The sequence below is a fragment of the Undibacterium sp. GW821-FHT07F11 genome, assembly GCF_059418665.1.
This window is the reverse complement of record NZ_JBWKQH010000011.1, coordinates 1-115,343: the sequence shown is the minus strand read 5'-3', so window position 1 is coordinate 115,343 and position 115,343 is coordinate 1. Positions and strand designations below refer to the sequence as shown.

Sequence of the window (115,343 nt, the reverse complement as noted above, 5' to 3'; positions counted from 1 at the left end):
AACCCGCCATCGCCAGGCCCAGCCAGACGCCGGATGCAGTAGCGCAAGTACCGGTAGGGATAACGATGTCATCTATCATCGGCAGTTCGCCACTTTTGATGGCAGCCGCAATTTCCAGAGCACCTTCGATGACGCCCAGCACGCCTATGGGATGATGCGAGCCTGGTGGTATCCAGTAAGGGCGCTGCCCCTGATGGCGGGAATAACGTATGCGCAGGAAAGCCATGGGCACATCGAGGAAACGTTCACAGCGCAGGAATTCCATGCCCAATGCTGGCAACAGGCGCTTGTTCAACCCAGCCTCATGCACATTTGGCTGTGGTGTCAGCAAGGCGCGCGCATGCAGGCCGTGGATACGGGCAAAGGTCGCCGTCGCCAATACCTGATGGCTGCCGAGTGGCCCCATGGTGGCGACACTGGTCGCGCCCTTGGCTATCGCATCGCCAAAGAAATATTCGAGATTCCTGACCTTGCTGCCACCATAGATGGGAGAGCTGAAGTCATCGCGTTTCACCCATAGCGCTTGCAAATTCCAGCGTGCTGCCAGGCTGGCTTCATTACTGATGGGTGTTGGTCTCTCTACCAGGTCTACAGGTTTATACATGGCATCCAGGCCGGGCACCATTTCGGTAAGCAGTCGCGCTGTCATCATGCGTGCTCCGCCGGATTGAGCATGGCCGGACTCAGGTGCCGGAATTCTTCAGCCAGTGCGCTGAAGCAGCCAGCCTCGCTGCGATCCAGATAGGCTTGCAGGCGTGGCTCCAGATCAGGATAGGTGCGCAATCTTTGCAAGAGTGCAGGCACGACTCTTTGCAGGCAGGCCAGCATGAGTAAGGACGGATTGCGGTATTCGGCTTCTACATCGGCCACTGGCCCCAGCATGAAGTGACGCACGGTTTTACTGAGGTCTGCAAAGGCAGCCATGAGCATTTCCATGAAGGCCGCATCGCTCTTGACTTCAGCCATGGGGATGATGGAGCCAAGATCGACAAAACCGCCATCAATGACGGCATTTTGCATTTCCAGGCAATGGCCTATGCCTATGTGTTCTGTGCGGCCAGGCAGAAAACCCAGGGCCAGCATGCGGGCAACCAGGTCTATCCAGCGATCGACCACCTGTTCTGGTGTCAGGCCATAGTCCGCAGTCAGGCTGTTCAGTCTTTGCAGCCAGGGTATGGTGCCGAGCTTTTTCAATTCCACAGGCAAGTGGGCAACCCGCAAAGGCAGGCTGGGGTAGTGATAGATGATCGCTGCCAGGCCATCTGCTGATGAAGTCTCAACGATGCGCATGGCCCTTTCTGACAACAGGCTACGCAAGGCAGTGAGATGACTGTCGCGTACGGATGTGGGCCACTGTATTACCAGCAAGGGTGTAGGTATGCAGGCAAGATTTCCAAAACGTTTTAAATGCGCTTGCTGCAACATGCAAGCAGCTTTCGCATCTTCCACTGCTTCAAACGCGCTGATGGCCAGCGGGATTTTTTGCTCAACCAGAGCAAAATGTTCAGCCGCAGAAAATAGCGATTTACCGCGTACGGGGTAATCAATGCGGAATTGCGACAAGACAGCCAGATGCTGGTCACGGTCATGCGCATACACTTCCGTCCCTTTATGCGCCAGTACACCCGCGCCAGTATCCTGGTAAAAAGCCCGCAAGTGGCGATAGGGCCTTTGGTACTCGCCAGACTGAAAGGGATTGATGCCATGGGCACAAGGCAGTTCCTGGCGCAAAGCCGCCAGTCGCGTATCAAGATCGGGCAAAATCGCTGACAGGGCTGTATGCAGCTCAGCCGCTTCTGTTGTCACATCCCATAAAACCCGTTCTACTTTATGGGCAGTCATGTTTGCTTGCTCCGTCATCGTATCTTTCATGATGGTGTTGCCCCTGGCTTGCGCAATTCTTTCAGTCTTTGCAAACCACTCTTACGCAAATCACGTTTTGCCGCTTCCTGACGTTCTGCACCATCGAGTGACAACATGGCGGCCAGGCTGGCATAGCTGATGCTGGTATCGGCGGCGACCTGGCACAGCACAGCGATAAATTCTCGTTGTACGCTTTGTGCAGTTGCTGCAGTAAATAATTCTGTACTGAATTCCAGTGTGGCACGCAATTGTGGCTCATCAATGACAGTCAGCAGCAAATCGTATTTTGCGGTATCGGTATGCAAGTCGACTGCCTGTATCTGGAAGTGCTTATTATCCAGTTCCGCCAGTGGTGCATTTTGCAGGACGAACTTGTGCTGGAACAGCGGCATGCCCCCCGCATCGCGTGGCGGGTTCAGTTCCTGCACCAGCAAGTCAAATGGCAAGTGCTGGTTGAAATAAGCTTGCAAGCTGGTTTGCCTGACCTTGCCCAACATATCGGCAAAGCTGTTGCAATCAGCAAAATTGCTGCGCAAGACCAGTTGATTAACGAAGAAGCCCTGGATTTTTTCTGCGAACGGATGATCCCTGCCTGCGATATCGCTACCAACGACGATATCATCCTGCCCAGCCCTGTGGCGCAGGACGACATGAAAAGCCGTCAGCAAGAGCATGAACAGGGTAACTGAATGCTGACGCGATACACGGCGCAAATCATCAGATAGCTTGGTATCAAGCCCGAAGCTGGTGCGTGCGCCAGCATGGCTGCTGTTTGCCGGACGCGGAAAATCTGTGGGTAAATTCAGGCGTGGCAAGGCAGCCAGTTGCTGCTTCCAGTATTGCATTTCCTTGTTGATATATTGCTCCTGCACCTGCTGTTCCCACCAGTGGCTGAAGTCGGCATATTGCAATGCGGGTTCTGCAAATGCCTGGATGTGGTTTACTTCAGCGGCATAGGCTTGCAAAAGTTCTTGTGCAAACAGGGCAATCGCCCAGCCATCGGTGGCGATGTGGTGTATCAGTATCAGCACATAGGCTTGCTGGTCGCCATTGAGCAAGAGACTCAGGCGCACCGGTCTTTCATTTTCCAGATCAAAGGCCTGGCTGGCCAGTTGTTTGAGCCTGGCATTGATCTGTGTTTCATCCAGGTTTTCTTTAGCGATATCTTCAACATGAATTGCCAGCTTAGCGTCGTCAGCCACGACCTGCATGACAGCACCCTGCCCTTGCTTTTGTATGCGCAGGTTGAGTATCTCATGGCGCGCCACCACTTGTTGTACAGCGCACTGGAAAGCAGCCTGGTCCAGATTGCCATCCAGCCGTGCCGCCAGTGCGACATTGTAGTTGGCGCTGGCTCGCTCCATCTGGTGCAAAAACCACAGGCGCGATTGCGCACGTGACAAAGGCAAACCCTGAGCGCGATTCAATGCTGGTAAAGTCAGCGCCTGTGCTTGCACATAGCCGCTTAGTAATTCGCGTACTGCTGCTGCCAGAGTTTGCAGTGTCGGATATTCAAATATCAGGCGCAAAGGCAGGTCCACCGTGAAAGCAGCCCGCAACCTTGCCATGACGGCCGTTGCTCGCAGTGAATGTCCGCCCAGGGCAAAGAAATCATCCCTGGCATGCACGCCCGGCACAGACAATACTTCTGACCATACTGCTGCAATAATGTCCTGCACAGCATCAGCACCTGCCTGCTGCTGTGCATGTGCATTGCCCTCGCGCTCAGGCAGTGGCAGGTTTTTTCTATCCACCTTGCCATTGACTGACACTGGTACGCTATCCAGTTGCAAGAAATGCGAGGGCAGCATGCTGGCTGGCAGTTGCGCTTGCAGATACAGGCGCAATTCCTCTGCCCCCAGGCTCTGGCCGGGATGCAGGACGTAGTAGGCAATCAATTCCTTATCAGATTTACCCGAGGCCGGGCCAGCTTCATTATGGTCATGCACTATGCAAATCGCATCACGTATCGCCGCATGCCTGCCCATGGCGATTTCTATCTCGCCCAGCTCTATGCGAAAACCACGTATTTTGACCTGGTTATCAAGGCGACCCAGAAATTCCATAACGCCATCCGCATAAAACCTGGCACGGTCGCCGGTTTTATACATGCGGGCATTCTGCGCGCCCGGTCCGGCATGTGGGTCGTGCAGGAAGCGCTCTGCCGTTAACTCGGGTTGGCCTACGTAGCCTTCGGCCAGGCAATCACCGCCTATATATAAGTCACCAGGCAGGCCCACAGGCACAGGCTGCAAGTCTGCATCAAGGATGTAGTAACGGGTGTTCTGTATCGGCCTGCCGTAGGGGACGCTGACCCAGTCTGGCTGTAGCTCTCCAACGATATGGTAATTCGACCAGATGGTCGCTTCAGTCGCACCACCCAGTGCAACGACGCAGACACCAGGGAAAACCGCTTTCATGCGGTCTGGCAGGGCCAGTGGTATCCAGTCACCACTGAGGAAGATCAGGCGCAGCCTGGAAGTCGCAGAACCTTGCGGTAATAATGATTCCAGTTGCCACAGGGCTGCCGGTGCAGAATCCCAGAAGCTGATATCTTCTGTTTCTATTATTTTCAACAAACGCTCAGGGTCTGCAATCTCGGCCTCACTGGCTATCCTGACGACGCCGCCTGCGGCCAATATGCCAAAGATGTCATACACCGACAAATCAAATGCCGGTGAAGTGACGAACAAAAGCTTGTCCTGCGCGCCTATGTCAAATGTGTTGTTCACCCACTCTATGAGGTTGATGGCTTTTTGATGCAAGACCAATACACCTTTGGGCTTGCCGGTGGAACCGGATGTGAAGATCACATAAGCCGGGTCTTGCGGGCGTGCCTGGTTTTGCAAGGCTGCGACTGGCAAGGCTGTCGTCAGATCTACGCAGACGACTTGCAATTGTCGCTCATTTGCCAGAGCCAGCGTGCTCTCCATCAAACTGCTGACCGTCAATATGCTGCACACTGGCAGGCTATCAAAAATCGCCATGACACGGGCAGCAGGCAGTTGCGGTTCTATAGGCACATAGTGATGGCCGCTGGCGACGACGGCCAGCAGGGCAATCAGCATTTCGCGGTCACGCGTGAGCCTGACGGCGACTGGTGAATTTGCGCTCAATCCCAGGGCATTAATGGCATGCACCACCTGGCTGACCCTGTCTTGCAAACTGGCATAGCTCATGCTGCCTTGCGCATCGATAAGGGCTATCGCATCCGGCGTGCGCGCTGCCTGATCTATGAAGATGCTTGCCAGCGTGGCTGTAGTGTCATAAGCGCAGGCAGTGTCATTCCATTGCTGCAATTGCAACTCACGCTGCTCTGCTGTCAGCAAATGCAAATCCCTGACCAGTTGCTCACCAGTGGCATGAGCCAGTTGTTCCAGCAAAAAACGATATTGCTCCAGCATGGCTTGCGCTGTTGCAGGCTCTATACGCGTGGTGTCTGCCAGCAGGCGTAAATGCAAGCCATCGTCTTTGGGTTCGACAATCAAGGTCAGCGGGTAATTCGATTCTTCCTGGAGATGGTAATCGATGATGCTGGCATCACCTAGTTGATTACCCTGCACTGCCAGCGGGTAATTTTCATAGACGACGATAGTGTCAAACAGCGCCTGGCCCGACGGCAGCTCACTCCATTCTGCTATGCGACTCAGGCTGCTGTGTTCATGTTCACGCGATGCCGCAAGGTGTCTGTGTACATCAGTCAGCAGGCTGGCAATGCTGTGGCCTGCGCCATGTTTGATGCGCAGCGGTATGGTATTGATGAACAGGCCTACCATCTGCTCTACCCCATCCAGTTCAGCAGGCCGGCCAGAAGTAGTGACACCAAACAGCACATCCTTGCTGTCTGCATATCTTGACAAGAGCAAACCCCAGCAAGCCATGATGGCGCTGACGGTGGTGACACCCGTTTTTTGTGACAGGGCTAATAATGCACTAAAGTCATCAGCAGCCAGCAGGTTTTCAAAAGCCAGGACTTTTGCAGCGGCTCCCGTATTGCGTTTCAACACTGGCAAACTGGTCGCTTGCTCAAAGCCGCGCAGGGCATGACGCCAGTAATCTTCTGCCGCCAGATTATCGCGCTTGCCCAGCCAGAGTAAAAAATCGGTATAGGGGCGCTCTGCTGGCAGGCTGGCTGCCTTGCCCTGCAATAAATCGGCATACTGTTGCGCCACCGTAGCCAGCACCAGACCGGATGCCCAGCCATCGAGTATCAGGTGATGATGGCTCCAGACCATCTCCCATTCATGTTCTGCCCAACGCACTATGCTGACACGCATCAGTGGGGCGCTATCCAGTGCAAAGCCTTGCTGGCTGTCAGCCTGCAAGAATTGCTGGCGCAAGGCTTCATGCTCTCGCTTTGGTGAATCGCTGTAATCGACGATTTTGAATGGCAGGACGACTGTAGTCTGTAATTGCTGGCGTGGCTGGTCCCCCGTCCACAGGAAGCGCATGCGCAAGGCGCAATGATGTGCGATGACGGTTTCCCAGGCTTGCTGCAGTTTTGCTGTATCGAGTTCGCCTTGCAGGCGTACTTGCAATTGCTGGAAATAAGCAGCGCTGGCTGGTTCACGTAAGTGGTGAAACAGCATGCCTTGTTGCATGGCCGTCAGGGGAAAAACCATTTCCATATTTGTTCCAGCCCTCATCAATGTTTAGAATAGCAAAAACAAGTTTTTCATTACTAATAGGACTTACGCAAAATTGTCCCAACAAGGCTATCGCTTTTCGGAAACATCCCTTGAAAGGAATGTTCGCTTCGTCGGCAGACAATATATTGTCTGAAACCCCGACTGCACCGTAGCGACGAAGACAGTACTTTAGTACCGAATCTTGCCAAATGCGGGAGCTGCAACGCTTTGGGGCGGTTTTGCTTAAGTCCTAACTACAGGCCCAGCATGGGCAAGAGTATCTGCCGCCCAAGACCGTGCAGGCGCTCGACTTCCTTCAATTCCTGATCCAGGGCTACTACTACCGCATTGACCCTGGGCGTTTCCATCATCGACATATGGTCGCCGACGATATCGCGTACCTTGACAAAGCAGATTTTGTCCCAGCCCAAATGTTTTTCTTCCGAGTTGTAGTGTACTGCCGCCTCACGTATCGCTTCCGGCAAAGCCTGTGTGGCTTTCATGAGCAGGGTGCGGCGCGGCAGAGGGCCAGCGGCATAGCGGCCTATCACTGTCACATTTTTTTCAAACACATGAAATAGTCTGGCGATTTCTTTTTCATCGGCATGTGGTGGTACATAATCAGCTTCCCGTGCCAGTTCCAGCAGGCGCTGCAATGCGATATCAAATGGCAAGCCAGATAAATCAGGACAGGCGATGTCTGCCTTGTGGGCAATCAGGCGCGAGATGGAGCGCAATAAACGTTCACGCGGCGGCGCAGATTCAGCCAGTGGTGCAACTTGGCTGTCTATCAGGCACAGGAAAGCAATTTCATAACCGCGTGCCAGGGCCTGCCTTGCCATTTCATAAGCGATGATGCCGCCCGAGGACCAGCCTGCCAGCAGATAGCGCTGGTCCTTGACCAGCGGGGCGATCTTGTCCAGATACAGACTGGCCAGTTCTTCCACGCTTTCATAGATTGCTACCCCCATGAGGCCGGGGTCTTGCAGGGCTATCACTGGCCTGTCTGTCGTCAAACCGCTGGCGAGGTCGCGATAACACAAGACACTGCCGCCGGTAGGGTGCACCAGTACGATGGGCGTGTGCTGGGGATTGCCTGCACGTATGGGTATCACGACAGGATCAAGTTGCAGGCTCTCATTGCGCAAGAGCTCTGCCTGAGCTGCAATGGTAGGGGCAGAGAATAGCGAAGTCAGTGGCAACCTGTAGGAAAACTCTTTGTCTATCTCCGCCATCAGGCGTACGGCCAGAAGCGAATGTCCACCGAGGTCAAAGAAATTACTGGTGATGCCGACCTGGGATACATGCAGCACACTTTCCCAGATACGTTCCAGGCGCATTTCCAATGTATCGCGCGGTGCCTGCGACATTGCTGTATTTGATGGCCGCAGTTTCAGCAAAGCCTTGTTATCGACCTTGCCATTGGGCATGAAGGGGAAGGCATCAATCGGTATCAGCCAGTTTGGCAGCATATAGTCTGGCAAGGCAGCGGCCAATTTCTCCTTGATACTGGCGACGGTCAGGCTCCCCCCTGGCTTGAGGGTATAGAAGCACAATAACTGGTCTATGTTTGCCGCATCCCTGTCCACTACCACGGCAGCCATCAGCACCTCAGACTGTGCGGCAACAATGGCTTCTATCTCACCCAGCTCTATGCGATAACCGCGCAGCTTGACTTGCCGGTCTGCGCGACCAAAGCAATCGAGTTTGCCATCTAAACGCCAGGCACCGAGGTCGCCAGTGCGATACATGCGTTCGCCATGCACGAATGGATCGCTGACAAAACGTTCTGCCGTCAAGGCATCACGCTGATAATAGCCTTGCGCCAGGCTGGCACCTGCCACATACATTTCCCCACGTACCCCTATGGCTTGCGGCTGCAGATATTCATCGAGCACATAGATGCGGGTATTGTCTATGGGCTTGCCGATGGCAACTACCACATCATCCATACAGACTTTTTCGTAAACGACTTGCACCGTCGCCTCAGTAGGGCCATACAGGTTGATACATTCTGCCGCGCTTGGCAAAGCCGTCAGCACCTGGCGTGCCAGCTCGGCATCCAGCACCTCACCGCCACAACAGAGGCGACGCAGGCGCAGGCATTTGGCGAACTCCGGCTGCCCTACCATCATGCGCAACATGCTGGGCACAAGTTGCAGCACGCTGATATCAAAATCCTGCAGGGTTTGCAACAAGGCTTCAGGGTCTCTTTCGACTCCAGGGGCAGCCAGTACCAACCTTGCACCTGCCATCAAGGGAGCAAATACTTCCCACACCGAGGCATCGAAGCTGATGGCAGTTTTTTGTAGCACTGCATCGTCTGCATCCAGTGGCAAATCCCTGAGCATCCATTGCATGTGATTGGCGAGTGCGCCATGTGTTACGGCGACAGCCTTGGGCTGGCCGGTAGAACCCGAGGTGTAAATCAGGTAAGCCAGGTCACTGCTTCGTAAAGTTGGGAATTGCGGCTCTGCTGCATCTTCAAGTGCGGGCAAGGTATCGACCGTGATCAACTTTATCTTTTCCAGCAAACACGAGAAAGCAGCCTGCTGTTTGAATTGTGTCGCAATAGCCGCGCTGGTCAGCAATACACTGACACCACTGTCTTGCAACATGAAAGCAATGCGCTCTTCAGGATATGCAGTATCGAGCGGCAGGTAAGCTGCCCCGGCCACCTGTATCGCCAGCAGGCTGGCTATCATGTCTACACTGCGATCCAGCAATACTGCCACCACCCTGGCCCTGGCTTCATCCTGCTGCCTGGCCAGCAGCACATGTTGCGCCAGTTCTGCTATGCGGTGCAAACAAGCCTGGCCACTCAATTGGGTCAGCGGGCTTTGTATGAATATCTGTTCGGGATGCTTTGCAAGGCAAGCAAGAATATCTTGCACTGGTGCCTGCCATGGTTCTGCTGGCGGCACTGATGGCCCGGCAAAATCATGCATGATCTGCTGCCGCTCATTGGGGCCCAGCAGTGTCAATTGATCTATCTGCGCCTCAGGACTCTCGACTATGGATGCCAGCAGGGTCAGCAATTCTTCTTCCAGATTGTGCATGCAGGCAGAGTCGCAGATTGCCATATCGTAATCCAGGTACAGTTGCAATTGGCTTGTTGCATCTGCATAAGCAGACAACACCAGCAGACATTCATCTGTCCAGGCGAAAGGTGCATCTGCGGTTATCAGTTTGCCTGCGCTCGCCTGCTGCCAGCAAAAACCTGCCGCCAGACCCTGTTTGCTATCCAGCGGTGCGATATAGTCTTGCAGCGCGCAGGCTTCATCAATGGCGGTGCTATGCGTCTTCAGCAATGTAATGAAGCTGGCATGCGGATTAATCACATTATGCAGCGGGATAAACCGTGTCATAGGCCCCATGGCTGTCGCCATTTCTTCATACGCACGACCATTGGCCTGATAAGCTACGGCAGGTGACTGCGGATTTAATCTGTATAACAATACTGCCCAGGCGAGATAAAGCAAATGCGCGACTGGCAACTGGCTTTTGTCAGCCAGGGCATTGAGAGCGGCGGACAAGTCTGCTGGCAATGCCAGAGGCTGACGCTTGACATAGGGTGTAGCCTGGCGCTGCCTGCGCATGAAAGGCCAGTCAGGCAGGCTTCCTGCCTTCAGGCTGTTTGTCGTATCCCAGGCTGGCAATTGCACATCCTGAGGTTCTGCCAGCATATCGTGCTGCCACTGCGCCAGGCTGGTGAAGGGCAGGTCTTCTTCCGCAAATTTTATAACATGCGGCGTGGCGCACCATGCTGCATCGACCAGCTTTTCTTCCACTTCAGTCAATATCAGCAAAGCCGTCTGCGCATCACCGCACAAGGCAGATAACCCTAGCCGGTAATGGCTGTCATTCAATTTTTGCAAGCAGGCGCGCTGGTCTTCATGGATAGCAGCCAGCTGTGGTGGCGCTATTTGCGTAGACGCTAATGTTTCAGCAGATGCCTGCACAGGTAACTGCATGCCGGGCAATACCCCAAATTGCATGCGCAGGATTTCATGCCTGGCCAATACATGGTCAAAGGCAAGGCACAATATTGCTTCATCCACGTCAGCGCATCGAAAGTCAACACTGACCAGATAAGTCTGCTGACCATCTCTTTGCGCCAGTTGCCACAGCCTTTGCTGGACTGGTGACAATGAAAAACCGCTTTTTAATTTGCTGCTCACTTGCGCATCCCTGGTTTTATCTGTTTTTTTAGTTGGTTGATCCTGGCAAGACGCTGACCGGGCGTACTTCATCCCCCATGGCCGTCAGTATCTTGCGTTCCCCGGTGAATCTGGAACGGCCATGCGCCACCAGCATATTGTCGAGCAAGAGCAGGTCACCCGGCTGCCAGCGAAACTTGACGGTTTCCGCATCATAGGCAGCACGCAGGTGCGCCACCACCTCGTCAGGGATCACCGTGCCATCGCCATAGAAAGTGTTATAGGGCAGGTTCTCCACACCCAGGTCACTAGTCAATGAAGTACGTATTTCATCCGTCATGCTGGATGGATGCCAGAAAGCGATGTGATTGAACCACAGCTCTTCACCTGTCTGCGGGTGACAGCGTATCGCCGAGCGTACTTGCGTAGTTCGCAGTCTGTCGCCTTCCATCCAGGTCCATTGCGTGTCTGATTTTTTCATATAGGCTTCGGCTTCTTCCCTGGTTTCTACTGCCAATGAATGCTGCCAGGATGGTCCTATGCCAGAACCAAAATTACGCACCAGCATCCAGCCCTGGCGGCGAAATTTCTCTTTCACTTCAGTATCTACTGCAGCCAATACACGGCGTACATCGGCGATAGGCGTCTCGCCCTCCGTCTCAGCAGCTACTTCACAAAAGAAGGCGATGCGACCTGGCCACTGACGCACATAAGACAATTCATTATGCAGGGCAATCACATGCTCAGGCGGGAAGATGGTCGAGGTATACACCTGCCCATCCACCTGCTTGCGCGGCGTCGCTTTTTCTATGTAGTTCATGAGTTGCACGCCAAAGGCATTCAGACCAACCTGGAAATCCTGCACACCGCGCATGTCAAAATCACGGAATAGCAAACCACCGTATTGCAATAAGTCCCGCTGCAACTGCGCTTGGTTATCCTTGATCCAGCCCAGCAAATCCACGCCTTTTGCATGTGGCCGCAAGACCAGTGGCAAGCCGGAAGCACTGCTGAAACCCTGCTTATCGACCAGGCTGCCATCAGACAAACGCACAGCCGGGCGGCGCAAGTTCAGTCCGGGTTTGGGCATCGTGTTCATGCTATTTCTTCCTTCCCATGTTTTGCTTCTATCGCGGTGCTGTTGCTCAAGATACTGGCGATATGGCCTGCCATTTTTTGCGCGACGCTTCGGATTTCCTGTTCCTGATAACTTGTTGCTTGGTATTGCCACAACAAGTGCAGGCAACCATCAAGTATGTAAGCTTCTATCGCCAGCTTGTGCAGGCGTGGCAAGTGCCCTGCTCTTTCTGCGCCTCTGTCCTGACGGTCAGGCGACCATGACAAGAGCTTGCAGACATCATCAGGCGGTGGATTTATCTGCCCCATGTAGTTAAGGCTGATGTCGGGCATTTGCCCTTGTGCCAGCGTGGCACGCACTTTGTCCGGGCCGAGGTAGCGCAATAAGCCATAAGAAAAACCATGCGCAGGTATGTCGCTGCGCTGCGCTGCAATTTCACTGGCAGCAGCATTAGCATTAATATCTGTCAGGTCAAACCAGGCCGGGTAACGGCTGGTGAACCAACCCACGCTGCGGCTGACATCCAGTTCAGCCTGTTCCAGTTGACGGCCATGGCTTTCCAGTTCCAGATAGGCGACGGGCTCGCCCGTCCAGTCACCAAGACTCAGGGTCAGTGCAGCGATGAGGATATCTTCCGCTGCTGAATCTGGAAGCCCCTGCAAAAAGCGGCTGGTGATCTCTGCTGGCAGGATGACGCTGATTTGTGCTTCGTCAGCAATACAGCCATAGTCATCGTCACTGCCAGGTAATTCCGGCGCAGGAATGGAGGTGCAAATTTCCCAATATTCAGTCTCTGCCAATACGGCATCCTGGCTGGCCTGGCGCTTCAGGTGTTCTGCCCAGGCTTGTACTGAGGCAGTCTTTCTACCCAATACAGGGACACGGCCTGCCTGCAAATCCAGCAGTGCCTGTCGCAAGTCTTCCAGCAAAATCTGCATGGAGATACCGTCACTGACGAAATGATGCACAGCGAGCAAAAGCTGCGATGCGCGTCCTTCGCTTGCAGGTGTCCATGCCGCAGTCAGCAAACTCTTTTGCGCAGGTTGCAATGAAGCCTGCGCTTGCTGGTAGTCTTTCATCAGATGTAAAACTGGTGCATTGGAAAGTTCATTGAAATGCGCAGCTTCATCACTGAAGCTCAGGCGCAGTGCATCATGTTGCGCGATCAGCGCTTGCAGGGCCTGCTCCAGCATTTCAGTATTAACCCAGTCTGCCATTTCCAGCAGGACGGATAAATTGAAATGCGCTGGTATCTCATGCATCAGCGTTTGCAACCTCAGTTGCGCAGGCAAGAGTCCGCACACGCCTTCAGGTGAAATATCCACAGCAGCTATCTCACCGGCGGGCAAGAGTTTCTTTGCAAAGTCAGCCAATACTGGCGTTGCATATAAATCCACGGCCCTGGCTTGCCAGCCTGCCTGACGCAAACGAGCCATCATTTGTATCGCCAGGATGGAATCTCCACCGCTCTGGAAGAAGTCTGCCTGCGCGCCCAGGTTTTCGCGTTGCAAGAGTTCGCGCCAAATTGCCAGTACCACAGCTTCTATTTCCGAGCTTATGGCGTTTTTTGTATCTGAATTATCTTGCTCATCATGCAGTCTGGGCAAAGCAGCTCTGTCCAGTTTGCCATTTGAGGTATAAGGAATGCTGGCTATGGCGATCACCGCTTTTGGCAGCATGTAATCGGGCAAATACTGACGCAGTTTTTCCAGCAGACTTTGCGTATTGAGCGAAGTTTCCTGATTAGCAGCAACCACGTAAGCCAGTAAATATGGGCGGCCTGCATTGGCACGGCCAAATTCAGGTTTATGCAGGATCACTGTCGCATTCGCCACATTCTCTTGCGCCATCAGAACAGCGATGATTTCTGCCGGCTCTATGCGATAGCCACGTATTTTCAGTTGCTCATCCTTGCGACCCACAATCTGTATGCGACCATCGTTGTGCATGACTGCGAGGTCGCCAGTACGGTAGAGGCGCTCAGGTTTCCCAGCGATATCGGTAAACAAGAAAGGGCTGGCAGCATCTTCGGGCGCGCCCACATAACCCAGTGCCAGACCAGGGCCAGCCAGATAAATTTCACCCGTCTCGCCATACGCGCATGGCTGTCCTGCAGCATCGAGTATATGTATGCGGTTCCTCCCCAGGGGCTGGCTGAAGCGCATGCCACTCAAGTCGCCCAGCCATTTGCCAACCATGACGCCTATGGTTGCTTCGGTAGGACCAAAGTGATTGAAGATGGTGCAAGCTGGTTTCAGCTTAGCCAGTTCTTGCAAGAGCCTGATACTTGCGGTTTCACCACCGAGTATCAGATGCGTCAGCGGCAAGACTGCTGCCTTGTCCTGCGCTGCCAGCAAGGCTTCGAGATGTGAAGGGACTATCTTTAATACATCAACTGGTGTTTGCTGCATCAGGGCAGCATAGCCATCAGCATCACGCGCCATGGCATTGCTGATAATGGAAAGGCAGCCGCTGTGGAATAGTGCCGGCAAGACCGTGGTTAAACCCAGGTCAGCCGCAAAAGTCGATATCACGGCATAACGCAAACCAGGCTGCAAATCAAAGGCGGCGATAATAGCGTCGAGATAATGCTGAACCGACCTGTGCGGCACAGCAACCAACTTGGGCTTGCCTGTGGAACCTGAAGTGAATAGCTGATAGGCGCATGACTCTGGGTCTATATCAGGCAAGGGCAATGGCTGATGATCCTGGACACTGATCTCTGCGAGACTGGCTGGTAATTGCAGACAAGGGATATCCAGCGCGACCAAGGCATCCCCTACATCCTTATTGTCTTGCACGATGACACAGCAAGGTTTTGCCTGTCTTATCAATTCCAGTACGCGTGCTTGTGGCAGATTGCTGTCTACCGGTAGATAAGCTTTACCAGCCTTCCATGCCGCCAGCATGGCAATAGGGAAAGCCAGGCTGCGGCCAAGCAGCAAGAGTGCAGGGCCTGCATCTTGCTCATTTTTTAAAATGTCCCGCGCCAGCCTGTCTGACAAGCGATCAAACTGCTTGCGCGTCATGCTCTCAGTCGCATCAACACACAAGGCCACGGTCTGTGGGTCTTGCTCAACTGACTGACGGAATCTTTGCAGCAAGCCCGGCTTAACAGAAGTTGATTCAATCCTGGCAGGTAACCAAATGGCCCTGGCAGCAGCACGCTCGTCAAAATCCTGATCATTGCCTGCCATGCGTTCTATCATGGCGACAAAACTTGCCAGCAATTCCTGCATATCTGCGGCAGCAAATAACTGGCTATCGAAATCCAGTTCTACCCGCGCACCATCTTGCCAATCGACGAGATTGCAACCTATGTCAAAGCGTGCATGGCGTATAGGCAGGGAATACGCCTGCACCGTCATGCCTGGCAAACTGGGCATGGTTGCCAGTTTGTCGACATTGAAGGTGATATTCACCAATGGCGGCCTGGCAGGATCGCGCGTCAGCCCCAGGTCATCCACCAGTTGTGACAGCGGGTAATTGGCATGGCTGATGGCATCAAGGAATTGCTGCTTCACTTCTGCCAGCACTGTGCTGGTATTCGCCTGCGCAGGAATGTTCAGACGCAAGGGCAAGAGATGTGCGCAATACCCAGGCGTATGTGCCAGCGCTTCATCACGACCTGAATAAGGGACGCCAATGACCATGTCCCGCCCTGCCCCGGCACGCCGCAGCGTCGCAGCAAAGGTCGCCATCAAGGCCATGCTCGATGACATGCCCAGTTTGCCCGCTTTTTGCTCAAGCTGGCGCAAGATGTTCTTGTCGAGTTCATGTGTAAGGCGCTGACCTTCAAAGCCACGCATGCTGGCCCTGGCATGGGCGCATGGCAGTTCTATGCCAACTGGCGCGTGCTGTAATTTGCTTAACCAGTATTGTTTGTGTTCTTGTTCTTCTGGCGTTGAACCTGCATCTGCCATACGCTGCGCTAATAAAGCATAGTCTGGTTTGCTACCTGGCTGCTGGCCATTCATGAGCGTCGCAAATTCTTCAAACAACATCTGCATGGATTGCCCGTCGATGAAGACATGGTGGGCAGCAAACAGCAGGACAGCATGATGGTCATCAAGCTCAAACAAGTCTATACGGAAGGCACCAGCCTGCGTCAGGTCAAAACTGGCTGCCACGCTGTTTTGCAGGGCTGCGTCCAATGTAGTGGCATTGACTTGATGGCGCTGCACTTTTACATCTACGTGAGGCGCAATTTTCTGCACCCCTGCTTCCAGGTCTATGGATGCCCGCAGGGCTTCGTGCCTGGCTACCAGTCTTGTAAATGCGTGTGTGATATCAGCATGATTGATTTCACCCTGAAATTCTAACGCCACGCTGACTACATAGGCCGCCGAACCCTGTTCAGACAAGGCTGACAGTGTCGCCAGTTGTTTTTGCGCTTTGGACAAAGGCAGGATTATTTCTGCTGTTTTTGGTGCTTGCGCCACATTGGCAGAACTAACAATAAAGCCCGCCGATTTCAAGGAGGCCACACACTCGCTGACACGGCTGACTATCTGAGCGATATCGTCATCAGTGTGCGCCGTAGACAGGAATAGATTACGCCCTTCCCACACATACAGGCCGCGATACAGCAAATGATAAAAGAAGGGATCAAGGTTCTCGCTGAAGACAAAGCGGAATAGCGAACCGAAATTCTTCATGTGTACAGGCGCGCCGGCTGCAGCAAACACCTGATCGAGTTCTGCAGTCAGCCTGGCGGTACTGTCATTGAGTTTTTGATAGACAGCCAGGCCACCTTGTTTGATTTCGGTGAGCACTGCTTTTGCTGCCGCCATCACCAGCGGGTGCTTATTGAAAGTACCCGCAAAGAAAGTCGTATCTGCCGCCGGATAAGATGCATCGCCATATTGCCAGTGCCCGCCATCAATGCCAGCCATGATATCGGCACGGCCAGCAATGACACCCACAGGCAAACCACCGCCGACTATCTTGCCATAGGTGACTATGTCGGCCTGCACATCAAAATACGCCTGGGCACCACCAGGGTGTATGCGAAAACCAACCAGCACTTCATCAAAGATCAGTAAGCTCGATGCCATCCTGGTCATGGCACGCAAGCTGCGCAAGAAGTCTTGCGGCTGCAGGCCGGGGTTGCGGCTTTGCACAGGTTCGACCAGCACAGCGGCAAATTCGTGCAGGCGGCCACGCAATAATTCCAGTGCCTCTGCCGAGCCATATTCAAAGAAAGCCAGATCACTGACCATACCGGGCGTAATGCCAGCCACACGCGGTATCGCTTTCCATGGGTCATCATTGACCTCGCCCAGCACACCATCAAAATGGCCGTGATAACTGTCGCGAAATATCGCGACCTTATTGCGACCAGTAAAAGTTCGCGCCAGACGCAGCGCCGTCATGATGGCTTCCGTGCCTGAGCTGCAAAAGGCGACGCGTTCTACCCCGGTCAACTCACTGATGAGGCAGGCGACCTCGCCCGCCATGTCAGACTGCGGTCCTATGCGTATGCCACGCGACAGGCTTTCTGCCAATGCCTCTTTCAAAAATTCAGGTTCATGCCCAAACAACTGTACGCCAAAACCCATGGAAATATCGATGTATTCATTACCATCCAAGTCCCATATTCTGGAACCAGCAGCGCGCTGACCTACGATTGGGTAGAGCATTTCCTTGATGGAAAAACGGAAGCCCGCCGAGGCGCGGCTGTCCGCCAGTACATGACGGTATTGCTGCGCCTGTTGTTTGGACAGTGCCGTTTTCTTGCAATAACTGAGGCTGAACTTATCGAGATGCTGGCGCTGTACTTCACTCAGATTGGTGCTGAGCAGGATATTGCTTTTGGGTTTAATGACTTGCGCTGCTGATGTATCAGTTTCAACTTCTTTTTCGACAACTGCATCAGCCGATACTTTACCGCCTTGCTGTTCCGCCAAATACGCAGCCACTGCTTCAATGGACGACAAATTTTCAAAGAAAGCACGTACCGGTATCTTGACTGCAAACTCATTTTCTATGCGGCCCACAGCCTGCATCAGTATCAATGAATCAGCACCAATTTCCAGCAAGGGCGCTGCGGCGTCTACCTTGCTGGCATCAATCGCCAATAAACCTGCGATGATGGCAATGATGCGCTTGCGGATAGCAAGCGGATCGCTGACGACCGTGCGCGTACTTGCCGCTACTGTCTTGTTGATTTCGACAGCTTTGCTTGATAGCGCCACCGCATTGCCGCCATTGAAACTGTTCAAGCCGAGGCTCAGGGGGAAGACATCCCTGGCAAATGGGTACAAGGGCAAGGCATTGCCAGCCGCTGTATTTTTGTTGTCAACGAATTGCAGCTTGCTACCAAGTACATACAGGTGCGCGACTGTTTTCAGGAATGCGACCCTGTCATCCTGAGTCGCATCCAGGCAAGGCAGGCTGCGTATATTGCTGGCGCTAGCGCTTGCAATATCATCCAGCATGCCTGACAGTACGGGCATAGCACCCAGTTCCAATGCAGTATCAATACCGGTTTTACTCAACGCCGCGATGTTGTCAGCAAAACGCACGGCTCCGCGCGTATGTTTTAACCAATAAGCCGTATCGTAGACATGGCCGACGGGTAGCAATTCACCCGTCAGATTAGAGGTCACTGGCACTTGCAGTGGCTGCCATTCTATCCCTTGCAAAGCCTGTTCAAACTCTGCCAGCATGGGTTCCAGCAAGACAGAATGGAAAGCAGTTTTCACCCTCAACATGCGCAACCGTATGCCATCTGCAATCAGCTTCTGGCTGAGTATATCCAGTTGATCTCTGGCACCGGAAATCGTCACGGATTGCGGGCCATTCACGGCAGCGATACTGACATCCGTAGCAGCCAGATAAGACAAGGTAGTTTGCTCATCAGTACGTACAGCAGCCATTGCGCCATCTGAAGTCAAGGCCCCCATGAGCCTGCCGCGCTTTTCAACCAGGCGCAGAGCTTGCTCAAAACTCAAAGCACCGGCGATGACAGCCGCAGTATATTCACCCAGGCTATGTCCGGCCAGCACGGTAGGCTTGATACCATATTCGGTCAGCAGACGCGCCAGTCCTACCCCAAGCGCCAATAAAGCTGGCTGGGTGTAAGCAGTCTGGTCGATATTTTCATCAGAATTCAGCAGCAACTGGCTTAAAGACCAGGGCAACACCGCGTCAGCTTCTGCGATAGTAGCGCGGAAGCTGGCAATTTGAAATAAACCCCTGGCCATGCCTGGCCTTTGCGATCCCTGACCGGGGCAGAGGAAAGCCAGTTTGGGCGGTCTTCTGGCAGCGACAGCAGTGACGACTTGCTCAGCATGGGCTTGGTCCAACCATGTATGCAGATGTGTCGCCGCCTCACCGGCATTTGTCGCAACCAGTGCCAATCGGTGACGCAGATGTGCGCGGCCATGCTGTGATAAAGCACAGATGGCAGCAAAATCTTGATGAACATCAGCTTGCAGTTTTTGCGCTGTCTCCTGCGCCAGCAAACTAAGGGCTTCATTGCTGGATGCTGACAAGAGCAAAATTCCTGGCTCACTGGTTTGCGGATTTTCCGCAGCTGATACAGGAATAAATTCCTCAAGCACGACATGGCAATTCGCGCCACCAAAGCCAAAGGCACTGATGGAGGCGGCTCTCGCGCCAGCCCCAGGATTGCTTGGCCAGTCTGTCGTCCTCGCCACCACCTGCAAGCGCAATTGTTCAAAATTGATGTGCGGATTTGGCTGCGTGTAATGCAGGCTGGCGGGTATCTTTTTATGCTTGAGCGCCAGTATCAGCTTGATCAGGCCAGCGATACCAGCAGCCGCTTCCAGGTGGCCGATATTGGTTTTGACCGAGCCTATCAGCAAAGGCGTTTGCCGCGACTGCTGGCCCAGGGTGCGCCCCAAAGCGCGGGTCTCGGTAGGGTCACCCAGCAAGGTGCCAGTGCCATGTGCTTCTACATACTGTATTGCTGATGGCCGCAAGCCAGCATCGGCAATCGCCGCCTGTATCAAATTCTCTTGCGCCAGCCCATTCGGTGCGGTGATGCCATTCGAGACACCGTCATGGTTAGTGGCAGAACCACGTATGATGGCGTGGATGTGGTCACCATCTGCCAGCGCATCTGACAGGCGTTTGAGCAAGACCAGGCCTGCCCCTTCTCCACGACCATAACCATTGGCCGAGGCATCAAAGGTCTTGCACAAGCCATCAGGAGCCAGCATGCTACCCTTGCCCAGAGCGACACTACTGTCTGGCCTCAACATCAGACTGACACCACCAGCCAGCACCATGTCGGCATCGCCAGCCTGCAAGCTGCGGCAAGCCTGGTGTACAGCAACCAGCGAAGATGAACAGGCGGTATCTATCGTCATGCTGGGGCCACGCAGACCCAGCACATGAGAAATACGGTTGGCGATGATGGCATTCGACATGCCTATACCCATATGGGCTTCTACATCGTCGGTGTGGGCAAAGCTGCCGAGGAATTCGCCATTGACTGCGCCTATGAAAACACCAAGACGGCTTTCTTTCAAACTGTCGGCAGCGATGCCCGCATCTTCCAGCGCCCACCAGGCCAGTTGCAGAGTCAGGCGCTGGCGCGGGTCCAGCGCGCTTGCTTCTTTGGGTGAAATGCCAAAAAAGGCAGGATCGAAACAAGCCGCATCATCTATGAAGCCAGCGTAAGGCGCAGCCGATGCGGGCAAATCTGCCGTATCCCAACGTTCTGGTGGTATGCGCTTTACTGCACATATCCCCTGCTCAAGCAGTGACCAGAATGCTTCAATATTGGCAGCACCAGGAAAAACACATGACATGCCGATGACAGCAATGGCATGTTCTGCCACCTGAGCGCCAGACTCGGGTGCCGCCTTGTCCATATCAGTACTCATGATGGGCAAGAAATCAAATCATGCCTTGAGGCATTGCACTGGTAAATTATTTTTGCATCCAAGCCCAACATAGCTATCAAATCCCTGGTATGCATGGCCGCCTCAATCCAGATGGCCTATATAGCGCAATATCGATGCATCGATATCGACCAGCGTGTCATGTATCTGGGCGATTACCTTGTGCCCCTCTTCTGTACCATAATGCTGCACGACACGTCTTTCCAGCGTGGCGACCTCGCCAAGCTCAGCGATGGTATTTCCCATGGTGAAGGCATGCAGCCTGACTGGTCCGGCAAAGGTGGCAAAGCAAAATAAAGGGCTGCCTGCGGTGGCCACGCCAAGCTGCTGCAGGTTTTGCATGAGTTGCCCCATGCGGCCTGGATGGGCTTGCAGGTTCAGGTAATACAGATAAGGGGGTGGGGTTTCACGTTCTATCGGGTCTATGCCGTCATTGACACGGTTCAGCACAAAGCTTTCCATCTGCAACACACATTCCTGGAACTTTTCCAGCAGGGGTGTGCTGTCTGCACCATATACATCATGCAAGACCTGGTCCAGTGAAGGCATGCGGTCCATGTCACCCAGCTCAGCCAGCGGCAACATGATATACACATAATTGGCTGGGCCGGCAACCGTGGCATAAGCCATCCAGCGCATGCGACGGCTGTGCTGCTGATACGCGAAAGCGACTTTACCAGCCAGCTCTTTGAACTGCACATAGCGTTCGCGACGCACAGATAAACGTACGAAAAGACAGTAAGGGGTGGGAAACAACCATTGAGAATTCATTGTTTTTAACCGGCTGAGTCGATGTAAAAAGTTTAACCGATCTGCAAGCCGGGCTGCAATATGAATGCAGGCAAACAACACTTATTGATGGATAAAATAAATTGTGAAGAAAACACGAAAAATCTGTTAATTTGCGTTAGAAATCATCGACAAAAAATTCCAGCACGGGAATAATAGGCCAGTCAGACAACATCAATCCTGGAAAGCTGTCTATAGATCAGAAATTCTTCAGGCAATTGGGCTTACTGATTTTATAGAAGTTTTTTTGCAGCAATCAGCAATTAACTTCTGGCACTTAACGTTCAACATTTAACATTTTTTAACCATGCGTATACCCGACTTCTTGTATTGCACCTTTCCGCAAGTAACAAGAATTCTTTAAGGACCGGGGAACAAGGATGCGCAGGCAATACTATCGTGGACGATGCAAGCATAAGAGTGCAGTGACAGGCTAAAACAATCTGCTATCGCTTTGCTCCCGGTTTGCAATCCGCTTGACAGGCCCACCATCTTTGAGGAGGCATAGATGACCAGTGAAGAAACAGCGCCGGGCAGAGCCAGATTCCATCACATCATTCCCGGCCTGATCTCTGAAATAGAAAGTCTGACCGAAGCCCTGCGTGGCTGGGCCGAGCGCCATGGCATACCGGCACGCACTGTCAACAGCATCATCCTCATGCTCGATGAATTGCTGACCAATGTGGTCATGCATGGTTATGGCGATGAGGACAGTGGTGAAATTGAAGTCAGCGTGCTGGCAGTAGCGAACGGTGTTGAAGTCATCATCCGCGATAGTGCACACGCCTTTGACCCTTTTTCTATCGCCGAGCCTGACACCACACTTGATGTGGATGAACGTGATATCGGCGGCCTGGGTGTGCATTTTGTCAGGAAGATGGCTGACAGTTTTGCTTACCGTCGTGATGGTGACATCAATGAAGTGCGTTTTAGCAAGAGCTTCCCGTCCTGATCATTTTTCAGCAAACAGACCAAAGATACCCAGACACCGGACCAGAAAATGCCCAGCACTACGCCGCCAGTCAGCAACAATAACAATATCAACTTCTTCCGCAACTATAACCGCCTGGTTGGTTTCACCTATATCGCCATCGTCGTGCTGACCATGGGATTTTTCCTGTTCCAGATAAGACAAAAACACACCGAAGAAATCAAGGTCATACAAGGTCATGTAGACAGGCATGGGCAATTTGTTGAGTTCATCTTGCGCTCATCGCTCGATAGTCTGGAAGCCATGCGTATCTCGGCGGCCAATTTCTACGACAGCGCGCCACCAGTATTGAGCGAAACAGAAACGCATCCAGGGCATTCACCCCTGTTCAAAAAACTGGAACAAAAAGCGCAAAGCTTTGATCTCGACAAGGCACCAGAAAAAGATGCGACAGGCAATCTGAACGGCCTGGGTAAACTGCAAGGCCGCACGCCTGAGTTTTATCTGGATGTGGAAATGGCACTGAACCTGAACCAGGTTTTCCAGGCGATTGCCTTCAATTTACCGAACGCCAGCGAAAGCCGTTTCATCTCCGTTGACAATTTCTCCAACACCTATCCCTGGCTGGATTCAGCCAAACGTCCACATAGCGACAAGGTATATCAAAGCCAGGCCTGGCTCATGGGTACGCCTGAGAAAAACCCCACTGGCGAAAAATACTGGGCACCTGTGTATTACGGTGGCACGGCCACGGGCTTGCTGGTACCAACGGCGGCCCCTATCTACCGTGATGACAGATTCCGTGGCGTAGTCTCCATCGACACCAGCCTCGATTACCTTAACCGTATCAACGCTGACTTTGCCTATACGCCAGGTACAGCCTTCCTGGTGGATGCCTATGGCGAAGTCGTCGCCCACCCTGAGGCCTATGCCAATGCGCTGGAAGTGCAGGCCACGCAAAGACTGGAAAAAATCATGCCTGCAGGCATACTCACAGACGGTAAACGCCTGACTGACATTCCTGCAAATCAGGCCGTCGAGATGGGTGATTATTTGCTGATACGCCACCCCTTTATCTCAGCCCCCTGGCAACTGGTGTATGTCGTCCCCAGGAACCAGCTCTGGAAAAACCTGCTATGGGAACGCGGCCCCATCATGCTGCTGGTGATACTGGGGCTGACCTTGTTAATGGTTGTCACCTATTATGTGACCACGCGAGAATTCATTTCACCTGCATCCAAGCTGGTGGCACATATCGCAAAAGAAAGCCAGTTCACCCCGGCCCCAATACCGGTAGTGCCAGGCACCTGGAAACCCTGGTTTGAAACCATATCGCAAGCCTTCAAGCAAAGCCTGCAACTGGTCAGCATCAGGCAGGAGCTTGATATTGCTGCCAACATGCAATTATCGATCTTACCGCGCCACTGGCCCAATGAAAAAGAGTTTTCTCTATGGGGTATCATGCGCTCAGCCAAGGAAGTGGGTGGCGATTTCTATGACCACTTTTCACTCGGCAATGGCAAGATAGGCATAGTCGTGGCCGACGTTAGCGGCAAGGGTGTGCCTGCCGCCCTGTTTGGCATGGTATCGAAAACCCTGATACGTGCAACAGCTACCCGCAATGCCAGCGAGCCTGGCGAAATCATTGCCATCGCCAATGACATACTGGCAGAAGATAATGATGAATGCATCTTCGTCACTACCTTCTACGCCGTGCTTGATCCCGCAACTGGCATACTTACCTATGTGAATGGCGGTCACCCGCCACCGCTGCTGATACACCAGGATGGCACAACAGAATTTTTACCCATGACCGGTGGCAGCGCCCTCGGCATCATGGATGGCATACCCTTCGCACAAAAAACCGTACAGTTACAAGCGGGTGACTATGTGCTGATGTATACCGATGGCGTGACCGAGGCCTTCAATCCGCAAAATGAAGAGTACACGCCCGATCGCCTGCCACCGCTGTTTGAAAACCGTCCCATCAGCGATGTTAATGAAGCCGTCGACCGCACCGTTGCCGATGTTGACCTGCATGCGAATGGCGCACCGCAATCGGACGACATTACCTGCGTCGCCCTGCACTTTCATTTTGCGAAAAATAGTACAAAAGACAGTACTACAGACAGTGTGGCCGATAATAAACCACAAGAAGATCAACTGGCATCATGATGACATTCAAATCCACCATCTTTAGCCTCGCCTTGTGTTGCACACTTTTAATGCTGAATTGTGCTGCACATGCCACCAGCCTGGCAGAAATCAAACAGCGCGGCAAGCTCGTCGTCGGGGTCAAAAAAGACGTGCTGCTGTGGGGCTATCAGGACAGCACTAGCGGCAAAATCATAGGTATGGAACCTGACTTGGCGCAAAGCATAGCCACTGACCTGGGTGTGCAACTGGAACTGGTGGGTGTGCTGACGGCTGAACGCATAGACGCAGTCAAGAATGGCCAGGTCGATATACTGATTGCCACACTGACCGATACACCGGAGAGGCAAAAAGAACTGAACCTCATCCTGCCGCATTACTACAGTTCAGGCGTCAACCTGCTGACCCGCAAGAGCGAGAATTTCAAGGAATGGACAGACCTCAAGAACCGCCGCGTCTGCAGCCGCCGTGGTGCTTTTTACAATCGCCGTGTGACGGTCACCTATGGTGCCGATGTGGTCGCCCTATACTCGAATGACTGGTCCAAACAGGCATTGCGCGATGGCCGCTGTGCCGCCCTGGTATATGACGATACGGCTATCGCCGCCATGCTACGGGATCCCGAATGGGCCAATGATTTTGTCATGCCCATGACCACCATCTTCACCACGCCATGGTCAATTGCGATTTCACCGGCAGAGCGCGGTGGCGAACTGGAAAAATATCTTTCCAAGACCATTATCAACTGGCACAGGAATGGCTATCTGCAGCAAGTAGAAAAATCCTGGTCCATACCACCGTCACGCTTTCTTGATGACATGCACAAGACCTGGAACAAGAAAAGTGGCGACAAATGGCTATGCGGTGACAGCATCAGTCCAAGCACACCGAAAGAATGCCTGTGAAAGATGATTTGCCAGCACCTATCCGTGACAATCATCAAATCACCGAGGCGATGACGGATTTGTATGACCGCTATTACACCAGCCACGAATATGAAAAGCGTTATCCCAAACCCAACCAGGGTACCCTGCACTTTCTGTTTGACAATGGAGCAAGAGAGGCAAAAGACATACTCGATTTTGGTTGCGGCAATGGCCGCTATGCCCTGCCCCTGTTACAGCAGACCAACGCCAGGTTGACCGGTTTTGATATCTCACACGCTGCGATCGCCGAGCTGTCGCGTTTTTTACAAAACAATCCGCATGCAGGACGCATGCGTCTGTTCGACGGTGACGCACAGATACTCAATGGGCAAGGCGACTATGACATGGTCATGCTGATGTTTGGTGTACTCAGCCATGTTGGCGACCATACCGCCAGGCTGGCTACGCTGAAACAATTACGCAGCCTGATGCGACCTGAGGGCAAACTGGTACTCAGCGTGCCCAGCATTTTCCGCCGTCGTCCCTTTGAATTGTTTGCAGCTCACTGGCAACGCATGACGGGCAAAGCGCGTGATACACAAAAAGAACCGGGTAATATTTTATTCACCCGTAATATAGACAAGCAGGCACATCAGTTTTTTTATCACCTGTACTCTGTTGCAGGCCTGCGTGCAGAATTGCAGGGGGCTGGCTTTACCATCACCGCCCTGTCACCTGAAAGCCTGCTGCCTGAATGGATGATTACCCAGCACGATCTTTTGGGCAAGCTTGATGAAGCCCTGCTACCCTTGCTGCCAGCCGCCCTGGGTTATGGCATACGTGCGGTTGCGGTACCTGTATAAATATGATTCAGCCATGATTCAAACATGATCACGTATTCAAAAAAAATAAAATTCTATTGCAGCCTGCTTTTACTCATGATGTTTTTCATGACTGCAGTACAGGCCCAGACAACGAAGCCCCCAGCAGCAAGTGAAAGACTGACACTGATACACGAGCGTGGCACCATCATTGTCGGCGTCAAAACCGATTACCCGCCTTTTGGCATGCTAGATGCGAATGGTGTGCCCGAAGGTTTCGAGCATGATCTGGCTGCTGACATCGCCAAACGCCTCGGCGTGCCGTTACGCAAAGTCAGCGTCACCGGCAGCAACCGCCTGCAGAAATTGCAGGAAGGCGTAATCGACCTGGTGATCGCCACGACGGGAGACACGGAAGAACGCCGACAGATCGTGACCATGATAGAGCCTAATTACTATGCGTCTGGTGTCACTCTATTCATGCCACCAACAGCCAACATCAAGGACTGGGCAGATACCCGCGGCCATCCGGTATGCGCCACCCAAGGCTCCTACTTCAACCGAGTCATGCAACAGCGCTATCTGATGGAATTGCAGATGTATAACAATGCCAGGGATGCCAAACTGGCCGTCAAGGATGGGCGTTGCATAGGCTATCTGTTCGACAATACCGCCGTCATCAATGATCTCGCCAACCCTGAATGGAAAGGCTATAAAGCACCCCTGCCGCCTACCCTGAATACGCCCTGGGCGATGGCTATCAGCAAGAGTGAAAAAGGTACGGAATTTGAAAAAATGCTCGGCGATATCGTCGCCGACTGGCACCGCAGCGGCTTTTTGCAAGAGCGGGAAAAAGCCTGGGGTATAGCACCATCCAAATTTCTCGCAGATACCCACGCACTGTGGCAAAAAGAGGAAGCTGACAAGATACCTTTTTGCCACCGCATGGCAGATGGCAATTGGCGTGCAGAATGCCGTAACCAGGTTTTTCTGACATCAACGGATGTAGGTGGTCTGGCACAACTCGGTCTGTGGCTCAATGAAACCACAGGCATCAACCTGACCCTGGTGTATGACAGCTTTGACCGCAGCCAGTTCTTTTATGGCTTGCTGGTGACGCTGGCCCTGACGGTTTTGTGCATCACTTGCAGCCTTTTATTGGGCTGGGCCGGTGCAGTATTTGCAGAATCAAAGGGATGGCTCTTGTCTGCCACAGCACGATTGCTGGGCACGATAGGCCGCATGACGCCACCACTGCTGTGCATGTATCTGCTGCTGTTTGGCGTAGGTGCGATACTCAGTGAATCTGTAGGCATCGCACTGCCTGCCTTTGGCGTCGTGGTGTTTTGCCTCAGTGTCTACACTGGAGCTGGTGTCATGACGGCTTTGCTGGATGCTGCAACGGCTTATCGCTTGCAGCACGGCGAATTCCGCCTGCGATTTGCCAACACTTCACAAATCGCCAGGCTGGCCAGCGGCTCAGTCACGGCTTCTCTCATCAATGTCTCCAAAGCCACCATGATGGCGTCTGCGGTCGCGGTGCCAGAACTGCTGTCGGCCACTACTTCCATCATCAATGAACGTGGCAATGTCGGTGTCATGATGAATGCCTTGCTGCTGACCTTCTTATTGATCATCTTTGCCGTCGTGCGTGTCATACGCCAGCTGGAACAAAAAATCCTGGCGAGGGTCGCATGATGGAAACCGCTGAAATCTTCCAGCATCTGCTGACCTGGACACCGTATCTGCTCGGTGGCTTTGCCATGAACATCTGGATCTCCATCGTCGCCATGCTCATAGGCACGGGCATAGGCTGGTTGCTGGCATCCTTGCGCCTGTCCACTCATCCACGTCGCGTTAAAGTCAGCCTGGTGGCAACTGAATTTTCACGCAGCATACCCACTATCGTATTCCAGTTTTACCTGGCTTTCATGCTGCCATCTGAAATCTTACTGCCTTATTTCAAGACCATCATCAGCTTCCCAGTGTGGATCAAGGCGGCACTGGCATTGGCAATCGCCGTCATCGGCTTCACCAGTGATAACCTGACGATTGCCATGGATGAATGGAAGAAAGGCAATCACCATGCCGCCTTCCTGTTCATCCCCAGTTGGACCAGCTATGCCCTCATCATCGTCATGGCATCCAGCACGGCTTCCATCATCGGTGTCAGCGAACTGGTCAGCCGCTGCAATACCGTCATCAATGCGACGGGTAATACAGCTTTGATGCTGCCGATTTATTTGTATGCCTGCTTGTTCTTCTTTTGTTTTTGTTATCCGCTGACTTTATTGATGAAGCGGATTTCGAGGCGGCTGAAGCTGCGGTATGGGATGGAGAGTTGAGATAGGCGTAGGCCGGGCAAGCGACGTAGGTTGGGCTACGGTTCACCAGCCCAACACTCGGCTTTTAATAACGTATACGTTTGTTAAGGCTCAGTGTTGGGCTGATAACCCGTAGCCCAACCTACAATAAAATACGCCCAACGGAATTTCGCCCCCATCAACTCCAACTCAAATCCGTATGCGTCAACGGCAACTGCCTGACCCGCTTGCCGGTCGCCGCAAAAATCGCATTGCACACCGCCGGTGCCACCGGCGGGAAGGCAGGTTCACCCAAGCCCGTCACAGGAAAATCCGTCTTCAGGAAATGCGCCTCTACCTTGGTATAACTATCCTTGATGCGCAGCAAGGGATACTCATTAAAATTGCCTTGCACGACACGGCCACGCTGTATGTCCAACTCAGGGAACATCAGGGTGCTGATACCATCCAGGACAGAACCCTGCACCTGGTTTTCTGCGCCGCTCAGATTGACGATCTGCGAGCCTATGTCAGTCACGACGACGACGCGGTCCACCTTGACTTCACCCTTTTTGCTGACCGTGACTTCAGCAACCTGGGCGATATAGCCGCGATGGCTAAAATAAAAAGCGATGCCTTGCCCCTGGCCACGGGAGAATTTCTTTTTACCCCAGTCAGACTTGACAGCCACTTCCCGTAATACTCTCTTCATGCGGCCAACATTGTAGGGCTGGCCGCGCTCACCGGTCCCCGGCATGATGTCCTTGTCACCCAGGGTCTCCAGAAAAAATTCCAGCGGGTCACGCCCTGCGGCATGGGCAAGTTCATCCAGGAAGCTGCGGAAGACCCAGGCAAACACATTACTGCCTGGTGCACGCCACGGCCCCATAGGGATATGCGTTTCCAGCAGGGTTTGTTCGAGCTGGCAATTCTCTACCCATCGCCCAGGAAATTCATCGGTAGACAGATTGGCTCCACTGCCCGGCTGTAAAACTGGCTTGCCATCACGCATGACCTTATTGGCAAAGCTGACGAAATGATTTTGCCAGGCGATGAGCTTGCCCTTGTCATCCACGCCACCTCGCAGGAAATGGAAGCCACCCGCACGATAATGATCATGCCGCATATCATCTTCACGCGACCAGGTCAGCTTGACCGGCGCATTGACACGTTTCGCAATCGCCGCCACCTCGACAATAAAATCAGAGCTCAGGCGACGGCCAAAACCACCGCCGCTGCGGGTGATATGCAGCTTGATTTTTTCCTTGGGCATGGCCAGGACATCGGCCACCAGGTTCTGGCCTGATTCTGGCAACTGGGTCGGTGCCCAGATTTCAAGGCTGGCATCCTGAGCATCGTAAGCAGCCGTGCAATTTTGCGGCTCCATACTGGCGTGCGAAATGAAAGGATAGCTATACGCTGCCTCCACCGTTTTGGCTGCCTTGCTCAGCGCAGCTGCGACATCGCCATCCTTGCGTAAGACATTAGCACCTGGCTGGGTAGACAGTTTTTTTGCCTGCGCAGAAAAATCTTCCCAACTGGCATTCGCCCCCTTACCCTCATCCCATTTCACTTCCAGCAGCTTGCGGGCGCTGAAGGCGGCCCAGGTGGTCTCGGCGATAATGGCAACACCGGGCATGAGGCCGCGCAGGTTTTCTGTGCCTTCAATAACAAAAGCATCCTTGACGCCAGGCTGGGCCTTGATATGGTCGAGATTGGCACTGACCACCTTGCCACCAAAAACCGGGCATTTTTCATACACGGCATACAGCATGCCAGGCAATTTCACGTCTATGCCAAACAGTGGCTTGCCGGTAACGATGGATGGATTATCGACCCCGCCTATGCGCGTACCCAGCAACTTGAATTGCGCCGGGTCCTTGAGCTTGACATCCTTGGCATCTGGCACAGGCAATGTGGCAGCTTTGGCGGCCAATGCCGCATACGTCAGTTTGCGCTGGCTGGCAGCATGGTGCACGGCACTGTCAGCCGCATGGCATTCAGATGCTGGCACATTCCAGGTTTGTGCAGCAGCACTGACGAGCATGGTACGCGCTGTGGCACCCAGCCTATGGAATTCATTGTAATTGGTTGGTGTCGAAGTCGAACCACCAGCACCCTGGCTGCCATAGGCGGGGTTGAGGTCACCCTGGATGATGCGCACATCTTTCCAGTTCACTTCCAACTCTTCGGCTATCACCATAGGCAACGAAGTCTTGATGCCCTGCCCTATCTCGGGTTGTTTGGACACCAGGGTCACCGTGCCATCACTGCCTATGCGTATCAGGGCATGCGGCACAAAGTCCGTAGACGCTGTAGCTGCCGTTGCAGCAGGTTTGCTGATCTGCGCCAGTACACTGTCACCAGACCCCAGATAAGCCAGCACCAGACCACCGCCAGTAAACGCTGACATACGTAAAAAATCACGGCGTGCCGGGGAGCTTGCTTCAGCCCGCACTGAGCCATTTTCAAGTTTCTTCATTTCGCCCCCTTCTTCTTGCCATTAGCAATTTCTGCCGCCCTGTGTATGCCTGCACGTATGCGTATATAGGCAGCACAGCGGCACAGGTTACCACCCATGGCAGCATCGATATCAGCATCTGTTGGATGGGGTTTGTCTTTCAGCAAGGCCGCAGCTGTCATGATCTGGCCAGCCTGGCAATAACCGCATTGCGGCACGTCCAGCTCTTGCCAGGCGGTTTGCAGCGGGTGCATGGCCTTGGCATCCAGGCCTTCTATGGTGGTGACTTTTTGCTTGCCCAAGGCTGATACCGGCACCATGCAGGAACGGGTAGGTACGCCATTGATTTGCACGGTACAGGAACCGCATTGCCCTACACCACAACCATATTTGGTGCCGACCAGGTTCAGGCTGTCGCGCAGCGCCCATAGCAGGGGAGTATCGGGCGCAACCTCCACTGCCTGCATCTTGCCGTTAATGTTCAGGGTATGTTTGCTCATAGTGCTTCCACTCCAAGATGGGTCAACAAGGTGCTGGCTATAGACCATCAGCATAAACTATCCTGACGGATTCCTGCATTTGACCAAGAATCTGACTATCAGTTCAGCCCGGGCAAAGATTCTACGGCAAAATCACCAGTCCTGAATGCTGAAAAGAATTACGGTCACCACGACGATAACTTCGGTAGACATATTTGCCTTCCACAGTCTTGCTGCACATGGTGCAAGGGACTGCATGATCAATATCGCGAATGCCGATTTGCTGCAAGGCACGTCTGGCCAACACATTCAGATCAACATGGCGGTAACGCGGGTTGATGGCTGTGGCATCCATATCTGGAAACTGCCGCACAAAATCGGCAGCCAGTTCTTCACTGACCTCAAAACAGCATGGGCCTATATGCGCGCCTATGGCTGCCACCCAGTCTTGCGGCTGCTCACCTTGTGCAGCCAGCTCTTGCCACAAGGTTTGCACCACCCCGCCAACGATACCGCGCCAGCCTGCATGGGCGGCGGCGATCATCTTGCCATCACGTCTGGCCAGCAAGACAGGCACGCAATCCGCAGTGATAACAGTCACCGGTACGCCAGGCAGGCGCGTGAAAAAAGCATCAGCATCGCCACACTGCTGGAATTGTTCTGTCACTTCCACCACCCGGGTGCCATGTACCTGCAGCTTGTTGGGCACGGTATCCCAATGCCCGCTGAGGCTGGCTGGCACAAAGTCCCGGGCATTACCAAAGCCATATTGTATGCCGGGTATGCTGGCGAGAATGACGCTGTGGTGGTAACTGCGATGCAAGGCTGGCCCCGGTGAATTATCTGAAAGCAAGATTCTAGCTAATTTTGGACTTTAGCGCCCGGCAGATAAAGACGGAAATATTATTGGCGCGCATGCAATTCAGCCAATTCCTTAAACCTGCCTATGACAAACTGCGCCACTGGCGAATGGCTGCGCCCCCGCAGCGAAACAATGCCCACCTCAGAATGCATATTCGGGATACCCTTTATCACCAGCGGCAACATCAGGCCACGCTGGATTTCATCCGCCACCGCAGCATTGATGGCAGCCAGTATGGTGTCTGACTCCAGGGCAGCACGCTTCAATGTCAACACATCGTCACATTCAAGCGCAATCGGCAAGGCGGCCCCTGCGGGCAAACCCAGCAATTGCGCCAGTGCCTTGCGTATCGCTTGCGGCAAACGCACCGATGCCAGGCCATAATCGAGAATATCCACTGGCAGCCTTTCTGACTTGCTCAATAGCGGGTGCCCGGCACGCACAAAAAGCCCGCCACGCTGGCGCGCCAGCAAATCAATGTCCAGATCCTGGTCCGGCGGCAAGTCACGTGTATCTGCCACAAAAAAATCCAGCTCTTCGCTGCGCAGATGCTGGGCCAGGTATTCCCAGTTATTGACTTCTACCCGCAAACTGACGCTGGCAAAATTCTGCCGCAATTCCGGCATCAACATGGGCAATAAGGTCGCCGCCGGAAATGGCCCCACACCTATCGCCAACTCACCTATCTGCTTGCTGCGGTATAGCTCTATATCTCTTTGCAGGCAATTGCTGTCAAACAGCAACTTGCGCGCCCTGTCTATAAAAAAGCTGCCCGCAGGAGTAGGCAGCACCTCAGTCGTGCCACGGTCAAACAATTGCACCTGCAACTCAGCCTCGGCCGCCTGTATGCTACGGCTGAGGGCAGATTGCGACAGGTGCACACGCTCGGCGGCACGGGCAAAATTCTTTTCATCTGCCAGGGCAACTACATGTTTGAGGCGCTTTAGTTCCATGATGTTCCATTAGCCTAACCTGAAGTAGACACATAAAAGCCAGCAATGTGCGTGTTTTTCAATGTTATTACTTCAACATATCCATGCATGTGATGCATTGATTTTAGCCCAAGAATGCATTGGACAACTACAACTAGCTGCCCTACGCTCTTCCATAAAATAAATAATGGAGACTGTCATGCACCACTTGAAGTTAACACCTCTCGCCGCCCTGCTCGTTGCCAGCGTCACTAGCAGCCTCATCCTTAGCGCTTGCGGGCAAAAGGCCAGTAATGCCCCCATGGGCGACGCCACGGCCACCACCGTCAAAGCCAATGCCGACATGGCACAAAGCCTGGCGCTGGACGACCAGCAAGACTTTGAAGATGCCAAACGTGGCCTGATCGCCAAACCAGAAGGCAAAATCCTTGGCCCCGCAGGTGAAGTGCTGATCGATTTCGATGCATGGAAATTCATCGATGGCACGGCCCCAGCCACCGTCAACCCCAGCCTGTGGCGGCATGCAAAACTCAATGCACAAATCGGCCTGTTCAAAGTCACCGAGGGTATTTACCAGTTGCGCGGTTTTGATATCGCCAATATGAGCATCATCGAAGGCAAGACGGGCTGGATCATCGTTGATCCGCTGACTTCAAAAGAAAGCGCCACCGCCGCCCTTGGCTTTGCCCGCAAACACCTGGGCGACAAACCAGTGACCGCCATCGTCTTCACCCATAGCCATGCCGACCATTTTGGTGGTGCACTTGGCGTCATTACACCAGAAGAAGTCAAAAGCAAAAACATCCCCGTCATCGCGCCTGACGGTTTCATGGAAGAAGCCACCAGTGAAAACATCCTCGTCGGCACCGCCATGGCCAGGCGCTCTGGCTACCAGTTCGGCAAAGACCTTGAACGCTCCGCCAAGGGTCTGGTCGATACCGGCCTGGGTAAAGGTGTCGCCTACGGCAGCATAGGCGTGCTCGAACCCAACCAGCTCATCACCAAACAAACACAAGAGCTGACACTCGATGGCGTGAACTTTGTCTTCCATAATGTGCCAGGCGCAGAAGCACCATCAGAACTCACCTTCAGCATCCCCGATAAAAAGGCCTATGCCGGTGCCGAGATACTCGCGCAAACCATGCACAATCTTTTGCCAGTGCGCGGCGCCAAGGCACGCGATGCCCAGCGCTGGAGCAGCTACCTCGAACAGGCACTGGCACAAAGTGCCGATGCCGATGTCTATTTTGGCCAGCACAACTGGCCCATCTGGGGCAAACCACGCATTGCAGAATTCATCACCAAGCAGCGCGATGTCTACAAATACACCCATGACCAGACCGTGCGCCTCATCAATGCGGGATACACGCCCTACGAAATCGCCGACAAGATCAAGCTGCCCAAATCACTGGAAAATTATTTCGGCGCACGCGGCTACTACGGCGACCTGCGCCACAATGTCAAAGCCGTCTATCAGTTCTACATAGGTGCATATGACGGCAACCCCGCCAACCTGAATCGCCTGCCACCACAAGAATCTGCCAAGCACTACGTAGAGTTGCTGGGCGGCGCAGACAAAGCCATCGCCGCTGCACAAACATCTTTTGACAAAGGTGAATACCGCTGGACAGCGGAGTTGCTGAACCACGTTGTCTTTGCCGACAGCAAAAACAAAAACGCCAAAGAATTACTGGCCCGTACCTACGAGCAAATGGGCTATGCAGCAGAAGCATCCACCTGGCGCAACAGCTACCTCACCGCCGCCAATGAACTACGCAACGGCCCACCCGCCAAAGGCGTCAACCGCGCCGCCATGATAGACATGCTGAGCCAAACCCCGATAGAACGCTTCCTCGAAGCCATGGCCGCAGGCCTCAACGGCCCCGATGCCGAAGGCAAGGATTTCAAGCTCAATCTGGTACTGACCGACACCAAAGAGTCTTACGTGCTATGGATAGAAAACGCAGTACTGCATCACAAAAAAGCTGAACCGGTAAAAGACGCAAACGCCACCCTGACACTGACCAAACCTATCTTTATCAAGATGATGGCGGGAACGGCAGGTGTTAAAGATACGCTGTTCAGTGATGACTTGAAGGTGGATGGGAGCAAGATAGATTTGCTGCGGTTTTTTGGCCTCATTGACAAGGCACAGGGGACGTTTGGGATTGTGACGAAGTAGATCATTCGTCATGCTTAAAAGTTGATTGGCAAGCGACATCTACTGGACATGCGACACAGTATTTTAAGGTGTAACATATGTGCGATTACGCAAAGCCAATCACACGTGCGAAGACATCGAAATATTCAACTTACCTTAGTACATGTCGGCGAATTGATTTTCGTTTTCGATCTTCTAGTGAAATATTCACAAATCGCGGATTGCCTTCACTTGAAAAAACGATCGCCGCCAATCCACCAAATGGTGTTTCACAAAGTGCACACTGTACATACAGTGTGCCATCCGAATCATTTTTTAAGACGTAATATGAAGTCTTTGGTTTTTCGACACTCCAAATGACTTGCCCTTCAAGGGCAATGCCATTTAACGGATGCAGTTGTCCGTTGATGTTTAAAAAGGCGATGTCTGAAATAGGTTTCCGAATATTTACACTAATGTTTTTTTCATCTGGGAATTCCCTTATTTCAGTCGATGATCTCAAGATATCAAGCTCAGTATCTATAGCATGTTTGTAGAGCGCGAATAAATTTGGAAAACTCGGTAGTGATTCACCATTCTCGTCTACCAAAGGAACTGAATCGTTTAGGAGGCTGGTATCAATTGGCTGCTCTGAAATCGGAGTAAAAGTCGGGAGTACCACCCAATTGAGATTTCTAATTATCCAAGGAAGGGTACTTAACGATATCGGATGATGCGCACTAAAAGAAGACAGTGAATCTACCACTTGAAGATTCAGTAGTCTAATATTTCTTTTAGCAGCTTTGGTTCTAGCCCCCATGGTATATCCATGAGCAGAAACAATTCTTTTTTCGTCAATAGATGGCATATCAGCCAATTTTGCCCAAAGTTGTTCAATGTGCTCAACATTTAGTTTTCTTGTATGATTTTTTGCTTCAATACCAATAATATGCGAAATAATGCCATTAGAATCTTTGAACGTTACGCACACATCAACATCACGTTTTTTTTCTGCAAGTTCGTCATATATTATCGCACCAGTCTCTACCTGAATAGCGTCTGGGGATTCTGCAGCCGAGAGCAAAGCGACAAGGTATTGAAATTCAATTTCAGTAAGCATCCATACTCCCGTTAAGTTTGCTCAGCAACTGCTTGACTACAGCTCACATAACCAAACGTAGATACAATTAGTGAAACGTAGTCGTGCGTAAGTTCTATGTCAAATTTTCTTTGATATTTTAAATATGCCCAAGCCATCACGTATGGCAATAAATTTACTCGCAGCAACTAATATCCCCCCCTACAAGATCATTCCCTTCAGCAACAGCCTTGCACACTATCCTGACTACGTTTATATTGCCGGGTTGCCCGCCCGGGCAGCGCGCTTTTTGAGCGCATGACAACAATTCAGAGTAGCCATGTCCGCAGAACCCCAGATCAAGATTTACCAAGACGATATCACGCCATTTTTGCAGCGCCTACCTGCGTTTTTGCTGTTCCCTTTCAAGCCTGCGCCGCTGATCATGATTGCGGGGCTGTCGGCCCTGAGTATCGTCACGGTGTTTGCCTTTGGCATGTTTCGTGGCTTGCTGATGCTATTCTTTTTGCGCTATGCATATGCGGTCATGGAAATGGCGTCCATGGGCAAGCTGGAGCCCAAATGGGATGACATCACTATCTGGGGCAATAAGGACAAGCGGCCTTACAAGCAAAACCTGGTGTTCTTGCTGTATTTTGTATTGATGATCGTGGTTTCTGGTTATGCCATCAAACCGGATGCGAGCGTTTCAGCGGCAGCTACCAAAGCCGCCGCTGCGAGTTCGCATTTGCCTGCTGCAGCGTCACTACCTGCAACACTGGGCAATGATGCTTACCCTGCCCGCAAGCCTGCTACACCGGATGAAGATGACGATAGCGCTGAGCAGGATGAACAGAAAGCCATCAGCCAATATGATATGACTGGCCCCAAGGTCAGCGATGGCAGTGAAGAGGCTGCCCGACGTCTCGCCCTGCGCGAAGCCGAGCTGACTTATGGTACACAAAACGGTACGCAAAGTACTGGTATGGAAGAAGGCCACAGCAATCAGCCGCGCAGCAGGATGGATAAATTCATGGCGCCGGATGTGCATTTCGCCAAATGGTTTTATCTGGTCGCCATACTGTTCGCCCTGCCGATACCTGCTGCCGTAATGGTGCTGGCGATAGAAGACAATGCCTGGCGCGCACTCAACCCAGCAACGGCGCTGTTCTTCATACGTGGCATGGGTGCATCCTATTTCGTAGTGTGGGCGATCTTTGGTGCGGTCTTGCTGGCTATAGAGGGCTTGCGCCATCTGATACCACCCACCTGGTCGCCTCTCGTGAGCGTGCCGCTGATGACCTTCCTGAATTTTTACCTGATCCTGGCAACCTACTCGATGATGGGCTATGTGCTGTATCAATACCATCAGCAACTCGGTTTGCATGTTGCAGTGGATTTTGATACACACAGGGAAAAGACCAAGGCGCAAGACAATGCGGCGCCAGTATCATCCGACCCATTTATACAGCGCATTGACTCGCTCTTGATGAAGGGTGAACTGGATGCAGCCTTACGCATACTGGAAGATGAAATGCGCTATGAGCGCAGCAACCTGACCCTGAATGAAAAGCTGTATCAGTTATTGCAGCGCAAAGGAGATGAAAAGCGCATCTGCGAACAGGCACGGCGTTATATGCTGGTACTGGGCAAAGCCGGTTATCACGAAAAAGCCATGCATATGCTGAGCGAACTCAAAAAACGCGACCCGGCTTTTGAAGTGCAGCCTGACGATATTTTGCAAGTTGCCACCAGTTCTTTTGCGACCAATGATTTCAAGGGCGCGATGAATCTGATACAGGGCTTTGACAAAAAGAACCCCAAACATACAGACATCCCTGCCGTATACATGCTGGCTGCCCGCCTGTCTGGCGATCATTTCCGCAAATATGCGCAGGCAATTTCCATCGTGAATGTGATCTTGCAACGCTATCCCGAGGCAAGTGTGGCAGCAGAGGCTAGTACCTATCTGGAGAAGATGCAGAAGATGATGGCTGCATTACCAGTTGCTGCACCTGCGGCATCAAGTTGATCTGCTAACTAGCAATTCGCAATAAAACAATCCATGTCAGCAAGAGTAGGTCCGATTAGTGAAACGTAATCGGACGCATGTAAGACATTGAAACAGCAGGTCTCTCAAACATAACACCAGAGTCGTTTTGTGATATGTGCACTTTAGGGATTGATGACTTATCTTGCTGGATTCACTTTAATATAGCGAACATCATCTTTTTCGACGTATCTTGAGTGAGTCAACATGCGTACGATTGCGCGATGCTAATCGTACCTGCGCTGGTGTCATATTTAAGTTTTGATGAAAAACCGAAAAATCAGGTTTCCAAGAAAAGCCCCTAATAAACTTCCAGCAACACAAAACGGCAAGACCATTAATGCAAGAAGTGGCGCATACGATAAATTTCCAAGGTCAACCGAAACTCCCATATAAAAGGCTATAGAATGAATCACAGAACTTAAAACCGCCATCAAAAAACCAAGTATTACAGATTTCAATATGTAATTCTTATTTTCAAATAAACCAATAAGAAAACCACACAAAACAAACCAAGTGTATGGAAGATATCTGGATTCTTGTGATAAATGTGGAGTAGTTAAATACCATAAAGTTGCTGCTGTTAATTGAAACAGCAATGCGATGCCGATCACGATATAGGTTTTTTTTGAAAATTTCATTTTGTCCGACCGTCTGATTTCAAAATAACCTGCTAATAGAATTGATCGATTTAACCAGCCTAGATACTCTTATTCATGCCACAAGCTCACGAATTCACTAAAACTATGGGCTACGAAAAATGATTGTTCCGACGCTGGATCGAATATCTCAACTGTAGGCGAGCTTTTATTAAAATTCAAACAAATCAAATAATCTCCGGCATCTCTCGCTATGGGAATAAATTTTTCCGGTAGCAAGAGTAGGTACGATTAGTGAAACGTAATCGTACGCATGCAAAACGTTGAAACAACTATAGGTCTCTCAAACATGATGCGTGAGTCAACATGCGTACGATTACGCAAAGCTAATCGTACCTACAAGGCTTGCTTATCGTTAGTCTCGCATTTTCACAAAATGTTAACCCAAATTCTGTGCATCTCTTTATTACCCCTGTTTTTCAAACTTAAACTCAAGCCAACAACGCCGAAATAAAATCCTTCTTGTCGCTCTTCGCCACTTCCTTGAATTGCAGTGCTGATTCAACATGATGCAAGTGATGGGCCATCAGGTCTACGGCTTTTTCTACATCCCCTGCTTTTGCTGCCTTGATGAATTCTACGTGTTCGTCTGAAGAGCAACTGGCGTCGCGGCTGGACTGGTAGAGCATGGTGATGAGGGAACTGCGGCCTGCCAGCTTCATGAGGATGTCGGTCAGTACCTGGTTGCCGACGGTTTTGGCGAGCAGGATGTGGAAATCGCTGAGCAGGGTTGAGCGTTCTTGTACGTTGTTGTCGATGATGGCCTGGCGTTCCTGGACCAGGTGTTGTTCTATGCGGGCATAATCTTCTGCTGTGGCCTTGGCGATGAATTCGCGCACCAGCGCGGCTTCGAGTATGCGACGGACAGCAAATATCTCATGCGCTTCCTGCTCGCTGGGCTTGCTGACGAAGGCGCCTTTTTCTGGCACGAGGTCGATGAGCTTGTCCTTGGCGAGCATGACCAGGGCCGCGCGGATTTTGGTACGGCTGACGGAATACATGCGCGCCAGTGCCTCTTCCCTGAGCTTGGTGCCTGGCGGCAGCCTTTGCTCGGCGATGGCCGTGGTGATGTCTAGGGCGATGGCTTCTGAGCTGTCTGCCTGGTCTGTATTCGTGGTGACGGTCATATTCTTATTTACCTGTAGAGCTAAGCGTACTGCATGATGAGCTAAGGCGAAATTGTAACCTCTAGTGGACTGTAACAGTGAAAGCGCAAGTGAAGGACATGCGCCCGACGAACCAGGGCAAGGCGCAAAACACAGCGATAGCGGGGCTATCGCGAGTATTTGCAACACCGCCATGGTCGTCGCGCGCATGGCAGGCACTTCGCTTTCACTGTTACAGTCCACTACAAGCATAACGCCCAAAGATTTTGGCCTTTGAGCGTTATTTTTATTCCACTGCCCTTGACCTGGCGCAGTCAATGTATAAGAACCAGCATCATCCAGCCGCCAGTTCTGCCTTGCTGTTCGTCAGATCATAACTGGCAATTGCTGCAGTATCACCATTCAAGACCGCATGGGCACGGCTTCTGTCTATATCTTTTTCCCATGCTGCAACAACAACGGTAGCAACGCAGTTACCGATCAGGTTGCCCAAGGCGCGGGCGATGCCGATGAACCAGTCTACCGATAACACCAGCACCAGGCCCACTACCGGGATGGCGGGTATGGCAGACAAGGTTGCTGCCAGGATGACTATGGCCGAGCCGGGTACGCCATGCGCGCCTTTGGAGGTGACCAGGGCAATCGCCAGTATCGCCAGCAAATCAGAAAATGCCAGCGGGGTATTGGTGGCCTGGGCGATGAATACGGCGGCCAGCGTCAGGTAAATTGAAAAGGCGTCGAGGTTGAAGGAATAGCCGGTGGGTATCACGAGGCCAACTGTGGTGTCCTTGATGCCCATGTATTCAAGTTTTTTCATCACCTGCGGCAAGACAGAGTCAGAGGATGCTGTCGCCAGCACTACCAGCAATTCTTCACGCAGGTATTTGATGAATTTGAAGATATTGAAGCCAGCGACTTTCAATATCCCACCCAGGATGACAAATACAAAAATGATGACGGCGGCGTAAAACAGTATCACCAGCAAACCCAGTTGCTTTAGCGACCCCACCCCATATTTGCCCACGGTGAAGGCAATTGCACCAAACACGCCCAAAGGTGCGAGCTTGATGATGAAGGACATGCACTTGAAAAATACTTCTGACAGGCTGCTGATCGAGTCGGCAATGGGGCGGGCTTTTTCACCTACCAGTGACAGGGCACAGCCGAAGATCAGCGAAAACAGCAAGACTTGCAGCACATCACCCGAGGTAAATGCACTGACCACGGTGGTAGGGATGATCTTCATGACAAATTCGGCAAAGCCTGCGCTTTTGACCTTGTTGGCATTATCGACATAGGTGCTGAGAGTGCTGGCATCCAGCGAGGCAGGGACGATGTTCATGCCCTCACCGGGGTGGAAGATGAAAGCCAGTGCCAGGCCTAATACAAGGGCTATCGTTGTCACCACTTCAAAGTAAATCAGGGCTTTCAGGCCGACGCGCCCTACTTTCTTGAGCTCACCTGCACCATAAATGCCATGTACAACAACACAAAAAACGATCATGGGAATGATCATCTTGATCAGTTTGATAAAACCATCGCCTATGGGTTTGAGGCTGACGCCAAAGCTGGGGTACAAGACCCCTATCAGTATCCCGGCTGCCAGGGCAATAAGCACCTGACCAAAAAGTGATTTGTAGATACGCTGCACGATTACCTCCTGATTGACTGGTTAGCACTACTTGATGTGACTTAACTCAAACTTCACTCCAACTTATTGATACATATACGAAAATTCTTGCAGACCTCACCGTCAAGCCAGCTTTTCAGGAAGCGATCTGAAATCAAATATACTGCATCCAATTATTGTATGCAATAAATGAATTCAATAGTAGAATCCAAAAAAACAGGCAAAAATGGCAGTTCCCCAAGCCAGGTAATTGCGGCATACATAACAAGACAAGCCGGGACAGCCACAGCTCACTACGAAGCCTGCATGAGACACCTACACCTAACAAAAGGAGGAGACCAGCATGTCGAGCAAGATGCATTCCTACGCGAGTTGTGGCTCGCAAATCATGAACAGGGCTGACGTATTGGCGCAACATACCGAAACACCGGACATGTTGACGCGCACTTACCTGACCCCTGAGCACCACAGTGCCGCCGCCCAACTGGCTGAATGGATGTGCGCTGCCGGCATGAACGTGCGGCGCGATATGGCGGGCAATGTCATAGGTCGCTATGAAGGCCTGGAACCCGATACCCCCGCCCTGCTGACCGGTTCCCATTTTGATACGGTGCGCAATGCCGGTAAATATGACGGCAACCTGGGCATCTTGCTGCCGCTGGCCTGTGTGGAACAATGGCATGCGGCGGGCCAGCGATTTCCGTTCGCGATAGAGATCATAGCTTTTGCAGAAGAAGAAGGTGTGCGCTTCAAAGCCACACTCTTGGGCAGCCGAGCCGCCGCAGGCACCTTCGACATGGCTGTGCTAGATAATCTGGATGACAATGGCCTAAGCATGCGCGAAGTGATGACGGCTTCCGGCTTTCATCCAGCCGGGCTGGCCAAGGCGGCCTATGACCCGGCCAGCGTACTGGGCTTTGTCGAAGTCCATATAGAACAAGGGCCGGTCTTGCTCAATGAAGGGCTGGCACTGGGCGTGGTCACGGCTATTTCTGGTGCGACCCGTTATATGGTCGAGGTGGAAGGTTTGGCAGGACACGCTGGCACAGCGCCAATGGGCATGCGCCGTGATGCAGCCATGGCCGCAGCAGAAACCGGCCTGTATATAGAACAGCGCTGCCAGGGCATACCCGGCCTGGTTGGCACGGTTGGCCAGTTCAACGTACCGAATGGTGCGACCAATGTGGTGCCCGGCAAGGCCGTATTTTCCATCGACATACGTGCTGAGCAAGACGCAGTGCGCGAGCAGGCAGTGGCCGATGTGCTGACACAAATCGAGCGCATCGCGGCACGCCGCAAGGTGCATTTCAATTTGCGCAGAACCCATGAAGCGGCCAGCGTGCCTTGTGCACCATGGCTGCAACAGCAACTGGCTGACTCCATCATTGCTTGCGATGTACCGCTGCGTCACCTGCCCTCTGGCGCAGGACATGATGCGATGGCAATGGCTGCCATCTGCGACGTTGCCATGCTGTTTGTACGTTGCGGCAATGGTGGCATCAGCCACCACCCGGATGAAATCATGACGGCAGAAGATGCCGCACTCGCCGCGCAAGCCTTTGCCCATTTTGTTGAACACTTTCAATCGAGGCGTCAGGCATAAGACGCCCAACCATACTCAACACTCACCATGAAAGCTCTCCACCATGAATAACTACGAACAACTCGACGCCTGGGTAGACAGCCACTTTGACGAGCAGGTCAAATTCCTGCAAGAACTGGTACGCGTGCCTACCGATACCCCACCCGGCAATAACACCCCACATGCAGAGCGCACCGCTGACCTGTTGCAGGACATGGGCATCACAGCAGAAAAACATGTAGTGCCGGATAGCGAAGTCAAAGAAGCAGGCCTGCAAAGCATCACCAATTTGCTGGTGCGGCGTCAATACGGCCCTGGCAAGACTGTGCTGCTGAATGCCCATGGCGATGTGGTGCCACCAGGCGAAGGTTGGACCAAGAACCCTTACGGTGGTGAAATAGAAAACGGCAATATCTATGGCCGCGCCACGGCAGTGAGCAAATGCGATTTCTCGACTTACACCTTTGCCATGCGTGCTCTCGAAGCCGTGGCCAAACCCAAAGCAGGCACGCTGGAATTGTTATTTACGTATGATGAAGAATTTGGTGGCGAAGTCGGCCCGGGCTGGATGCTCAAGCATCATCTGATCAAGCCTGACCTGATGATTGCTGCTGGTTTTTCTTACCAGGTCATCACAGCACACAATGGCTGTTTGCAGATGGAAGTAACCGTGCACGGCAAGATGGCCCATGCAGCAATCCCTGATTCTGGTGTCGATGCCTTGCAGGCTGCAGTCAAGATCCTGAATGCCCTGTATGCACAAAATACCCTGTACAAACAGGTTACATCGAAAGTCGAAGGCATTACCCACCCTTACCTGAATGTGGGGACGATAGAAGGCGGCACCAATACCAATGTCATTCCTGGCCGCGTCACTTTCAAACTGGACCGCCGCATGATACCGGAAGAAAATCCGGCAGAAGTCGAAGCGACGTTGCGCAAAGTCATCAGCGATACTGCGGCTGAGTTGCCTGGCATCAGCGTCGACGTAAAACGCATCTTGCTGGCAAATTCCATGCGGCCACTGCCGGGTAACACACCGCTAGTGGAAGCGATACAAAAGCATGGCGGCGCAGTATTTGGTGAAGCGATTCCTGCACTGGGTACGCCGCTCTATACGGATGTGCGTCTGTTTTCTGAAGCAGGCATACCTGGTGTTATCTATGGTGCAGGGCCACGTACTGTACTGGAATCACATGCCAAACGCGCAGATGAGCGTTTGAATCTGGAAGACTTGAGGCGGGCAACCAAGGTGATTGCACGTAGTCTGGCGGATTTGCTGGTGTGATGCAGGGTGGCGCTTGCCGAGCCATATCAAGTGCAACAGGCATGCGATCACGCTATATGGGTGTCGCATGCACACTGACCGGGTGCATGTGACTCAGGCTAGCTGATTTTTTCTATCCGCAACTACCGCCTGATTGCGAGCAATTTCCAGTTCCATGGCTTTCATCTTTTCCTGGTGTTCCATGGTGCGGCTTTGCAGGTCGGCTTCATGTTGGCTGGTCTTGATCCAGGCATGGCAGACCGAGTAAGCGATCGCGACAGCAAATGCACCCAGTGGAACAATTTGAGAGTAAGAGAGTATGTCGGACATGGCAGTTTTTCCTTGCTTGGTTGATTGAGGCTCCAGTATAGAAAAACCAAGCCATCGGCATAAGTAGCGGCTGTAAGCAGTATTTCATGACATTTGTCATGCCTCTTGATCAGTTGAACTGCAAAGCAGGAAAGCTGCCGCAACAAAGTAATACAGGTGTTACAGGATTTCTTTGCTAAGCTATGCACCCGGATCAACAAGCCAACGAGCGCCAACTGCTGATATGAAATACCTGTTATCCCTGCTTTTCTTGCTGCCTGCCTTTGCCTTTGGCCAAAGCAAAGACCTCAAAGCCACCTGTACTGATGACACCCTGCTACACGCAGATACGCTGAAAAACTCGAAGATACTATTCCCGGTGTTCAAGCACTATTGCTACAGCGATCACAGTGGCAACTATGTACTCTACCTGACTGAAAAACAGGACAAGACCTACGCAACTGAAAAATTATCCAGCGCAGTTGAGGCCCATCTGCTCAAGATAGCAAGTGACAAATCCCTCCGCAACGTTATCAGCATACGCGACAAGGCCGACAGCGAAGAAGCAGGCATGGAATTCTGGAGCAAGCTCACAGAAATCAGCGACATCGATAATGACGGCAACATGGAACCCATCCTGGCCTATCGCTTTTATAACAAGGATGAAGCAAAGATAGACCGTGATGCATTTTCAGGACGCATCAAGATCATCACGTTCTACAAAGGCAGCAAGGTCGTCATACGTGCCATCACGGGTAATCTGGACGGTGAACGACAGACTACGGCGACCGAGAATTTTTTCTCATTGCCTGCGTCAGTGCAAAAGCATTTGGTGAAGAAGATGGCGGGTATGTACAAGGATAATTTGTACGGCTTTGATAATAGCTATAAATTTGTGCCAAGAAAATCCACAGGGAATTAGTGAAGTGTACCCTGATCAGGACTTGATGATTACGTTGGAATCCACATAGGCATTGCGGGCGATTTAAAACACGATGATCTTGCCGTGCCTGTCATTTCGGGTCATTGGCCATATCGGAGGTTCGCGGCTGAAGCAGCTCCTGCAATGATCTCGTTTCATCGACAAGATTTGTCGTGTCAGCATTTACTTACATTGAATACTAAACTGATTTTTTTTATTGATTTGATAGTTGCATTTGCTGACCCTTTGCTTGAGATCAACCCGTTCAACATGTCCATCAGCGTACTTGCAGAGTACCGTAACAGAGCGCTTTTGATCGTATACTGAGTCCAATATCCAGTAGCCTGAACGCTTGCCGCTCTCTTCTGGCACCAGACTGGCAAGTTCTTCGGGCGTACCGTCAAAGACAGTAACCGAGAGTGGAAAGGAGGCATCCCGGCGCGGACAGGTCTCTGCAGAAAATGCTGGCTGTAGCATGCTGAGTGCCAGACATGCACAAACCAGGCTTTTCACCTTGAATTTAATAAACACAGCATCTCCTCCTTGAGTGACAAAAAAGTGACGACAAAAGATGACGTCAAAAAACTTGTTCCAGATTATCACATTGATGCGACAAATCATTCACCAGAATTTTCACAAACCCTGACCCACAATACAAGAAAGGCCCAAAAAGCATTTCCACTTTTTGAGCCTTCAATTTCCACCCGCTGAATCATTAAACCGTCTGCGGCCTGTTCTTATGAAAAGTCACCGTGCTGTATTGCACAGATGACGGTGGTGGTGCCTGCAAGATGTGTTTTTTCATCGCACCGATGATGTGCATCTCACATGGCTTGCAGTCGAATTTGAGGGTGTATTTTTCTTCACCTGTGACCAGGGTCATGGGTTCGGCTTTGACCTGGCCTTGTACACCCTGCACTCCCTTGGCCTGTTTGGGGCAGAGGTTGAAGGAGAAACGCAGGCAGTGCTTGGTGATCATCAGTGATACTTCGCCTGGCTCTTCATGTGACTCGTAGGCGGCAGCGATGAGTTGCACTGCATGTTTTTCATAGAAGCTGCGGGCCTTATGATTGTACACATTGGCGAGGTAGCTCAGCGTGGTTTCTGGATAGGCCACTGGCGGTTCAACTGCTGGCGTACGCTCAGGGCGCTGCCAAGCTGACAGACGTGCCGCCTCGTGCGCAGTGACAGCATCACGACGCAGGGCGTTGATGATGGAGGATGGCACGAACCATGGCTGTTGCAAATCGAGATTGACTTGCGCTGCCTCAAACATGGTATTGCCAAGCTTGGCGAGATTATCGCGCAAGCCTGCTTCTGCCTTGTCGCGGTTTTGCGCGGGTTCCAGCGCCAGTTGTGTGCTGACTTCAGATGTCACGCCATCTTCGTCCGTAATTTTCAGGCTCAGGCCATCTGCCTGTTCTGTCAAAGTCATATAGACAGAGATACGGCGCTCGGCGGATTTTTTGGTCAGTGCATGTTCCCAGCGATGATCACGGTTACGGTTGATCAGGGTGCCGACTTTGAGGCTGACCAGCTCGGCCATTTTTTCATTCGGGAAGACGCGCCAGATTTCACCATTTTCTGATGCGCCTACACGCTCTACCGTATTGGCTTGTATACCCGCGACTTCGCGTTTGACCATGTAGTTGAGGCCGTCACCATTGGACATGGGTTCATTAGCTTCGATCTCAAAGAAGTTGGCGGCCAGACGGGTCACATAACCCAAGTGCAAGCCTACATATTTTGGCGAGTCGAATGCGCCTATGTCATCCAGGCGGCCATTAGCGAAATAATCGGTATGGCCGCGGTGGAAGTTTTTATCAACATTGGGTGTGAAAGCAACCTGGCTATGGCCGCTGGAAGCACGTGTGAATTCTGGCCTGCGCTCCAGGATTTCATCCAGCAGCAAGCGGTAATGGGCGGTGATGTTCTTGACATAGCCCATGTCTTTGTAGCGGCCTTCTATCTTCAATGACTGTACGCCAGCGTCGAGCAGGGCTTCGAGGTTGCGGCTCTGGTCGTTGTCTTTCATTGACAGCAAATGTTTTTCATAGGCCACTACCCTGCCCTCGCCATCACTCAAGGTATAAGGCAGACGGCAAGCTTGCGAGCAATCGCCACGGTTGGCGCTGCGGCCATTGTCGGCATGCGAGATATAGCACTGGCCAGAGAAAGCCACGCACAGTGCACCGTGGACAAAATATTCAAGTGGCGTTGCAACCTGCGCCTTGATGGCCTGTATCTGTTTGATCGTCAGTTCACGCGCCAGTACCAGTTGCGAGAAACCAACGTCACCAAGGAACTTGGCTTTTTCTACACCACGGATATCGCACTGTGTGCTGGCATGCAGCTGGATAGGTGGGATATCAAGTTCCAGTATGCCCATGTCTTGCACGATGAGGGCATCAACGCCGGCATCATACAACTGACGTATCTGCTTCCTTGCCGGTTCCAGCTCTGAATCATGCAGAATGGTGTTCATGGTCACGAAAATGCGCGCATGATAGCGGTGGGCAAATTCCACCAGGCTGGCGATCTCGCTGATCTCATTGCTGGCATTGTGCCGCGCACCGAACGAAGGGCCACCGATATACACGGCATCTGCACCATGCAAGATCGCTTCGCGGCCAATTTCTACGGTTTTGGCGGGCGATAAAAGTTCGGTCTGGTTGGCAAGCAAGCTCATGATGGTGGCCGGTGACAGGGAAAGGGCGAAATTATAAAGGAAATCAATGGCTTATGTCGTATTTGCTGCTATAACTCAGCATTAATTGAATGTTGATTAAGCAATATTTGCGCTGGCAAAGCTGCTTTCTTGAGTTTCAATCAACATTAATGCCTGGTTTTTGTCTTTTGCAGTGTAGATCAAGGCGGGCAAATAACCAGAAGATATGCGGCGCAGACAAAATTTCATTGCGCAAAAAGAACGCTTTCCTGTTTCCCTTTCTTGCCTGCTCTACAATGTTGTCTACCACGATCAAACCTGAACTTATGCGCCTATCTCCCGTCAGCCTGTTATTTGTTTTGCCCTTGTTACCTGCTTTTGCTTTCGCACAGGCCATACTGCCCCCCTCTGTAGAAACTGTATTCAACAGGACCAATGTGCCGGTCCAGGCATTCAGCGCGATCGTCACGCCTGCCAATGGTGGTCAGCCAGTGTTGATGCAGGCTGCAGACCGGCCCATGAACCCGGCCTCTGCGATGAAGCTGGTAACCACTATCGTGGGGCTGGAAGAATTGGGGCCGACCTTTCGCTGGAGGACACAGATACTGGCAGACAAGAGCAACAAGAAAGATATCTACACTGGCAACCTGTACATACGCGGTGGCGGTGAGCCCAACCTGACGATAGAAAAACTGGGCAGCATGTTGCGCAATCTGCGCCAGCAAGGTTTTCGACGACTGCGTGGCGATATCATTCTTGACCGCAGTTATTTCCAACCAGAGCGGCCTGATATCGGCATGCCGCAATTCGATGAGTTCCCGGATGCTTATTACAATGTGATACCGGATGCCCTGCTGGTCAACAGCAACCTCAGCAGCATCTCCCTCGAATCAACGACAGATAAAATAGAAGCACGTCTGAACACGCCACTGGACAAGGTCAAGATCGTCAATCACCTGCACTTCAATGAACTACCCTGCTCTGCCTGGGAGACTGAATGGCAACCACCTGTCATCGAGACTGTCAACAATATGACGGATGAGCCCGAGACAGATAACCCGAGTGCGTCAGCCAGCAAAAAGCCTGTACGCCAGACGACAAAAACAGGACTGGAGATTACACTCAGTGGTGGTTTCCCCAAGCGTTGCAAGATCACGAACAATATCAATATCCTTGACCGCAACCAGTACATCGCACACCTGATACGCGCGCTGTGGCAAGAGATGGGTGGCACCTGGCAGGGTGAAGTGCGTGATGGCAAAACGCCTGCTTCTGCCACGGTATTGACTGAGCGCCAGTCTGAACCGCTGGCCGACATCCTGCGCATCATCAACAAGCAGTCTGACAATGTCATGGCGCGCATGCTCTACCTGACTTTGGGTGCAGAGTCTGCCAACAAACAGGGTATGACTAACTTGCAGGCAGCAGACGCCCGCATACGGCAATGGTTGTTCAGGCAGGGTATCAATGATGCCGGGCTGGTGCTGGAAAATGGCTCTGGCCTGTCACGCATGGAACGCGTCAGCCCACAGCAAATGGCTGGCTTGCTACAGGCGGCTGCGCGCAGCAACTGGTATGCAGAATTTGCCAGCAGCCTGCCGGTAGCATCGATGGATGGCACCATGCGCCGTCGCCTCAAAGGCGGCCCGGCAGAATTGCGGGCGCGCATCAAGACCGGCACGCTAAAAGATGTGGTGGCGATTGCCGGTTATGTGCGGGACATCAACGACCAGCAATGGATCGTAGTGGCGATGATTAATCATGACGAAGCCGTCAAGGCAAAAGCTGCTTTGGATGAATTGATTACATGGGTGGCAGCTGGAAGGCCTTAAAGGCTGCGCCGCCTATTTTACTTTGACCGGCTTGTCATTCACCGTGACATACTTCTGCGTATCAGCATCAAACACCAGCTTCTTCTTGCCCTTTTGTGCGGTGACGACGAAGTCATAACTGGTGGTACGTTCACCGCTATTGTCTGTCATATGGCTGACCTGGCGGTAGCCGTAAGTCTTGCCTGCGAATTCGACTAACAACGGGCCTGGCGCGGCGATACCGGGGGCAAGTTCCCACCTGGCCAGGTAGTCGTAGCAATGCGGTGGTTCTTGTTCATTTTCATGCAGATGCAGGCGCGGATGCTTACCTTTGCCGGGACGCATCATGACTTCACATTCAGGCCCACTCTCTACATGCTTGACCAGTTCCACATCTTTGTCCTTATCAAACATGGGACTGATCCTGTCTGCCTGTATGCGCAACAAGCGTAGCCAGACATGCACTTCATTTTTTTCTACATGACTGTGTTCTATTGCCATGGCAAAGTCGCCGGGAAATAACTCCACCATGCTGGTCTTACCGATACGCCCATTAGCGGCCAGCCATTCCACCACATCCTGACGATTGGTCAATGACCATGCCTCGCCACGGCGCTTGAACCAGTAGGCAGCAATCAGATTGGGTAAACCCGATGCCAAGGGTTCACCCTTGACCAGCAAGACCGCAGTATCTGCATCGAGTTTTTGTACATGCAAGGCATGCATACGCAGTGCCAGCCCGTTCTCTGCTGTGACAGAGGCTGGCAACTCAGCCTTTAATTGCGGTACCTTGATGATGTCTTTGTCGTCATTGATATCCCAACCCTTGAACACCAGGCGCATGAGGTCGCGCTGCTCCAGCGTTTGCACAGACTCATTGCGAGCGCAGGCAAGCAGCATGCACAGGCATAGCATGAGGGCTGTGTAGGCTGGAATGTGAGTCAAATGCCGGGTTAATTGCACTGGAGAAATTCTTCTTGACGGGGCAATATAGATTTTAACTGATAGCCGCGCGATGGCGGTTGTTTGGTGAGCGGGAAAATGTTTTTGCTGGGAGATTTGTGAGAGTTCATAAAGCGCAGCTTTGTGCCACAAATCTTCCCTTGAGCAGGAAGAAGTCTCCGTCCTCAGGCTCTATTTACAAAAGCGCTCTATTCCCCATTCTGAAACCGCCTTACAGCCTCATCCCGTTTGGCAATCAGCTTATCGCCCTTGGCCTGCATGCCCAGGGCAAAGTAAGACTGCGCCAGGGCTTCGAGAGTGTAGATGTCCCATTCATTGCCATTGGCCATGCTTTTTTCCAACAAGGCGATGGCTTGTTTGTGGTTGTTCTTTTTGGCATATAGCAGAGCCAGCTCATTGACCAATAACTGATACGGCTGGCTGGTCAGGCCGCGCTCAAACCAGGTACGGGCACCTTCCTGGTCTTCGCGATAGATGGCTATGCCCTGGTAATAGCAAAGACGTGATTTCAGCTCATCCACCAGCACTTCGTCGCCAGTGGTTTTTCTGATATGACCGATAAAGGTTTCCATCTCTGAGAAAGAACCGCCCCATTGAGGCAGCAATTTGCTCAGATAGGCATACACCGGTGAATACAATTTAGAGTCGTATTGCAGGGCACTTTTCAACAAGGCATCATCACCTTCCTTGATGCCGAGTGCCCTGCTATTAACGATCAATTCACCAGCGCAGATGGCGCAAGACTTGATTTTTTCATTGGCTTTGGTTAAGTCTGCTTTGGCAAGGCTGGATAATTTATGAAAATCAGCAAACTGTTTTTTACTGGTTTCTGCAGCCAGTTTATCGCCACGGGCATCCCATGCCTGTTGTTGCAAGAACATGCCGCGTGCCAGATAAGCATAGCCCTGCATGCTGGATTTTACCCAGGCGTCAAACTGCTTTTTAAAATCTTTATCCAGCCGCGACAAAGTGCCAAAGCGCTTATACAGGGTATTTGATTTCAACCTGCCAGCCTTGTTGAGAGCAAAGCCGCTATCAAGCGCAATATCGAGTTTTTTGAATTCGCCGCGCCACAGCATGCCCACCAGGATGTTTTGCTCATGTTCTTCGTCAGCATAATTGCTGCCCAGCTTTTGCAGTTCAGGGTTTTCTGTTGATCGCTTCATCCACACGGCCTGATGCAATTCGGTATTACCAGCATCGCGGAAGGAGTGGTGCCAGATTTCCTGATAGCCTTCTTGCGTCATGCTGTTCTTGCGGGCGACATACCATTCTGGCGTCATGCCCCAGTATGAATAAAATCTCTCCATATCCTTGGGGAAGGGATGAAAATAGGCTTTATAGCTGAGTATGTCCTTGTCATTCTTTTGCCCCATGACCTTATAGGGCATGAAGCGGCTTTCCACCATTTTTTGCAGCAACTGGGTTAGCGCAGAATCGGACAACCAGGCGCTCTCCTTCACTTTTTCATTGGCGACATCTTGTGCAACTGGCCTGGTTTGCGCATGGATGTGCGCGCTGGAGAAGCACAATGCCATGGCACAGGCCAGACTGAGTTTGCGCAAATTTGAACATTCTTTTAATCGGGATTTGCCTGGCAATTGCTGAGTCATAGACGATGAGTTTGATTGAGATATGCAGCAATCATAGCCTGACAGGCAAGTAAAAGCCAAACCCATATGCTCATGCAGGATACAAATCACAGATTCAATGAAAACAAAAAAATAATCCATTTGACATCAAAAATGATTTGCAAATGGGTAATGTGTGCACTATGCTCATTTCTACAACTTGTACAACAGGTTGAGCACATTACGAAAAAATGATATCGGGAGAGACTGTCGAATAAGGACAGCGCCGAAGGAGCAACCGCCCCGGAAACTCTCAGGCAAAAGGGACCGTTATCATTCTCAAACTCTGAAGAGCTGCCTGACTACGTCGCCAGGCACACCGAAGGAGCAAGCATTGCGGCCTTACCAGCGGGCGCAGGCGAAATCTCTCAGGTCCAGGACAGAGGGGGTATCCGTTGCGTAACTGCGCACGGACATCCCTTTGACGTCTGGAGTCTGCATACCATGAAATTCATTCATTTGAACGGTGACACTGTCACCGCGATGGCGGCCGCCTGCGCGCTGACCAAGCATGAAACTGAGTATAAAACTGAATGCAAAGCTGCTCACGACAGTCTTAGCTACAAAGACGATCTCAGCATAAACACCTCTCTATTGCACGCACCTGACACACGACCGCAGTGCAGTCACGCCCATTGTTGACGCGGCTTGCGTCATACAGCTTTTTATAGAGTGATTTATGTAGCTCTATAAGCTGATCCCCTATTCCCGTTTGCGCGGGAATGTTGTCCGGCATGCCCAGCCATGCCATGTTTCAAGCCGCCCAGTCCGCTTGAATGGGTGAGCTATTGTCTAAATTTAACCAAGGAGTAAACCATCATGCATTTGCACTCCGTTTCAAGATTCAAAAAATCCACCCTGGCCGCTTTGATACTCAGTATCAGTTGTGCTGTCGCCAGTTCCTCGCTATTTGCGCAAAATGTGGTCAGCGATATTGGCGGCACGACAGAACAGGCACGCCTGGTCAGCGCGGCAGCACAACGCGATTTTGCCGAGTTTGTACAATTCAATGTGCAGCGTCGCGGCGGTACTTTGCCATCTGAATTTCCGCTGGAGGTCAATGATGTGCAAGACCTCAAGGATGCAAAAATAGGCTATGGCTTTCCGGTCTACAGCGTGCCGCCACAAGATGTCATGACAGGCCGTGGTGATTTGCGCAGCATGGCAAAAGCAACCGGCGAATGGCGCTTTGTCATCACCCTCAACGATGCGCCTATAGGCCTGGCAACACTGCGGCAAAACAATGGGCGCTGGGGCATCACATCCTATGGTGCCGCAGTATTGGCCAAAGACGTGGATGCGGCAATTGCGGTGCATGGCAATAGCACACGCTCTAACTTGCGTTTCATCCGCATCTATCAGGCCATGTCGGATTTTCTGGAAGTAGTGTCACCCACCGATGCGCGCGCCCGCTTTGCGCCCCTGCATTCAGCACGCCAGACTTTGTTGCTGCAACAGCGCAACGAAAAACTCGGCACACAATCTGCCAACCATGGCTTGCTGGAGCAAAGCGATATCCTCGATCCTTTGCGCGTCAGCGTCAAACGCAACATCGACAGCTTCCGCTAAGCCAGAAATCATACCTACAATAAATACGGAGATATCATGAAAAAAAATCTGTTAAAGCTCATATTCGTCTTGGGAGCAATGCTGGGCATACCCAGCGCTTATGCGCAATGGCGTGCACTGAACATACCGCTGGTGACGCAAGAACATAGCCAGTGGTGCTGGGCGGGTAGCAGCAAGGCATTGCTGAGCTTCTACAATCAAAATCCCAGCCAATGCCAGATCGTGAATTGGGCTTACGGCCTGAACTACGCCTGTGGCAATACTAACTTTAACTGGAACAGCAATGCCAACCAGCCCAACTCCATGTATGGCAGCGGCGGCAGTGTACAAAATATCCTGGCACATTGGGGCGTGCCAAATACTGCCTATAGCTACGCATCTTCATGGAATACCGTGGTCAGCGACATCAATGCCAACCGTCCCTTCGTGATCCGCTATGGCTGGACCAACGGCGGCGGGCACATCATGGTCGGCACCGGCTATGAAGTATATAACGGCACTAACTACATCTACATCATGAACCCATGGCCGGGCGAAGGCAAAACCTACAGAACCTATGGTTCTGCCGTCTATGATTATGATCATCAGTGGACGCATACACAGCGTATGAATGTCAGTGGTTGATATTTGAAATAGTGATGAAGTGAATTGGCTGGAGGTGCAGCGAACGTCGCCTCCAGTCTCGTGATAACTCAAAGCTAATCATCGCAAACCGATGCGATCATATTTTGACGCGGCTTCAGGTGACAACATATACTGGAGGCATAATCAAACCCTCGATTACCAATCGTTCACATCGGCGATCGGTTCCATATCGGACAATTTTTAACTTCAAAAGTCAATATGAGTATCAAAGCTTTGGTCGAATCTTCGACTAAACAAGAAGATAAACTGACAGCAGCGGAGATACTTTCATACTGCGACGCAGCGCAAGTTAGCCATGAAGTGTTTTTTAATCAATTTTCCCTGGAAGTAGCACGAGGCTTTCATGAGCAACTCTATACATATGATGACTGCGACGCAGTGATGAATCACCTGTTTGGTGTCATGGCAACAGCACCTTTTTTCGGTCCAGAAATAAATACTCCAGAACCTGCATTCTCTATTTTTCTCGCTTTTGATTCAGGCGAATATCACCGTCCACATGACCTTCCCGACGAAAATCCCATAGAAAAATACACCAGGCCGCTCGTGGCAGAAATACTGAAAGTACATACTTATTAGCGAGTAATTGCCCATATCCTTTAAAATGCGCGCATGAGCACTTCTTTTTCCTGCCGCCCCCATTGCGCCTCCTGCTGCACAGCCCCTTCCATCAGCAGTGCCATACCCGGCATGCCCGATGGCAAACCCGCTGGTGTGCCTTGCATACAACTGGACGAGCAACTGGGTTGCAGAATTTTTGGCCATCCAGACCGGCCTGCCGTTTGCGCTGGCTTGCAGCCTTCGTTTGATATGTGCGGCGAGAGTCGTGAGCAAGCCATGTTTTTTCTGACGCAGCTTGAACTTGCAACAGCGCCTGCAATAGCGTCTACTAGTGCATGAGGCCATGACGTATGAACCTGATACAAATTTCTGATCTGTCCGCAGACGATATCACCAGCATCTGGAACATGGCCGGACAGGCAGATATGCAAATCCAGGGAAGGGTTGCCTGGTCTTTTGAAGGGAATGGCATACGGACCCGCACCAGCTTCATACAGGCATTCCAGCAACTGGGTTTGAGCTTTGTTGAGTTACCCAATTTGCTCAAAACAGCAGAAAGAACAAGCGATCTTGCCGCTTATCTGGATGACTTTTACGATATCTATGTCATACGCGAACGTAATCATGAGCGTCTGGCGCAGTTTGCCAGCGACACCCGCCACCCGGTCATCAATGCGCTATCCAGCCAGGGCCATCCATGTGAAGTGTTAACAGATGCTTACTACGTGAATCGGGAAATCGCACCCATCAGGCAAGCCCGCATATGTCTATGGGGGCCGCCCAGCAATGTCATGCTGTCCTGGCATGAACTGGCGTCAGTGATGGGGTTTCAGATTACCCAGATATGTGAGGCAGCTTTTCATGAAGCGAAGCCAAATGTCAGTTATGCCTCGTCGATTTCTTCCAGCTTCGACATTGTCATTACCGACGGCTGGCCTGGTACTTATGATAATGCAGAATGGTCATTGATGACCACGCATCTTGAGCAGATGGGTAACCCCAAACTATTGCCAACACCACCATTTTCCATAGGCAAAGAAATTGCCTTTGACCCTGTCAGCTATGCAGGTTTTACTGGGTATCAGCAAAAGAACTTACTCTTGCCTGTACAAAAAGCCATACTGGTCTATCTGCTGAAAAAAAACTGAGCAAGAAAAAGTAAGAATGACTCATAACCAGGAATCGGCATAGTTTTTTGTAAATTTTAGTCTAGACTACACTTAACATATATCCCCTCATTTCCAGGTTTATCGACTTCTTGACATAAGATTTAGCTATAGAAGATGCAACAATTGTTATAGAAATTTGCATTAAAAGCATACAAACTTCATACAATTAGCTTATTACTTCAAAGTATAATTGCCGCATGGAAATTATATTTCCCATCTTTATGATGCAGGCCATCCAGCGCACTATGCGTCAGTATAGAGGTCTGCATTTTCAATTTGTCTTACGACAACAAATAGAAAATCTATGATCTCTCTCGTCAAACACCTTTCGGTGGGTAAGCGCTTAGGCCTGGGCTTTGTACTCATTCTTGTTCTCTTTTTTGTGACTACTTTAGTCGCTATTCTTAAACTCAATGCCGTTGCTGCGGCGGCAGATAATTTATTGAAAGACCCGCTGGCGACCGAACGGATGATCAGTGACTGGTATCGAAACATCCATACCGGCGTACGCAGGACCACCGCTATTGCAAAAAGCACAGATCCCTCACTTGCCAGTTTTTTTGCGGCAGACCAGGAGGAATCGACAAGAACGTCTGGTATTTTGCAAAAAGAAATCGCCGAACATATGAAGAGCCCGGAAGAGGCCACCCTCTTCAAGGAAATTGGCGTACAGCGCCAAGCCTATATCAGCGCCCGCAATAAAGTGGTTGATCTGAAAAAAGAAGGCAAGGTCGATGAAGCCAATGCAGCACTGGACAAAGAATTTATCCCTGCATCAGTCATTTACGTCAAAAAAATAGAAGAAATGCTGGCCATGCAGCGCAAGCAAATCGATGACACATCCGCTGAAATCCAGCAGACCTACCAATCCAGCCGCATACTCCTGATCGTACTTTCTTTGATCGCTGCCCTGCTGTCGGTAGTCTGCGCCTGGCTGATGACCATCTCGATTACCAGGCCGCTGGCGAGGGCCACGGCTGTTGCCGAAAAAATGGCACAAGGTGATTTGAGTGACACCATAGAGATAAAACTGCATGACGAAATCGGCAAGATGATGCATGCCATCAACGGTATCAACACCGGGCTCAGCAACGTCATTGGTGACGTACGTCATGGCACTGAGACCATCAATGTGGCAGCGGCTGAAATTGCCTCGGGCAATGCTGACTTGTCATCGCGCACAGAATCGCAAGCCAGCTCGCTGGAAGAAACCGCGTCGTCAATGGAAGAGTTGACCTCAACAGTCAGGCAAAATGCGGACAATGCACGTCAGGCCAACCAGTTGGTGATCTCGGCATCTGGCGTTGCTGTCAAAGGTGGTGAAGTGGTGGGTCAGGTGGTTGAAACCATGGGTTCTATCAAGGAAAGCTCACGCAAGATTGTCGATATTATCTCTGTCATTGACGGTATTGCCTTCCAGACCAATATCCTGGCCTTGAATGCAGCGGTTGAAGCCGCCCGCGCCGGTGAACAGGGCCGTGGCTTTGCCGTGGTAGCGACTGAGGTGCGCAACCTGGCGCAACGTAGCGCATCTGCCGCCAAAGAAATCAAGCACCTCATAGACGACTCGGTAGGCAAGGTCGAGCATGGCAGCCGCCTGGTAGATACTGCTGGTCAGACCATGACAGACATCGTCACCAGCGTGCAGCACGTGGCTGACATCATGAGTGAAATCACTGCCGCCAGCCAGGAACAAAGCGCCGGTATTGAGCAAGTGAACCTGGCCGTCACACAAATGGATGAGATGACCCAGCAAAACGCTGCCTTGGTAGAAGAAGCTGCTGCGGCGGCAGAAAGCATGCGCGAGCAGTCAGGCAAATTATCCGAGCTGGTTTCTCAGTTCAACATCATGGCGCAGGCGCAAAAGCCGACGGTGCAAATCAGTAGTTCTGCGAATACCAGAGGCCAGCCAGTTATTGCCAGGGCAGCAGGTAGATCAGGCAACACAACAAATGCTGCCAAAGCACAGATCCGCCAGATCCCGCAAAGAAAGTCAAAAGCGGTTGAGCAGGATTGGGAAGAGTTTTAAGAATTGAAGGCCCAGACCATCAACTTTGCTACATCAGCAAAATTGATGGTCTGCATTAAAAACCTTCTTTACACAATCAGCAATCAAACATCGCAAGGACTGGTCTCAAATCTTGATGCGCATGGAATCACCGCTCAAAAAGAACAAGGAAATACCATCATCGTTTTGATTGACGCGCACAACAGATTGCTCAAGGCTGGCGGCATACAGCTTGCTGCCATCGTGACGGAAAATGCCAAACCACATGCGCTGGGTACTGGTGCGGGAATTGGCAGCCAGCAAAAGGTAGTCGCGCCCGCCTATCTGCACTTCGCTGGCTTGCAATTCACCCATGTAGAAAGCCGAAGGTATGCGTTCCAGCATGATGCGCAAACCATCATGATAGACCTGGATCAACACCCCATTGTCGGTGCCTGAACGCACAAAATTGAATTCAAATGAACCCATCCTGGTGGGCGTATTGCGGCGTACGTGGACATGGTCGGCAAAGTCAGCAAAATAATTATTGCGGTCAGTGCGGGTCTTGTTTACTGCTTGTTGGGTGATTTCGGTTTGCACATGCTTCTCCTTAAATTCAGGGTAATTCCAGGCTTCGTCTCTGACTGCATCACTGTCCCGTCCTGCGCCGGCAATGCCACCGCCGATGATGGGCAAAGGCACCGGCATTGGCACCAAGCAGCCACTCAAATTCATACATAAGCAAGCAATCAGAGCGAAGCGAAATGGCGTTACTCCTGACTTGCTTTTCATTAGTGTTCCGGCCTGATCAACAGACGCCGGCCAGAACCCGAGGTATCCACCATGGAGATACCATCGGCATGTTCAGTCAACTGCCAGTGACCATGCGGCAGGCCGATGCGGTAGACCGGGCTGCCATCAGCCGCAAATATTGCCAGCCACATGGGTCTGTGCAAGAAACCATTTGCCACGGTCAGCACATAGGTTTCATCACCGACCTTGAGCTTGGCGGCTTCCAGACGACGATAACTTTGCTCACCGGTAAACACGGGCGATATGCTTTCCCTCAGCAGGAACTGACCGTTTTTGCTGATTTGCAGCTCATCGACCAGGCTTGCCCCCAGCACACCACTTTCTACAGGCATGCTGCGCTGCTGGCCTTGCGATTTGCGGTAAGTAACCACAAACTCTTGCAAGCGCGCTGGTACGCTGCCATCTACCTGGATGTGGTGGGCAAACTGTGCCAGATGCTGATTTGCGTCAGGCAAGCGCCAGACGTATTGCTGCCGCACCACGGTAACTTCGACCTGATTACTGCGGTATTCAGTCAAGATGGCTTCGCCGCCATCTGTCAACCCTGCCGGTGATGGCGGGGCAGGCACGGTGGTGCTGCAGGCGGTCAGACCCAATACCAGTCCCAAAGCCAATCCCGCAGGCAAGCCAGCGCCAAGGCCATGCTTGCAAAATGCGATAAATCGTTTGGGTTGGCTGGGCATCAGATATTGGGCCATATTTATAAACAGCCTGAAGTATCACCATGGATAAGTTTGACGACAATGAAATAAGATAAAGTACTGAAATATAGTACTTAAGGTGCAGGCTACTGCCATCTGGCAAATCTGAAACAACAATAAAATAGTGGCAATACTGCAAGCAATTACGCTTGTGAACTCATCGTTTCCAGCAAATTTCCAAGCAGGTTTGGTGGGCGACATGCTAAGCTTCGTCCCGACCAAAACTTCATTATTTTCGTGTTTTATGGATTTACTACTCGCTGTCAAAATCATCATCATGGGCATCGTCGAAGGTCTGACGGAATTCTTGCCAATTTCTTCTACCGGCCATCTGATATTGACAGGCAGTTTGCTCAACTTCACCGGCGAAAAGATGAAAGTCTTTGAGATCGTGATACAGGCAGGTGCGATTTTTGCGGTCTGCTGGGAATACCGCGCCAAGATCGCCAGCGTCGTGGGCGGCCTTGGCAGCGATCCCAAGGCACGCAAGTTTGCCCTGAACCTCATCGTTGCCTTCTTGCCAGCAGCCGTACTGGGCCTGCTGTTTTCCAAAAAGATCAAGGCTGTGCTGTTTGCCCCGGTGCCGGTTGCCCTGGCCTTTATCATAGGCGGCATCATCATCCTGCTGGTTGAACGCAAGCACGCAGGAACCGACACCCACGATAGCAGCCATGCGCGCATACAGACTGTCGATGACATGAGCCTGCTGGATGCCCTGAAGATAGGCCTGGCCCAGGCTTTTGCCCTGATCCCTGGCACCAGCCGTTCTGGCGCCACCATCATAGGCGGCATGCTGTTTGGCTTGTCCCGCAAGGCCGCGACTGAATTCTCATTCTTTCTGGCGATACCTACGCTGCTGGGTGCCACTGTGTATTCGCTGTACAAGGCGCGTGAAGATTTGTCGATGGCTGACTTGCCCATGTTCAGCCTGGGTACGGTTGCGGCCTTTATCTCAGCTTTCTTTTGTGTACGCTGGTTGCTGCGTTATATCAGCTCGCATAATTTCAATGTGTTTGCCTGGTACCGCATTGCCTTCGGCATCATGATCCTGATTACCGCCTACACTGGCGTGATTACCTGGGCAGATTAAAAAGGTGACGACAGAGGTGATAACAGCGGTGACAGCGGCGGGCTATACCAATACCGGGACCAGCAGCAATACGGTAGACCAGGCTTTGCATTTATTGCAGACTATCTTCGGCTATCCGGCATTCCGCTCCCAGCAAGGGCAAATCGTTGAGCATGTCGTCAATGGCGGCGATGCCCTGGTGCTGATGCCAACTGGCGGCGGTAAATCCCTGTGTTATCAAATACCTGCCCTGTTGCGCAATGGCGTAGGCATCGTCGTGTCACCACTGATCGCCCTCATGCAAGACCAGGTTGATGCCCTGGCCGAGGTAGGCGTACGTGCCGCCTTCTTGAATTCTACCCAGAGCTTTGATGAAATCCTGGCGGTGGAAAAGAAAATGCGCGAAGGCGATATTGACCTGGTGTATATCGCCCCTGAACGTCTGCTGACCCAACGTTGCCTGGAACTACTGCAAGTCGTCAACATCGCCCTGTTTGCGATTGATGAAGCACATTGCGTTTCGCAATGGGGCCATGATTTCCGCCCTGAATACATCAAGCTGTCGGCCCTGCATGAGCGTTTTCCTAACGTGCCGCGCATTGCCCTGACAGCCACGGCTGACCAGCAAACCCGCGACGAAATCATCCATCGCCTGCAGCTGGAAAACGCGATGCAGTTCGTGTCGTCTTTCGACCGCCCGAATATCCGTTACCAGATCGTCGAAAAAGCCAATGGCCGCAAGCAATTGCTGGACTTCATCACCGCCCAGCACAGCGGTGATGCTGGCATCGTGTATTGCCTGTCACGCAAAAAAGTAGAAGAAACTGCTGAGTTTTTGAATGAAAACGGCATCACTTCCCTGCCCTACCATGCAGGCATGGATTTGCAAGACCGCAGCCGCAACCAGGCGCGCTTCCTGCGCGAAGATGGCATCGTCATGTGTGCCACCATCGCCTTTGGCATGGGCATAGACAAACCCGATGTGCGCTTTGTCGCCCATCTGGATTTACCAAAAAGCATAGAAGGCTATTACCAGGAAACTGGCCGTGCCGGTCGCGATGGTGCCAGCGCCAATGCCTGGATGGCTTATGGCCTGCAGGATGTAGTGCAACAGCGCCGCATGATCGATGAGTCAGAAGCCAATGAGACTTACAAGCGAGTGCAAAGCGTCAAGCTGGACGCCATGCTCACGCTGTGCGAAACCCTGAATTGCCGTCGCGTCCACATCCTCGATTATTTTGGCCAGAAGGCTGAACCCTGCGGCAATTGCGATACCTGCATGAGCCCGCCTGTATCCTTTGATGGTAGTGTGGCTGCTCAAAAAATATTGTCCACGGTCTACCGTGTCGACCAGCGCTTTGCGGCTGGCCATGTTATCGACATCTTGCGCGGCATAGATACTGAGCGTGTACAGCAATGGCGGCATGAAAAACTGTCCACCTATGGCATAGGTTCAGATAAGAGCGAAGCCGAATGGCGCGCTCTGTTACGTCAGCTGATTGCCCTGGGCCTGGTCGCCGTCGATTATGAAAACTATAGCTCGCTGAAACTGACTGAAGCCTCACGTGCCGTATTGCGTGGTGAAATCAAGGTGCAGCTGCGCCAATACAAAAAAGCCGAAAAAGCCGTCAAGCACAAACGCCAGTCAGCCAAAGACTTTGCCGAGTCCGATCTCGACAGCAAAGCGCAAAGCGTCTTCGACAAGCTGCGCTGGTGGCGCGTGGAAACTGCACGCACCCACAACGTGCCAGCCTATGTCATCTTCCCCGATGCCACCTTGCGCGAAATCGCTCGCCAACAGCCAGCCACGCTGTCTGCCTTGCGTGCCATCTCAGGTGTCGGTGACAAGAAGCTGGAAAGCTACGGTAAAGAGATCATTAGTCTGATTGAGGAATTGCAGGCTTAGGATTTAAGACAAAAACAATGCCTGTCAATACTGAGCACTGAGAAGTGAACTTCACAAAGAAGAACAAAAGCATATTCAGTTCCTGAACTGCAATTGAACCTATGAATTATATGCAACAAGCTAGTTCGGTTCGGCCAGGATGGCATCGATCTTCATTTTGGCATCACGGATGACGGCGAGTTTGGCTTCGGTTTCGCTGTTCGCCTTGAAGGGACCGCTGAATTGCTGACCGATTTCCAGGCCTTCAGCACCATATTTTTGCACTTCACCACTGGCAGACCAATGGCCATCGGGTCTTGGGAATGCAATCACAAAAATATCATAATTCTTGTAATGCATGGTTGGCGTTCGTTCGATTGTTGCTTGAAATCTGCTGTTCATGCTAGCTCCTTATCAGGTGTGTCAGTATCCGTAAAAACGGCATAAAAACAATGCATTAAGCCTGACCATGCCAGACGCTCAGAACTGGCGATGCAGGCAGATAATGAGTTTCACCGGTCTGTAAAAATTGCCGGAGACTGCATGCATTGATTTATTAGTTCATGTCTCTGCCTGAATATTGAGTTTCAATATTCAAAAACCGCAAGAACTCTCACACCCCGGTGAGCTGCGCCGCGCAAGCGTATCGCGCCTTTGTCGCTGAAGCGGTATTCCAGCCAAATATGATCATTGCCGCTTTGAGAATAGCGTAGGCCAAACCTGGACAGAGTACCCGGTTTTTCCTGCTTACCAGGCGCGGTTGCAGATTGGCTGTAATATTCCTTCGTGACGCGGGTATATAAGTCCTGCCCATTTCCAGCCTGAGTGCCGCCAGCTCTTCCAGTGAGCTGCGCATCAGAAATAGCGGGCACTGGCGGGCCATTCAGTTCAGTCCTGTCAGCTCCCCGTGCTGACGCTGCTTTCTCATCCACCGTGCTGGCATCACCTGGTTTGCTGGCTTTATTGTCGTCTGCAGTCAGTTCTCTGGATATGTCTTTGGACAGACCAGCCTGCTGCGCTGTAATGTCATTACCTGGGGGAGACTTTACTTCCTGTGCACAGCTATATTGCGCATACATCAACAGGCTACATACGACCAAGGCGAAATAATGAGCGCTCATGATCATCTCTTCAAGAAAAATGAAGCCAGCAAGATCATGGCCATTACCCCATACAAAACAAGTTGTGGCGTATGCATGATCTTCCCCTCTGCCAATGTGTACCTGTTGCTATTAATTTTCCACCAGGTTCATATGCCCTGGCAGCTTGGAATACGAACGACCTTGTGGTAGCTCTATCCTGATATGGGCATATTCCCATTCGACTTCATTTGCTTCCGCCGCTGCCTTCGCGGTCCGTAATGCAACGAGCAGCCATTGTTGTGCCGGTGCTTTATTGATGCCTATGATGATCATGATTTTACCCATGCAGAAGATTTATATATTTTTTTACATTTCTTTTTTACTTCTATTTCGCTTACTTTTATTATCTGCCTGAACTCTTTTTTTTTACTGCTTACTACTTATTACTCACTGCCTCTTTGCTGTTTTTTTTTGCTGTTATTTCTTGCCGTTATTTCTATTTACTACGCCTGCCATAATCAACTGCCTGCTCCAGTTCCGCTTTGTTCATGCCCGAACGCCCCCGGATATTTTTCTTGCGCGCTTCCTGATATAACTGCGCATAAGTGCGTCCCATTGGTCCGCTATGTGAATGAAGTCCGCCGCGTCTCCCTGCAGGCATATCCTGCAGGGAGGTTTTGCTCGCTTCCTTGCTTTCGCCATGCTGAGCCCTCTCTTTGTTAACGGTGCGTGCAGCAATTTCTGTAGCCAAACCGGGCTCACGACCACTTTTAATTAAACCATCCTTGATGTGTTTGAACTGGCGCTCTCTTTTGGCGCTCCAGGTGGCTTGTGGCATTGTTAACTCCCGTGTTTATTTTTCAATTTACTTCGTTTGTTCGCCCTGCATCCATGATCTGCATAGTAGTCTCCAGCCCTGAAGAACAAAATCGGACTAAGACGATAGTTACGTAAGACTATGCTGACGAAGTTGCTGTATTGCAGTGCAAGCTCCGCAAGGCGCAATATAGGTATGCAACAGGGTAAAATTGTGCAAATTACTACTGATAAATGAATTGTCATGACCCAGACAACAACTGAGCATATATATGTCGCGTACTGAACGCCTGTTACAGCTGATGCAAATCCTGCGCAGGCACCGCTATCCCGTCAGTGGTGCAGCCTTGTCGCAAGAACTGGGCATCAGCCTGCGCAGCCTATACCGCGATATCGCCACTTTGCAAAGCCAGGGCGCAAAGATCGCCGGCGAAGCTGGCATAGGCTATGTCTTGCAACCCGGCTTCACGCTGCCACCGCTGATGTTCACGGAAGAAGAAATTGCCGCTATCGCCCTGGGATCGCGCTGGGTGGCGAAACAGGCTGACCATAAACTAGCCCTGGCTGCGCGTGATGCCCTGGCAAAAATTGCTTCGGTCTTGCCAGCAGAAGCGAGACTGGAACTGGAAAACAGCGGCTTGCTGATAGGCCCCAGCAGCAGGAGTGGCGGCAATGATGAACAGTTACGCCAGATACGTCTGGCCATACGCAAGCAGCACAAACTCGTGCTCGAATATCAGGATGAAACCGGCAAAGCCAGCGAACGTATCGTCTGGCCCTGCGCCCTGTCCTTCTTTGATAATCTGCGCATCATTGTCGCCTGGTGTGAATTACGCAATGACTTCCGCCATTTTCGTACTGACCGCATACAGGGTTTACAAGTGGCAGATCAAACCTATCCGCGCGCGCGTCAGGCTTTGTTGAAAGAGTGGCGTGAGCAACAGGGAATCAAGCCTGAGCGTTAAAAACCGAGCCTCAGTGCACGTCAAACTTCCAGCAAGATTGCATAATTTCCGCTCTGGCTGATTTCGGTTTTATAATGGGGCTGAAAAAATCACATTGGTCCTACACTTAGTCCACACATTCAAACCAAGAACAATAAGATGAAAGCCAAGACGGACACTACAGCAGACACACACAAGTCCGCCAGCAAAGAGCAGCGCCGTCTGCAAATGGCTGATATCGCGCGGCTGGCTGGCGTCTCTACCTCGACGGTGTCGCGTGCACTGAGTGGCAGCAGCCTGGTCAATGATGAAACCCGTCAGCGCGTTGCCGAACTGGCGCGCTCGCTCAAATATTCCATCAATATCGATGCCCGCAATCTGCGCCTGAAGCAGACACGCACGATTGCCGTAGTCGTGCCCTTTGATTCTGAAACCCGCCAGCATTTATCTGACCCCTTCTTCCTGGGCATATTAGGTAGTCTCGCCGATGCATTGACTGACCGTGGTTTTGACATGCTGTTGTCACGCATCGATGCAGAACATCTCGATAATGCAGCGCAGATTTTTGATACCGGCCGGGTGTTGGGCGTGATTTTGATAGGCCAATGGCGGCATCATGATCAATTGAACCAACTGGCGGCACGCCATGTGCCCATCGTGGTCTGGGGTGCGCAACTGCCACAGCAATTGTATGTGACCGTGGGTAGTGACAATGTCACCGGCGGCCACAAAGCCACTGAGCACCTGCTGCAAAGCGGATGCAAACGCATCGCCTTTTTTGGGGACACGCAATTGCCCGAAGTAGCGCAACGCTATGAAGGTTATTGCAAGGCGCTGGCGCAGCATGGTATAGCCCTTGATGAAAAACTTGTGGTCCCTGCTTCATTCATAGAAGAAGGCGGCAAGCTGGCTGTGACAGAACTGTGCCGCCGCAAAATCAGCTTCGATGCCCTGTTTGCCTGTAGCGATTTGCTGGCCATGACCAGCATCAACAGTCTGCGCGAAAATAATTACCGGGTGCCGGATGACGTGGCCGTCGTTGGTTATGACGACATAGAACTAGCACGCTATTTCCACCCGCCATTGACTACGGTACGCCAGCCCATGGCGCAGGCAGGCCTGGCACTGGTCGATGCCCTGTTGACCTTGATAGAAGATGGCGATAGCAAGGCGCAGTTGTTGCCTACTGAATTGATGGTGAGGGCAAGCAGTGTTTGCCTTGGATAGTGCAACTCATACGAGACAGGTCCCTCGCTGGCCATGTTTCTTCCGCTTCAAATTCTCACGTAAAATTACGCCATTCGATTGACTGGTGCGTTGGAACGCACCCTACGGGATACGGCAAGCTTGGTCTATTTAGATTATCAACAATTATTGCAACCGATTGCAATAATTTAAAACGTTCCTACAGAAACCTCAAAAATCTCCCTCGATTTTCATTGTGCATTGCAACATAAATGACTCTATCCAGCCATCCTGTTGCTTACAAAACACATAGGTCGGCAGCTATGTTCGCCACACTTCAGCCAGAAGAAATGCTAAAGATGCGCGACTAGATTTCATAGGACGCAATCCTTTGCCCTGGCGCTCTCCCCTCGTCTCCACATGGACTTGGAAATTTACCATGAAGAAATGTTGCACCATTTTATTGCAATGCATCTTTGCAATCGATTGCAATAAAATGCGATTTACCAGATAATTCTCTTCACCTGCACTACAAAAGATCTTCAACAGCGTTTGCCTTGGCAAACCAGGGATCGCAAAAAAGCGCCATCGAGCACGGCAGCTGATTTTCAAATTCAATCAGACTGAACCGTCCAAAGAGCGCGGCGAAAATTGTTGGAGGTCTTTTGTGACTGACACAGCATCACTTCTATCAGCGTGATGCCTGTGCTCAGACAACAAGGTACTAGACATGCATGCGCAGACCTGTTCTGTGCAGCTTTATAAAAATGATGACAGCGGAGACAGCAATGAAATCATCACACATCAAAATGACGCGCATGGCCAGCGTCATTTCCCTGGCCTTACTGCACATGAACGGTGCATGGGCGCAAGACAATACAGCAGCACAGGATAAAGATAAAAATTCCCTGAACCTGAATTCAGTCATCGTGACGGGTACGCCTGTAGGTACTTCCAAGATGAAGGCCAGCGTATCCATCAGTACCATCGATGCTGATCAGATTTCTCAATCCGCCCCGACCAATGCGGCAGAAATCTTGCGCTCCATCCCTGGCGTGCGGGCAGAATCATCGGGCGGTGAAGGTAATGCCAACCTGACTGTGCGCGGTGTACCTATTTCTGCCGGTGGTGCGCGTTATGTACAGTTCCAGGAAGATGGCTTGCCACTGCTGCAATTTGGCGATATCGCCTTCGTCACACCAGACATGTATCTGCGCGCCGATGGCAGCCTGTCACATCTGGAAGTGGTGCGCGGTGGCACGGCATCGACCATGGCCACCAATTCACCAGGCGGCATCATCAACTTCATCAGCAAGACCGGCAATGAAAAAGGTGGCAGCATAGGCATCAGCAAGGGTGTGGATTTTAGCCAGACCCGCTTTGACTTTGATTATGGCGCAGCCCTGTCTGGCAAGACACGCGCCTTTATCGCTGGCTATTATCGTAGCGGCGACAGCTCACGCCCAGCTGGCCTTACAGCAGAAGAAGGCGGGCAACTACGCGCCAATATCACCCACGAACTGGACAATGGCTACTTGCGTCTGAGCTTTAAGCATCTGGATGACAAGACACCGATGAATATGCCAGTACCAGTCAGGACGGTGAATGGCAATATTTCTGAACTGCCCGGCATAGACCCGCGCACCGCCAGTTTTTATTCACCCTACTGGACACGCGATATTGTCCTCGATAAAAACAATAACAAGATAGCGACGAATGTGAACGATGGCCTGCACGTCGTTAACAATGCCTTTGGTGCAGAGGCATCCCTGAAACTGGGTGGTGGCTGGACCCTGGATGAAAAATTCCGCAAATCCAATAATACAGGTCGCTTTATTTCCATCTTCCCGGCTGATGCAGGTGTCAGCGGTGCCGCGGCAACAAATATGACTTACGCTACCGGCCCCAATGCTGGCAAGACATATACTGGTGCAGCATTCACGGCAACAGTCTTCAACACCTCAATTGATGACCTGGGAAGTACCGTCAATGACATGAAATTGTCCAAGGTATTTGAGACGTCCGGCGGCAAGTTTGCCACTACCGTAGGCTGGTATTCATCCCTGCAAAACCTGGGCGTGACCTGGAACTTCAATCAATACCTGATGCAAGCCAGCGGTGATAAACCTGCGCTGCTGAATTCAAATGGTACGATTGCCGGTACACCCGGATTGCTGGCGCAAGGTACGGATGTGTTCGGCGGCTGCTGCAACCGCAATATCGATGCACAGTACAAGACCAATGCCATGTATGCCAACCTGGGTTGGGAAAGCGGCAACTGGAACCTGGATGGCAGTCTGCGTTATGACAAACAGGATGCCAGCGGCACCTTCAATCAGGCAGTCAATCAAAGCTATCGTGCAGCCAATACCAGATTCATCAACTATGGCGTGAACCATACGTCTTACTCTTTCGGTGCCAATTATCGTGTCACCAAAGACATCGCCGTGTTTGCCCGCGTCAGCGAAGGCATCGCCTTCAATGCAGACCGCATCATGTTTGGTAATCCGCTGGATGGCAGCACGCCTATCAGTACCAATATCGTCAAGCAAACCGAGGCAGGCGTGAAATGGAAAGCCGGCAGCTTCAGCAGCTTTGTAACCCTGTTCCAGGCCAAGACAGAAGAATCGAATTTTGAAGCGACCACACAAAAATTCACTGCCAATAACTACGATGCCAAGGGTGTAGAAATTGAGGCCAGCTATCGCTACGATGCCTTCCGCGTTACTGGTGGCCTGACCTACACCAATGCCAGCATCACGGCAGCGAATGACAAGTCAGTAGTCGGCAAAACACCACGCCGCCAGGCCAGCTACACCTACCAGATTGCCCCCACCTACACCATGGGCGACGCCGTCTTCGGTGCCAGCCTGATAGGCACCAGCAAGTCCTATGGTGACGACGCCAACACCCTGATTCTGCCCGCCTTCCACGTCCTGAACGCTTTCGTCAACTACAACATCAACGACAAAGTTCAGGTCTCACTGAGCGTCAACAACCTGACGAACAACATAGGATACACCGAAGTAGAAGGCGACGGACATGCAGCAAGATCCATCAATGGACGCAGTGTAAAAGCGTCATTGAAATATAGCTTCTAGAACTTCGCTATATGTAAAGTGGCCTTGCATAAGCGTAGCGAGCGATGCTAGTTTGGGTTAAGAAGCGCAATCGTACTTAAGTACGATGAGCATCGCATGCCCAAAATCGCGCCGCGCAGTAGCTTAGGCAAGGCCACGAGTAGGAACCAGTCCCTGGTAGCACTTTAGGCTCCCCTACACCCCCAACATGTGGGGGAGCCATTTTTAATGACCCGTTTTTTCTAAGGCACTACCTGCATCATGTCTGCCGCATCGAACACAACACCATTCCTCACGGCCCTGCTCAGCAAGCTGGCACCGGGCATGCACGCGAGCATAGCGACCAGGCTGGCAAAGCATCTCCCCGATTTATACCAAACGTTGCTGGCACTGTATGGCAATCAATTCAGCAATGAACAAGCTTACGCTGCATGGCTGACAGAACTCTTGCAAGTCACAGGTGAATCTATCGCAGCACGCCCCCTGTCCTTGCAGGTTCTGGATGATGCCAGAAGTGCGGACAAGAACTGGTTCACCAAAGAAAACATGCTCGGCTATTGCTGCTATGTAGACCGCTTTGCCAGTGACTTGCGCGGCGTGCAACAACGTATCCCGCACCTGCAGGAATTGGGCGTGACTTACCTGCACTTGCTACCTTTTTTAAAAGCCCGTGCTGGCGAAAATGATGGCGGTTTTGCAGTAGCCGATTTTGATGCGATAGAACCACGTCTTGGCAATATGGCAGACCTGGAAGAACTCAGCGCTGCCCTGCGTGCAGCAGGTATCAGCCTGTGTTCTGATTTTATACTCAACCATGTGGCAGACGATCACCTGTGGGCTATCGCGGCAAAACAAGGTGACCCGCACTACCGAGATTATTTTTATCACTACCCTGATCGCACAATTCCAGATAATTTTGAAAAGCATCTTGGTCAGGTCTTCCCGCAAGTTGCCCCTGGCAATTTCAGCTTTGTGCCTGAATTGCAGGAATGGGTATGGACCACCTTCTACCCTTATCAATGGGATCTGAATTACAGCAATCCAAAGGTCTTTGCCGACATGGCGGCAGCCCTGTTGCGCCTCGCTAACCGTGGGGTAGAAGCTTTCCGGCTGGATTCAACCGCCTTTTTATGGAAACGCCCAGGTACAAAATGCATGAACCAGCCAGAAGCCCACCAGATTTTGCAAGCCTTGCGCAGTCTGGTAGAAATTGCTACTCCTGGTGTTTTGCTGAAGGCTGAAGCCATCGTTGAAACGGCAGAGCTCCCCGCCTACCTTGGCAACAACGGTGAGTCGAATTCAAAACAGGAGTGCCACCTCGCCTATCACAGCAGCCTGATGGCAGCCTCATGGGTCGCGCTGGCAGAACAGGACACCTGCCTGTTACGCCATGTATTTGCAGGCACGCCAGCACTGCCGCAACAAAGCAGCTGGCTGACTTATGTGCGCTGCCATGACGACATAGGCTGGAATGTGCTGCGGCCAGAAGCAAATCTGGAGACAGAAGATGTACAGCAAAGGCTGGCCGGGGTAGCGCGTTTTTACAGCGGCAATGGCAGCTATGCGCGCGGTGCCAGCTTCCAGGCTGACGGCCCGGCAGCAGTCCACGGCACGGTCGGCATGGCGGCAGCGCTGACCGGTTTTTCCAGCGCACAAACAGCAACAGAAAAACATCTGTCCAGGCAACGTCTGCTACTCTTGTATGGGCTGAGTTTTTGCTTTGGCGGCATGCCGCTGATCTATATGGGTGATGAGCTGGCACAACTGAATGATGAGACCTACCAACACGTGCCCGCGCAGGCAGCAGATAGCCGCTGGTTGCACAGGCCGGTCTGGAATGAGGAATTATATGACCAGCGTCATTCCAGTTTGCATGATGCAGGTGCTGTATTCACTGTGCTGGGTCATATGCTGCAACAACGCCGGCAATTGCCGCAACTGGCAGCACAGGCAGCACGACATTTGTTGCATGCAAAAGATCCTGCCGTGCTGGCTTTTTTACGTGGCAGCACGGATGCGCCTTTGCTGTTTTTGGGGAATTTTTCAGAGAGCAGCATCAGCTTGAATATGGCGGAACTGCTGGCGGACTATGATATTCCTGGGCAAGGCTGGGTTGATCAGTTGAGCAAGCTTGATGTTGATAATACCTTGACCTTGCAAGCATATTCGCAACTATGGCTGGTAAAGAAACAAGGGCTTACAGTTTAAGTGCTAGTTTGATTAGCCGAAACCCATCCCCACCCTGACCCTCCCCTCGAAAGGGAGGGGTTTATGAATGGTATCAAGGATTTGAAACCTGCAATTACCCCCCCAACTAAAGCACGCTAACAGAAAAGAAACCCATGTCATTGCAAAGCAAACCCATCATCATCTTTGGAGAAACCCTGATCGATGATTTCCCTGATCAGCCTGTAGTTGGCGGTGCGCCTTTCAATGTGGCACGCAGCCTGGGTTATTTTGATTGTGCGCCCCTGATGATTTCGCGTGTGGGTAATGATGCGACTGCAGAATTGATACGCGCTGACATGCAGCGTTTCAAATTGTCTGCAACTGGTTTGCAGACTGACTTGCACTACCCCACAGGCCGCGTCAAAGTCACGCAAGACGATAGTATGGACAAGGCCAAACACCATTTCGAGATTTTGCACGAGCAGGCATATGACTACATCGATAGTCAGATAGCCATCACTGTCATGCAACAAGCAAGCTCAGCACATGGCCAAGGTATTTTTTACTTTGGCACACTGGCACAAAGAAACCCTGTATCACGCGCAGCCTTGTATGGTTTGCTTAAGGAGACACAGGCACTCAAGTACCTGGACTTGAATTTGCGCGCCATGCAATACAGCCTGGCTACCATAGAGCAATCATTGCAGTTTGCCGACATACTCAAGGTCAATGAAGAAGAATTGCAGATACTGGCAGAAATTTATCTGGACAAGCCAAAGACAGAAAACGAAGCTGCACTGGACGATAGAGATATCCAGACCCATGCAACAGCATTGATAAGTCTATTCAAGCTGCAAGCCATCATCGCCACCCTGGGTGAGCGCGGCTATGCCTATCTGAATGAGACTGGGCAGTACCTGCGCAGTACAAGCGAAGCTGTCAAAGTTGAAGTCGTTGATACTGTAGGTGGTGGCGATGCCTTCTCCGCTATCTTTTTACTTGGCATGCAGCGCGAATGGCCTTTGCACATCAGCCTGCAGCGTGCCCATCAATTTGCGGCAGCCATTTGTGGTGTACGCGGTGCGGTTGCCAGCGATGCTGGCTTTTATGAGCAATGGCAAGGACGCTGGAATGCAGAAACCCTGCCAGTCATTGAAAGCAGTGGAGCAAATTCATGAATGCAGCCATAGCCAAGCCGCAGCAAATGACAGGTAAACCTCGCCTGTCATTCTGGCAAATCATCAACATGAACTTTGGTTTTTTTGGCATACAGTTCAGCTTTGGTTTGCAGCAAAGCAGCATGAGCCCCATCTATGCTTACCTGGGCGCTGACGAAGCCAGCCTGCCCTATTTGTGGCTGGCCGGGCCGGTGACAGGCTTGCTGGTGCAACCGCTGATCGGTGCCATGAGTGACCGCACCATCAGCCGCTGGGGTAGGCGCACGCCTTATTTCCTGATTGGTGCAGTATTGTGCAGCCTGGGTTTATTGATCATGCCCTTCAGCTCTACACTTTGGATGGCTGCCGGTTTGCTGTGGATACTTGATGCTGCCAATAATGTGACGATGGAGCCCTACCGTGCCTTTGTCAGTGACAAGCTCGATGCCAGCCAGCATTCTGTCGGCTTCCTCACGCAAAGCGCCTTCACCGGCCTGGGGCAAACCCTGGCTTACCTGACACCATCGATACTGGTGGTGACAGGCATGAATAGTAATAGCGTCAACAGCCATCACATCCCCTACATCGTCATCGCGGCTTTTATCATCGGTGCTGTGTTTTCAATCGCCTCTATCTTGTGGACTTTGAAGACGACGCCAGAAATCCCTTTGACGGCTGAGCAACTGGCACAAATCAGGCAACAAGCCACAGGCTGGCGTGCTACTCTGGCCGAGATAGGCCTGGCAATAAAAGAAATGCCACCGACCATGCGCCAACTGGCGCTGGTCAAACTGTTTCAGTGGTATGCCATGTTTTGCTACTGGCAATACATCATGCTGTCGCTGGGGCGCAGCATATTTGGCACCAGTGATCCCAGTTCTGCCAGCTTTCGTGAAGCGGGATTATTGAATGGACAGATAGGCGCTTTCTACAATTTCATCGCCTTCATTGCCGCCTTTGCCCTGGTACCTTTCACCCGCCGTTTTGGGCCCAAGATCAGCCACGCAATGTGCCTGACACTGGCGGGCTTGTGCATGATCAGCATACCAGCCATACATACACCAGCACTATTATTTATCCCCATGCTGGGCGTGGGCCTGGCCTGGGCCAGTATCATGGGCAACCCCTACATCATGCTGGCAGGCAGCATACCGGCAGAGCGCACGGGAGTGTATATGGGCATATTCAATATGTTCATCGTCATCCCCATGATCATACAAATCTTCACTCTGCCGCTGTATTACCAGGCCTGGCTGGGTGGCAATCCTGAAAACGTGATCAGGCTGGCCGGTGGTTTACTGATTTGTGCGGCGCTGGCGGTGGGTTTGGTTAAGCTACAGAAAAAGCAAATCTTTGCGGGTTGACGGAAATCCCATCTAAGATCCGCAGCCTGCGTATTTTCTTTGTCATTCCAATTGACGTCAATCTTGCTTTGGATTGCTGTTCATCATTGGTGCCATCCAGGCACACCAGATGCTTGCCTTGTCGAGATCAACTACCTAGCCTAACGTGAGCTGCAGGGGATCAAGCCACAACGTAAGCCACATGAAATGTGGCAGAAAGCGGACATTGAGCGACTTCAGCAGGCCTTGTATTTCCCCCTTGCTACAAATTACCTTGAGCCTGGTTTTCGCTTCCTGATCCCCTTGTCCAGCCGCTGCGGAATACCAGACACTGGCTTCATTGAGATTAGCGTTATGTTTAACCAGGCCCAGCTCATAAATAGTCCCAAGCTTTCGTTGCCCAACCATGTCTCCACGGTTTGCGCCCAGCGCAAACCAGTATGCAGCTTTTTCTTCATTTTTTTCCAATCCACCGCTGCCCTCCAAATGCATCATTCCCATTTTGACGGCGGCAATGGCATGTCCTTTTTCTGCGGCTTGTTTTATCAGCCAGATAGCTTCGACCATGTCTTGCCCTACGTCCATGCAATCCGGACTTGCTCATGGACATTCACTTTGCCTTAGTCACGACAGAAATCGTATTGACGCTTGCAGACGCAGGCTTGCATTCTGAAAACTCCTGTTTCTTGCACAGACGCTGCAAACTCTTATCAGCATCCTTGTCACCATGGTCACGCGCCTTGCCATACCACTTCGCAGCCTCACCCAGATTGATCTTATAGCTCCCCAGCCCCTGTTCATGGACCAGGCCAAAATAGCGTTCTCCTACAGGGTCGCCGTGCTTGGCGCTTAATGAAAACCAGTTGGCTGACTTGACTTCATCACGAGGAAATCCATATTCTCCGCGCAGGTGAAACTGCCCCATCAGGGATTCCGAATGAGCAAAGCCCTTGTCAGCGGAAGCATTGAGGAGACGCGCCGCGACTGCCTTGTCTGGTTTTATTCCATAGCCATGGTCCATCATATAGGCCAGCTTGAACTGGCCCCGTGCATCTCCCTGGTCTGCCGCTTTCTTGTAATGCTGCAAGGCTTCTTTGTGATTGGGCTTGCCGTCCAGGCCATCCATCAGGAGATCACCAACGATGACACTGGCTTGCGTATGCCCCAGTTCAGCAGCCCTCAGGAACCAGGCATATTGACGCTGTTTGTCTGAAGACGCAAACTTGCCGTCCCGGTACAACCAGCCAAGATGGTAAGCGGCGTCACTGCTGTCGTCCCCCGCCGCACTTTCGAGAGAACGGACTGCCTTATTGAAATTTTCCTTGCGGTCCCGGTTCATAGAGAGCAACACTTCTGCCTTTCTAATTCTCTGTTGCGGTGTCAAATTGCGATCAGGTCTCTCCAGAACAAATGACGTCCCGTCTCCAGACGTGAATTTCCCCGGATCATAGCTTGGTGTGGACCTGTCCTTGTTGGAAAACATACCCATCAACACAACCAAGGCAATGACTATCCAATAGGCAGGATGTGCATTATTTTCTTCTTTTTGTGGAAATACCCGCTGATCACCAATAGGGTTGCTGGATTGGATTTCCTCTGCATCTGCTGACCATTGTGCAAGATTTTCTTTGCTTGTTACCAGCAGCAGCCAGGAAAGATAAGTATCCTGCATATGCCTCAGCAAGCCCAGATTCGTTTTCAGGTATTGCTGGCCGGGAGATTTTTCTTTTCTGATTTTTATGATCACAGCCCATAATTTTGCACGGGCTTTTTTATCTTTACGATAAAACTCAGCGGCATCGCTCAGTGCACGATCAATAACGCGACCGGGCCTGCCAAGTTGAAGCAGACGCAGACGGTCTTTTTCCCAGCCAAAATTTTGCACCGCTACATCAAACAATTCGCCATTCCCGGGCTGCCAGCCCTGCAGCAGGTATTCTGCCAGCATGCCTTCAAAAAGCAAGCGTGTTTCCATATGAAACAGACGCGTATCGTCGAGCAAGGCTATCAAGTTTTTCCCGGCGAAATCGTCATCATCACCATCTTCACCATGGAGGCGCATTGCGTCCAGCATTTCATTGAAGATTTTCTTTGCAGCTTGTGCCGGATTGATGGCAGCTTCTGGTATTTGAACGACTACCGGCTCTTGCTGCGTTCCTGTACCTGCACCGGGCGCCTGAGCTTGCAAAGGCAGGGCCGCATCCTCGGCAGGACTCTCTTCTTGCCCTGTCGTGCCATGAGCCGCATCAAATTCATCCTGAACAATTTCATCCTGCGGCGGAATCTCATCCGTCACTGGCGTGTCCTGCCGTGCCAAAGTCATTTCAGTTTCTGTGACCGCTGCAACAATGCCATAGTCGTGCTCTTCCTGCGGTATTTCCTGCATCTGGAATTGCCACTGAAACTGTTCCCTATACTTCAACCAGGCAAGCGCAGCTTCATAGGCATGGCGCAAATCCTGAAAGCCCTGGAGATCATTTTCCTGGTCTATCTGCTTCAATTTCCGTGCATAGGCACGCTTGACGTCGCGCTCGTCAGCATCTGCATTTAACTGATTTTCAACAAAAAATAAGGGTAGATTACGCATGAAAATATAGTGTCGGTGAAGCCAGTGCCTGGTCAGTGCAGGTTGTGCTGGTTTTATTCTTTATCGCTCTGGCAGACATTTCATCACCAGAAGCAAATTAAACAGAGGGCAAATTTATGTATCGCTGCAATACGGATAAGTACCCGACTGACACAGGCTCTTCAATCTCTTCTCGGCTTCTGCATCGCCCTGCCTGGCTGCCCTGCCATACCAGTTTGCGGCAGCATTGAGGTCTTTGTTGTAACCGCCCAGGCCTTTTTCATGGATGAGCCCAAACATGCGCTGGCCAAGTACATCATTCTGGCGGGCGCTCAACATAAACCAGTAAGCAGCCTTTTCACTGCTGACCTGTGTGCCATACAAACCATTCATGCGTATCAGACCCAGCTCGCTTTGTGCCAGGGCCTGCCCTTTTTCTGCGGCAGTGACAATTAGTTCAAGTGCGCGCTGCTTGTCTTTTTTCACTCCCGTACCATCTGCGTACAGATGGGCCAGCTTAATCTGTGCCAGACTTTGCCCCGATGCGGCAGCCTTGCTGTACCAACGTATGGCCAGGTCCAGATCCTTCTTGACGCCACGCCCTTCAAAATAATAATCAGCCACCATGACGGCAGCATCCAGGTGCGCCTGTTCCGCTGCTTTGGTGTACCACTTGAGTGCCTCCGCATCGTCTGGCTTGGCCTGTCTGCCTTCACGGTAAAACCAGCCCAGTTGATAGGAAGCTTTGGCATAACCGTTGTCTGACAATTGCACCAGTTCAAGCAGCGCTTTTTGCAGATTTTCTTCGCGATTACCGGCGCGGCTCAAGTCGCGGCTGGCAGCATCAAACCGCGCTGCAGGCGTTTTTGGTACAGGTTGCCGAACCACCGCCTCCAGTGGTATCGCCGTCTTGGCATCATGCACGAGCAATTGTACGATGACCAAGGCAATTACACACAAAAAAGCTGGCAGATAATACCGGCCAAAGGGCCAGTGCCTGGCACGCAAGGCGGCGAAGAAACCAGCTTTTCCAGCAGTCCCATCGTCTGCGCCTGGTACGGAAAACGTGCCGCCACTTCCTGGCTCTACTTTGTTTCGCGCCTCAATTTCTGCGGCTTCCCTGAGCGCCTTTGCCCGGGCGACCTCTTGTAGCGCTTCATATTGTGCTTTCCAGATATGGAAATTATCCTTGCTGGTCACCATCCATATCCAGACCGGATACAACTCGTCCAGCACCAGCATTTTTTTAAAATTGGCTTCCAGGTAGTCCTTGTCTGGATTTTTTTCCTGTCTCAGTTTTTTCAGCAGTTCCCATTGTGCTTTGTGCAGGCTGGCAGGTCTTTCAAGGAATGCCTGCTTCTCTTTGCAGGCACGCTCCAGCACATGGCCAGGACGGCCCAGGCTCAACAGACGGCGTCTGTCCCTGGTCCAGTTAAAGATGTCAAAGGCAGCATTGAACAGCTCGCCATTGCCATGTCGCCAGCCTCTGGACAGATAGGCCGCCACCAGGGTTTCAAAGGCGTAGCGGGCATCACTGCTACCCAGGCGCGGGTCGCTCATGGCGAGTTGCAAATGTTTTTCAGCATAACCTTCTTCGCCAGCGCACTTGCGCATTGCCATGAGCATTTCGGCAAAAACACGCTCTGCCTTGCTGGTAGCCAGTTGAGCGTCACTGTCCTGCATGGCCTGTGCAGGACTGGTTTGCGTTGCAGACTCTGGCGCCGTCACAGACGCTGTCGCATCCGGAGGTGGCTTTGCATTTCCTATATGCGTATCAAGAGCCTGCTTTTGGGGTGCCAGCGGGCGTACTGGCTCTGGCCAGCGTATGGTTTCAAGGGCAGCGATACAATCTGCCAAAGTTTCCGCAGTTCCTTGCCCTGCAAATGGCACTGGCGACGCAGCAATTACCTCCTGTTGCGGGGGCGATGTTTTGTTCTCACTACTTGCATCAGCAGGCTGCTGCTCTGCTGCGTAAGACTGACTCAGCCTGCCACTGTCTCTGTACCTGATCCATTCCAGGGCTTCTTCATAAGCTTCGCGCAATGCCTGAAAGCCAGGAAGATCTGCTTCCTGGTCTATTTTTTTCAGTTGCTTTGCATAAGCGCGCTTGACTGAGCGTTCGTCAGCATCGGGAGGCAAACCATACAGCTGAAAAAACGGCGGAATATATACCATGATTCAATTCAAAAACATCTGCATGCCCGCTTTAATTCGGCTGCGGGTCAAAATCCGAATGCAGATGGCTATCGCTTTCTATGGAATTGAGCATGTCGGAAAACTTGTTCTTGGCTGGATTGATAAGGCGTGGGTTCTGCGTTTCCAGCACCCCTTCAAACTCGGCTATCTGCACGCTCAGCCAGGAGCGCAAGTCACCACGCACCTGCTGGTAGATGCGGTCAGCTCTGGCCAGAAGGGTACGCATTTCCATCGTATCACGCGGGTGCATTTTGATTTTTTCCAACTCGGCAAAACGCTGCCGTATCTCTTCATCACTAAGCATGCCAGGGTTGCCTTCAATTATAAGGACATAGCTTTCAGTGCTATTGTTGACATTGGCCCTGACCTCAAGCAGGCCATTGACATCATAGGTAAAACGCACATCGACTGCCCTCTCTTCATTGCCGTCCTGCTGCAAGGGAACATCGAGCTGGCCAAGCAGAATATTGTCTTTGACCAGGCGTGACTCTCCCTGAAAAACGCGCAACTGCACGCTGGTCTGGCGCGCATCCACAGCACGGTAATGGCCAACACGGCTGACTGGAACTGCTGTATTGCGCTCGATGACAGGTGAGAAATGGCCATCAGAAGACTTGCCGTCGGCCAGACGCATGCAGACTTCAACACCCAGGGAGTAAGGTGCCACGTCAGTCATGACGACTTCTTCCAGGGCGGCATCTTTCATCTTCAGGCCAGCCTGCACGGCAGCACCCAGGGCCACTACTTCATCCGGGTTGATTTCACTGGTAGGGAAACGGCCAAACATCAGCGTCACCAAACGTTTGATAACAGGCATGCGGGTAGCACCACCTGCCAGCACGATGCTGTCGAGTTCGTTGGCGCGGATATTGGTATCGCGCAGGGCGCGCTCCACCGGTTCGCGCATACGTTTGAGCAAGGGGGCGCAGAGTTTGTCCAGGGCTTCTTCATCAATGTCCATGCTGAGGTCATTGCCATCCAGCTGGATTTGCACTTTAGCTTGCTGGCCTGCGGACAAGCTGCGCTTGGCTGTCTCAGCCGAGGCACCCAGCCTTTGCATGAACATGGGATTATTGCGCAGGCTGGTGGCAAGCTTGTTACGCTGGAAGAACAGGTCAACGATGGCACTGGTCACATCCTCGCCACCAAGATAATTGTCACCGGCAGATGCGCGAACTTCCATCACACCTTCAAACAATTCAAGGATGGAGACGTCAAAAGTACCGCCGCCAAGGTCAAACACCAGAAAGCGGCTTTCACTATTTAACTGATGCATGCCGTAGGCCAGTGCCGCGGCACTGGGCTCGTTGAGCAGCCTCTCGACTTTGAGACCGGCGAGCAAGCCTGCGGTGCGGGTCGCCTTCCGTTGGGCGTCAGAAAAATACGCGGGTACAGTGATGACAGCTTCAGTTACCGCTTCGCCCAGAAAAGCTTCTGCATCGGCCTTCAATGACTTTAAGACCAGGGCAGACAATTCTTCGGCGCGAAAATCTTTTTGCCCCAAGCGCACTTTCTTGTCGCTACCCATGTAACGCTTGAACACTGCTGCCGTGCGCTCAGGATGGGTCTGCAAACGCTCTCTGGCAGCCTTGCCGACCAATATCGAACCATCGGCATCCAGACTGACGCAGGACGGCGTCAGCGTTTCTCCCAGACCATTGGGTACCAGTTGAGATTTGCCATCTTTCCAGACTGCGACCAGACTATTTGTTGTTCCCAAATCAATACCGATGATCATGCTGACACTACTCCCGCGCTTGTTCCAAGCTCAAATCAAATAAAGTGTCATAACATAAACCAAAACAGGTGATTTTTGCGCTGTGCAGCAAAAATAATTTGTAAGCGCTGCAAGCCATCAGGAACTTAAGTCCCAGGCAAGAGGATAAATCGCAGAGATTAGCGAAAGAAGAGAAGAAAAACGCAGAAAATACTCATAGATATCTGGGCGACAACACCCAGGTATCTAGAACTCATTTCATAAATAGGATGAGTGCGAACAAGACGATTTGGGATGCAGTGCAAGGCGTGACGCGACGCTAAGGCTGATGCCTTAGCGAGCGCGAGGTAACAAACTGCACGCTGCAATGCGCCCAAATCGTCGGTTCCCGAAGGGTTTGCCACATAACGCGTGCCGGACTGCGTTGGACTCGTTATCAATAGCGCCGCTATTGACTGCCTCTCTCGCCTTACCAACCCGCGTTATGAGGCAAACGCGTCTCAACCTATTTATGAAATGAGTTCTATTTGCTTACCCCAGCATGCCGGGGTTGCCAGCCACACCAATCAGGCGCGGCGTATTCAATGTGCGTGGCGTGATTTTTTTATGTGTGCGCAGCCATTGTGCCACCACATCCCAGACTGGTTCGCCCTTGGCACCTTCTGCCACGGGTGCCCAGCCAGCTACCTTATATACTTTGCCATCTGCCAATGGCTGGCCATTCAGGCGCATGTCCTGTATGCGCTTGCCCATCGCTGCTGCTGGTTCTATGGCATAGCTCAAACCACCGACGCGCACCATGTCGCCGCCTTGCTGGTAATAAGGATCAGGATTGAACAGATTGTCAGCCACGTCTTCCAGCACGGTCTTGATGGCTGCGCCTGTCATTTCTGTGACGGTGGTGTACGAATAAGTGGTGGCGGTCTGGTCCATCACATGTTCCATGGTGATGGCGCTATTCGGCAGCAACGAAGTACCCCAGCGGAAGCCGGGTGAGAAAGCGATTTCTGCCTCTTTGACTTCCATGAGTGCATCGACAATCAATTGGTCAAAACTGCCATTGAAATTACCACGGCGGTAGAGCGTGCCCTCTGTCATTGCCAGTTTTTCACTCAACTTTGCGGTGTAAGGTGCACGGATCTTTTGTATCAGCGCCTGCATCTCTATATCGGCTGGCAGGAAGTTGGCAAACACGGGCAACAGCTTGTACTGGAAGCCTTGTATGCGACCTTCTTTCACATCAAAATCGAGCACGCCGAGGAACTTGCTATTGCTGCCCGCATTGGTCACCAGGGTCTTGCCGCCACTGTTTTCAACGATGACAGGTGCTGGCATGCCGTCGTGGGTATGTCCGCCGAGAATCGCATCTATACCACGCACGCGCGAGGCCATCTTGAGGTCAACATCCATGCCATTATGCGACAAGACCACGACGACTTTCGCACCTTTGGCACGCGCAGCATCGACGGTCTTTTGCATATTTTCTTCCTGTATGCCAAAGCTCCACTCCGGCACCAGATAACGTGGGTTGGCGATGGGCGTATACGGAAAGGCCTGTCCTATGATGGCGACTGGTACGCCATTCATTTCTTTCATGACAAAGGCTTCAAATACGGGATCGCCAAAATCGGTAGTCTGGATATTTTGCGCGACGAAATCGACCTTGCCCTTGAAATCATTCTCGACGATATGCTTGACGCGCTTGTCGCCTAGCGTCATTTCCCAGTGCGCCGTCATGACATTTACCCCCATCTGCAAACAGGCATCAACCATGTCCTGCCCCTTGGTCCACAAGGCAGTCGCCGATCCCTGCCAGGTGTCACCACCATCCAGTAACAGCGCACCAGGGCGGTTGCCTTTGATGCGCTTGACCAACGTTGTCAGGTGCGCAAAACCACCGACCTTGCCATAGGTCGCTGCCGCCTGTTCAAAGTTCAGGCAACTGAAGGCATGGGCTTCAGGTGTATTAGGCTTGATGCCAAATTGCTTGAGCAAATGTTCACCGACCAGATGCGGGCTTTTACCAAATGCCGCACCTATGCCCAGATTGACACTGGGCTCGCGAAAATACAGCGGCAACAACTGCGCATGGCAATCAGTGAAATGCATGAGATGGACATTGCCAAAACGCGGCAGGTCGTAGAGCTTATGTGCCGCAGGATTCGCCATGGCTGCTTGCGCATCTATCTGCATGCCACCAGCGGCGGCGATGGCCATTACTTGTAAAAAATCACGACGATTCAGACCCATGATGATTCGCTTTCTGTTTTTGGTGTTGCTTTGTCGTTGACGTTGACGTTGACGTTGCTGTTGATGTTGTTTTTGACTTTAATCCGCTTGGGACATAGCAATTTGTGCTTCACAGAAAATGGATCAGAAAGCTTCGTTGTTTGAGCGTAGCGAGTTTCGAAGCTTTCCCATTTTTTGTGATGCACAAATTGTGCTGGAGCGCAGCGTAAGCACCCGAAGGGCAAGTCTGCGGTCGCCTTTCTTTGATTCCTTTCTTTGGCGAAGCAAAGAAAGGGATTCGGCCGCCGGGCCGAGACCCGGCTTGTGTCCACAAAGGGCAATCGCTTTAATCAAAGCACACGGCATGCAACAAACGCCACTAAGCTCCAGCCTTCGCTGGAGCGACGTAAATCAGGTCGCAGTAACAAGGAGAGGCACAGACTTCGGTGACAACAAGACGTATGCACCAAAATCGCAATGTCCTACTTATTTACCGGCGACTCAACATCCAGCAACAGCGCCATCACATCCTTCAACTGCGCCTCAGTCAACACCCCATTATGTCCAAACCGTGGCATCTTGGAACAGGCGTTGTAAGCCTGTGCGTTATACAGTTTGCCCCAGGTGTATTTCAGTATCTCTGGACTGGTACCGCGCAGTTTGCCAAATTGATACAGCGAGGGCCCGATATTGCCGAAAGAAATTTCAGCCTTGCTCATCTGGTGGCAGGCATAGCAGTTGCCGCCATTGACTGAACCCATGGCATCGGACGATTGCATGCCGCGGCCATTCTGGGCGATTTTTTCACCATTTTTCCAGTCGCCCATGTACTGGCCATCCGCCGGATATTTGACAGTGGCAAGTTGCGCCTGTTCCAGTTTTTTTGCTGGCTTGGCTTTCAAGCCTTGCGGGTTAGCACTGCACAGCGCCTGGGCTTCGTCCTGTTGCACCATGCGTTCCATGGTGGCCGGGCCTTTGGATTTGAAATCGGCTTTCATCATCTCCAGCGCGGCTTTGGCGTAATCCGGTTCCGCAGCAGAAACTATTGCTGTGCTAAAAACCGTTGCCAGAAAAACACTGATATGGCTTATACGTAAATTTTTCATGCGTATCCCCTTAGCGTTTTAAGGCAGGTGCATTCATGACCGCGCCTTCGGCAGATTTTGCCAGGAACATGGTCAGTGCAGTGATGGTGTCTGAAGCGTAGTCAGGCACGGGGAAGCGTTGCTGGCGGAAGCAGTCATTGAGCCTGTGTTGCATGGTTCTTACTTCGCCCTGTGACACACGGTAAGCTGGCCAGGTCGAATATGCAGCCTGGGCATTTTCCTTATTGTTCAGATTGGGCAAGTCTTGCAGGCGTATGCGCTGGCCTTCTGCAGAATGGCAGGATGCACAGGCAAAATCATGCGAACCGGCACGGTAATAAAATATCTTTTTACCGATTTCATAGGCCTGTTTTTCTGCCGGGTGTTTGGTACTGACCGTCAGTTTCATGCCACGTGATTCTGCCGTTAAAAAAGATACCAGTGCTTCGATATCAGACGGGTTGCCAGCGGAACCGAAAGGTGTTTTCACTGCCTGTTCACGTGTCAGACCTTGCAAGCTCATGCGGCAATGCATGAGACGTTGTTCCAGGTCCATGACCTTGTTGGTATCTTTAAAATAGCGCGGCAATTCTGCATAAGCCCCCTTGGTCACGCCTGGCCCTTTACCCAGATCACATTGCTCCAGCGTTTGCTGATTCGGGCCCATCTTTTTTTGCCAGAGTTCCTGGCCGCGCATTTCCCATAATTCTGCCGGGTTGCCATCGGCCAGCATTTGCCGGTATTTGGCAATTTCATCGGTCGCAGATGGGCTTGCAGTTTGGGCTTGTGCAGAGGGCAACACAACACATGCCAGCATGACACACAGCGGCATACAGGACAGTGATTTGAGAGCATGACGTGACATGGTTTTCCTTATCAGGCTATGGCTGCTTCATCAGTACGCTGGTCACCTTTGCTATCCGTCCAGGTCACCGACACTTTATCGCCTTTGACACCACCCTTGAATTTGAAGGACAGGAAAGGGTCTTTGGAAACCGAAGGGCCAAACTGCGCATCCAGCACCAGCTTGTCTTTCCATTTGGCTTGCAGGGTTTTGATGAAATGTGCGGGTACGACTTTGCCTTCCAGGTCTTTACGCTGACCTGTTTCCATATCGTGACGCATCAATACTTTTACTTCAACGACGTCGCCAGTAACCGCCGCCCGAATACGCATAGGATCGCCCATGATGTCTCCCTTTTTTGCTAATTTTAAATGAATATCTGATTAAGACCTAAAAGCTCACCACAGAGACACGGAGGCAAAGAGAAAAGCATGAGAAGGTCTATAAAATATTCAGCTTACTTATCTGGCTGAAACATATTATCGATACATCATTCAACTTCGCATTAACGATTACGTTGTTTATGTGCCGAGTGTTGGGCTGGTGAGTCGTAGCCCAACCTACACATCTGCAACCTAATTGCCGATTTTTTCTCTTGAACTTCTCTGTGTCCCTCTGTGTCTCTGAGCCTCTGTGTTGAGAGGTCTTAAAAATTAACCGCCGCAACCGCCCAGAGTAACTTTTATTTCTTTCGAAGCCACCAACCATTTACCATCAGCTTTCACCAAGGCATGCACGTTCGAGGTTTCACCAACCTTGACGCGGGTGCTGACTGAAGCTTCTGTCCCTTCTGGAATATTGAATGCCGCAGACATGGCGTTCGGGTTTTTTTCTATCAGGATGGCGATGTAGTCGGTATTGGCAGCTTTGCTGCTGACACTGACGGGTACTACCGCACCATTTTCTGCAATGTCAGGCGCACCAATCACGATGTCGGCACTGACAGCCGGGCTACCTGCACCCAGTGCAGCAAAAACATCTTGCATGTTCTTGGCTTCAAAGGCTTTGGCTTGCCATTCTGCGGCGAATACATCGGATGGTTTTAACAAGCCAGCGGCAAAGGCCAGGCCAAATACCGTGGATATACGTAAAAAATCACGGCGTTGCTGACCGTCATCGTTGATCTTGATTGCCTGCTTCATTACTGTCTCCTGAGTGAGCATTTATCCGGCGCTGCTGATATGACTAATATTGCTGATATTGCGATTTACTGAATTTACTTCATTCGATAAGCTTAACGCGAAATCGTTCCATCGATATGACAAAACTGAAAAAATCCCTGCTGCTTTACTAAATAGGACTTACGCAAAATTGTCCCAGCAAGGCGTAGCGACGAAGACAGTACTTTAGTACGGCTAGGAGCTGCAACGCCGCTGGGGCGGTTTTGCGTAAGTTCTGCCAAACTCATTGACGCATGATCCAATCCAGCATGGTCTTGATTTCTGCATCCTTGACATGGCCTTGCGGTGGCATGGGGATATCGCCCCAGGCACCACTGCCACCCAACTTGATTTTCTTGCTCAGACTGGCTTCGGCATTGGCATCGCCTTTGTATTTCGCGGCAATCTGGGCAAAGCCGGGGCCGACCACTTTATCCTTGACGCCATGACAGGCGATGCAGGCATATTGCTTGGCCAGCCTCAAACCTTCTTCGGCGGCCGGCGCACTGACTTTGACAACAGCTGCCTTGTTCAAGTCCACCCCACGCACAGCACCAACAGTGCGGTTTTGCTCCACCGGATTACCGTTGGCACTGCGTGCAAAGGCGGGCAATTCAGAGGTGATCTTGACTTCTTTCAGACAGTCTTTCATGCAGGCAGTATTTTTCACGTCCGGCTTGCCATTGGTTTGCCACAGGCCATGCTTCTCTGTCATGCCGTCACGGTTGGGCATGCGTTTTTGCACATCAGCGATGTTGGCATCAGACATGACAAAATCGTCGGCGACGATGCCACCCATGTTCAGCATATACGCTGTTACTGCATACACTTCTTCCGTGGTCAGGGTCTTGGGTGCATTCCAGGGCATGGCGCGATTGATATAATCCCATAGTGTCGAGACTGTTGCCACCTTCATCAGGGTGGTGCGTTGCGGCTGGCTATTACCAGTCAATGCTGCCACGCGGCCATTCTTGACATCATCCTTGGTAGTACCACCAACAAGAGGCGTAAATACCTGGTTAGACTCACCGAAAGTGCCATGGCAAGAAGCGCACTTGCCGTCCCATACCTGCTGGCCCTGGTCAACACTGCCACGGCCTTTTGGCAAGCCCTTGAAGTCGGGGCGTACATCGATGTCCCAGGCGGCTACTTCTTTAGGAGTCGCAGCACGGCCTATATTGCTATAGTCTGCGGCACTGGCGGCAAGACTGAAACCAGCCAGCACAAGAGTAAATAAAGACGTGCTTAGCGACTTGCGTATATCAAGCGACCTGTACATTGCTGACCTCACCATCTTCGTTAATTTTCCAGGACTGGATGGCATTATTGTGATAAATCGATTTGGTGCCGCGCACTTCGCGCAATTGATTGATCCTGGGTTGAACGTAGCCGGTTTCATCGATGGCGCGCGATTGCAAGATCGCTGGCCCGCCATCCCAGTTCCAGTCCATATTAAAGCGGGTCAGGCATTTGCCCAGCACCGGGCCTTCCAGTCTGGCGGTGCGCCAGCTGCGGCCACCATCGGCAGAGACATCGACGCGCTTGACCTTGCCACGGCCTGACCATGCCAGGCCGGTGATATTGTGAAAACCTTTTTCCAGCAACATCTGACCGCCCGAAGGTGTGGTGATGACGGACTTGCATTCCTGCACCGAGGTGTATTGTCTGTGCAAGCCGCTGGGTTGCAGATCGATGTAATGGATAGCCTCATCCTTGGTGGCCCATGGCTGGTCACCGACTTCTATGCGGCGCAGCCATTTGACCCATGACACGCCTTGCACACCGGGCACGACCAGACGCAGCGGGTAGCCATTTTCTGGCCGCAGCATTTCACCATTCATGCCATAGGCGACGATAACATCATCCATGGCACGGGCAATATCGATGGTACGCGTCATGGCAGAACCATCGCCACCTTCAGCCAGGACAAATTTGGCTTTCTTGCGATCGATGCCACAATCATCGAGCAAGACGGACAAGGGTACCCCCGTAAATTCACAGCAGCTCAGCATGCCATGGGTGTATTGCACCGTAGGAACGGCGACATTACCCCATTCAGTCGCGCTATTGGCACCGCATTCGATAAAGTGCATGCGTGAGACCGAGGGCAGGCGCATCAGGTCATCCATGGTGTAGACCTTGGCTTCGCGCACCAGGCCATTGATCATGAAGCGATGCTGTGCTGGATCTATATCTATCCAGCCCTGGTGATGACGTTCAAAATGCAGGCCACTAGGAGTGATGATGCCAAAGAATCCCTGCAAGGGAGCAAACGAGACAGAAGCCTGTGGCACCCGCGTCAGACCGGGAGACTGGCGGCGCTGCAAATTGGCTTCAAACTTCGATGGCTGGCCATAGCCCTGCATGACGACCGGGTTGCCCAGGGTCTTGGCATGATCCTGCAAATTCAATATCAGCGGGTCACCATCACCCTCAGGCACAGTACCCGGCCTTGCCATTGCTACGCCAGATGCCAGCGCAGCCGTGGCGGCCGCAAAGCTCTTGCGCAAGAAACCACGGCGCTCATCATTCAGGCCTTGTTCAGTGATGGACAGACGCAAAGGAGCATCCAAAAAATTCTCGGGCGCACGACGCAAAAGACCGGACTTTTTAATCTGCATAGACATGAGACTGAAACTTTCCAATGAGATACTGCGATCATCCTGTGCCCGCATGCCTTACCACTGCTAGCAGCATAGCCTATTCTTTAAGCACAGTTTTACTGATCTGAATTTGATCAAGCGCAAATACTACTATTTGCGCATATAATCAAATAAGGAAGGAAAAAAAGCAAATACTTTCTTTTGTGCAAGGCACAAAAAGTTTATGTAGCGACTAAATTATCTGGTTCGTGATAGATTCTGGCACCCATGCCAACATGCCATTTCATCAAGATGCATCAGAAAAATATATTCTTCAGATCACCAACTGCGATTCTTATCTTCGTATTTATTTTGACAGGCTGGACTATCTCTGCCCTGTATTTTGGGCAATCCCTTTTTGCGTCACAAAAATCCTTGCGCTTGCCACAGTTGGGGGCTGCAACGGGGGAACTGTTCGTCACGCATGAATGGTGGCGCTTGCTGGTCTCGCAATTCTTGCATGTGCATTTCCTGCATATGCTGTTCAATGCCATGTGCATCCTCATCCTCGCCAGCAGCCTGGAGAGAGCGCGAAGCTGGCTGGTGTTGCTCAGCATTTACCTGGCCGGCGGCACGGCAGGCCAGTTGGCGAGCGTCTGGTCTTACCCTGCCTTGGTCACGGATGGTGCATCACAGGCTTTGATGGCTTTATGCGCGGGCATGTTTGTCTTGCAGCCACGCAGCAGAGTGACCTGGTTTGCTGGCCTGATCGTCGCCATACAGGCTGCGCTGGACGTGCATGCGATAGCGGGTATCAAGGCCGGGCATTTGTATGGCTTTGTTGCGGGATTATTTGTCAGTGCGGGGTTTTGGTCAGGGTTACGCAGCAAAGGTCACTTTAACAAGCAAACTGAATTGAGATGATCAGGTTACCGGCCCCTTTATCTTCAAACCAAACCTGTCCAGCATAAATTCGATGAAGGTAGACAGCTTGGGTGTAGGCTGCCTGTCACGCGGATACAGCAAATGCATGGGACGCGGTGCTGGCACATAATCTTCCATCAGCGGCACCAGCCTGCCAGCAGCGACTTCGCTGGCGAGCAGCAATTCAGATTGCATGACAATACCAAAACCAGCCACGGCAGCACTCTTCAAAGCCTGGCCGTTATTTGAACGCAAACGGCTGACCGGAATTTCACTGATTTCTTGCGCTTCTTCAGCCAGGCGCCAGCGTACGTGTTTGTTCCAGTGTAAAAAATCCAGGCATTCATGGTCTAACAAATCTGCTGGAGTATGGGGTATTCCCTTGCGTTTCAGATAGGCAGGCGCAGCGCAGATCATCATGCTGTATGGCTGCAGCGCACGTGCTATCAAAGTGGAATCTTCCAGCTTGCCTATGCGTATGGCAGCATCAAAACCGTCTTCCACCACATCAACCAGCCTGTCGTTCATATGCAGGTCGGCGCGCATTTCAGGATATTGCGCCAGATAATCAACCATGGCCGGGGCCAGCATTTCACTGCCAAAGGTGACGGGTGAGGTGATCTTCAGTACGCCACGCGCGCCACCACGCATTCTGGCCGCACCGGATTCTGCCTCGCCGATCTGCGCCAGTATGGCCTTGCATTGCTCTGCGTATTGCAAACCCAGCTCAGTCAGGCTTTGCCGTCGCGTGGTGCGCGTCAGCAGGCGTGCACCCAGCAGGCTTTCGAGAAATTGTATGTGCTTGCCCACCATGACGGGCGAGATCTCGCACTCTGCCGCGGCAGCGGTAAAACTGCCTGCATCAACCACGGCGACAAACACTTCCATGCTGCGTAACTTATCCATGAATGCATCCTTTATTACCAACCATCAATTACTAACCATGAGTTAGCAATATATGTATTTTTCGGATATTTATCTACATTAAAAAATGAAAGATACTTAATTTCATGGCATATGCCTGTAGAAATTACCCCATACAGCCCGACGCGACGGGCTGAAAAACCTAAAAGGAAATATCATGAAACTCATCATCATCGGTGCCAACGGCACAGTAGGCAGCGCCATCAGCAATGAACTGGGTGCCCGTCACGAACTCATCCGCGTAGGTAAAGCCAGTGGCGATATCCAGCTTGATATCAGTGACAGCGAACAGATACGTGCATTATTTGCCCGCACCGGCAAGGTCGATGGCGTGGTGGTGGCAGCAGGCAATGTACATTTTGCCCCTCTCAATGAAATAGAAGAACAGCATTTCCACATCGGCCTCAATAGCAAGCTCATGGGCCAGGTGAATGTCGCCCAGATTGCCCAGGCTTATCTGCATGATGGCGGCTCCATCACCCTGACCAGCGGCGTGGTTGGTGAAACACCGATACGCGCAGGTGCCAGCGCCGCCATGGTCAACAGTGCACTGGAAGGCTTTGTGCGTGGCGCAGCTATCGAATTGCCACGCGGCTTGCGCATCAATGTCGTCAGCCCCGGCTTGCTGGAAGCATCGGTTGCTGCGCTGGGTAGTTTCTTCCCCGGCTTTGAAGCAGTATCGGCCAAACGTGTGGGACTGGCTTATGCGAGAAGTGTGGAAGGTGCGCAAACCGGACAGGTGTATACCGTGCGCTAATGCACTTGCAAGCGTGGGAAATGATCCCCGTTTTTCACGCTTGATATTCCACACTTGAGATTCCACATTTGATAAAACTTATCAAAAAAATAGCGCAAGAGATCAATAACAAGTTAGCATGACATCATGACGCTGCCCGCAGCAAAACCTGTCAGCTCAGCTTGAGCCAGGGCGTCATCCCAACCATCCCTGCCACCCCATACTGGAGCGCTATTGTGAGCAATGAAGCCTTTGACGCCCCCATCTTCATCGAAGATGGCCCCTACATAGATTTACTCCCCAGGGAATATCCCTTTTTATACAATGACCGGGGACACTGCAGACAATTGCGGCAGCCTTTTGGTGAGGAAATCACGATCGCCAAGGATAATCCCGATCTGGAGTTGGGCGTCAAATACAAGGGCATCAGCCACCAGCCCAAGACCATACCCAATGACGGCTATCCTTACCAGATTACTGAATTCAATTTCAATGCGCCTGAAGTCCATTACGAAGCTATCACCGCGACCAGAGACAGCGTGCAAGCCTTTGGCATGACGTTGTTGAAAAGTGGTGAATGCCTGCGCTTTGAATATGAGGGCATGATCATGGCCCAATATACCTATGGAAAATGGGCTGGCTATCAGTCTCCCTACATCGGCAAGCGGCGGCGGCGTGAATTACTGACCCACAATCCTACCGATCTTGAATTCCATGATTTTCCGCATGTGTTTTTCTCGCAAGATGACCGTCCCCTCGTCATCAGCGTGGCACGCTGGCGGCCCTATGTGCAGGAAATATCGCTGGCTGATCTGTGGATAGAACCAGGTGATGCCATCGTCGTACCACCCAAGACCCGGCCTGCACCACCGTCGGGAGAATTGCCTGACGAGATAGCCAGACGCATCATTATCGACTTGCACGGCAACCGCAACTCCGCACTGGCTTGCTGGGGCAGCGACAAAGCCGCATTGACTACCACCACCGTGCTGGGCAACGAACACACCATGCAAACCCGTGCGCCGAATTATCATGAAGAATTACAGCCAACAAGGCACCCCTATTCAAGTGCCGGGCTGGCAGGGTAATGAGACATGCTTTGTGCAAAGCTGACGCTGCCACATTCTCCTGCTAATTTACAATTGTTAGCAATGGCAGCTTTACTTGCCTGAGCATGGGAAGTCCTGAACTATCCGCATTTGCAAACCTGTAGCGCAGAGGGAAGTTACGGGATATCCCTCAAAAAACCAAAGGCTGCGCATGCATATCTGCCGTCCAGACGCGTAAGGCAAAGCACGCGCCAGCCAGTCTTATCGTTTCGACTATTGCGCAACATGGTTTCTCACACTAGGCTGAAGTAACTATGGCCCGGAGGTCAGCAAATGAAGAATATTGCGCTCGTATTCTTAATGCTGGGATTATGCTGCATACCTGCCAGCGCAAGCGAGTTCAACTCTGGCTGCGGCAGCATGCAACTGGCTTATTATGAATTGGGTGCGCTGTATTACCACAATGCCGATGGCAGCTATGCAGGCATAGACAAGGACGTGATTGAAGAAGTATCCCGCCGCAGCGGCTGCAAATTTGATACCGTACTGGAATCCCGCGTACGTATCTGGACGCAATTGAAAAACAACATCCTGGACATGTCAGTTTCTGGCATCCCCACACCAGAAAGGGAAAAATTCGCTGAATTCATCCCCTACTTTTCCACCAGAAACTACATCTTGCTGCACCGGGACATGCCGGCACACAATCAGACCATGGCTGGATTTCTGGCCGATGCCAATTTGAAAGTAGGTGTCGTCAAAAGCTTCAAGCACGGCCCACAGTTTGACGAATGGCTGGACAAATTATGGACACAAAAGCGCGTCTATGAAGCAGCAGATTTTGACACCCTGCTACGCCTGTTCTTTGCTCACCGCGTTGACGCCGTACTGGCGCTACCCACCGTGTGGGAACCGTTGCTGAAAAAAGAAGATATCAGCAAGCAAATCCTGGTACTCGACTGGGCACCGCAAGACAGTATAGTCCACGGTCTCATCGTATCGAAAGAGCGTGTCAGTAAAACCCGGCGCGACTTACTGAAAAAAGCCATCTACAGCATGGCCGACGATGGCAGCCTGGAAAAAATTTTCAGCAAACACGTGGGCAGCAAACTGGCACGTGAGCTGCGTTATGATGGGCCCAGATATTAAAACCCATAGAGACAATGCGTTCTAATCATCCAGACCCTTGCCATCGAGGATTTGCGGGATAGCTTTTTCTACCCTTGATTCCCGGGTCTTGGATTGTTTGGCGGCGGAAAAATGCAGCAAATAAGCTTTTTGCCGTCCTGGAGTCAGCGCAGCAAAAGCTTTTTTCAAGGCCGGCATGCCATCGAGTCTGATTTGAAATTCTTCAGGCATATTGAATTCTGCCGTCTTCTTGAATTCCACTTTCAAACCGGCTTTTTCCACTGCAATGGCGTCTTTTATATAAGCCTTGATGGTGGCTTTCAGTTTGGTGATTTCACTGACACTGGTGAAGCGCAACTGCCTCGCTGCCTGCGTGTTTTCTGTTTGTTGTATCAGCAAACCCTTGGCATCCTTCATCAAGGCACCTTTGAAAAACAGGAGGGCAGCATATTCCTTGAATACATGGATCAGGACGATATTGGTATCTTCATGCGTATAACAAGGATTGCCCCACTTTAATTCTTCTTTCAGAGGACATTCAAGAACAATGCTGCGCAATTGCTCAATTTCTTCTTTCCAGTTTTTTGCCTTGCTGACATATGCATCGACTTTAGGATTCATTTTTTTGCTCTCCAAAATAAAGTGTGCTTCATTGCATGGTGCTTTAGTGCTGATGGATTATCTGATTTGCTTGTATTCATCACCACTGCATACATCACCGGTTTTCAAAGAAAACTTCATAGCGCAGTTCTATCGCTTCGAGTTTTGATAAATCCAGTTCCTGATTGTAGGCGATGGAATTGGTATTCAGGCGATAGTCTTTTTGGAAGATCAATTGCCAGGTGGTATACGGGCTATAGCGTATCCGGTTCATTTTCTCACTACCGTCAAACTTGTTGATGATGGCATTTTTGTAGTCATAAGTAGGTTCTTTCCTGTCACCATTCGTGATGAGCTTATAGGAAAACGTCGTGCCCGCAGGTTCCTGATAACACACTTTGATGCGCTGCTGTTTTGTGTTTGCCGCTGTCCGCTTACTCAAGAATTGAGAGATACCGCTGTGTTTCAGCACGCAATGGAATTCTGAACCTTCCTTGACTTTGGCACCACGCAAATAGATTTTGGCGTCGATCAGGCGTTCAAAATAAATGTCTGAATCCAGGTCGGGTGGCACGGTCAGGCTGATACGTCCGGTGCTGGCGAACTCTTCAAACAGTTGCGGACAATCGGCCCGCTTCCAGACTATCGGGGTATCTGAGAAATCGCGCTTGGCGGGTGTCTTGGCGCTGCTCAGACGATTGGAAATTTTTTCCCACAATGGCTGATGCAATTCATCGGACAAATACTTTTCACTCAGATTCTTGGGCAAGTTTGGCAGCTCATAGTTTTCAAGTGTCCAGATTTCATAAGCGCGCGCTTCATTCTGTATCAATTGCAGGCTGAAGTTAATCGCTAGCTGCAGATTGTTGTCCAGGCTGTTTTGTATATCCTGCGTACTCTCCAGCGCGGGGTCGTAGCTGAGCTCATCCAGACTGGCGCTCAGCACTTTAATGCTTTCTTCGCACTGACGCTTCTTGAATTCCAACTCACGCCTGTCGGCCTTCACCGTGGTCAGGTGCATCAGCAAATCAAGATGCGTAGAAGACATGTCAAAGTAATCGTTGAAGGCATGTTTCCATTCCTGCGCTTCTTTATACTCTTGCAGGAACTGAACGATGTAGGCCTTGAATTCATTGCGCTGTTTTTTCAGTTCCAGCCTGGCACCGTCAAACACCAGATTATCTGTCAGCAAGTCAGTTTCATCGAGCGTGAACTCAACTTGCTGATAGTCTTTATAAAGCTTTTCAGCCGCCTTGAGCTTGACCTGCATGTCGATGACGGTATCGATGAATTCTGCACTGAGCTTCTTGGCTTCTTTCCACTCATCGGTTTTCATCAGTTTGGCGATATCGTCCTTGAGCTCCAGCACTTCCTTGCTGAATATGCCTTTCTGCAAAATGTCCTTGAGCGTGGTCAGTTCTTGTGATTGCTTATAAAAATCTTTTACCTTGCCAAAGAATCCTGCCAGGCTGCTGCCTGCACTGGCAAAACTCATGGCAACACCGGCGACCATGGACATGACCTCGACCAGGCTCCAGAAATCCATCCTGGTCTTGGCACGGAATTGCGCATCAATGGCTTGCTGCAATTTGCCCGGCATGTCTTGCAGTTTTTTACCCTGCAAATGGATTTGCCCTCTTAACTCACCTATGGTGGACTTGAGTTGCAACTCTTTTTCCCGCAGATATTTCAAGCTGCCGGGTTTGTCAGTGTCGCCAGTCAAGTGCTCGTTGAATTTTCTGGCATCGGCAAGCGCTTCGGTCAGTGTCTTTTTGCGTTGCTCTAGCGTCTTCTTTTCTGCAGCGAATTCTTTGGCGTAGTTTTCCTTGTCTTTATAGTGCGCCAAAGCATCTTTGACATAGGATGAATAGGCCTTGATATCGGTGTAGGGGCAAGGTGTCGTTTGCCGTGCAGCCTTGTTGCCCAGTGTAGCAAGTGCCAGCTCAGCCTCCATTAATATCTGCCGCCTGTTGCGCTGGTCTTCAGTCAGGTTTTTTGCATAGGCAGCAAATTTGCCAGTCAGTGTCACCAACCAGCGCAAGATACGACGCGCTCTTTCCGTATCATCACTAAGAACCGCCGCCTTGGCGCAACGAACCAGCATCAATAGATAACTGTAAGGAATTTCCGCATCCAGACTGGCCGTGCTGATGGTGTCAAAGCTGCCTTTGCTGCCTTCCTTTGCCGTGGCGATGGCGGGTGGATTGGTGCTAGCTGCTGCACCATAGCCCCCTCTGTTGCCAGCATTGCCGGGATCTGCCCGCAGCTTGAGTTTTTTTTCGCTGCCATTGGTGACGATGTAGGCGGACTTTACACTCAGGTTGCTGAAGTGGTCGGGCTCCATGAAGCGATCTTTGTATGTCCATAAATCTTGCAAAGCCTGATTCTCATCGAAAGCGGCCCAGTCTATCGTGTTCCAGCCTATGCTGGTCGCATAGAGGTACTTGGCCCCCTGTTGCGCAGAACCACCATGACCAGGGTCGCCATGTCTGGCGACATCACCTGCGGCGCCACCAGAAAAATTTTTGTTTATTTTGTTCCTGGACAGATTATCCAGCAGGCGGATCACACCACCATCGCCACCCTTGCCCGGTGTACCTGCCAGACCGGCATTGCCACCATTGCCGCCGTTGTCCCCATGGGCAGAGCTAACGCTCACCCTGAGATAATTACCCAGCTTGCCTTCGCCAATAGTGCTGACATCACTGCCCCAGGCATAGTCATTGACGACCTTGATGATGGGCGCACCCTTGGGATTATCAACAACGACAGTATGCGAACCCACGACTTGCATGGTCGGCACTGAGGGTTTGCTCTTCTGGTCCTTGTCTGCACCTAAATCCAGGCCCTTCATGCCATGGCCACCAGATTCCGGCTTGCCACCCTTGCCGCCTTTGGCCAGCAGGTTTAGTTCGCCCCCTTCGATAGTGTCGGCATAAATGATGATCTTGCCGCTGTGCTGCCCTGCGATGCCATCTGCGCCATTGCGGCCATCGGCACCATCCCTTGCATTATTCTTGTACCCGGTGCCGCTGTTTTGCGCGACATTGTCAGGGCGATTCACGGCATCCGTGCCACTGACATCAATCGTCGCCCCCTCTGCAGCCACCAGCACTTGCGCCGCCATGAGTGTGAGGTCACAACCGGGGTTCACAAACCCCTTTTCTATATGCACGGTTTCAGCCTGGATAAGATGGTGACAGCCGTGCCTGAATGTTCCTGCCTTTAAGTAATATTCAGCTTGCCGTATAACAACCGTTTCGATTTTTTTCTCGTCCGCGCCTGCCATAGCTCATCCTTGAATATAAATTGAAAATTGCTGCTAATTTAGCATGTGAATTGTTAATAATTCAAGCCAAATTGCAGCAACATTTTTTAAACAAGGGAAAATGAAACTTCCTCTCACCACTTGGGTGTAATCCTCTCCCCCGGCAAAATATCATAAGGAAAAGCCCAGCCTGGTATGGCGCGCAGGCGTTCCAGCCAGGCGATGATATGCGGGTAGCGGCCTTCAAGCTTGTAATCGCTTTCATTTTCCGGATAAAACAGATAACCACTCAAGGAAAAATCAGCTATCGTCGGCGCGTCGCCGACCATGTACTCGCGGTTGGCCAGATGTTTGTTGACGATATGAAAGGCATTGTCGATGCGCCCCAACAGCCATGCCTGGACGGCTGGATCAGGTGCGGCAGGGCCAAAGGATTTATTGAAACGGTAGCTGGCAAAATAGCTGGTGAACTTGTGGTTATCAAACAAGAGCCAGCGCAAAACTTCCAGTTTTTCGTCTTCATTCGTGCCACCAAAAGCACCATGCTTGTTGGCCAGGTAGCTGAGGATGACGCCCGATTGTGTCAACACGCGCTCACCATCTTCCAGCACCGGCACTTCACCCATTTCATTGGCTTGTTCACGCCATTCATTGCTGCGTGTCACTCCCTGGAACATGTCAACATAGCCGTTCTCAAAGGGCTGGTTCAATGCGCGCAATAAAAAAGCAACTTTGAAGGAATTGCCTGACTGGCAGAGGCTATGCAGTTTGTACATGATGCGCGTCCTTGGATGTAAAGAGAACAGGCATCTTACCAACTTTTACTGATTGTGCATAATCACGGCAATCACCCGCCCATTGCCTTCAAAAAGACTTCCGTTTGTGTATCTGCCGGATAAAATAATTCTACGCACAGCTCATGCAGCGTGATGTCGCGTGGGCTGCCAAAGGTGGTCAGGGTGGTGAACAGCGAAAGCTCCTGTCCATGCAACTCCATGATGCAGGGTATCAGCAAGGAAGGCTCGGTCGATTGTGTAACTGGTGTTTGCTGTTTCAGGGCAATCACATTGGGATAGGCATTCACCTCTTCTACCAGGGCAATGATGTCTTCATCGCGGGCGCTGAGCATCAGACGCTGCAAAACCTGCAAAAGATAACTGCCCCATTCAGAAAAATTCTTGGTATAGGCAGCAAAACCTTGCGGGTGCAGGCTGGCCCTGAAAATATTGATTTCAGGTGTCAGCAATTCTGCTGGCAGCAAGCCCATGAGTTTTTCTGCTGCACGGTTATGCAAGACCACATTCCAGTGCCTGTCGAGCGCAACGCCGGGATATGGGTCATGGGTATCCAGCAGCCGTTGTACAGCCGCCCTGACCTGGGCCATGCGTGCCGTATCCAGACCCTGTTCGCTATAGCGTGGTGCATAACCTGCCGCCAGCAGCCAGGTATTGCGGGCGCGCAAAGGTACGTCGAGCTGGCTGGCGATGCTCATCAAGAGTTCGGCACTGGGGCGTGAGCGGCCGGTTTCTACAAAGCTCAGATGGCGCGGCGAGATATCAATGTCCAGCGCCAGCTCCATCTGGCTCAATTTGCGTTGCGTGCGCCATTCACGTATCAGGGTACCGACTGGTGCCTCTGCCTTGTCTGCTGTAGTAGAGATGAGATGACTCAATTGCTGCTCCCGGTATGAAGTCTGGAATTTGAAGCTGAAGCTGAACCTGAATTATCAGTGTATTGCTGCGCCATCGCCATTACCTGCGAGGTAATCGACTTGCTGCAAATGTAGAGCGAAACTGCAATCCCCTCAACTGTTTTTGGAGATACATCATGTCTACAGCATCTACTGCCGTCAAACTGCATGCCCCTGCCCTGTCCTTGAGAACCATACTGGCGCTCGACGCCATCACCGGTCTTGCCATGGGCTTGTTGCTGGTCGCTACTTCTGGCTTGCTGTCTGGCTTACTGGCCTTGCCGAAGGATTTTTTATTCATGGCGGGCGTCAGCCTGTTCCCCGTTGCTGCGCTGGTGGGCTTTACCAGCCGCACTGGCAGCGATAAAAAACCGCCAGCCTTGCTGGTTTGGGTCGTCATACTCGGTAACATTGGCTGGGTGATCGCCAGCATATTGACGATGGAAGTCTGGTTTGAACCCAGCGTATTGGGATTTGTTTTTGTCAGCGTGCAGGCATTGGTGGTGCTGGCATTTTCTGTGCTGGAATATCGTGGCTTGCGTAGCTAATGTCAATGAGTAATGTCAGTGAATAATGTCATTAAGGCAGAAAGAGGCAAGCCAGTCTTGCCTCTTTTCCCACAGCAAGCAAAATTATCGCAATTGCAATACACTTGAGCGCTTATGAATTCCATCTACCTTTAATTCCATCTGTATTTTGACTTTAAGCCTACGATGAAACTAGCTGGTCTCAAAAAACTCTGTGCCAGTTATGCCGGTGCCCGCGAAAGATTGCACGATGCGCCTAGCAATATACTGGTGTATAGCGTGGGCGATAAATCCTTTGCCTACTTCAAGACCAGCGAGCCTGAACGTTGGCGTTTCAGCATACGGGTGACACCTGCGCGTTTTCTTGAACTGACTGATATGCCGGGTGTGAAACCGGCGCGGCATATGGGGCGCTTTCATTGGGTGACCATCGTCGCTGTCGAGCAATTTCCTGACGAGTATTTGCGGGAATTGCTGGAATATTCTTATCAGAAGGCTTTGTCTGGATTGACGAAAAAAAAGCGGGACGAGGTTCTGATGGGTGGGGATGATTGAGTTTTCAGTTTTTTTGTTATCAGCAAGGCTGAGATTGTTAGCAGCTATTTGCTATCGATACCCCTTATCCTTGTTAACATCATTCCTGCGTGCTTTTGGCAGGAATCCACCGGGCTGGCGCTCCAGTGGCGTTCTCTGCATCCTGTTAGCTACATTAATTTCAGAATCGTTGTATTTAAATACCCTGATTTTAAACATCTGCAAACGTCAAATACGATTGCAGGTCGGGGGTAGCCCGACAGCTACATTCTTTTCTTGACAAAGAAAAGAACGCAAAAGAAGGCGACCGAGGCGTCGCTGCCCCCTAAAGGAGTTCCCTTTGCTGCAAGTCAAAAAATGGGAAATCCCCCAAACTCGCTACCCTTGCAGGGCGCACAATCGCTTGCAGGCGATTGCCGTTACGCAGGCGTGCAGCATGCTGCACGAAACCCCTGCTACACCTCAAACACGGGTATTTCTTAATCCATTTTCTGCCTCGCATCAAAGGCATCGACACATCGGAACGGCAAAAATCAAAAACAACTGCCACGTCAACACGACCGGCAATCATATTGCGAACCACAGTCTTCAGTAGCCGTTGAGAAAAACTTCAAATCGTCTCCAAATCCCTCGGCAGTACTTCACTCACCGGCAAAATCACTCACCGGCAAAATCACACACCGCAAAAACAATTTCGCCGCATCCTCATGCACCAGCAAGTCCTGCAAATCTGCCGGTATCTGTCCAACAAAGGCAAACCCGGACCTGGTATGCATGCCAGCTTCGCGCTCTGTCCACAGCAGTTGTATATGGCAGTCCCCCAGTATCATGTCGGGTTGTGCTTCATCTGGCAGGAAGCTGAGTTGATACTGGCCTGCAGGGATATCTGATTCCAGCTCGGTCAGTACCTGCATGCCACCTGTACTGAGGTTGACCAGCAAAGCTGGCAAGGCATCTGCGTGTTCAGGTGAATTGAATACCCAGACCGGGCGTATCTCGTGAGTGCCGAGGGGAACTAAGAAGAATTGCACGCGTTGGTGGCGACGGTTTTCAGATGGGTTCATGGCATCAGTGATCAGGTCAGGTGGAAGAAATTTCTTTCAAAGCAGCAGACAGAAATTTATTCCAGATTTATGTCATGAACATGACCAGAGCATTCGCCGCGTCATGCAGTCAAGCCATCAGGCAGCCTTGGCCTCGAATATCATCGACTGGTGCGCTGCCACCCCCGCCATTGCGCCATCAGCAACCGCCATGGCGACATTGCCTGCCATGCGAGCGGCGTCACCGCAGGCAAATACGCCGGGTACGCTGGTAGCCTTGATTTCGTTGGTGCGGATGACCGTGCCCATGGGACCTTCCATCATTTCGCAAGCCAGTTGTGCTGCAAAGGGGCTGTTGATGCGGATGGTGCTCATAGTGAACAAACCATCCATTTCATATTGCCTGCCGTCCTGGAGTTCTACCGTGGCAATGCCACTGATCCTGCGCACTGGCGCTGTTTCCATGATGACGCCACGTTTTTGCAAGGCCGCCAACTGCTCAGCATCTGGCTCATAGCATTGATTGGTGAACAAAGTGACTTGCCCCCAATCTGGCAACATCATGGCGTGGTGATGTGATAGTGGCCCGGTAGCCAGTACACCGATGCGGCCATTGTCGATTTCATAGCCATGGCAATATGGACAGTGGAAAATGCTGCGGCCCCAGCGTTCTGCCAGACCATCGATCGCAGGTAATTCATCAGTAACACCCGTTGCAAGTATCAGCCGACGTGCCTGATAGGTCTGCTGTCCCTCAACTGCGACAGCAAAACCCTCGTCCTGACGCGAGACAGATGTTGCCTGCCCCTCTACCCAACTGACGGTTTTATAGGCCATCACTTGCGCCTTGCCTTCGCTGGCGATGGCGCTGGCATTTTTTCCATCCTGCCCGAGAAAACCGTGTGAATATTCAACAAAACGGTTACGGCGCTGGCCGCCATCTATCATCAGCACCTGCCTCCTGGCGCGTGCCAGTTGCATGGCTGCAGAGAGCCCTGCATAACTGCCGCCGATGATGATGGCATCAAAAATCATGTCCCTGGTAATTGTGGTCATCCTTCTTCCCCTTCTTGCTATGTGCATTAAATTTACGGCTGAATTCTGTCGCCAGGTCACCCAGCGTCACATCACCGAGGCGGGCAATGAGCAAGGCTTCGGCCTCGTCAAAGGCAGTTGCCAGTGCTTCGTTGACGACTTGTTCGACCAGGCATTCAGGCTTGTCGTTACGGTTGCCCATGGCAAATACAGTGGGTGCACCGAGGGCGTCATAGATGTCACGCAGGGTCACCGTTTGCAAATCGCAAGAGATCACCCAGCCGCCGCCGTGGCCTTTGTCTGAACTCACATAGCCACGACTACGCAAGCCAGCCAATACCCGTCTGACCAGCACAGGATTGGTGGTCAGGTAATGCGCCAGTTCTTCAGAAGTCATGGCCCGTTGTCCATGCGCCATGTGCAATAGCACGTGGAGGATGGAGGAAAGTTTGCTGTCTCGTCTCATGTAACTAATGATAGTACATAATCAGAAAATTTGCAGGAGATTTAAAAATTCTGCAAAAAGCCAGTCCCAAAAAAAACAGGGATAGCCTGATGGACTATCCCTGTTCTTGGTTATTTGTTTTTTTTGGTCAGTGCATTGCACTTACCAAGTACGGCTCTTACTTGTCAACTTCCCTCGTCAGCATTTCCCATGAAGGCTGGGAAGTACCGTCCGTCGTAGCAGTTACCTTACCGGCAGCAAACTTCAGGTAGGTTGAGGCAGCCTTGCTGAATTCTATGGACTTCATTTTGCAGATGGCTTTTTTGGAGGCGGCATCAGCACAATAAGCACCGGCATTATCCTTGATGGTGGATGCAAAATGCTTGATCTTGAACATGTCGTCTGTGGTTTGAAAACTGTCAGCCTTGATGTCAAATTTGACGTCACAACCGCAAGATGTTTTCAAGCCTGCAGTAGCGGCCTTGACTGCCGGTTCTACTTCATTACTCATGAAATCACGTTCAGCCTTGCCTGCGAAAGCTGTCAAAGGCAAAAGTAATATGATGGCAGCGAGTTTGGAAATTTTCATGCGTATATCCCTGTCTGGTGAATGTCTGTAAAGAGTGTTGCATTCTAAGTTTCAAGGAGGGTGTGCGCTGAAATGTTTGTAAGTAATTCCCAGAATAAAAATACGCCTCACAGTAGCTGCTGCCTGGCTTTGTCACCTGTGCTTACACTTTTGATAAAAGTGATTTCTTTCCAAACTGCTGTTCATCACCTACCATTGCTTTCTCAATTTTCGCTGCTGCCACCATTGCACACTCCAGCGCACTGAATATATCAGGCTGACCAGTAATAAACTGCTCCAGCACATAATCGCCAGCATGCCGCCGATTTGTGGCGTCCGGCCAAAAAACACCCAAAAGAACAATGTAAAACCTGCACCGACAGCGGCCAGTATCGTGACAATGGCTTGCGGCTTTTCTTTCAAGGCCAATAGACCGCAAGGCAAAAAAAACACCGCAAAAACTGCAAGCATAGTCAGGCTGCCGTCCGTTAGTTCGCCTTTGCGCAGATCATCAAAAGCGGTCTTTACAATTTCATAAGCATATAAGGACTCATCTTTTTTCGTTTGTTGAGCATTTTCTTCGGCGCTGCTGGCAGCAGCCTCCTTGCTGCTACTGTTGGTGGCTTTATCCGGCGTAAAAGAACATGTGGACAGAGGCAAGACAAAGCACAGCAATAAAAGGACCGAAGCAATTTTCCGGATCAGGCTCAACATCATGATGGGACTTTCAGTTTAAAGAGAACCTCTGGCAAAGGTACGCAGACGCCAGCTTGATTCAACACTTGTGCTTGGCAATGTACGAAGCTGTTGCGACTTTATCAAAGTATTGCCGCTAAATATACTGGTATCACCTGTTCAGCACGTTCAGGACAGGAAAAGAATCACCAGTATTTCATCTGCTCAGATTTTTGACATTCACTTTATAACCAGGAAAACACCATGTTCATACTCAACGTCAGCTATAGCAAAAATCCATCAGAAGTAGAACCACACATCAAATCCCATGGTGTATGGGTAGGCCGTTATTTGAAGGAAGGCGTGTTCTTATTCGCAGGCCCAAAAAAGAGTGGGCTCGGTGGCGTCATCGCGGTGCAAAGCATGGCCAAAGAAAAGCTACTGCAAATACTGGCTGAAGATTCTTATGTACAAGCTGATGTCGCTGACTACCAGGTCATCGATTTTGACTGTAAGGCGACGCAAGCGACGCTGGAAGCTTTGAAAATGGCTTAAGCTCCTCGTGCAATAGAGCCCTTGAAACGCGACGGCATATCAAGGGCTCTGCACATGTTAATGTGACGATGATATTTTCATGAAGACCAGCCCGCAGACGATGAGTAAAACAGCGCAAACGCGCATGAAGTTCAGTTGCTCACCAAAAAATACGATGCCCAGGATGAATGCGCCAATAGCACCTATGCCAGTCCACATGGTGTAGGCTGTACCTAATGGCAGGGTGCGCATGGACAGCGCCAGCAAAGCGAAGCTGACGATCATGCCGCCGATGGTGATTACAGAGGGAATAAATTTCGTGAAACCTTCAGATTGCTTCATGGAGAAAGCCCAGATCACTTCAAACAATCCGGCCAATACCAGTAATATCCAAGCCATAGCAGCTCTCCTTTCAAAGAGCCGGGCCGTCCCGGACATTCATTCCCAAAGCGGGGAAGGTCGTTCCTCCTGGTGAAGTCCGTATGGATTCACTGAACCAGGCTATGCAGCCCGGAGATTAAATTATAGCTTAACTGCCACGGCTAGTGGATTACTGCAAATCACGGCCTGATATAAGCATAGCCTTGCTGCTGCCGCCTGATCAGTTGGGTGACGCCCGCTTCTACATAATCAAGGTTGTCGAGCATGTCTGACTTGGTGATTTTCTGGGCGCGCATGGTATTTTCGCAGATCACCACATGGGCACCCATCTTGATGACTTCATCAATACGGCTGGCTACGGGTGACTCGAATTTGAACATGTCTATACCGGGGCCATAGGCGACGATTTCTACTTCGATATTGTCCTTGCCCAGGTCTTTGATGACATTCCTGACGTTGTTCAAGGCCAGTTCCCATTTGCGGCTTTCGCCATCACTGACCTGGAAAACCACTTTGGATTTTTGTGCGGCCTGCACTTTGGCTGGTGCCTGCGCCAAGGCAGTGGCTTGCCCCAGGCAACTGAAGGCCAGCGCCAAGGCAAATGTACGGGTGTAGTGGGAAAGCTGTCTCATGTTCGCTCCTGTATTCAGATAAGTGCCAATTTATGCGGCAACAATAGCAGATTTATAGGCAAACTGATCATGAAATTTTCTGACTTATTTTCAACTTATTTCTGACTTCATACTCTCTTTACAGGTTGTAAAAAAACATTTTATAAAAGCAAGAATGTTAAAAATGGTTGCTTGAATATGCTTAACTGGATTAAAGTTGGTGTTTCCGCAAGGTAGGATGCTGCAGTACAGCAAACCGCGAATCAGACCACAAATTGCCAGTATTCGTGTCTTGTTTAAATATGTCCTGGCAGGTTTGGACATATCAGCCAGACGTGGGCATGCGCGACAAGGATGATCAACAGATTTTCAGGGTGACGTAGATGAAAAAAGTTCTCTCAATTGCTGCTTGCTGCCTGGCCGGCTTTACTGTCCAGGTTCAGGCGCAAAACAACTATAGTCTGTACGTCAGCGAAGGCACCTCAGGTGGGCTGGATGCCGCACAGGTCATAGAAAAATATACCGGGCTGGCCGAGGTCATGGGCAAGGCGCTAGGTAAAAAGGTGACTATCGTTGTGGCGCGTGAGTTTGCCCAGCTGGAAGAAGGCATGAAGGCTGGCAAGATGGACTTTGTAATTGCCCGCCCCAGCGATTATCCTGCGCGCGGTATACGTGATTACAAATATCAACTGGTATCGACATCCAAGCCTGATGGCCAGTGCCTGCTGATCGTACCGAAGGCATCGCCCTTGAAAAGCATTGCCGATGTCAAGGGCAAGCGCATTGCCTTGCCTGAGAAGATTTCTTATATGTCGAAATTCTGTACAGCAGAATTGACACACAATGGCTTCAACCTGGCGAATGAAAAAGTCCAGTATGCCAAAGAACAAGGGGCAGTCCTGTTTTACCTGGATAATCTGCTGGCCGACGTAGGTGGCATTGCTTCTTATTCAGGCGTTGCCAAGAATCTGGAAAAAACCGGCCACCGTGTCATCCATAGCAGCCAGCCCCAGCCTTATCAGCCTTTGATCGCACATCCCAAAATCACGGCTGCACAAATCCAGGCTTTGAAGAAAGAACTGGGGCAACTCGATGAAACCGAGCCAGGCAAGGTCACGCTCAAACAAGTCGGCATCAAGGAATTTGATACCGGCAATAATGAGCAACGCCTGCGTGATCTGCTGAAATGGCTGGGCTGATCAGAACGCAGGCTCTCAATCAATGCATCAATTGAGATGTGATGCAGCCTGGGTCAGCGGATCATAAATTGAGGGAACTGGCGCTTTTACCTGTTCCCCTGCATCCAGCATCATCAACTTTTGCGCACGCAAGTAAGGGCTGGGTACGGCTCTTTCGACCACGATATTCCAGCGTTTCAAATAATTGGTGACTGAGCGTATGTGCATCTTTACGCCCAGTTGCTTGTTAATGAGCTCAGCAACGGCAGGACGTGTCCATTCGGCAAAGTCCATTTGTAACTGACATGGTTTGTTGTCGCGTATCATTTGCTGTACCTGTTGCTCTTGCTCGCTGCTCATGGCGCGTCCTTCGCCTGAACGGCGGCCACGGCGGTGTGGCAATATGGCATCTGCCCCCTGCTCTTGATAACGGGCAATAATAAGGCAGACCGCAGTATAGCTCAGGCCCAGTTCACGTGCGATCTGCACCTTTCGGGCACCACGCTGGTGGGCACGCACGACCTGGCGGCGGCGTTCATACTGTTCCAGCGCACTGAGGCTTCTGGCATCTTCTTTTTTGACAGCAGGTGCAAATACTTGCATGGGCAGTGGCATATTCATACTGAGATCCTTAATGTCGAAATACTCAACGAAGAGATGCAGTGAATATAGGCGATTTACAGCTTTATGTGCCCTATACTAAAGTATGAATACAGTACTTCCAGGGTGGTTTTACTGAGCTTAAAATTCAGACAATCCCAAATCCCAAGCTCAAGTCTGGCATACTGGCAAGACAGGATTGCCGCCCGTCCGGCTGACGCCACCAGGTCTGGCGGGGTTAGCAACATGGCCATGAATAAAAACCCGGCACAAAGTATCAGCACGCGCATGACGCCTCCCTCACACAGCCCGGCCAGCCGGAAAAACCGCCCTGACCTGTGCCAGCCCCTGCCAACGCCAGCGCAATACCGCTGCAGTCGCAACAGCAACCAGGCTACAGAGCAACCACACCGGCAGGGCAGGAACCAGTTTATGCATGCCAAGCATGGCCGCGCCAATTAAAACCGGTATTGCCAATGCCACCAGCAGCGCGGTTTGATAGCTGGACTTTATCTGCGCATAGTTAGTCAGGCTCAACACGCAGACCGGCAAGAGGCTAAAGGAAATGATCCAGGCCACGTCACGCATATACTCTGAAGCGGGTGACAAATACGCGATTCCCACGATAATCGATAGTGACACCAGCCACAAGTTTAAATACTGGCGCAACACGAATCGCAGCATCAACTTGCTGTGCTCATGTATGGATGGCAGCCTGGGTGCCAGCAGCAGCAAGCCCTGCTCTTCCTTGCGCTGATAGACACAGGTGCGCACCAGGGCGGCATAGATAGGCGGCAGCATGATGAAAGATACCATAGCAGCAAAATATGCCAGAGAATTACTGACATCTCCATTCTTTTGCGAGCCATGCACAAAGAATACAAAGTACATGCCCAGACCTGCACTCATGACGACAACCGGGATAAAGTTGCTCAACCAAAAAATCTGAGAGCCTATGGAAAATGGCATCAGTTGACTGACTTTGTCCGGTACTGCATGAACCCTGCGCATGCAAAGTCGCAGCAAAAGATGATATGGGTTGAGGAATTTCAACGTGTACTGGCTCATGCCGGCTTCTTCGCCCTGCATATGTTTTTTTAACATGGCAAAACTCTCGTCACGCTTGAAGTGCTGATCACCACGCAAGGCGAACACCCAGTGCAATACCAATGCAGTCAAGGCAAAACCGGCGGCGACAAACGCAACTGGCTGGTTCCAGTCTGCCTGTACTGAGATACTGACTTTATTACTGAGCAACATCGGCGCCTGCGCCATCAATACGACCAGAATGATGATCCATGTACTGCGCATGGAGGCAATATAGATCAAGAGGCAAAGCACGCCAAAAAACCAGCCCTGAAAAAACTTTCCCTGCATGTGCATACCCAAAGACAGGGAGAAGGCTATGGGCATCAGCAATATGGGAATTGCCAGCGCAAGTTGCATATGACGTTTCATTTGCGGCACCAGCGCGGCATAGGCCGGCGTGTATTGCAAGGCGACGCTAGGTACCAGCAAGATAAACCAGGACAGCAGCAACAGGCCCAGTGCGCCGCCAACGCCTAGCACCAATGCCAGCATGACTGATTGCCAGTCTGGCTTTTGGGCTTGTGCAAACAATACTGCTACCACCGGCGCCAACGCAAACAAGCCCAACATGATGTTCAAGGTTTTTAAACTGGCAGTGTTGATGCGTGCATATACGGGCTGCATCCACACTGAAATAATGGCTTTCATATTTGTCTTTCTTAAGCTGTTGAGAGGACGAACTGTGGCTTCGTTCAACACGACATGTCTCAGTTCGTCATTTCTATGAACATATCTTCCAGACTTAGCTTATCCACACGAATATCCTGACGAGTCTGCAGCATATGTAATTGTTCATGACTGAATTGCGCCAGCAACTTACCCTCACCGTTCGCAGTACCAGACTGACGCAGGATTTTTGCAGGCTGTAACTGCCGCAATACCGTTGATGTTGCACAGATGCGCACCGTGTTATCCATCATGTCATCGAGAGATTGCTGATGCACGATTTGCCCATTGCTGAGGAAGGCGACATCCATAGCCACCCGCTCAAGGTCAGACAGGATGTGGGTAGAGAAAACGATCGTGGTCTGCTTTTCGATGACGCGGTCTATCAATTCCCGTAAAAACTCACGGCGACCGGCAGGGTCAAGACTGGATACCGGCTCATCAAGTATCAACAATTCAGGATCATGCGCCAGCGCGCGGATGATGGACAGACGCTGCTTTTGCCCGACTGAGAGTTTGCTGATGACCTTGTCGTAGGGCAGCTCCCAGGCTTGCATGAGCGACTGTACCTTGGTTTCATTCCAGCGTGGATAAAGTAGCTGGAAGTAGGCCAGCAACTGCCTGGCTGTCAGCCATTCAAACAGATCACTGCGTTGTGGTACGTAGGCGATCCTGGTCTTGGTATCGCTACTCAGTTGCGCTGCGGATTCGCCATATAACTGCATGGTACCGGCATCGACATCACGCAAACCCAGCAGGCATTCAATCAGAGTGGATTTGCCTGCACCATTGCGCCCCAACAGACCGACGATACTGCCAGGCATAATTTGCCAGTCCAGATTTTTCAAGACAGCTTGCCCGCTGAAGGATTTACTCAATCCCTGGATTTGCACGGGTGCGTTTAACTGAGCTTGCATGCTTATTTTCCTTTAAGAATACTGGTCAAGAGTGTGATGACTGCCTTGGAATCCAATTCCAGCTGGCTGGCCTCAAGGGCGATGCGCTCAAGACTGGGGCGTAACAATTCCAGTCTGGATGCCAGATCAGAATTGCCACTGGCCCGGGTCCCCACTTCCATACCCAGGCCACGGCGGCGCACCAGCAAGCCCTCGGCTTCAAGCATGCTGTAAGCCTTGGATACGGTCATGGGGTTGACACCAAGCTCGCTGGCGACATCGCGCACAGACGGCATGGCATCGCCTGCAGTAATTTGCCCACCCGCTTGCAAACGCCGCAATTGTTCTATCAACTGGCGGTAAATAGGTTCACTACTTCCAGTGGCCACCTGGAATATTTCTGCGCCTAACTGGCGCGGCTTAATGTTTGTCATGCCTGGCGTCATGTTTCATGCTCCATGTTCCGGCCTCTCATCGTGTTTAAACGAATACCTGAACGCCTCCATCGTCAGGATGAATGCGTTGTGGCAGCTTCGCATGGGGTGAATGATTAATACAGCAACCTCATGTGTATTAATATAGTAATACACTGGTTTTGCAAATTCAAGCAATTTTCAAAAAGATGCTGGCAGATTTGTCGCATGCTGCAATCCGGCGTAGAAAACTATGGAGAGCGAGAGACAAAAAAAACGCCAGCAAAGCTGGCGTTTTAAATACTGCAGGCAAGGATCAGGATTGCTGTCCGCCCCGGTGATGCTTTTCTTTATGCAATCAGATTACCAGTGCCAATAGTACCGACAGTGCCCGTCAATTGCACAAAGAAGTCAGTATTATCAAACTGGCTGGTATCTGAACCGGTGTTCTGGAACAGGTAAGTACCAGTTGCTGTCCCTGTCTGTATCGTGATCAGGTAAGACTGGCCAGTGTTATTGAGTACGACCGATAAACCAGCAGTGATGGTAGCGAGGTAGTTAGATGTATCGGCATTACCGATGATGTAGGAACCCACACTCGCTGCATTGACACCAGTCTTGAAATAATCCGTACCGGTCGCATTGAAATTACCCACCACATCGATCTGCGTCTTGTTCGACATATTGGCACCGGTTTCTATCAGGGTTTCCGAGCCGGAACCAGCAGCCTGCAAGTTAATGGTATCGACAGCAGCACCACCTGTGATGGTGGTCGCCGCTGAACTGGAGCCCAGCAGGTTCAGCGTCTGGCCACCACTACCCAGGGTAATGGTGTTGTCGCCAGTGCTCTTGGTATAGTTCAGCGTCACGCCTGCACCATTAAGATTAGTGAGGCTGGCTGTGCCCGTGCTGCCTGCCACATTGACGATTTCGATAGCGGCCACCTTGGTGCTCAAATCGATATTCTGGGTTGTGGTAGCACCGATATTGAGTGTATCTGTACTATTGCCACCATCTACCGTGGTCAGGAAGTTGACGATCTGGTTGGCCGTGAAATTGAAGGTATCGGCACCTGTACCACCTATGACGCTGACCGCCACATTGGCCGAGGTGAAGTTGTTGGTGCCATTGGCCAGGTTGTACTTTTCTATCGTGCTGATGGCATTGAAAGTACCAGCCGTCGTCAGGTTCAGTGTCTCGGTACCTGATGCGTTGACGGTGCCGGTAAATTGCGACATCTGGGCTATGGTTGCCGTGATGTTGGCATTATTGGTCACCGTCAGATTTTCAAAGCCTGTGATTGTGGCATTGCTGATATCCGGTGTTGACGAGAAGAACGCCAGGCTATCTGTGCCAGTACCGCCAGTATAAGTGCCAAGGATGGTAACGCCATTGAGGGCCATACTATTATTACCGTTGCCTAAAGACGCCGTACTGGAAACAGTAGCATTGATAGTGACGTTGTCGTTACCAGCACCACCAGTGTAATTAACACCCGCCGTGGCAGAGTTCATGTTGACGGTATTGGTACCGGTGGTACTGCCTTTGACAGTAGCCGTGCCTGTCAGGGCGCTGGCAGTCCAGGTAAAGCCACCCAGGGTAATGCCACTGGCATCAACTGTCGTCAACGAGGTGCTGGAGGAAGACAGGGTCAGGCCTGCATTGCCACTCACATTAAAGGTTTTGACCGAGTTACCCAGCCAGGTCATGTTGTCATTGAAAAGACCTGTGGGCGTCGCCTGGGTATCGTTGACACTGATATTGACAGTTTCGACACCAGATGCAGTAATACCTGCGGTGGCAAAGGCGACAGCGGAAGTACTGCCGTCAGTCAGCGACAGGTTGACGACATCATTGACACCACCCACAAACGCGGCATTGGAAATGGTAAAGGCCGTGCCTGCGCCATTCAGCGTGATGTTGCCATTGCTGGGCAAATTGCTCAATGTCAGTCCATTCGCGCCAGAGAAAGTAACGTCACTATAGTTACCCAGAGTCTGCAAGTCTATGGTCTGGCTGGTAGCACTGGTGAGGCGCAATTTCTCAAAACCGGTGACATTGGCCGCAAAAGTACCCGAGCCGGAAGCTGTTGCAGCATAGGCTGCTGTCAGCACGATGGTGTCGGTGCCCAGGCCACCGCTGACAACGATAGGCAGCAAGGCAGTATTGGGGATGAAGGTATCATCGCCAGAGCCGCCATTGATGGTAGTGAAGCCCGCTGACGTGTTGTAGGTGATGGTATTGGTGCCATTTGCCAGGTTCAGGACCTTGATGTTGCTTATGGTGCCACCTGTGCTGCCGTTATTGATGGTGACAGTACCAGCAGTGGTCAGGGTCAGTACATCAGTGTCTGCAGCATTACCGGCGATGGTTGTACCATTGAGGTTGGGAATGGTGGACATGAAGATGTCATTCGCACCAGATGTGCCATTTAACGTGCCGCCCGCAGTCACTGCAACCGCATTGGCAATACCAAAGTCGCTGGCGACTATCGAGCCTATTGTGCCGCCCAGTTTGACGATGAAGTCGCTGGCATCAACTGCCCCTACACTGCCACCAGAATTCTGGAAGGCATAAGTGCCTGCCGCAGTACCGCTGTTGACGACGATGGTATAAGCCTGGCCTGTATTTGCCAGACTCGCACCCGCCGCAGTTGCTGCTGTAGCAATCGCTGCTGCCAGACTGCTGCTGTCGGCATTGGCAATGTTCAGGTTATACAGCGAAGTAGGCAAGACACCAGTAGCAAAAATGTCTGCACCTGCTGCCTTGAAGTTATTGACGGTATCCATGGCATTGATGGTCGAGCCAGCCGCGATGGCATCCGCACCAGTTGCTGTCGTGGACAAATTAATGACATCCGCACCAGAACCGCCAGTGATGGTAGTGCGCCCTGTGCCTGTACCCAGGATATTGAGAGTCTGACCGCCTGAACCCAGGGTGATGTTGTTGATGTCATTAGCAGCAGACCTGGTGAAGTTCAGGGTGACGCCTGCGCCATTCTCATTCGTTACTGTCCAGGTCGCAGTTGTGCCGCCTGTGACATTTACGGTTTCTACATTACTGACTTTGGTAGACATGTCCAAAGCTGCTGTGACAGCACCAACGTTAAGAGTATCGCTACCCAGGCCGCCGTTAATGGCTGTGGAAGCAGCGATAATGGCCGAACTGGCATTGATAGTGTCATTGCCCGTACCACCGGTCACAGAAACCAGGCCTGTTGCCGCGGTAAAGGTATTGCTGCCATTGGCAAGTACATAGTTTTCCACATTCGCATTTGCTGTGATCGTGCCTGCTGTCGTGAGATTGACTGTTTCTGTCCCTGCGGCAGTGAAGGTGGTAAAGCCAGCAAACTGTGCTGCTGTCATGGTGACAGACGCGTTATTGTTGATATTGGCGGTTTCAAAACCACTGACATTGGCCGCGCTGATATTGCTGCCATTGAACAGGTACAAGGTATCAGATGTGCCCGAGCCAGCCACAAAGGTGCCGGTATAGGTTTTGCCTTCCATGACCAGGGTATTGGTGCCTGCCCCCAGATTGACATTGCCGGCCAGCATGGAGTTGCCACTATTCGCCAGATCAACATAATCATTACCTGAGCCACCATTGACGGTGGCAATGCCAGAATTCGCTACCGAGAAGAAAACAACACTGCCAGCGCTACCGTCCATCGTCAGTGTCTTGATATTGGTGATGGTATTACCACTGCCAATATTGACCGTACCACCACCAGAGATGGTGATAGTGTCAGAGTCACCATTGTTACCATTGACGGTAGTACCGACCAGGGCAGCCACATTGCCGGTGAAATTTTCATTCAGACCGGCAGTGCCATTGAATATCCCGCCTGCAGTCAAGGCAGTACCATTGGCAGCCTGACCATTGCCATTCGATGGGCTGGTGCCTATCGTACCGGAGATCACGCTAGCCCCACCCGACACCACAATCGCATTGGAAGTAGTGGAGTTATTAACATTCCCGCCTGTCGCATTGGAAGACGAAGTCACGTCATACACCAGCGTACCACCCGTGATGGCGATAAACGACAGGTCAATATTGTTCACACCCGCCACGTCATCGACGATCGTCAACTGATGCGGACCTGCACCACTGAAGGTCAATACCGGACCAGACAGGTTCAATGCCGCACGAGCAGCAATTAATGCGGCGTATTGGCTGGCAGTAATCACAACCGCAGAGTTCGCAGTGATGTTTTCGATGTTGGACAGTTGTGCACCGGCCAGGTTGATCGCACC

Annotated in this window: 91 protein-coding genes and 1 riboswitch (1 of these 92 running past the window's edge); of the genes, 36 read left to right on the top strand and 55 right to left on the bottom strand. The window is 51.6% G+C overall.

The features are described 5' to 3' along the window. The 7 genes from AC07OI_RS25140 to AC07OI_RS25110 form a co-directional block, all read right to left on the bottom strand. Nucleotides 1–652, bottom strand: the 5' portion of a protein-coding gene (locus AC07OI_RS25140; protein WP_495259123.1) for a 1-aminocyclopropane-1-carboxylate deaminase/D-cysteine desulfhydrase. The gene continues 371 nt to the left of window position 1, outside the view; only the first 652 of its 1,023 coding nucleotides appear in the window; its start codon is at nt 650–652; its stop codon lies beyond the left edge, outside the window. Continuing rightward, a complete protein-coding gene (locus AC07OI_RS25135) occupies nt 649–1,842 on the bottom strand; it encodes a hypothetical protein (RefSeq protein ID WP_495259122.1) in 1,194 nt (397 codons plus the stop codon). The genes AC07OI_RS25140 and AC07OI_RS25135 overlap by 4 nt, the downstream gene beginning before the upstream one ends. Nucleotides 1,843–1,868: 26 nt before the next feature. Beyond that, nucleotides 1,869–6,491 carry an amino acid adenylation domain-containing protein gene (locus AC07OI_RS25130; protein WP_495259121.1) on the bottom strand — a complete coding sequence of 1,541 codons (4,623 nt, stop codon included), beginning with the start codon at nt 6,489–6,491 and terminating at the stop codon, nt 1,869–1,871. Nucleotides 6,492–6,745: 254 nt separating this feature from the next. Next, entirely contained in the window at nt 6,746–10,672 is a 3,927-nt protein-coding gene (locus AC07OI_RS25125; protein ID WP_495259120.1) for a non-ribosomal peptide synthetase, read from the bottom strand. Nucleotides 10,673–10,700: 28 nt separating this feature from the next. Beyond that, entirely contained in the window at nt 10,701–11,750 is a 1,050-nt protein-coding gene (locus tag AC07OI_RS25120; protein ID WP_495259119.1) for a TauD/TfdA family dioxygenase, read from the bottom strand. After that, nucleotides 11,747–20,587 carry a type I polyketide synthase gene (locus AC07OI_RS25115; protein ID WP_495259118.1) on the bottom strand — a complete coding sequence of 2,947 codons (8,841 nt, stop codon included), beginning with the start codon at nt 20,585–20,587 and terminating at the stop codon, nt 11,747–11,749. The genes AC07OI_RS25120 and AC07OI_RS25115 overlap by 4 nt, the downstream gene beginning before the upstream one ends. Before the next feature lie 102 nt (nt 20,588–20,689). Next, nucleotides 20,690–21,376, bottom strand: coding sequence for a hypothetical protein (locus tag AC07OI_RS25110; RefSeq protein WP_492706877.1), 687 nt, complete (start codon nt 21,374–21,376; stop codon nt 20,690–20,692). Nucleotides 21,377–21,902: 526 nt separating this feature from the next. Here AC07OI_RS25110 and AC07OI_RS25105 point away from each other — a divergent pair. From AC07OI_RS25105 to AC07OI_RS25080, 6 genes are all read left to right on the top strand, one after another. After that, a complete protein-coding gene (locus AC07OI_RS25105) occupies nt 21,903–22,346 on the top strand; it encodes an ATP-binding protein (RefSeq protein WP_495259117.1) in 444 nt (147 codons plus the stop codon). A gap of 48 nt (nt 22,347–22,394) precedes the next feature. Beyond that, nucleotides 22,395–24,500, top strand: coding sequence for a SpoIIE family protein phosphatase (locus AC07OI_RS25100; RefSeq protein WP_495259116.1), 2,106 nt, complete (start codon nt 22,395–22,397; stop codon nt 24,498–24,500). Next, complete coding sequence (locus AC07OI_RS25095) at nt 24,497–25,384, top strand: transporter substrate-binding domain-containing protein (protein ID WP_492706871.1); 888 nt, start codon at nt 24,497–24,499, stop codon at nt 25,382–25,384. Before AC07OI_RS25100 ends, AC07OI_RS25095 begins: the two co-directional genes overlap by 4 nt. Further along, a complete protein-coding gene (locus AC07OI_RS25090; protein WP_495259115.1) occupies nt 25,375–26,208 on the top strand; it encodes a class I SAM-dependent methyltransferase in 834 nt (277 codons plus the stop codon). Before AC07OI_RS25095 ends, AC07OI_RS25090 begins: the two co-directional genes overlap by 10 nt. Nucleotides 26,209–26,295: 87 nt before the next feature. After that, nucleotides 26,296–27,864: a transporter substrate-binding domain-containing protein gene (locus AC07OI_RS25085; RefSeq protein WP_495259114.1), complete on the top strand. Its 1,569-nt coding sequence runs from the start codon at nt 26,296–26,298 to the stop codon at nt 27,862–27,864. Then, nucleotides 27,861–28,511 carry an ABC transporter permease family protein gene (locus tag AC07OI_RS25080; RefSeq protein ID WP_495259113.1) on the top strand — a complete coding sequence of 217 codons (651 nt, stop codon included), beginning with the start codon at nt 27,861–27,863 and terminating at the stop codon, nt 28,509–28,511. The genes AC07OI_RS25085 and AC07OI_RS25080 overlap by 4 nt, the downstream gene beginning before the upstream one ends. Nucleotides 28,512–28,668: 157 nt before the next feature. Here AC07OI_RS25080 and AC07OI_RS25075 read toward each other — a convergent pair whose 3' ends face one another. The 4 genes from AC07OI_RS25075 to AC07OI_RS25060 all read right to left on the bottom strand — a co-directional run bounded on the left by AC07OI_RS25075 (nt 28,669) and on the right by AC07OI_RS25060 (nt 33,224). Further along, a complete protein-coding gene (locus tag AC07OI_RS25075; RefSeq protein WP_495259112.1) occupies nt 28,669–30,951 on the bottom strand; it encodes a xanthine dehydrogenase family protein molybdopterin-binding subunit in 2,283 nt (760 codons plus the stop codon). After that, nucleotides 30,948–31,430: a (2Fe-2S)-binding protein gene (locus AC07OI_RS25070; RefSeq protein WP_495259111.1), complete on the bottom strand. Its 483-nt coding sequence runs from the start codon at nt 31,428–31,430 to the stop codon at nt 30,948–30,950. Before AC07OI_RS25070 ends, AC07OI_RS25075 begins: the two co-directional genes overlap by 4 nt. A gap of 121 nt (nt 31,431–31,551) precedes the next feature. Further along, nucleotides 31,552–32,262, bottom strand: coding sequence for a peptidoglycan editing factor PgeF (pgeF, locus tag AC07OI_RS25065; protein ID WP_495259110.1), 711 nt, complete (start codon nt 32,260–32,262; stop codon nt 31,552–31,554). Between the two features lie 50 nt (nt 32,263–32,312). Continuing rightward, complete coding sequence (locus tag AC07OI_RS25060; RefSeq protein ID WP_492706857.1) at nt 32,313–33,224, bottom strand: LysR family transcriptional regulator; 912 nt, start codon at nt 33,222–33,224, stop codon at nt 32,313–32,315. 178 nt (nt 33,225–33,402) lie between these two features. Between AC07OI_RS25060 and AC07OI_RS25055 the strand changes: the two genes are divergently transcribed. Further along, nucleotides 33,403–35,385 (top strand): alkyl/aryl-sulfatase, encoded by a 1,983-nt coding sequence (locus AC07OI_RS25055; RefSeq protein WP_495259109.1) that lies wholly within the window; start codon nt 33,403–33,405, stop codon nt 35,383–35,385. A 130-nt stretch (nt 35,386–35,515) separates the two neighbouring features. Here the strand turns inward: AC07OI_RS25055 and AC07OI_RS25050 are convergent, their stop codons facing one another. Further along, complete coding sequence (locus tag AC07OI_RS25050; protein WP_495259108.1) at nt 35,516–36,463, bottom strand: restriction endonuclease; 948 nt, start codon at nt 36,461–36,463, stop codon at nt 35,516–35,518. A 298-nt stretch (nt 36,464–36,761) separates the two neighbouring features. Between AC07OI_RS25050 and AC07OI_RS25045 the strand changes: the two genes are divergently transcribed. Continuing rightward, entirely contained in the window at nt 36,762–38,453 is a 1,692-nt protein-coding gene (locus AC07OI_RS25045; RefSeq protein ID WP_495259107.1) for a tetratricopeptide repeat protein, read from the top strand. Between the two features lie 272 nt (nt 38,454–38,725). On the opposite strand, the gene AC07OI_RS25040 is transcribed toward AC07OI_RS25045, so the two are convergent. From AC07OI_RS25040 to AC07OI_RS25025, 4 genes are all read right to left on the bottom strand, one after another. Next, complete coding sequence (locus tag AC07OI_RS25040; protein WP_492706849.1) at nt 38,726–39,112, bottom strand: hypothetical protein; 387 nt, start codon at nt 39,110–39,112, stop codon at nt 38,726–38,728. 69 nt (nt 39,113–39,181) lie between these two features. Beyond that, the gene (locus AC07OI_RS25035) at nt 39,182–39,349 is read right to left on the bottom strand and encodes an SMI1/KNR4 family protein (protein WP_492706847.1); all 168 of its coding nucleotides are present in this window, start codon (nt 39,347–39,349) and stop codon (nt 39,182–39,184) included. A gap of 212 nt (nt 39,350–39,561) precedes the next feature. Beyond that, on the bottom strand, nt 39,562–40,257 hold the full coding sequence (locus tag AC07OI_RS25030) for a GntR family transcriptional regulator (protein WP_495259106.1): 696 nt from the start codon (nt 40,255–40,257) through the stop codon (nt 39,562–39,564). A 313-nt stretch (nt 40,258–40,570) separates the two neighbouring features. Continuing rightward, nucleotides 40,571–41,887, bottom strand: a complete 1,317-nt coding sequence (locus tag AC07OI_RS25025; protein WP_495259105.1) for a C4-dicarboxylate transporter DctA — start codon at nt 41,885–41,887, stop codon at nt 40,571–40,573. Nucleotides 41,888–42,209: 322 nt separating this feature from the next. On the opposite strand from AC07OI_RS25025, the gene AC07OI_RS25020 reads away from it, so the two are divergent. Beyond that, a complete protein-coding gene (locus AC07OI_RS25020; protein WP_495259104.1) occupies nt 42,210–43,469 on the top strand; it encodes an allantoate amidohydrolase in 1,260 nt (419 codons plus the stop codon). 43 nt (nt 43,470–43,512) lie between these two features. Then, nucleotides 43,513–44,736, top strand: coding sequence for a M20 family metallopeptidase (locus AC07OI_RS25015; RefSeq protein WP_495259103.1), 1,224 nt, complete (start codon nt 43,513–43,515; stop codon nt 44,734–44,736). Nucleotides 44,737–44,829: 93 nt separating this feature from the next. On the opposite strand, the gene AC07OI_RS25010 is transcribed toward AC07OI_RS25015, so the two are convergent. After that, nucleotides 44,830–45,045: a hypothetical protein gene (locus AC07OI_RS25010; RefSeq protein ID WP_492709250.1), complete on the bottom strand. Its 216-nt coding sequence runs from the start codon at nt 45,043–45,045 to the stop codon at nt 44,830–44,832. Nucleotides 45,046–45,268: 223 nt separating this feature from the next. Here AC07OI_RS25010 and AC07OI_RS25005 point away from each other — a divergent pair, with 223 nt between their 5' ends. Beyond that, entirely contained in the window at nt 45,269–45,946 is a 678-nt protein-coding gene (locus AC07OI_RS25005; RefSeq protein ID WP_495259102.1) for a M949_RS01915 family surface polysaccharide biosynthesis protein, read from the top strand. Between the two features lie 183 nt (nt 45,947–46,129). Here the strand turns inward: AC07OI_RS25005 and AC07OI_RS25000 are convergent, their stop codons facing one another. Beyond that, complete coding sequence (locus AC07OI_RS25000) at nt 46,130–46,477, bottom strand: STY0301 family protein (RefSeq protein WP_495259101.1); 348 nt, start codon at nt 46,475–46,477, stop codon at nt 46,130–46,132. A 12-nt stretch (nt 46,478–46,489) separates the two neighbouring features. Here AC07OI_RS25000 and AC07OI_RS24995 point away from each other — a divergent pair, with 12 nt between their 5' ends. Beyond that, complete coding sequence (locus AC07OI_RS24995; RefSeq protein WP_492709244.1) at nt 46,490–46,657, top strand: hypothetical protein; 168 nt, start codon at nt 46,490–46,492, stop codon at nt 46,655–46,657. Nucleotides 46,658–46,661: 4 nt separating this feature from the next. Here the strand turns inward: AC07OI_RS24995 and AC07OI_RS24990 are convergent, their stop codons facing one another. Continuing rightward, a complete protein-coding gene (locus AC07OI_RS24990) occupies nt 46,662–48,635 on the bottom strand; it encodes a peptidase U32 family protein (RefSeq protein WP_495259100.1) in 1,974 nt (657 codons plus the stop codon). A gap of 305 nt (nt 48,636–48,940) precedes the next feature. On the opposite strand from AC07OI_RS24990, the gene dacB reads away from it, so the two are divergent. Further along, nucleotides 48,941–50,446 (top strand): D-alanyl-D-alanine carboxypeptidase/D-alanyl-D-alanine endopeptidase, encoded by a 1,506-nt coding sequence (gene dacB / locus AC07OI_RS24985; protein WP_495259099.1) that lies wholly within the window; start codon nt 48,941–48,943, stop codon nt 50,444–50,446. Between the two features lie 12 nt (nt 50,447–50,458). Here the strand turns inward: dacB and AC07OI_RS24980 are convergent, their stop codons facing one another. Together AC07OI_RS24980 and AC07OI_RS24975 are read right to left on the bottom strand one after the other, a co-directional pair. Next, a complete protein-coding gene (locus tag AC07OI_RS24980; RefSeq protein WP_495259098.1) occupies nt 50,459–51,295 on the bottom strand; it encodes a hypothetical protein in 837 nt (278 codons plus the stop codon). A 281-nt stretch (nt 51,296–51,576) separates the two neighbouring features. Continuing rightward, complete coding sequence (locus AC07OI_RS24975) at nt 51,577–53,001, bottom strand: tetratricopeptide repeat protein (RefSeq protein WP_495259097.1); 1,425 nt, start codon at nt 52,999–53,001, stop codon at nt 51,577–51,579. Between the two features lie 206 nt (nt 53,002–53,207). After that, a riboswitch (glycine riboswitch) is annotated at nt 53,208–53,299 on the top strand. A gap of 539 nt (nt 53,300–53,838) precedes the next feature. Here AC07OI_RS24975 and AC07OI_RS24970 point away from each other — a divergent pair. The 6 genes from AC07OI_RS24970 to AC07OI_RS24945 all read left to right on the top strand — a co-directional run bounded on the left by AC07OI_RS24970 (nt 53,839) and on the right by AC07OI_RS24945 (nt 58,992). Then, the gene (locus AC07OI_RS24970) at nt 53,839–54,588 is read left to right on the top strand and encodes a hypothetical protein (RefSeq protein WP_495259096.1); all 750 of its coding nucleotides are present in this window, start codon (nt 53,839–53,841) and stop codon (nt 54,586–54,588) included. 36 nt (nt 54,589–54,624) lie between these two features. Next, the gene (locus AC07OI_RS24965) at nt 54,625–55,212 is read left to right on the top strand and encodes a C39 family peptidase (protein WP_492709233.1); all 588 of its coding nucleotides are present in this window, start codon (nt 54,625–54,627) and stop codon (nt 55,210–55,212) included. 219 nt (nt 55,213–55,431) lie between these two features. Next, the gene (locus AC07OI_RS24960; RefSeq protein WP_495259095.1) at nt 55,432–55,812 is read left to right on the top strand and encodes a hypothetical protein; all 381 of its coding nucleotides are present in this window, start codon (nt 55,432–55,434) and stop codon (nt 55,810–55,812) included. Nucleotides 55,813–55,845: 33 nt separating this feature from the next. Beyond that, the gene (locus AC07OI_RS24955; protein ID WP_492709229.1) at nt 55,846–56,133 is read left to right on the top strand and encodes a YkgJ family cysteine cluster protein; all 288 of its coding nucleotides are present in this window, start codon (nt 55,846–55,848) and stop codon (nt 56,131–56,133) included. Nucleotides 56,134–56,144: 11 nt separating this feature from the next. Then, entirely contained in the window at nt 56,145–56,942 is a 798-nt protein-coding gene (locus AC07OI_RS24950; RefSeq protein WP_495259094.1) for an ornithine carbamoyltransferase, read from the top strand. A 325-nt stretch (nt 56,943–57,267) separates the two neighbouring features. After that, entirely contained in the window at nt 57,268–58,992 is a 1,725-nt protein-coding gene (locus AC07OI_RS24945) for a methyl-accepting chemotaxis protein (RefSeq protein ID WP_495259093.1), read from the top strand. A 105-nt stretch (nt 58,993–59,097) separates the two neighbouring features. Here the strand turns inward: AC07OI_RS24945 and AC07OI_RS24940 are convergent, their stop codons facing one another. Both AC07OI_RS24940 and AC07OI_RS24935 read right to left on the bottom strand, forming a co-directional pair. Continuing rightward, nucleotides 59,098–59,667, bottom strand: coding sequence for a hypothetical protein (locus tag AC07OI_RS24940; RefSeq protein WP_492709224.1), 570 nt, complete (start codon nt 59,665–59,667; stop codon nt 59,098–59,100). A 74-nt stretch (nt 59,668–59,741) separates the two neighbouring features. Further along, the gene (locus AC07OI_RS24935) at nt 59,742–60,461 is read right to left on the bottom strand and encodes a hypothetical protein (protein WP_495259092.1); all 720 of its coding nucleotides are present in this window, start codon (nt 60,459–60,461) and stop codon (nt 59,742–59,744) included. Nucleotides 60,462–60,708: 247 nt separating this feature from the next. Between AC07OI_RS24935 and AC07OI_RS24930 the strand changes: the two genes are divergently transcribed. Next, complete coding sequence (locus AC07OI_RS24930; protein WP_492709220.1) at nt 60,709–61,554, top strand: undecaprenyl-diphosphate phosphatase; 846 nt, start codon at nt 60,709–60,711, stop codon at nt 61,552–61,554. 28 nt (nt 61,555–61,582) lie between these two features. Beyond that, complete coding sequence (gene recQ, locus AC07OI_RS24925; protein WP_495259213.1) at nt 61,583–63,439, top strand: DNA helicase RecQ; 1,857 nt, start codon at nt 61,583–61,585, stop codon at nt 63,437–63,439. Between the two features lie 120 nt (nt 63,440–63,559). Here the strand turns inward: recQ and AC07OI_RS24920 are convergent, their stop codons facing one another. The 4 genes from AC07OI_RS24920 to AC07OI_RS24905 form a co-directional block, all read right to left on the bottom strand. Continuing rightward, nucleotides 63,560–63,820 carry a hypothetical protein gene (locus tag AC07OI_RS24920; RefSeq protein WP_492709219.1) on the bottom strand — a complete coding sequence of 87 codons (261 nt, stop codon included), beginning with the start codon at nt 63,818–63,820 and terminating at the stop codon, nt 63,560–63,562. A gap of 185 nt (nt 63,821–64,005) precedes the next feature. Beyond that, nucleotides 64,006–64,539, bottom strand: a complete 534-nt coding sequence (locus AC07OI_RS24915) for a hypothetical protein (RefSeq protein ID WP_495259091.1) — start codon at nt 64,537–64,539, stop codon at nt 64,006–64,008. Between the two features lie 111 nt (nt 64,540–64,650). After that, nucleotides 64,651–64,845, bottom strand: coding sequence for a hypothetical protein (locus tag AC07OI_RS24910; RefSeq protein ID WP_492709216.1), 195 nt, complete (start codon nt 64,843–64,845; stop codon nt 64,651–64,653). 151 nt (nt 64,846–64,996) lie between these two features. Further along, nucleotides 64,997–65,338, bottom strand: a complete 342-nt coding sequence (locus AC07OI_RS24905) for a plasmid stabilization protein (RefSeq protein WP_492709215.1) — start codon at nt 65,336–65,338, stop codon at nt 64,997–64,999. 250 nt (nt 65,339–65,588) lie between these two features. Between AC07OI_RS24905 and AC07OI_RS24900 the strand changes: the two genes are divergently transcribed. The 7 genes from AC07OI_RS24900 to AC07OI_RS24870 all read left to right on the top strand — a co-directional run bounded on the left by AC07OI_RS24900 (nt 65,589) and on the right by AC07OI_RS24870 (nt 75,215). Beyond that, nucleotides 65,589–66,281 (top strand): helix-turn-helix transcriptional regulator, encoded by a 693-nt coding sequence (locus AC07OI_RS24900; protein ID WP_495259090.1) that lies wholly within the window; start codon nt 65,589–65,591, stop codon nt 66,279–66,281. 138 nt (nt 66,282–66,419) lie between these two features. After that, nucleotides 66,420–67,487 (top strand): LacI family DNA-binding transcriptional regulator, encoded by a 1,068-nt coding sequence (locus AC07OI_RS24895; RefSeq protein WP_492709211.1) that lies wholly within the window; start codon nt 66,420–66,422, stop codon nt 67,485–67,487. Between the two features lie 496 nt (nt 67,488–67,983). After that, entirely contained in the window at nt 67,984–68,145 is a 162-nt protein-coding gene (locus AC07OI_RS24890) for a maltose acetyltransferase domain-containing protein (RefSeq protein ID WP_495259212.1), read from the top strand. Between the two features lie 88 nt (nt 68,146–68,233). Then, on the top strand, nt 68,234–70,546 hold the full coding sequence (locus AC07OI_RS24885) for a TonB-dependent receptor (protein WP_495259089.1): 2,313 nt from the start codon (nt 68,234–68,236) through the stop codon (nt 70,544–70,546). Nucleotides 70,547–70,786: 240 nt separating this feature from the next. Then, entirely contained in the window at nt 70,787–72,733 is a 1,947-nt protein-coding gene (locus tag AC07OI_RS24880) for an alpha-amylase family glycosyl hydrolase (RefSeq protein ID WP_495259088.1), read from the top strand. A 134-nt stretch (nt 72,734–72,867) separates the two neighbouring features. Next, nucleotides 72,868–73,872, top strand: coding sequence for a PfkB family carbohydrate kinase (locus AC07OI_RS24875; protein ID WP_495259087.1), 1,005 nt, complete (start codon nt 72,868–72,870; stop codon nt 73,870–73,872). Then, on the top strand, nt 73,869–75,215 hold the full coding sequence (locus AC07OI_RS24870; RefSeq protein ID WP_495259086.1) for an MFS transporter: 1,347 nt from the start codon (nt 73,869–73,871) through the stop codon (nt 75,213–75,215). Before AC07OI_RS24875 ends, AC07OI_RS24870 begins: the two co-directional genes overlap by 4 nt. A gap of 135 nt (nt 75,216–75,350) precedes the next feature. Here the strand turns inward: AC07OI_RS24870 and AC07OI_RS24865 are convergent, their stop codons facing one another. The 11 genes from AC07OI_RS24865 to soxC form a co-directional block, all read right to left on the bottom strand. Continuing rightward, complete coding sequence (locus tag AC07OI_RS24865; protein ID WP_495259085.1) at nt 75,351–75,761, bottom strand: tetratricopeptide repeat protein; 411 nt, start codon at nt 75,759–75,761, stop codon at nt 75,351–75,353. Between the two features lie 43 nt (nt 75,762–75,804). Beyond that, nucleotides 75,805–77,781, bottom strand: a complete 1,977-nt coding sequence (locus tag AC07OI_RS24860; protein WP_495259084.1) for a tetratricopeptide repeat protein — start codon at nt 77,779–77,781, stop codon at nt 75,805–75,807. Between the two features lie 114 nt (nt 77,782–77,895). After that, complete coding sequence (locus AC07OI_RS24855) at nt 77,896–79,935, bottom strand: J domain-containing protein (protein ID WP_495259083.1); 2,040 nt, start codon at nt 79,933–79,935, stop codon at nt 77,896–77,898. A gap of 31 nt (nt 79,936–79,966) precedes the next feature. Beyond that, nucleotides 79,967–81,694, bottom strand: coding sequence for a molecular chaperone HscC (locus AC07OI_RS24850; RefSeq protein WP_495259082.1), 1,728 nt, complete (start codon nt 81,692–81,694; stop codon nt 79,967–79,969). A 510-nt stretch (nt 81,695–82,204) separates the two neighbouring features. Next, nucleotides 82,205–83,917 carry a thiosulfohydrolase SoxB gene (gene soxB, locus AC07OI_RS24845; protein ID WP_495259211.1) on the bottom strand — a complete coding sequence of 571 codons (1,713 nt, stop codon included), beginning with the start codon at nt 83,915–83,917 and terminating at the stop codon, nt 82,205–82,207. Nucleotides 83,918–84,384: 467 nt separating this feature from the next. Next, nucleotides 84,385–85,008, bottom strand: a complete 624-nt coding sequence (gene soxX / locus AC07OI_RS24840) for a sulfur oxidation c-type cytochrome SoxX (RefSeq protein ID WP_495259081.1) — start codon at nt 85,006–85,008, stop codon at nt 84,385–84,387. 10 nt (nt 85,009–85,018) lie between these two features. Further along, nucleotides 85,019–85,852 (bottom strand): sulfur oxidation c-type cytochrome SoxA, encoded by an 834-nt coding sequence (soxA, locus tag AC07OI_RS24835; protein ID WP_495259080.1) that lies wholly within the window; start codon nt 85,850–85,852, stop codon nt 85,019–85,021. Nucleotides 85,853–85,863: 11 nt separating this feature from the next. Continuing rightward, on the bottom strand, nt 85,864–86,175 hold the full coding sequence (gene soxZ / locus AC07OI_RS24830; protein ID WP_495259079.1) for a thiosulfate oxidation carrier complex protein SoxZ: 312 nt from the start codon (nt 86,173–86,175) through the stop codon (nt 85,864–85,866). A gap of 309 nt (nt 86,176–86,484) precedes the next feature. Further along, nucleotides 86,485–86,973, bottom strand: a complete 489-nt coding sequence (soxY, locus tag AC07OI_RS24825) for a thiosulfate oxidation carrier protein SoxY (RefSeq protein WP_492709194.1) — start codon at nt 86,971–86,973, stop codon at nt 86,485–86,487. A gap of 262 nt (nt 86,974–87,235) precedes the next feature. Next, the gene (locus tag AC07OI_RS24820) at nt 87,236–88,270 is read right to left on the bottom strand and encodes a c-type cytochrome (protein WP_495259078.1); all 1,035 of its coding nucleotides are present in this window, start codon (nt 88,268–88,270) and stop codon (nt 87,236–87,238) included. Beyond that, entirely contained in the window at nt 88,254–89,618 is a 1,365-nt protein-coding gene (soxC, locus tag AC07OI_RS24815) for a sulfite dehydrogenase (RefSeq protein ID WP_495259077.1), read from the bottom strand. Before soxC ends, AC07OI_RS24820 begins: the two co-directional genes overlap by 17 nt. Nucleotides 89,619–89,861: 243 nt before the next feature. Between soxC and AC07OI_RS24810 the strand changes: the two genes are divergently transcribed. Continuing rightward, nucleotides 89,862–90,497, top strand: coding sequence for a rhomboid family intramembrane serine protease (locus AC07OI_RS24810; RefSeq protein WP_495259076.1), 636 nt, complete (start codon nt 89,862–89,864; stop codon nt 90,495–90,497). Here the strand turns inward: AC07OI_RS24810 and AC07OI_RS24805 are convergent, their stop codons facing one another. Beyond that, a complete protein-coding gene (locus AC07OI_RS24805; protein ID WP_492709187.1) occupies nt 90,498–91,403 on the bottom strand; it encodes a LysR family transcriptional regulator in 906 nt (301 codons plus the stop codon). It abuts the gene before it with no gap. Nucleotides 91,404–91,578: 175 nt separating this feature from the next. On the opposite strand from AC07OI_RS24805, the gene AC07OI_RS24800 reads away from it, so the two are divergent. From AC07OI_RS24800 to AC07OI_RS24790, 3 genes are all read left to right on the top strand, one after another. Beyond that, on the top strand, nt 91,579–92,178 hold the full coding sequence (locus AC07OI_RS24800; protein ID WP_495259075.1) for a short chain dehydrogenase: 600 nt from the start codon (nt 91,579–91,581) through the stop codon (nt 92,176–92,178). Between the two features lie 215 nt (nt 92,179–92,393). Further along, the gene (locus AC07OI_RS24795) at nt 92,394–93,245 is read left to right on the top strand and encodes a hypothetical protein (protein ID WP_495259074.1); all 852 of its coding nucleotides are present in this window, start codon (nt 92,394–92,396) and stop codon (nt 93,243–93,245) included. 294 nt (nt 93,246–93,539) lie between these two features. Then, the gene (locus AC07OI_RS24790; RefSeq protein WP_495259073.1) at nt 93,540–94,355 is read left to right on the top strand and encodes a substrate-binding periplasmic protein; all 816 of its coding nucleotides are present in this window, start codon (nt 93,540–93,542) and stop codon (nt 94,353–94,355) included. Nucleotides 94,356–94,376: 21 nt separating this feature from the next. Here the strand turns inward: AC07OI_RS24790 and AC07OI_RS24785 are convergent, their stop codons facing one another. The 4 genes from AC07OI_RS24785 to AC07OI_RS24770 all read right to left on the bottom strand — a co-directional run bounded on the left by AC07OI_RS24785 (nt 94,377) and on the right by AC07OI_RS24770 (nt 99,874). Beyond that, a complete protein-coding gene (locus AC07OI_RS24785; RefSeq protein ID WP_492709180.1) occupies nt 94,377–94,955 on the bottom strand; it encodes a YdeI/OmpD-associated family protein in 579 nt (192 codons plus the stop codon). A gap of 94 nt (nt 94,956–95,049) precedes the next feature. Then, a complete protein-coding gene (locus AC07OI_RS24780; RefSeq protein WP_495259072.1) occupies nt 95,050–98,109 on the bottom strand; it encodes a hypothetical protein in 3,060 nt (1,019 codons plus the stop codon). A gap of 227 nt (nt 98,110–98,336) precedes the next feature. After that, nucleotides 98,337–98,978, bottom strand: a complete 642-nt coding sequence (locus AC07OI_RS24775) for a glutathione S-transferase family protein (RefSeq protein WP_495259071.1) — start codon at nt 98,976–98,978, stop codon at nt 98,337–98,339. Between the two features lie 71 nt (nt 98,979–99,049). Further along, nucleotides 99,050–99,874 carry a helix-turn-helix domain-containing protein gene (locus tag AC07OI_RS24770; protein WP_495259070.1) on the bottom strand — a complete coding sequence of 275 codons (825 nt, stop codon included), beginning with the start codon at nt 99,872–99,874 and terminating at the stop codon, nt 99,050–99,052. A 155-nt stretch (nt 99,875–100,029) separates the two neighbouring features. On the opposite strand from AC07OI_RS24770, the gene AC07OI_RS24765 reads away from it, so the two are divergent. Together AC07OI_RS24765 and AC07OI_RS24760 are read left to right on the top strand one after the other, a co-directional pair. Further along, nucleotides 100,030–100,440, top strand: coding sequence for a hypothetical protein (locus tag AC07OI_RS24765; RefSeq protein WP_492709173.1), 411 nt, complete (start codon nt 100,030–100,032; stop codon nt 100,438–100,440). 165 nt (nt 100,441–100,605) lie between these two features. Continuing rightward, the gene (locus AC07OI_RS24760) at nt 100,606–100,974 is read left to right on the top strand and encodes an MmcQ/YjbR family DNA-binding protein (RefSeq protein ID WP_495259069.1); all 369 of its coding nucleotides are present in this window, start codon (nt 100,606–100,608) and stop codon (nt 100,972–100,974) included. A gap of 620 nt (nt 100,975–101,594) precedes the next feature. On the opposite strand, the gene AC07OI_RS24755 is transcribed toward AC07OI_RS24760, so the two are convergent. The 5 genes from AC07OI_RS24755 to AC07OI_RS24735 form a co-directional block, all read right to left on the bottom strand. Further along, a complete protein-coding gene (locus AC07OI_RS24755; protein WP_495259068.1) occupies nt 101,595–102,017 on the bottom strand; it encodes a PilZ domain-containing protein in 423 nt (140 codons plus the stop codon). Between the two features lie 117 nt (nt 102,018–102,134). Continuing rightward, nucleotides 102,135–103,052: an NAD(P)/FAD-dependent oxidoreductase gene (locus tag AC07OI_RS24750; RefSeq protein WP_495259067.1), complete on the bottom strand. Its 918-nt coding sequence runs from the start codon at nt 103,050–103,052 to the stop codon at nt 102,135–102,137. Beyond that, nucleotides 103,021–103,497, bottom strand: a complete 477-nt coding sequence (locus AC07OI_RS24745; RefSeq protein ID WP_492709166.1) for an Rrf2 family transcriptional regulator — start codon at nt 103,495–103,497, stop codon at nt 103,021–103,023. The genes AC07OI_RS24750 and AC07OI_RS24745 overlap by 32 nt, the downstream gene beginning before the upstream one ends. 157 nt (nt 103,498–103,654) lie before the next feature. Then, nucleotides 103,655–104,065 (bottom strand): hypothetical protein, encoded by a 411-nt coding sequence (locus AC07OI_RS24740; RefSeq protein WP_423004006.1) that lies wholly within the window; start codon nt 104,063–104,065, stop codon nt 103,655–103,657. A gap of 189 nt (nt 104,066–104,254) precedes the next feature. Beyond that, nucleotides 104,255–104,761: a hypothetical protein gene (locus AC07OI_RS24735; RefSeq protein WP_495259066.1), complete on the bottom strand. Its 507-nt coding sequence runs from the start codon at nt 104,759–104,761 to the stop codon at nt 104,255–104,257. A 222-nt stretch (nt 104,762–104,983) separates the two neighbouring features. Here AC07OI_RS24735 and AC07OI_RS24730 point away from each other — a divergent pair, with 222 nt between their 5' ends. Beyond that, nucleotides 104,984–105,274 (top strand): YciI family protein, encoded by a 291-nt coding sequence (locus AC07OI_RS24730; protein WP_495259065.1) that lies wholly within the window; start codon nt 104,984–104,986, stop codon nt 105,272–105,274. Nucleotides 105,275–105,331: 57 nt separating this feature from the next. Here the strand turns inward: AC07OI_RS24730 and sugE are convergent, their stop codons facing one another. Continuing rightward, entirely contained in the window at nt 105,332–105,652 is a 321-nt protein-coding gene (sugE, locus tag AC07OI_RS24725) for a quaternary ammonium compound efflux SMR transporter SugE (protein ID WP_495259064.1), read from the bottom strand. A gap of 161 nt (nt 105,653–105,813) precedes the next feature. Further along, on the bottom strand, nt 105,814–106,266 hold the full coding sequence (locus AC07OI_RS24720; protein ID WP_492709157.1) for a DsrE family protein: 453 nt from the start codon (nt 106,264–106,266) through the stop codon (nt 105,814–105,816). Nucleotides 106,267–106,628: 362 nt separating this feature from the next. Here AC07OI_RS24720 and AC07OI_RS24715 point away from each other — a divergent pair, with 362 nt between their 5' ends. Further along, entirely contained in the window at nt 106,629–107,444 is an 816-nt protein-coding gene (locus AC07OI_RS24715; RefSeq protein WP_495259063.1) for a phosphate/phosphite/phosphonate ABC transporter substrate-binding protein, read from the top strand. Nucleotides 107,445–107,471: 27 nt separating this feature from the next. Here AC07OI_RS24715 and AC07OI_RS24710 read toward each other — a convergent pair whose 3' ends face one another. From AC07OI_RS24710 to AC07OI_RS24690, 5 genes are all read right to left on the bottom strand, one after another. Further along, on the bottom strand, nt 107,472–108,044 hold the full coding sequence (locus AC07OI_RS24710; protein WP_492709153.1) for a helix-turn-helix domain-containing protein: 573 nt from the start codon (nt 108,042–108,044) through the stop codon (nt 107,472–107,474). Between the two features lie 279 nt (nt 108,045–108,323). Then, the gene (locus AC07OI_RS24705; protein ID WP_495259062.1) at nt 108,324–109,760 is read right to left on the bottom strand and encodes a hypothetical protein; all 1,437 of its coding nucleotides are present in this window, start codon (nt 109,758–109,760) and stop codon (nt 108,324–108,326) included. A 59-nt stretch (nt 109,761–109,819) separates the two neighbouring features. Then, nucleotides 109,820–110,695: an ABC transporter ATP-binding protein gene (locus AC07OI_RS24700; protein ID WP_495259061.1), complete on the bottom strand. Its 876-nt coding sequence runs from the start codon at nt 110,693–110,695 to the stop codon at nt 109,820–109,822. 2 nt (nt 110,696–110,697) lie between these two features. Further along, a complete protein-coding gene (locus AC07OI_RS24695) occupies nt 110,698–111,108 on the bottom strand; it encodes a GntR family transcriptional regulator (RefSeq protein ID WP_492709147.1) in 411 nt (136 codons plus the stop codon). 329 nt (nt 111,109–111,437) lie between these two features. Then, the coding region (locus AC07OI_RS24690; protein ID WP_495259060.1) for a beta strand repeat-containing protein at nt 111,438–115,343 on the bottom strand (3,906 nt) is incomplete at its 5' end.

Bases quoted from the DNA above. Each gene is read 5' to 3' on its own strand.
- soxA (WP_495259080.1), bottom strand. From the start codon at position 85,852: ATGTCACGTCATGCTCTCAAATCACTGTCCTGTATGCCGCTGTGTGTC.
- AC07OI_RS25110 (WP_492706877.1), bottom strand. From the start codon at position 21,376: ATGAATTCTCAATGGTTGTTTCCCACCCCTTACTGTCTTTTCGTACGT.
- AC07OI_RS24805 (WP_492709187.1), bottom strand. From the start codon at position 91,403: ATGGATAAGTTACGCAGCATGGAAGTGTTTGTCGCCGTGGTTGATGCA.
- AC07OI_RS24760 (WP_495259069.1), top strand. From the start codon at position 100,606: ATGAAACTAGCTGGTCTCAAAAAACTCTGTGCCAGTTATGCCGGTGCC.
- AC07OI_RS24965 (WP_492709233.1), top strand. From the start codon at position 54,625: ATGAAAAAAAATCTGTTAAAGCTCATATTCGTCTTGGGAGCAATGCTG.
- AC07OI_RS24765 (WP_492709173.1), top strand. From the start codon at position 100,030: ATGTCTACAGCATCTACTGCCGTCAAACTGCATGCCCCTGCCCTGTCC.
- AC07OI_RS24850 (WP_495259082.1), bottom strand. From the start codon at position 81,694: ATGATCATCGGTATTGATTTGGGAACAACAAATAGTCTGGTCGCAGTC.
- AC07OI_RS25090 (WP_495259115.1), top strand. From the start codon at position 25,375: ATGCCTGTGAAAGATGATTTGCCAGCACCTATCCGTGACAATCATCAA.
- AC07OI_RS24885 (WP_495259089.1), top strand. From the start codon at position 68,234: ATGAAATCATCACACATCAAAATGACGCGCATGGCCAGCGTCATTTCC.
- AC07OI_RS24920 (WP_492709219.1), bottom strand. From the start codon at position 63,820: ATGAACAGCAGATTTCAAGCAACAATCGAACGAACGCCAACCATGCAT.
- AC07OI_RS25100 (WP_495259116.1), top strand. From the start codon at position 22,395: ATGCCCAGCACTACGCCGCCAGTCAGCAACAATAACAATATCAACTTC.
- AC07OI_RS25080 (WP_495259113.1), top strand. From the start codon at position 27,861: ATGATGGAAACCGCTGAAATCTTCCAGCATCTGCTGACCTGGACACCG.
- AC07OI_RS24975 (WP_495259097.1), bottom strand. From the start codon at position 53,001: ATGACTCAGCAATTGCCAGGCAAATCCCGATTAAAAGAATGTTCAAAT.
- AC07OI_RS24865 (WP_495259085.1), bottom strand. From the start codon at position 75,761: ATGGTCGAAGCTATCTGGCTGATAAAACAAGCCGCAGAAAAAGGACAT.
- AC07OI_RS24710 (WP_492709153.1), bottom strand. From the start codon at position 108,044: ATGAATATGCCACTGCCCATGCAAGTATTTGCACCTGCTGTCAAAAAA.
- AC07OI_RS25075 (WP_495259112.1), bottom strand. From the start codon at position 30,951: ATGAAGAAACTTGAAAATGGCTCAGTGCGGGCTGAAGCAAGCTCCCCG.
- soxY (WP_492709194.1), bottom strand. From the start codon at position 86,973: ATGAAGCAGGCAATCAAGATCAACGATGACGGTCAGCAACGCCGTGAT.
- AC07OI_RS24715 (WP_495259063.1), top strand. From the start codon at position 106,629: ATGAAAAAAGTTCTCTCAATTGCTGCTTGCTGCCTGGCCGGCTTTACT.
- AC07OI_RS24895 (WP_492709211.1), top strand. From the start codon at position 66,420: ATGAAAGCCAAGACGGACACTACAGCAGACACACACAAGTCCGCCAGC.
- AC07OI_RS25060 (WP_492706857.1), bottom strand. From the start codon at position 33,224: ATGGAACTAAAGCGCCTCAAACATGTAGTTGCCCTGGCAGATGAAAAG.
- AC07OI_RS25015 (WP_495259103.1), top strand. From the start codon at position 43,513: ATGAATAACTACGAACAACTCGACGCCTGGGTAGACAGCCACTTTGAC.
- AC07OI_RS24755 (WP_495259068.1), bottom strand. From the start codon at position 102,017: ATGAACCCATCTGAAAACCGTCGCCACCAACGCGTGCAATTCTTCTTA.
- AC07OI_RS24800 (WP_495259075.1), top strand. From the start codon at position 91,579: ATGAAACTCATCATCATCGGTGCCAACGGCACAGTAGGCAGCGCCATC.
- AC07OI_RS25095 (WP_492706871.1), top strand. From the start codon at position 24,497: ATGATGACATTCAAATCCACCATCTTTAGCCTCGCCTTGTGTTGCACA.
- AC07OI_RS25005 (WP_495259102.1), top strand. From the start codon at position 45,269: ATGAAATACCTGTTATCCCTGCTTTTCTTGCTGCCTGCCTTTGCCTTT.
- AC07OI_RS24860 (WP_495259084.1), bottom strand. From the start codon at position 77,781: ATGCGTAATCTACCCTTATTTTTTGTTGAAAATCAGTTAAATGCAGAT.
- AC07OI_RS25130 (WP_495259121.1), bottom strand. From the start codon at position 6,491: ATGGAAATGGTTTTTCCCCTGACGGCCATGCAACAAGGCATGCTGTTT.
- AC07OI_RS24790 (WP_495259073.1), top strand. From the start codon at position 93,540: ATGAAGAATATTGCGCTCGTATTCTTAATGCTGGGATTATGCTGCATA.
- AC07OI_RS24930 (WP_492709220.1), top strand. From the start codon at position 60,709: ATGGATTTACTACTCGCTGTCAAAATCATCATCATGGGCATCGTCGAA.
- dacB (WP_495259099.1), top strand. From the start codon at position 48,941: ATGCGCCTATCTCCCGTCAGCCTGTTATTTGTTTTGCCCTTGTTACCT.
- AC07OI_RS25010 (WP_492709250.1), bottom strand. From the start codon at position 45,045: ATGTCCGACATACTCTCTTACTCTCAAATTGTTCCACTGGGTGCATTT.
- AC07OI_RS24745 (WP_492709166.1), bottom strand. From the start codon at position 103,497: ATGAGACGAGACAGCAAACTTTCCTCCATCCTCCACGTGCTATTGCAC.
- AC07OI_RS25085 (WP_495259114.1), top strand. From the start codon at position 26,296: ATGACTGCAGTACAGGCCCAGACAACGAAGCCCCCAGCAGCAAGTGAA.
- AC07OI_RS25135 (WP_495259122.1), bottom strand. From the start codon at position 1,842: ATGACTGCCCATAAAGTAGAACGGGTTTTATGGGATGTGACAACAGAA.
- AC07OI_RS24960 (WP_495259095.1), top strand. From the start codon at position 55,432: ATGAGTATCAAAGCTTTGGTCGAATCTTCGACTAAACAAGAAGATAAA.
- AC07OI_RS24905 (WP_492709215.1), bottom strand. From the start codon at position 65,338: ATGCCACAAGCCACCTGGAGCGCCAAAAGAGAGCGCCAGTTCAAACAC.
- AC07OI_RS24720 (WP_492709157.1), bottom strand. From the start codon at position 106,266: ATGAGACAGCTTTCCCACTACACCCGTACATTTGCCTTGGCGCTGGCC.
- AC07OI_RS25050 (WP_495259108.1), bottom strand. From the start codon at position 36,463: ATGCTTACTGAAATTGAATTTCAATACCTTGTCGCTTTGCTCTCGGCT.
- AC07OI_RS25040 (WP_492706849.1), bottom strand. From the start codon at position 39,112: ATGAAATTTTCAAAAAAAACCTATATCGTGATCGGCATCGCATTGCTG.
- soxX (WP_495259081.1), bottom strand. From the start codon at position 85,008: ATGAAAAATTTACGTATAAGCCATATCAGTGTTTTTCTGGCAACGGTT.
- AC07OI_RS24855 (WP_495259083.1), bottom strand. From the start codon at position 79,935: ATGGTATATATTCCGCCGTTTTTTCAGCTGTATGGTTTGCCTCCCGAT.
- AC07OI_RS24750 (WP_495259067.1), bottom strand. From the start codon at position 103,052: ATGACCACAATTACCAGGGACATGATTTTTGATGCCATCATCATCGGC.
- AC07OI_RS24955 (WP_492709229.1), top strand. From the start codon at position 55,846: ATGAGCACTTCTTTTTCCTGCCGCCCCCATTGCGCCTCCTGCTGCACA.
- AC07OI_RS25105 (WP_495259117.1), top strand. From the start codon at position 21,903: ATGACCAGTGAAGAAACAGCGCCGGGCAGAGCCAGATTCCATCACATC.
- AC07OI_RS24820 (WP_495259078.1), bottom strand. From the start codon at position 88,270: ATGTACAGGTCGCTTGATATACGCAAGTCGCTAAGCACGTCTTTATTT.
- sugE (WP_495259064.1), bottom strand. From the start codon at position 105,652: ATGGCTTGGATATTACTGGTATTGGCCGGATTGTTTGAAGTGATCTGG.
- AC07OI_RS24970 (WP_495259096.1), top strand. From the start codon at position 53,839: ATGCATTTGCACTCCGTTTCAAGATTCAAAAAATCCACCCTGGCCGCT.
- AC07OI_RS25115 (WP_495259118.1), bottom strand. From the start codon at position 20,587: ATGAGTACTGATATGGACAAGGCGGCACCCGAGTCTGGCGCTCAGGTG.
- AC07OI_RS25030 (WP_495259106.1), bottom strand. From the start codon at position 40,257: ATGACCGTCACCACGAATACAGACCAGGCAGACAGCTCAGAAGCCATC.
- AC07OI_RS25055 (WP_495259109.1), top strand. From the start codon at position 33,403: ATGCACCACTTGAAGTTAACACCTCTCGCCGCCCTGCTCGTTGCCAGC.
- AC07OI_RS24880 (WP_495259088.1), top strand. From the start codon at position 70,787: ATGTCTGCCGCATCGAACACAACACCATTCCTCACGGCCCTGCTCAGC.
- AC07OI_RS25020 (WP_495259104.1), top strand. From the start codon at position 42,210: ATGTCGAGCAAGATGCATTCCTACGCGAGTTGTGGCTCGCAAATCATG.
- AC07OI_RS24785 (WP_492709180.1), bottom strand. From the start codon at position 94,955: ATGAATCCTAAAGTCGATGCATATGTCAGCAAGGCAAAAAACTGGAAA.
- AC07OI_RS24705 (WP_495259062.1), bottom strand. From the start codon at position 109,760: ATGAAAGCCATTATTTCAGTGTGGATGCAGCCCGTATATGCACGCATC.
- AC07OI_RS24775 (WP_495259071.1), bottom strand. From the start codon at position 98,978: ATGTACAAACTGCATAGCCTCTGCCAGTCAGGCAATTCCTTCAAAGTT.
- AC07OI_RS24990 (WP_495259100.1), bottom strand. From the start codon at position 48,635: ATGAGCTTGCTTGCCAACCAGACCGAACTTTTATCGCCCGCCAAAACC.
- AC07OI_RS24730 (WP_495259065.1), top strand. From the start codon at position 104,984: ATGTTCATACTCAACGTCAGCTATAGCAAAAATCCATCAGAAGTAGAA.
- AC07OI_RS25120 (WP_495259119.1), bottom strand. From the start codon at position 11,750: ATGAACACGATGCCCAAACCCGGACTGAACTTGCGCCGCCCGGCTGTG.
- AC07OI_RS24950 (WP_495259094.1), top strand. From the start codon at position 56,145: ATGAACCTGATACAAATTTCTGATCTGTCCGCAGACGATATCACCAGC.
- AC07OI_RS25045 (WP_495259107.1), top strand. From the start codon at position 36,762: ATGTCCGCAGAACCCCAGATCAAGATTTACCAAGACGATATCACGCCA.
- AC07OI_RS24695 (WP_492709147.1), bottom strand. From the start codon at position 111,108: ATGACAAACATTAAGCCGCGCCAGTTAGGCGCAGAAATATTCCAGGTG.
- AC07OI_RS24875 (WP_495259087.1), top strand. From the start codon at position 72,868: ATGTCATTGCAAAGCAAACCCATCATCATCTTTGGAGAAACCCTGATC.
- soxZ (WP_495259079.1), bottom strand. From the start codon at position 86,175: ATGGGCGATCCTATGCGTATTCGGGCGGCGGTTACTGGCGACGTCGTT.
- soxC (WP_495259077.1), bottom strand. From the start codon at position 89,618: ATGTCTATGCAGATTAAAAAGTCCGGTCTTTTGCGTCGTGCGCCCGAG.
- AC07OI_RS24935 (WP_495259092.1), bottom strand. From the start codon at position 60,461: ATGGCCCAATATCTGATGCCCAGCCAACCCAAACGATTTATCGCATTT.
- AC07OI_RS24735 (WP_495259066.1), bottom strand. From the start codon at position 104,761: ATGATGTTGAGCCTGATCCGGAAAATTGCTTCGGTCCTTTTATTGCTG.
- AC07OI_RS25070 (WP_495259111.1), bottom strand. From the start codon at position 31,430: ATGAGCAAACATACCCTGAACATTAACGGCAAGATGCAGGCAGTGGAG.
- AC07OI_RS24740 (WP_423004006.1), bottom strand. From the start codon at position 104,065: ATGAAAATTTCCAAACTCGCTGCCATCATATTACTTTTGCCTTTGACA.
- AC07OI_RS24870 (WP_495259086.1), top strand. From the start codon at position 73,869: ATGAATGCAGCCATAGCCAAGCCGCAGCAAATGACAGGTAAACCTCGC.
- AC07OI_RS24900 (WP_495259090.1), top strand. From the start codon at position 65,589: ATGTCGCGTACTGAACGCCTGTTACAGCTGATGCAAATCCTGCGCAGG.
- AC07OI_RS24810 (WP_495259076.1), top strand. From the start codon at position 89,862: ATGCCAACATGCCATTTCATCAAGATGCATCAGAAAAATATATTCTTC.
- AC07OI_RS24915 (WP_495259091.1), bottom strand. From the start codon at position 64,539: ATGAGCGCTCATTATTTCGCCTTGGTCGTATGTAGCCTGTTGATGTAT.
- AC07OI_RS24945 (WP_495259093.1), top strand. From the start codon at position 57,268: ATGATCTCTCTCGTCAAACACCTTTCGGTGGGTAAGCGCTTAGGCCTG.
- AC07OI_RS24700 (WP_495259061.1), bottom strand. From the start codon at position 110,695: ATGCAAGCTCAGTTAAACGCACCCGTGCAAATCCAGGGATTGAGTAAA.
- AC07OI_RS24910 (WP_492709216.1), bottom strand. From the start codon at position 64,845: ATGGGTAAAATCATGATCATCATAGGCATCAATAAAGCACCGGCACAA.